The sequence below is a fragment of the Geodermatophilus sp. SYSU D01105 genome (assembly GCF_054050095.1).
In genome coordinates, this window is record NZ_JBJGYR010000015.1 from 1 (window position 1) to 113992 (window position 113992).

At 75.2% G+C, this 113992-nt stretch carries 100 protein-coding genes and 2 pseudogenes (1 of these 102 cut by a window edge); 52 read left to right on the forward strand and 50 right to left on the reverse strand.

The annotated features are described in order from the left end of the window. Positions 1-32: 32 nt before the first annotated feature. Positions 33-440: a four-helix bundle copper-binding protein gene (locus tag ACI79I_RS15150; protein ID WP_456993139.1), complete on the reverse strand. Its 408-nt coding sequence runs from the start codon at positions 438-440 to the stop codon at positions 33-35. Positions 441-568: 128 nt separating this feature from the next. On the opposite strand from ACI79I_RS15150, the gene ACI79I_RS15155 reads away from it, so the two are divergent. The 6 genes from ACI79I_RS15155 to ACI79I_RS15180 all read left to right on the forward strand — a co-directional run bounded on the left by ACI79I_RS15155 (position 569) and on the right by ACI79I_RS15180 (position 7823). Then, on the forward strand, positions 569-3028 hold the full coding sequence (locus ACI79I_RS15155) for a molybdopterin oxidoreductase family protein (RefSeq protein ID WP_456993140.1): 2460 nt from the start codon (positions 569-571) through the stop codon (positions 3026-3028). After that, complete coding sequence (locus ACI79I_RS15160) at positions 3025-3507, forward strand: hypothetical protein (RefSeq protein ID WP_456993141.1); 483 nt, start codon at positions 3025-3027, stop codon at positions 3505-3507. Before ACI79I_RS15155 ends, ACI79I_RS15160 begins: the two co-directional genes overlap by 4 nt. Further along, positions 3507-4169, forward strand: a complete 663-nt coding sequence (locus ACI79I_RS15165; protein ID WP_456993142.1) for a hypothetical protein — start codon at positions 3507-3509, stop codon at positions 4167-4169. The genes ACI79I_RS15160 and ACI79I_RS15165 overlap by 1 nt, the downstream gene beginning before the upstream one ends. A gap of 80 nt (positions 4170-4249) precedes the next feature. Beyond that, the gene (locus tag ACI79I_RS15170) at positions 4250-5809 is read left to right on the forward strand and encodes an alpha/beta hydrolase fold domain-containing protein (RefSeq protein WP_456993143.1); all 1560 of its coding nucleotides are present in this window, start codon (positions 4250-4252) and stop codon (positions 5807-5809) included. Next, the gene (locus ACI79I_RS15175; RefSeq protein ID WP_456993144.1) at positions 5806-6912 is read left to right on the forward strand and encodes an L-dopachrome tautomerase-related protein; all 1107 of its coding nucleotides are present in this window, start codon (positions 5806-5808) and stop codon (positions 6910-6912) included. Before ACI79I_RS15170 ends, ACI79I_RS15175 begins: the two co-directional genes overlap by 4 nt. Positions 6913-6935: 23 nt before the next feature. After that, on the forward strand, positions 6936-7823 hold the full coding sequence (locus tag ACI79I_RS15180) for a diacylglycerol/lipid kinase family protein (protein WP_456993145.1): 888 nt from the start codon (positions 6936-6938) through the stop codon (positions 7821-7823). A 26-nt stretch (positions 7824-7849) separates the two neighbouring features. Here ACI79I_RS15180 and ACI79I_RS15185 read toward each other — a convergent pair whose 3' ends face one another. Then, the gene (locus ACI79I_RS15185; protein ID WP_456993146.1) at positions 7850-9637 is read right to left on the reverse strand and encodes a thiamine pyrophosphate-requiring protein; all 1788 of its coding nucleotides are present in this window, start codon (positions 9635-9637) and stop codon (positions 7850-7852) included. Between the two features lie 159 nt (positions 9638-9796). Between ACI79I_RS15185 and ACI79I_RS15190 the strand changes: the two genes are divergently transcribed. Genes ACI79I_RS15190 through ACI79I_RS15200 form a run of 3 tightly spaced genes read left to right on the forward strand, consistent with a single transcriptional unit; the run spans position 9797 to position 13412 of the window. Further along, entirely contained in the window at positions 9797-10309 is a 513-nt protein-coding gene (locus tag ACI79I_RS15190) for a 2Fe-2S iron-sulfur cluster-binding protein (RefSeq protein ID WP_456993147.1), read from the forward strand. Next, on the forward strand, positions 10306-11322 hold the full coding sequence (locus ACI79I_RS15195) for an FAD binding domain-containing protein (RefSeq protein WP_456993148.1): 1017 nt from the start codon (positions 10306-10308) through the stop codon (positions 11320-11322). Before ACI79I_RS15190 ends, ACI79I_RS15195 begins: the two co-directional genes overlap by 4 nt. Then, complete coding sequence (locus ACI79I_RS15200) at positions 11319-13412, forward strand: xanthine dehydrogenase family protein molybdopterin-binding subunit (protein ID WP_456993149.1); 2094 nt, start codon at positions 11319-11321, stop codon at positions 13410-13412. Before ACI79I_RS15195 ends, ACI79I_RS15200 begins: the two co-directional genes overlap by 4 nt. A gap of 157 nt (positions 13413-13569) precedes the next feature. Here the strand turns inward: ACI79I_RS15200 and ACI79I_RS15205 are convergent, their stop codons facing one another. Both ACI79I_RS15205 and ACI79I_RS15210 read right to left on the reverse strand, forming a co-directional pair. After that, positions 13570-14241: a phosphoribosyltransferase gene (locus ACI79I_RS15205; RefSeq protein ID WP_456993150.1), complete on the reverse strand. Its 672-nt coding sequence runs from the start codon at positions 14239-14241 to the stop codon at positions 13570-13572. A 22-nt stretch (positions 14242-14263) separates the two neighbouring features. Beyond that, a complete protein-coding gene (locus ACI79I_RS15210) occupies positions 14264-14434 on the reverse strand; it encodes a hypothetical protein (protein ID WP_456993151.1) in 171 nt (56 codons plus the stop codon). Between the two features lie 166 nt (positions 14435-14600). Here ACI79I_RS15210 and ACI79I_RS15215 point away from each other — a divergent pair, with 166 nt between their 5' ends. From ACI79I_RS15215 to ACI79I_RS15245, 7 genes and pseudogenes are all read left to right on the forward strand, one after another. Then, on the forward strand, positions 14601-15740 hold the full coding sequence (locus tag ACI79I_RS15215; RefSeq protein ID WP_456993152.1) for a glycosyltransferase: 1140 nt from the start codon (positions 14601-14603) through the stop codon (positions 15738-15740). Further along, positions 15737-16705 (forward strand): Gfo/Idh/MocA family protein, encoded by a 969-nt coding sequence (locus tag ACI79I_RS15220; RefSeq protein ID WP_456993153.1) that lies wholly within the window; start codon positions 15737-15739, stop codon positions 16703-16705. The genes ACI79I_RS15215 and ACI79I_RS15220 overlap by 4 nt, the downstream gene beginning before the upstream one ends. Before the next feature lie 37 nt (positions 16706-16742). Next, entirely contained in the window at positions 16743-17693 is a 951-nt protein-coding gene (locus ACI79I_RS15225) for a Gfo/Idh/MocA family protein (RefSeq protein WP_456993154.1), read from the forward strand. A 52-nt stretch (positions 17694-17745) separates the two neighbouring features. Continuing rightward, a complete protein-coding gene (locus ACI79I_RS15230) occupies positions 17746-18855 on the forward strand; it encodes a zinc-dependent alcohol dehydrogenase (RefSeq protein ID WP_456993155.1) in 1110 nt (369 codons plus the stop codon). A gap of 5 nt (positions 18856-18860) precedes the next feature. Further along, entirely contained in the window at positions 18861-20078 is a 1218-nt protein-coding gene (locus ACI79I_RS15235) for a glycosyltransferase family 4 protein (protein ID WP_456993156.1), read from the forward strand. Positions 20079-20178: 100 nt separating this feature from the next. After that, positions 20179-20691 (forward strand): hypothetical protein, encoded by a 513-nt coding sequence (locus tag ACI79I_RS15240; RefSeq protein ID WP_456993157.1) that lies wholly within the window; start codon positions 20179-20181, stop codon positions 20689-20691. Between the two features lie 127 nt (positions 20692-20818). Then, positions 20819-21812, forward strand: a pseudogene (locus tag ACI79I_RS15245) (IS481 family transposase). A gap of 100 nt (positions 21813-21912) precedes the next feature. Here the strand turns inward: ACI79I_RS15245 and ACI79I_RS15250 are convergent. The 4 genes from ACI79I_RS15250 to ACI79I_RS15265 all read right to left on the reverse strand — a co-directional run bounded on the left by ACI79I_RS15250 (position 21913) and on the right by ACI79I_RS15265 (position 29849). Further along, on the reverse strand, positions 21913-25878 hold the full coding sequence (locus tag ACI79I_RS15250) for an nSTAND1 domain-containing NTPase (RefSeq protein ID WP_456993158.1): 3966 nt from the start codon (positions 25876-25878) through the stop codon (positions 21913-21915). A 39-nt stretch (positions 25879-25917) separates the two neighbouring features. Continuing rightward, entirely contained in the window at positions 25918-26460 is a 543-nt protein-coding gene (locus ACI79I_RS15255) for a hypothetical protein (RefSeq protein ID WP_456993159.1), read from the reverse strand. Positions 26461-26760: 300 nt separating this feature from the next. After that, positions 26761-28599 carry a glycosyltransferase gene (locus ACI79I_RS15260; RefSeq protein ID WP_456993160.1) on the reverse strand — a complete coding sequence of 613 codons (1839 nt, stop codon included), beginning with the start codon at positions 28597-28599 and terminating at the stop codon, positions 26761-26763. Continuing rightward, positions 28596-29849: a glycosyltransferase family 4 protein gene (locus tag ACI79I_RS15265; RefSeq protein ID WP_456993161.1), complete on the reverse strand. Its 1254-nt coding sequence runs from the start codon at positions 29847-29849 to the stop codon at positions 28596-28598. Before ACI79I_RS15265 ends, ACI79I_RS15260 begins: the two co-directional genes overlap by 4 nt. 72 nt (positions 29850-29921) lie before the next feature. On the opposite strand from ACI79I_RS15265, the gene ACI79I_RS15270 reads away from it, so the two are divergent. From ACI79I_RS15270 to ACI79I_RS15290, 5 genes are all read left to right on the forward strand, one after another. Further along, entirely contained in the window at positions 29922-31004 is a 1083-nt protein-coding gene (locus ACI79I_RS15270) for a glycosyltransferase family 9 protein (protein ID WP_456993162.1), read from the forward strand. Next, complete coding sequence (locus ACI79I_RS15275) at positions 31001-32083, forward strand: glycosyltransferase (RefSeq protein WP_456993163.1); 1083 nt, start codon at positions 31001-31003, stop codon at positions 32081-32083. Before ACI79I_RS15270 ends, ACI79I_RS15275 begins: the two co-directional genes overlap by 4 nt. Next, complete coding sequence (locus tag ACI79I_RS15280) at positions 32080-32256, forward strand: hypothetical protein (protein ID WP_456948068.1); 177 nt, start codon at positions 32080-32082, stop codon at positions 32254-32256. The genes ACI79I_RS15275 and ACI79I_RS15280 overlap by 4 nt, the downstream gene beginning before the upstream one ends. Positions 32257-32300: 44 nt before the next feature. Continuing rightward, positions 32301-33725, forward strand: a complete 1425-nt coding sequence (locus tag ACI79I_RS15285; RefSeq protein ID WP_456993164.1) for an NADP-dependent succinic semialdehyde dehydrogenase — start codon at positions 32301-32303, stop codon at positions 33723-33725. An 81-nt stretch (positions 33726-33806) separates the two neighbouring features. Beyond that, positions 33807-34754 carry a quinone oxidoreductase family protein gene (locus ACI79I_RS15290; RefSeq protein WP_456993165.1) on the forward strand — a complete coding sequence of 316 codons (948 nt, stop codon included), beginning with the start codon at positions 33807-33809 and terminating at the stop codon, positions 34752-34754. Here ACI79I_RS15290 and ACI79I_RS15295 read toward each other — a convergent pair. The 3 genes from ACI79I_RS15295 to pdxY are packed head-to-tail and all read right to left on the reverse strand — an operon-like array spanning position 34744 to position 38018. Then, positions 34744-36198: an amino acid permease gene (locus ACI79I_RS15295; protein WP_456993166.1), complete on the reverse strand. Its 1455-nt coding sequence runs from the start codon at positions 36196-36198 to the stop codon at positions 34744-34746. The two genes, ACI79I_RS15290 and ACI79I_RS15295, sit on opposite strands and share 11 nt — an antisense overlap. A 9-nt stretch (positions 36199-36207) precedes the next feature. Next, positions 36208-37152 carry an alpha/beta fold hydrolase gene (locus ACI79I_RS15300; protein ID WP_456993167.1) on the reverse strand — a complete coding sequence of 315 codons (945 nt, stop codon included), beginning with the start codon at positions 37150-37152 and terminating at the stop codon, positions 36208-36210. 14 nt (positions 37153-37166) lie between these two features. Continuing rightward, positions 37167-38018 (reverse strand): pyridoxal kinase PdxY, encoded by an 852-nt coding sequence (gene pdxY / locus ACI79I_RS15305; protein ID WP_456993168.1) that lies wholly within the window; start codon positions 38016-38018, stop codon positions 37167-37169. A gap of 76 nt (positions 38019-38094) precedes the next feature. Between pdxY and ACI79I_RS15310 the strand changes: the two genes are divergently transcribed. From ACI79I_RS15310 to ACI79I_RS15320, 3 genes are all read left to right on the forward strand, one after another. Continuing rightward, entirely contained in the window at positions 38095-39270 is a 1176-nt protein-coding gene (locus ACI79I_RS15310) for a cysteine--tRNA ligase (protein WP_456993169.1), read from the forward strand. A gap of 56 nt (positions 39271-39326) precedes the next feature. Continuing rightward, the gene (locus ACI79I_RS15315; RefSeq protein ID WP_456993170.1) at positions 39327-40007 is read left to right on the forward strand and encodes a class I SAM-dependent methyltransferase; all 681 of its coding nucleotides are present in this window, start codon (positions 39327-39329) and stop codon (positions 40005-40007) included. An 84-nt stretch (positions 40008-40091) separates the two neighbouring features. Continuing rightward, positions 40092-40601: a hypothetical protein gene (locus ACI79I_RS15320; protein WP_456993171.1), complete on the forward strand. Its 510-nt coding sequence runs from the start codon at positions 40092-40094 to the stop codon at positions 40599-40601. Between the two features lie 433 nt (positions 40602-41034). On the opposite strand, the pseudogene ACI79I_RS15325 reads toward ACI79I_RS15320, so the two are convergent. Then, positions 41035-41424, reverse strand: a pseudogene (locus ACI79I_RS15325) (DUF222 domain-containing protein); the annotation flags it as partial. 848 nt (positions 41425-42272) lie between these two features. Here ACI79I_RS15325 and ACI79I_RS15330 point away from each other — a divergent pair. Continuing rightward, entirely contained in the window at positions 42273-42953 is a 681-nt protein-coding gene (locus ACI79I_RS15330) for a response regulator (RefSeq protein WP_456993172.1), read from the forward strand. A gap of 6 nt (positions 42954-42959) precedes the next feature. Here the strand turns inward: ACI79I_RS15330 and ACI79I_RS15335 are convergent, their stop codons facing one another. The 4 genes from ACI79I_RS15335 to ACI79I_RS15350 form a co-directional block, all read right to left on the reverse strand. Continuing rightward, positions 42960-44675, reverse strand: a complete 1716-nt coding sequence (locus tag ACI79I_RS15335; protein ID WP_456993173.1) for a GAF domain-containing protein — start codon at positions 44673-44675, stop codon at positions 42960-42962. A 71-nt stretch (positions 44676-44746) separates the two neighbouring features. Next, complete coding sequence (locus ACI79I_RS15340) at positions 44747-45217, reverse strand: pyridoxamine 5'-phosphate oxidase family protein (RefSeq protein WP_456993174.1); 471 nt, start codon at positions 45215-45217, stop codon at positions 44747-44749. Between the two features lie 161 nt (positions 45218-45378). Next, complete coding sequence (locus tag ACI79I_RS15345) at positions 45379-46260, reverse strand: universal stress protein (protein WP_456993175.1); 882 nt, start codon at positions 46258-46260, stop codon at positions 45379-45381. A gap of 162 nt (positions 46261-46422) precedes the next feature. Then, complete coding sequence (locus ACI79I_RS15350; RefSeq protein ID WP_456993176.1) at positions 46423-48834, reverse strand: phosphatase PAP2 family protein; 2412 nt, start codon at positions 48832-48834, stop codon at positions 46423-46425. A gap of 199 nt (positions 48835-49033) precedes the next feature. Here ACI79I_RS15350 and ACI79I_RS15355 point away from each other — a divergent pair, with 199 nt between their 5' ends. Further along, complete coding sequence (locus ACI79I_RS15355) at positions 49034-50581, forward strand: DUF4389 domain-containing protein (RefSeq protein ID WP_456993177.1); 1548 nt, start codon at positions 49034-49036, stop codon at positions 50579-50581. A 62-nt stretch (positions 50582-50643) separates the two neighbouring features. Here ACI79I_RS15355 and ACI79I_RS15360 read toward each other — a convergent pair whose 3' ends face one another. Together ACI79I_RS15360 and ACI79I_RS15365 are read right to left on the reverse strand one after the other, a co-directional pair. Continuing rightward, on the reverse strand, positions 50644-51030 hold the full coding sequence (locus tag ACI79I_RS15360; protein WP_456993178.1) for a DUF5655 domain-containing protein: 387 nt from the start codon (positions 51028-51030) through the stop codon (positions 50644-50646). Continuing rightward, a complete protein-coding gene (locus ACI79I_RS15365; RefSeq protein WP_456993179.1) occupies positions 51027-51296 on the reverse strand; it encodes a DUF1876 domain-containing protein in 270 nt (89 codons plus the stop codon). The genes ACI79I_RS15360 and ACI79I_RS15365 overlap by 4 nt, the downstream gene beginning before the upstream one ends. 417 nt (positions 51297-51713) lie before the next feature. Here ACI79I_RS15365 and pgi point away from each other — a divergent pair, with 417 nt between their 5' ends. Continuing rightward, positions 51714-53372, forward strand: a complete 1659-nt coding sequence (gene pgi / locus ACI79I_RS15370) for a glucose-6-phosphate isomerase (protein ID WP_456993180.1) — start codon at positions 51714-51716, stop codon at positions 53370-53372. Positions 53373-53422: 50 nt separating this feature from the next. Here the strand turns inward: pgi and ACI79I_RS15375 are convergent, their stop codons facing one another. The 8 genes from ACI79I_RS15375 to ACI79I_RS15410 form a co-directional block, all read right to left on the reverse strand. After that, positions 53423-55045, reverse strand: a complete 1623-nt coding sequence (locus tag ACI79I_RS15375; RefSeq protein ID WP_456993181.1) for a peptide chain release factor 3 — start codon at positions 55043-55045, stop codon at positions 53423-53425. Positions 55046-55181: 136 nt separating this feature from the next. Continuing rightward, on the reverse strand, positions 55182-55619 hold the full coding sequence (locus tag ACI79I_RS15380) for a VOC family protein (RefSeq protein ID WP_456993182.1): 438 nt from the start codon (positions 55617-55619) through the stop codon (positions 55182-55184). Between the two features lie 93 nt (positions 55620-55712). Beyond that, positions 55713-56891, reverse strand: coding sequence for an alpha/beta hydrolase family protein (locus tag ACI79I_RS15385; protein WP_456993183.1), 1179 nt, complete (start codon positions 56889-56891; stop codon positions 55713-55715). A 22-nt stretch (positions 56892-56913) separates the two neighbouring features. Further along, positions 56914-57666, reverse strand: coding sequence for an SDR family NAD(P)-dependent oxidoreductase (locus tag ACI79I_RS15390; RefSeq protein ID WP_456993185.1), 753 nt, complete (start codon positions 57664-57666; stop codon positions 56914-56916). Then, positions 57663-58640, reverse strand: a complete 978-nt coding sequence (locus ACI79I_RS15395; protein WP_456993187.1) for a fumarylacetoacetate hydrolase family protein — start codon at positions 58638-58640, stop codon at positions 57663-57665. Before ACI79I_RS15395 ends, ACI79I_RS15390 begins: the two co-directional genes overlap by 4 nt. Next, complete coding sequence (locus tag ACI79I_RS15400; protein WP_456993188.1) at positions 58640-59578, reverse strand: VOC family protein; 939 nt, start codon at positions 59576-59578, stop codon at positions 58640-58642. Before ACI79I_RS15400 ends, ACI79I_RS15395 begins: the two co-directional genes overlap by 1 nt. Before the next feature lie 94 nt (positions 59579-59672). Beyond that, positions 59673-60803: an FAD-dependent oxidoreductase gene (locus tag ACI79I_RS15405; protein WP_456993189.1), complete on the reverse strand. Its 1131-nt coding sequence runs from the start codon at positions 60801-60803 to the stop codon at positions 59673-59675. A gap of 11 nt (positions 60804-60814) precedes the next feature. After that, the gene (locus tag ACI79I_RS15410) at positions 60815-61822 is read right to left on the reverse strand and encodes a cyclase family protein (protein ID WP_456993190.1); all 1008 of its coding nucleotides are present in this window, start codon (positions 61820-61822) and stop codon (positions 60815-60817) included. A gap of 87 nt (positions 61823-61909) precedes the next feature. Here ACI79I_RS15410 and ACI79I_RS15415 point away from each other — a divergent pair, with 87 nt between their 5' ends. The 3 genes from ACI79I_RS15415 (at position 61910) to ACI79I_RS15425 (ending at position 65127) form a co-directional block, all read left to right on the forward strand. Further along, positions 61910-62830: a LysR family transcriptional regulator gene (locus ACI79I_RS15415; protein WP_456993191.1), complete on the forward strand. Its 921-nt coding sequence runs from the start codon at positions 61910-61912 to the stop codon at positions 62828-62830. A gap of 121 nt (positions 62831-62951) precedes the next feature. Continuing rightward, entirely contained in the window at positions 62952-64196 is a 1245-nt protein-coding gene (locus ACI79I_RS15420; RefSeq protein WP_456993192.1) for an MFS transporter, read from the forward strand. 178 nt (positions 64197-64374) lie between these two features. Further along, positions 64375-65127 (forward strand): glycerophosphodiester phosphodiesterase, encoded by a 753-nt coding sequence (locus tag ACI79I_RS15425; protein ID WP_456993193.1) that lies wholly within the window; start codon positions 64375-64377, stop codon positions 65125-65127. Positions 65128-65425: 298 nt separating this feature from the next. On the opposite strand, the gene ACI79I_RS15430 is transcribed toward ACI79I_RS15425, so the two are convergent. Then, a complete protein-coding gene (locus ACI79I_RS15430) occupies positions 65426-65932 on the reverse strand; it encodes a TVP38/TMEM64 family protein (protein ID WP_456993194.1) in 507 nt (168 codons plus the stop codon). 48 nt (positions 65933-65980) lie between these two features. Between ACI79I_RS15430 and ACI79I_RS15435 the strand changes: the two genes are divergently transcribed. Continuing rightward, a complete protein-coding gene (locus ACI79I_RS15435) occupies positions 65981-66439 on the forward strand; it encodes a GNAT family N-acetyltransferase (protein ID WP_456993195.1) in 459 nt (152 codons plus the stop codon). Positions 66440-66522: 83 nt separating this feature from the next. On the opposite strand, the gene ACI79I_RS15440 is transcribed toward ACI79I_RS15435, so the two are convergent. Further along, complete coding sequence (locus ACI79I_RS15440; protein WP_456993196.1) at positions 66523-68208, reverse strand: ribonuclease J; 1686 nt, start codon at positions 68206-68208, stop codon at positions 66523-66525. 62 nt (positions 68209-68270) lie between these two features. On the opposite strand from ACI79I_RS15440, the gene ACI79I_RS15445 reads away from it, so the two are divergent. After that, on the forward strand, positions 68271-68810 hold the full coding sequence (locus ACI79I_RS15445) for an N-acetyltransferase family protein (protein ID WP_456993197.1): 540 nt from the start codon (positions 68271-68273) through the stop codon (positions 68808-68810). Between the two features lie 13 nt (positions 68811-68823). Here ACI79I_RS15445 and ACI79I_RS15450 read toward each other — a convergent pair whose 3' ends face one another. Continuing rightward, the gene (locus tag ACI79I_RS15450; RefSeq protein WP_456993198.1) at positions 68824-69813 is read right to left on the reverse strand and encodes an NAD(P)H-dependent flavin oxidoreductase; all 990 of its coding nucleotides are present in this window, start codon (positions 69811-69813) and stop codon (positions 68824-68826) included. Between the two features lie 163 nt (positions 69814-69976). Here ACI79I_RS15450 and icmF point away from each other — a divergent pair, with 163 nt between their 5' ends. After that, entirely contained in the window at positions 69977-73222 is a 3246-nt protein-coding gene (gene icmF, locus ACI79I_RS15455; RefSeq protein WP_456993199.1) for a fused isobutyryl-CoA mutase/GTPase IcmF, read from the forward strand. A 35-nt stretch (positions 73223-73257) separates the two neighbouring features. Further along, positions 73258-74016, forward strand: coding sequence for a helical backbone metal receptor (locus ACI79I_RS15460; RefSeq protein ID WP_456993200.1), 759 nt, complete (start codon positions 73258-73260; stop codon positions 74014-74016). Here the strand turns inward: ACI79I_RS15460 and ACI79I_RS15465 are convergent. Together ACI79I_RS15465 and ACI79I_RS15470 are read right to left on the reverse strand one after the other, a co-directional pair. Continuing rightward, the gene (locus ACI79I_RS15465; RefSeq protein WP_456993201.1) at positions 73969-74619 is read right to left on the reverse strand and encodes an OsmC family peroxiredoxin; all 651 of its coding nucleotides are present in this window, start codon (positions 74617-74619) and stop codon (positions 73969-73971) included. The genes ACI79I_RS15460 and ACI79I_RS15465 overlap by 48 nt on opposite strands. A gap of 285 nt (positions 74620-74904) precedes the next feature. Then, positions 74905-75366: a VOC family protein gene (locus ACI79I_RS15470; protein WP_456993202.1), complete on the reverse strand. Its 462-nt coding sequence runs from the start codon at positions 75364-75366 to the stop codon at positions 74905-74907. A 497-nt stretch (positions 75367-75863) separates the two neighbouring features. Here ACI79I_RS15470 and ACI79I_RS15475 point away from each other — a divergent pair, with 497 nt between their 5' ends. Next, positions 75864-76241, forward strand: a complete 378-nt coding sequence (locus ACI79I_RS15475) for a response regulator (RefSeq protein WP_456993203.1) — start codon at positions 75864-75866, stop codon at positions 76239-76241. 325 nt (positions 76242-76566) lie between these two features. Here ACI79I_RS15475 and ACI79I_RS15480 read toward each other — a convergent pair whose 3' ends face one another. Together ACI79I_RS15480 and ACI79I_RS15485 are read right to left on the reverse strand one after the other, a co-directional pair. Then, entirely contained in the window at positions 76567-76968 is a 402-nt protein-coding gene (locus tag ACI79I_RS15480) for a RidA family protein (RefSeq protein ID WP_456993204.1), read from the reverse strand. Between the two features lie 338 nt (positions 76969-77306). Beyond that, a complete protein-coding gene (locus tag ACI79I_RS15485; protein WP_456993205.1) occupies positions 77307-77513 on the reverse strand; it encodes a hypothetical protein in 207 nt (68 codons plus the stop codon). A gap of 142 nt (positions 77514-77655) precedes the next feature. Here ACI79I_RS15485 and ACI79I_RS15490 point away from each other — a divergent pair, with 142 nt between their 5' ends. Then, positions 77656-78780, forward strand: a complete 1125-nt coding sequence (locus ACI79I_RS15490) for a serine hydrolase domain-containing protein (RefSeq protein WP_456993206.1) — start codon at positions 77656-77658, stop codon at positions 78778-78780. 1 nt (position 78781) lies between these two features. On the opposite strand, the gene ACI79I_RS15495 is transcribed toward ACI79I_RS15490, so the two are convergent. Beyond that, positions 78782-79252 (reverse strand): MaoC family dehydratase, encoded by a 471-nt coding sequence (locus ACI79I_RS15495; RefSeq protein ID WP_456993207.1) that lies wholly within the window; start codon positions 79250-79252, stop codon positions 78782-78784. 54 nt (positions 79253-79306) lie between these two features. On the opposite strand from ACI79I_RS15495, the gene ACI79I_RS15500 reads away from it, so the two are divergent. The 3 genes from ACI79I_RS15500 (at position 79307) to ACI79I_RS15510 (ending at position 82678) form a co-directional block, all read left to right on the forward strand. Next, a complete protein-coding gene (locus ACI79I_RS15500; RefSeq protein WP_456993208.1) occupies positions 79307-80461 on the forward strand; it encodes a CaiB/BaiF CoA transferase family protein in 1155 nt (384 codons plus the stop codon). A 46-nt stretch (positions 80462-80507) separates the two neighbouring features. Beyond that, positions 80508-81272, forward strand: coding sequence for a crotonase/enoyl-CoA hydratase family protein (locus ACI79I_RS15505; RefSeq protein WP_456993209.1), 765 nt, complete (start codon positions 80508-80510; stop codon positions 81270-81272). Positions 81273-81385: 113 nt separating this feature from the next. Continuing rightward, complete coding sequence (locus ACI79I_RS15510) at positions 81386-82678, forward strand: MFS transporter (protein WP_456993210.1); 1293 nt, start codon at positions 81386-81388, stop codon at positions 82676-82678. 7 nt (positions 82679-82685) lie between these two features. On the opposite strand, the gene ACI79I_RS15515 is transcribed toward ACI79I_RS15510, so the two are convergent. From ACI79I_RS15515 to ACI79I_RS15535, 5 genes are all read right to left on the reverse strand, one after another. Next, complete coding sequence (locus tag ACI79I_RS15515; protein WP_456993211.1) at positions 82686-83063, reverse strand: ester cyclase; 378 nt, start codon at positions 83061-83063, stop codon at positions 82686-82688. An 11-nt stretch (positions 83064-83074) separates the two neighbouring features. Continuing rightward, positions 83075-84316 carry an acyl-CoA dehydrogenase family protein gene (locus tag ACI79I_RS15520; protein WP_456993212.1) on the reverse strand — a complete coding sequence of 414 codons (1242 nt, stop codon included), beginning with the start codon at positions 84314-84316 and terminating at the stop codon, positions 83075-83077. A gap of 80 nt (positions 84317-84396) precedes the next feature. Then, positions 84397-85113: a Clp protease N-terminal domain-containing protein gene (locus ACI79I_RS15525; RefSeq protein WP_456993213.1), complete on the reverse strand. Its 717-nt coding sequence runs from the start codon at positions 85111-85113 to the stop codon at positions 84397-84399. Between the two features lie 50 nt (positions 85114-85163). Then, a complete protein-coding gene (locus tag ACI79I_RS15530; RefSeq protein WP_456993214.1) occupies positions 85164-85985 on the reverse strand; it encodes an IclR family transcriptional regulator domain-containing protein in 822 nt (273 codons plus the stop codon). Positions 85986-86118: 133 nt separating this feature from the next. Continuing rightward, positions 86119-87609 carry an amidohydrolase family protein gene (locus tag ACI79I_RS15535; RefSeq protein ID WP_456993215.1) on the reverse strand — a complete coding sequence of 497 codons (1491 nt, stop codon included), beginning with the start codon at positions 87607-87609 and terminating at the stop codon, positions 86119-86121. 243 nt (positions 87610-87852) lie between these two features. Between ACI79I_RS15535 and ACI79I_RS15540 the strand changes: the two genes are divergently transcribed. The 6 genes from ACI79I_RS15540 to ACI79I_RS15565 all read left to right on the forward strand — a co-directional run bounded on the left by ACI79I_RS15540 (position 87853) and on the right by ACI79I_RS15565 (position 93608). Continuing rightward, on the forward strand, positions 87853-89067 hold the full coding sequence (locus tag ACI79I_RS15540; protein WP_456993216.1) for a CaiB/BaiF CoA transferase family protein: 1215 nt from the start codon (positions 87853-87855) through the stop codon (positions 89065-89067). Then, positions 89064-89927, forward strand: a complete 864-nt coding sequence (locus ACI79I_RS15545; protein ID WP_456993217.1) for a citryl-CoA lyase — start codon at positions 89064-89066, stop codon at positions 89925-89927. The genes ACI79I_RS15540 and ACI79I_RS15545 overlap by 4 nt, the downstream gene beginning before the upstream one ends. Then, on the forward strand, positions 89920-90783 hold the full coding sequence (locus ACI79I_RS15550) for a DODA-type extradiol aromatic ring-opening family dioxygenase (protein ID WP_456993219.1): 864 nt from the start codon (positions 89920-89922) through the stop codon (positions 90781-90783). Before ACI79I_RS15545 ends, ACI79I_RS15550 begins: the two co-directional genes overlap by 8 nt. A 31-nt stretch (positions 90784-90814) precedes the next feature. Beyond that, positions 90815-91174: a hypothetical protein gene (locus ACI79I_RS15555; RefSeq protein WP_456993220.1), complete on the forward strand. Its 360-nt coding sequence runs from the start codon at positions 90815-90817 to the stop codon at positions 91172-91174. Between the two features lie 91 nt (positions 91175-91265). Next, positions 91266-92249, forward strand: coding sequence for a quinone oxidoreductase family protein (locus tag ACI79I_RS15560; protein ID WP_456993221.1), 984 nt, complete (start codon positions 91266-91268; stop codon positions 92247-92249). 165 nt (positions 92250-92414) lie between these two features. Further along, on the forward strand, positions 92415-93608 hold the full coding sequence (locus tag ACI79I_RS15565) for a cytochrome P450 (RefSeq protein ID WP_456993222.1): 1194 nt from the start codon (positions 92415-92417) through the stop codon (positions 93606-93608). Between the two features lie 50 nt (positions 93609-93658). On the opposite strand, the gene ACI79I_RS15570 is transcribed toward ACI79I_RS15565, so the two are convergent. Both ACI79I_RS15570 and larA read right to left on the reverse strand, forming a co-directional pair. Next, entirely contained in the window at positions 93659-94792 is a 1134-nt protein-coding gene (locus tag ACI79I_RS15570; protein ID WP_456993223.1) for a glycerate kinase, read from the reverse strand. A gap of 5 nt (positions 94793-94797) precedes the next feature. Continuing rightward, the gene (gene larA / locus ACI79I_RS15575) at positions 94798-96087 is read right to left on the reverse strand and encodes a nickel-dependent lactate racemase (protein ID WP_456993224.1); all 1290 of its coding nucleotides are present in this window, start codon (positions 96085-96087) and stop codon (positions 94798-94800) included. A 269-nt stretch (positions 96088-96356) separates the two neighbouring features. Between larA and ACI79I_RS15580 the strand changes: the two genes are divergently transcribed. Further along, complete coding sequence (locus ACI79I_RS15580; protein WP_456993225.1) at positions 96357-97550, forward strand: acyl-CoA dehydrogenase family protein; 1194 nt, start codon at positions 96357-96359, stop codon at positions 97548-97550. 177 nt (positions 97551-97727) lie between these two features. On the opposite strand, the gene ACI79I_RS15585 is transcribed toward ACI79I_RS15580, so the two are convergent. Continuing rightward, a complete protein-coding gene (locus tag ACI79I_RS15585; RefSeq protein ID WP_456993226.1) occupies positions 97728-98534 on the reverse strand; it encodes an alpha/beta fold hydrolase in 807 nt (268 codons plus the stop codon). Between the two features lie 403 nt (positions 98535-98937). On the opposite strand from ACI79I_RS15585, the gene ACI79I_RS15590 reads away from it, so the two are divergent. Next, positions 98938-99492 (forward strand): flavin reductase family protein, encoded by a 555-nt coding sequence (locus tag ACI79I_RS15590; protein WP_456993227.1) that lies wholly within the window; start codon positions 98938-98940, stop codon positions 99490-99492. Positions 99493-99521: 29 nt separating this feature from the next. Here the strand turns inward: ACI79I_RS15590 and ACI79I_RS15595 are convergent, their stop codons facing one another. Then, positions 99522-100349: an IclR family transcriptional regulator domain-containing protein gene (locus ACI79I_RS15595; RefSeq protein ID WP_456993228.1), complete on the reverse strand. Its 828-nt coding sequence runs from the start codon at positions 100347-100349 to the stop codon at positions 99522-99524. Positions 100350-100469: 120 nt separating this feature from the next. Further along, positions 100470-100871: an STAS domain-containing protein gene (locus ACI79I_RS15600; protein WP_456993229.1), complete on the reverse strand. Its 402-nt coding sequence runs from the start codon at positions 100869-100871 to the stop codon at positions 100470-100472. A 241-nt stretch (positions 100872-101112) separates the two neighbouring features. Here ACI79I_RS15600 and ACI79I_RS15605 point away from each other — a divergent pair, with 241 nt between their 5' ends. Both ACI79I_RS15605 and ACI79I_RS15610 read left to right on the forward strand, forming a co-directional pair. Further along, entirely contained in the window at positions 101113-102144 is a 1032-nt protein-coding gene (locus ACI79I_RS15605) for a chemotaxis protein CheB (protein WP_456993230.1), read from the forward strand. Between the two features lie 4 nt (positions 102145-102148). After that, entirely contained in the window at positions 102149-104173 is a 2025-nt protein-coding gene (locus ACI79I_RS15610) for a CheR family methyltransferase (RefSeq protein ID WP_456993231.1), read from the forward strand. Positions 104174-104182: 9 nt separating this feature from the next. Here ACI79I_RS15610 and ACI79I_RS15615 read toward each other — a convergent pair whose 3' ends face one another. The 6 genes from ACI79I_RS15615 to boxC form a co-directional block, all read right to left on the reverse strand. Continuing rightward, entirely contained in the window at positions 104183-105472 is a 1290-nt protein-coding gene (locus ACI79I_RS15615; RefSeq protein ID WP_456993232.1) for an ANTAR domain-containing protein, read from the reverse strand. 24 nt (positions 105473-105496) lie between these two features. Next, a complete protein-coding gene (locus tag ACI79I_RS15620; protein WP_456993233.1) occupies positions 105497-105898 on the reverse strand; it encodes a hypothetical protein in 402 nt (133 codons plus the stop codon). Between the two features lie 51 nt (positions 105899-105949). After that, positions 105950-106873: an LLM class flavin-dependent oxidoreductase gene (locus ACI79I_RS15625; protein ID WP_456993234.1), complete on the reverse strand. Its 924-nt coding sequence runs from the start codon at positions 106871-106873 to the stop codon at positions 105950-105952. Positions 106874-106875: 2 nt separating this feature from the next. Further along, positions 106876-108597: a benzoate-CoA ligase family protein gene (locus ACI79I_RS15630; RefSeq protein ID WP_456993235.1), complete on the reverse strand. Its 1722-nt coding sequence runs from the start codon at positions 108595-108597 to the stop codon at positions 106876-106878. A gap of 72 nt (positions 108598-108669) precedes the next feature. Further along, positions 108670-110151 (reverse strand): benzoyl-CoA 2,3-epoxidase subunit BoxB, encoded by a 1482-nt coding sequence (gene boxB / locus ACI79I_RS15635; protein ID WP_456993236.1) that lies wholly within the window; start codon positions 110149-110151, stop codon positions 108670-108672. 5 nt (positions 110152-110156) lie between these two features. Continuing rightward, positions 110157-111878, reverse strand: coding sequence for a 2,3-epoxybenzoyl-CoA dihydrolase (boxC, locus tag ACI79I_RS15640; RefSeq protein WP_456993237.1), 1722 nt, complete (start codon positions 111876-111878; stop codon positions 110157-110159). Positions 111879-112004: 126 nt separating this feature from the next. Between boxC and ACI79I_RS15645 the strand changes: the two genes are divergently transcribed. The 3 genes from ACI79I_RS15645 to ACI79I_RS15655 all read left to right on the forward strand — a co-directional run. Continuing rightward, entirely contained in the window at positions 112005-112853 is an 849-nt protein-coding gene (locus ACI79I_RS15645; RefSeq protein ID WP_456993238.1) for a PaaX family transcriptional regulator, read from the forward strand. 1 nt (position 112854) lies between these two features. Then, on the forward strand, positions 112855-113715 hold the full coding sequence (locus ACI79I_RS15650; protein WP_456945227.1) for an amidohydrolase family protein: 861 nt from the start codon (positions 112855-112857) through the stop codon (positions 113713-113715). A 76-nt stretch (positions 113716-113791) separates the two neighbouring features. Then, positions 113792-113992, forward strand: partial view of a YceI family protein gene (locus tag ACI79I_RS15655; RefSeq protein ID WP_456993239.1) — the start only. Its footprint extends 399 nt past the window's final position; the window shows 201 of its 600 coding nt (coding positions 1-201); the start codon lies at positions 113792-113794; its stop codon lies beyond the right edge, outside the window.

The window sequence follows — 113992 nt, forward strand, 5'->3', positions numbered from 1 at the left end:
CGGGGACGACCGTCCCCGCCCCCGGGGGTAGGTCACCCGAGGGAGCCGACCAGGTCGCGGCAGGCCTGCTCGCAGCGGCGGCAGGACTCCGCGCAGACGCGGCAGTGCTCGTGCATCTCCGCGTGGCGCGCGCACTCGTCACCGCACGCCTTGCAGGCGGCGGCACAGGCCTCCAGCACCGCGCGGGTGAGGTTCGCGTCGTAGCCGGTGTGCCGCGAGAGCACCCGGCCGGTGGCGTCGCACACGTCGGCGCAGTCGGCGTTGGTGCGGATGCACTTCGTGAGCTCGGCGACCGAGTCCTCGCTCAGGCAGGCGTCGGCGCACGCCGTGCACGCCTGCGCGCACTCGACGCAGGCCTCGATGCAGGCGCGCAGCTTCTCCCGGTCGACCCCGCCGAGGTCCTTCGGGTACGTCTCGAGCATCTGTCCGGCAACGGTCATGGCTGTCCTCTCGTCGTGCTCGGTCCGTGCACGTGTCGGTACCCCGGACGCCCGCCGGGACGCATGACGTCATCGAGCCGTCATCTGCCCAGGTGGGAGCGGCGGCCTCCTCGGGTAGGGCACCGGCCATGCCGCGCACCGACCGGATCGCCGAGCCGTGGGGGAGTCGCACACCGTACGGGCCGGGGGAGACCTGGCCGACGCGGGTGGACTCCTATCTGGCCGATGGGCTGACCGAGGACGACGTGGACCGCTGGGTCCAGACTGCGTCGATCCTGCACTCCAACGGGGACGCCTACGACATGGCGGTCAAGGACGGCCGGATCGTCGGCGTCCGGGGCCGGGCGGTGGACCGGGTCAACCACGGTCGGCTGGGCCCGAAGGACCTGTTCGGCTGGCAGGCCAACAACTCACCGGACCGACTCACCCGTCCCCTGGTCCGGCGGGACGGCGATCTGGTGGAGTGCGACTGGGACACCGCGATGGACGCCGTCGCCGGCCGCTGCCGCGAGCTGCTCGACGAGCGCGGCCCCAGCTCGATCGCCTTCTACACGACCGGGCAGCTGTTCCTGGAGGAGTACTACACGCTGGGGCTGATCGCCCACGGCGGCATCGGCACCAACCACGTCGACGGCAACACCCGGCTGTGCACGGCCACCGCGGCGGCCGCGCTCAAGGAGTCGTTCGCCTCCGACGGGCAGCCGGGGTCCTACACCGACCTCGACTCCGCCGACGTCATCTGCCTGTACGGGCACAACATGGCCGAGACCCAGACGGTGCTGTGGACCCGCGTCCTGGACCGGCTGGCCGGCCCGAACCCGCCGGCGATCGTCTGCGTCGACCCACGCGAGACCCCGGTCGCCCGGGTGGCCACGGTCCACCTCGCGCCACGGCCGGGCACGAACGTGATGCTCATGAACGCGCTGCTGCACGAGATCGTCGCCAACGGTTGGGTCGACTCCGGCTACGTGGCGGCGCACGCCGTCGGCTTCGAGGAGCTCGAGAAGCGGGTGGAGGACTACCCGCCCGAGGTGGCCGCCGAGGTGTGCGACGTCCCGGTGGCGCAGATCCGCGAGGCCGCGCGGCTCATCGGCACCGCGCAGCGGCTGGTGTCCACCGTGCTGCAGGGCTTCTACCAGTCCCACCAGGCCACCGCGGCCGCCGTCCAGGTGAACAACGTGCACATCGTGCGCGGCATGCTCGGCCGCCCCGGCTGCGGCCTGTTGCAGATGAACGGCCAGCCCACCGCGCAGAACACCCGGGAGGCCGGCGCCGACGGCGACCTCCCGGCGTTCCGCAACTGGAGCAACGAGGCGCACGTGGCCGACCTGGCGCGGGTGTGGAACGTCGACCCGATGGACATCCCGCACTACTCACCGCCCACCCACATCATGCAGCAGCTGCGCTACATCGAGGAGGGCTCGATCCGGTTCTTCTACGTCACCTGCACCAATCCCGCGGTCTCCCTGCCGGAGCTGCGGCGGGTGCGCGAGCTGCTGAGCCAGGACCGGCTGTTCCTCGTCGTCCAGGACATCTTCCTGTCCGAGACCGCGCAGCTGGCCGACGTCGTCCTGCCCGCGGCCACGTGGGGCGAGAAGACCGGCACCTTCACCAACGTCGACCGCACCGTGCACCTGTCGGAGAAGGCCGTCGACCCGCCCGGCGAGGCCCGCCCGGACCTGGACATCCTCATCGACTTCGCCCACCGCCTCGGCCTGGAGGACAAGGACGGCGCCCCGCTGGTCAAGTGGACCGACCCGGAGGGCGCGTTCGAGGGCTGGAAGGAGTGCAGCCGCGGGCGGCCGTGCGACTACACCGGCCTGTCCTACGACAAGCTGCGCGGCGGCAGCGGCATCCAGTGGCCGTGCACCGACGAGCACCCCGACGGCACCGAGCGCATCTACGTCGACGGGCAGTTCTGGGCCGAGCCGTCCTACTGCGAGAGCTACGGCCGCGACCTGGTCACCGGCGCGCCGCTGGACGAGACCGAGTACCGGGCGCTGAACCCCACCGGCAAGGCGGTCCTCAAGGCCGCCGAGTACCTGCCGCCCCACGAGCTGCCCAGCGAGCAGTTCCCGTTCCAGCTGATCACCGGCCGGACCCTCTACCACTTCCACACCCGCACCAAGACCGGCCGCGCGCCACAGCTGCAGGCCGCCGCCCCCGAGGTCTGGGTCGAGATGGCCGCCTCCGACGCGGCCGACCGCGGGTGGGGCGAGGGCGACCTGCTCGAGGTCGCCACGCCCCGGGGCCGGGTGCAGGGCCGGCTGCGGATCAGCGGCATCCGGCCGGGTGTGGTGTTCCTGCCGTTCCACTACGGCTACTGGGACGAACCAGGAGGCTCCGAGCCCTCGGGGGAGGGCGGGCGCGCGGCCAACGAGCTCACCCTCACCGACTGGGACGCCTGCTCCAAGCAGCCGGTCTTCAAGACCGCCGCCGCCGCGGTCACCCGGCTCGCCGAGGCCACCGGCCCCGCCCCCGCGCCCACCACCACCGGCTCCCGGCCGGTGGCGAGAGGGGTGCCGGCCACCCGCGGCGGCTCGGATGCCGAGGCCGTCGAGGAGCTGGTCGAGGGAGGTGCGCGGTGAAGCTGCACCTGGCGATCGAGGAGCTGCACCGGTCGGAGAACCACCTGGCACGGGTCCTGCTCGCGATCTCGGACCGGCACAAGGCCGACCACGAGGTCTTCTACGTCGCCCGCGACATCGCCGGCTGGTCGCAGCGGCACGTCACCGAGCTGGCCCGGATCGGCAGCGACCACGGCCTGGACCTGGATCCGGAACCCCGGGGGGAGCCCGGCATCCTCGAGCGGGTCCAGCAGGCGGCCTCGGACCTGTTCGGCCGCCGGCCCGAGCCGGGCCTGCTGCTGCTCGCCGACCTGCGGCACGTGCACCGGGAGGCCGCCGGGGTGTCGCTGGACTGGGAGCTGCTGGCCCAGGCTTCCCAGGGGGCGCGGCAGCGGGAGCTGTTCGAGCTGGCGCGGCGGTGCCACCCCGACACGCTGCGGCAGATGCGCTGGGCCAACGCCAAGCTCAAGGAGTCCGCGACCCAGGCCCTGGTCAGCTGATGGCGGAGCCCGCCACCCGCGTGGTCCTGCGCCCGGTCGCGACCCCGCTCCCGCTGGGTTTCCTGGCCCTGACCCTGGCCACCGTCGTCTTCGCGGCGGTCCAGCTGGGCTGGGTCCCGCCCGACCAGGGGCGCGTCGCCGGGTTGACCGCCCTGGCGGCGACGGTGCCCCTACAACTCACCGCGGCGGTCGTCGGGTTCCTCGCGCGCGACCCGGTGGCGGCCACCGGGATGGGCGTGCTGACCGGCACGTGGGCCGTCGTCGCCCTCACCACACTCACCTCACCCCCGGGTGCCACCAGCGCGGGCCTCGGCGTCCTGCTGGTGACCGCCGGGGTGACCATGCAGGTGCCGGCCGCCGCTGCCGCGGCGAGCAAGCTCGTCCCCGCCGCGGTCATGTGCCTGGCCGGCATCCGGTTCGCCGTCACCGGTGCCGCCCACCTGACCGGGTCAGCGGCCTGGCAGACGGCCGCCGGGTGGGTCGGTCTCGCGCTCGGGGTACTGGCGCTGTACGCGGCGCTGGCGCTGGAACTGGAGGGGAGTGAGGGCCGCACCGTCCTGCCCCTGGGCCGCCGCGGCGCCGGCCGCGCCGCCGTGGCGGGGCAGGGCCCGGTGACCTCCGCCGCGCTGGCCCGGGAGGCGGGCGTCCGTCCGCAGCTCTGACCTCGTTCGGGGCGTGGGAACGGGGGACACGGGTGATGACCTGCACAACTGATCGTGCGCAACCGAACAGTGGAGGCCTCGTGGCCCTGCAGTACCCGACCCAACCCGGCGACATCGACCACCTGATCGCCGATGACCACGCCGTCGTCGAGCGGCAGTTCCAGCACCTCGAGGCCGGCCGCGGCAACCGGCGGGTCCTGGTCGACCAGATCTCCTTCGAGCTGGCGCTGCACGCCTTCGCCGAGGAGGTGGTCCTCTACCCGATCTGGCCCGAGGTCGGCATGACCGACGAGCACGACGACGCCGAGCACGAGCACCAGGAGATCAAGGAGCACCTCGTCGTCCTCGACCGCACCGAGCCGGGTGAGCCGGAGTTCGAGCAGGCGCTGACGGAGCTGATCGAGGTCACCCGCCACCACGTCCACGACGAGGAGGACGAGGAGCTGCCGGAGTTCCGGTCCAAGGCCGGGGCGGAGCGGATGGCCGAGCTCGGCGGGCAGTTCCTCGCCGCCAAGCGGCAGGCGCCGACGCGGCCGCACCCACACGCCCCGGAAGAGGGCGTCGCCGAGCGGCTCGCCGGCATGCTGGCCAAGCCGCTGGACGTGGTCCGCGACCTGCTGTCGGGCAGGGAGCAGGAGCTGGGCACCGACCCGTCGGGCCTGCTGAACCCGCAGGCGCAGGCGATCGTCGACGCGCACTCCTCGCTCGGGCCGTTGCCGTTCGAGATCCTCGAGCCCGACGAGGCCCGCAGGCAGCCCGGCCCCGACGACGCCGTGAAGAGAGTCATGGCGGACCGCGGCATCGAGGGCCCCGAGCCCGTGGGCTCCGTCGAGGACCTCACCGTCCCGGACGCGGCCGCTGGGCAGATGCGGCTGCGGGTCTACAAACCCGCCGACGCCGGGTCCGGCCCGCTGCCGGTCGTCGTGTGGGTCCACGGCGGCGGCTGGGTGCTGTTCGACATCGACACCTACGACGCCTCCTGCAGGGGCGTGTGCACCAAGACCGGCGCGATCGTCGTCAGCCCCGACCCCCGCCGGGCTCCGGAGGCGGTCTTCCCGGCGTCGCACGACGATGTCCTGGCCGCCTACCGGTGGACCGTGCAGCACGCCGCCGAGCTCGGCGGTGACCCCGCCCGGATCGCGATCGGCGGGGAGTCCGTCGGCGGGACCATGGCCCTGGCCACCACGCTGCAGCTGGCGCAGGCCGGGGAGCCGGTGCCGAGCGCAGTGATCGCCGTCTACCCGCTCACCACGGCCGAGCAGTACGGCGAGTCGATGACCGACGCCGCCGACGCCCGGCCGCTGAACCTGCCGCTGCTGTCGTGGATGGCGATGCACGCCTTCCAGGGTGTGCCCGAGGCCGCCACCGACCCCCGCGTCGACCTGCTGGGCTGGACCCCGGACCAGCTGACGCTGATGCCGCCCACGCTCGTCATCACCGACGAGCGCGACGTCCTCCGCAGCCAGGGCCAGGAGTTCGCCCGGAGGCTCGAGGCCGCCGGCGTCCCGACGATGCACCGTCACCACGTCGGTGTCATGCACGAGTTCTTCGGCGCCGCCGCCGTCCTCGACGAGGCGGAGCAGGCCCAGCAGGAGGCAGCGGCGCACCTCACCCGTGCCTTCGCCGGGACCGGCGCGTGACCGCCGACCGGATCGCCACCGATGAGACGCTCGGCGAGCTCGAGGTCGTCCACCTCTTCGACGGGGCGATGCCCACCGGCGTGACCGTCTCGCACACCGGCCGGGTGTTCGTCTGCTACCCGAAGTGGGGCGACGACGTCGGGTTCACGGTGGGGGAGCTCCGGGACGGCGAGGTGGTGGCGTACCCGAGCCAGCAGCAGAACGACAACGTGAGCGACGCCGACCCCGAGCGGTTCGTGTCGGTCCAGAGCGTCGTGGTCGACCCGGCCGACCGGCTGTGGGTCCTGGACACCGGGTCGCCGATGTTCCAGCCCACCGAGCACGGCGGCCCGAAACTCGTCTGCGTCGACCTGACCACCGACACCGTGGTGCGGACGATCCTCTTCCCGACCGACGTGGCGCTGCCGACGACCTACCTCAACGACGTCCGGTTCGACCTGCGTCGCGGTGAGGCCGGGACGGCGTTCATCACCGACTCGTCCGACCAAGGGCCCAACGGCGTCATCGTGGTGGACCTGGCGAGCGGCGAGCCCTGGCGGCGGCTGCACGAGCACCCGTCGACCAAGGCGGTCACCCCGCCCGACCTGCGGATGGTCGTCGAGGGCCAGGAGTTCTGCGAGCGCTCGCCGGACGGCAGCACCTCGCCGGTGCGGATGGGCGCCGACGGCATCGCCATCTCCGCCGACGGCGAGCGGCTCTTCTACTGCCCGCTGGCCGGGCGCCGGTGGTACAGCGTCTCGGTCGACGCGCTGGCCGACCGGTCGCTCGACGACGCCGCGGTCGCCGCGACGGTGGTCGACGAGGGCGACAAGGGCTGCGTCAGCGACGGGCTGGAGATCGACGAAGCCGGTCGCCTCTACGTCACCGACGGCGAGCACGACGCCATCCACCGCCGGCTGCCGGACGGGACGTGGGAGACCGTCGTCCACGACCCGCGACTGCTGTGGCCCGACACCATGTCCGTCGCCGCTGACGGCCACCTGTACGTCACGGCCAACCAGCTCCACCGGCAGGAGAAGTACCGGGGTGGGGAGGACCAGCGTCGCCGGCCCTACGTGCTGCTCCGGACGCCGATCGACGCGGGTCCGGTGCGGCTGCGCTGAGCGGGCCGGGGTAGGACTGCGGGATGCGTCAGCTGCTGGTGGTCGTCAACCGGTCGGCGGGCACCGCCGACGACGACGCGGTGGCCGCGGCCGTGGCCGAGCTGCGCCGGCACGCCGAGGTGGAGGTCGCCGCGACCGGGGACGAGGCCGAGCTCGACGCCGCGGTCGCCGCCCGCGGCGAGCGGCGGCCGGTGGTCGTGGGCGGGGACGGCTCCGTGCACGCGGTGGTGCGTGCGCTCGACCGCGCCGGACAGCTGGACCCGGCCGAGCCGATCGGGCTGGTCCCGCTCGGCACGGGCAACGACCTCGCCCGGGCCCTCCGGCTGCCGCTCGACCCCGTCACGGCCGCCGCTGTGGTGGTCACCGGCGTCCCCCGGCGGCTGGACCTGCTCCGTGACGACGCCGGAGGGCTCGTGCTCAACGCCGTCCACGCCGGGGTCGGGCCACGCGCCTACGCCGCGGCGGCCCGGGTCAAACCCGTGCTGAAACGGGCATCCTTCCCGGTCGGGGCGGTGCTCGCCGGCCTGACGACGACCGGGTGGGACCTCAGGGTCGAGGTCGACGGACACGCCGTCACGGCCCCGGGCTCGCGGGTCCTCGTGGCCGCGGTGTGCAACGGGCCGACGATCGGCGGGGGGCGGCCCCTCGCGCCGGACGCGCGGCCGGACGACGGTCTCGCCGACGTGGTCGTCTGCACGGCGACCGGCCCGCTGGCCCGGGCCGCCTTCGCGCTGGCTCTGCTGCGCGGCCGGCACGTGGAGCGCGACGACGTCGTCGTCGCGCGGGGCCGGGCGGTGACGGTCGCCGGGGGGCCGGTCACGCTCGACGCGGACGGTGAGCTCGGGGACCCGGTCTCGTCCCGGACGTGGCGGGTGCAGTCCGCTGCCTGGTCGGTCCTCACCGCCGGCTGAGCGGCAGCCGGCCGGGTGACAGCCGGTCAGGGCACCGCGTCCCGCTCCTGGTCGGCGTAGGTGTCGAGCAGCTGCCGGGCGTGCTCGCCGGACGGACCCTCCTGCGCCAGCCCGGCGCGGAAGGACCCCAGCTTCGCCTCGCCGGCCGGGAACGGCGGCAGCAGCGGCACGTCGGGGTCCACCAGGACATCCAGGACGACCGGCCGGTCGGCCGACAGCGCCCGCTCCCAGGCCGGCCCGAGCTCCCCGGGGTCGGTCACCCGGATGCCGGTGAGCCCCAGCAGGTCGGCGTAGCCGGCGTAGGGGAAGTCGGGCAGGGACTGGCTCTCGTCGAACCGGGGGTCGCCCTCCATCTCCCGCTGCTCCCAGGTGACCTCGGCGAGGTCGCGGTTGTGCAGCACGCAGACGACGAACCGCGGGTCGGCCCACTGCCGCCAGCGGTGCGCCACGGTGACCAGCTCCGCGTTGCCCAGCATCTGCATCGCGCCGTCGCCGCTGAGTGCCACCACCGGCCGGCCGGGCTCGGCGAGCTTGGCGGCCAGCCCGTAGGGGACCGAGCAGCCCATCGAGGCCAGGGTGCTCGACAGGTGGGCCGGCACGCCCTCGGGCAGCCGCAGGTGCCGGGCGTACCAGCAGGTCACCGACCCGACGTCGACGGCGACCTGCGCGTCGGCGGGCAGCCGCGGGCTGAGCTCGGCCACCACCAGCTCGGGGTTGACCGGCTCGGCCGGGGTCCGCGCCCGCTGCTGGGACAGCTCCCGCCAGGAGCGGACGGCGCCCTCGACCTCGGCCCGCCACGGCGTCTCCCCCCGTTCGTCCAGCAGCGGCAGGAGGGCGCCCAGCGTCTCAGCGGCGTCGCCCAGCAGGGGCACCTCGAGCGGATAGCGGTCGCCCAGGTGCCGGCCGTCGAGGTCGATCTGCACGGCGCGGGCCTGCCCCGGCGGCGGGTAGAACTCCGTCCACGGGTCGTTGGTGCCGACCATCAGCAGGGTGTCGCAGTTCCCGAGCACGACGCCGCTGGCCGTCGTCCCCAGGTGGCCCATGACCCCGGCGGCGAGGGGGTGGGTCTCCTCGACGTGCGGCTTGCCCAGCAGGCTGGTGGCGATCCCGGCGCCGAGCCGCTCCGCCACGGCGAGCACCTCCTCGCGCGCGGTCCGGGCGCCCTGGCCTACGAGCAGCGCCACCCGCTGCCCGGCGTTCAGCACGTCCGCGGCGGCGCGCAGGTCCTCGTCGTGGGGGAGGACGCGCCCCTGCCGCCAGGTCGGCGCGGTCACCACCACGCCGTGCTCCTGGTCGGGCTCCGGGGCCGGCAGCTGCTGCACGTCGTGGGGGAGGACGACGACCGTGGGGGAGCGGGTCGCCAGCGCGGTGCGGAACGCCCGGTCGAGGACGAGCGGCAGCTGCTCGGCCGTCGTCACCGTCTGGGCGTACTGCGCGGCGACGTCCTTCACCAGGCCGAGCAGGTCGATCTCCTGCTGGTACTCCGAGCCCAGGGCCGTGCGCTGCTGCTGGCCCATGAGCGCGACGACGGGGACGCCGTCGAGCTTGGCGTCGTAGAGGCCGGTGAGCAGGTGCACCGCGCCCGGGCCCTGCGTCGACAGGACGACGCCGACCCCGCCGGTGTACTTGGCGTGCCCGACGGCCATGAACGCCGCGGCCTCCTCGTGACGCGCCTGCACGAACTCCGGCTCCCCGGCCCGGCGCAGCGCGCCCATGACGGCGTTGATGCCGTCGCCGGAGTAACCGAAGACCCGGGGCACGCCCCACTGCCGGAGGCGCTCGACGACGACGTCGGCGGCCAGGCGCTCGCTCACGTCGCCGCCTCCCCACGGAGCCGGGAGGGTGCGGAACAGCGAGCAGCGACGGGTCCCATGCGGTGCCCCCTACCCGGACGACCGGCTCCGCACCGCTCGCCGGGGATCCGTCCGGCGCGGCGGGTTTGTCAGCGCCCGTTGCACGGGCAGTGCCGCGCCATGGACGCCGAGGTCACCCTGACGGTCGACGGCGCGCGCCGCCGGCTGACCGTCGACACCAGGACCACGCTCCTGGACGCGCTCCGGGAGCGGCTGGGCAACCCCAGCCCGAAGAAGGGGTGCGACCACGGCCAGTGCGGCGCCTGCACGGTCCTGCTGGACGGCGAGCGGGCGCTCAGCTGCCTGGCACTGGCCGTCGCGCACGACGGCGCGGAGGTCACGACCGCGGACGGGCTGGCCCCGGAGGGGGAGCTGCACCCGGTGCAGCAGGCCTTCCTCGACCGCGACGCCTTCCAGTGCGGCTACTGCACGCCGGGCCAGGTGTGCTCGGCCGTCGGCCTGCTCGACGAGGTCCGGCGCGGCTGGCCCAGCTCCGCGAGCCCGGACCTGACCGCCGACCCGGAGCTGACCCCGGCCGAGGTGGCCGAGCGGATGAGCGGCAACCTGTGCCGCTGCGGCGCCTACGCGAACATCGTCCCGGCGGTGCAGCAGGCGGGCGGGACGAGCGCGTGAAGCCGTTCGCCTACGCCCGCCCGGCCGACGTCGCCGAGGCCGTGCGGACCGTCGCCGCCGAGCCCGCCGCCGTCTTCCTGGGCGGGGGCACCAACCTCGTCGACCACCTCAAGCTCGGGGTCGCCCGCCCCGACCTCGTCGTCGACGTCCGCCGGCTGACCTCCCGGGAGGTCACCGACACCGAGGACGGTGGGCTGCGCGTCGGCGCGGCCGTGACCAACAGCGAGCTCGCCGCCGACCGGCGGGTCCGCGAGCGGTACCCGGTGCTCGCCCAGGCGCTGCTGGCCGGCGCCAACGGGCAGCTGCGCAACCTGGCCACCACCGGGGGCAACCCGCTGCAGCGGACCCGGTGCGTGTACTTCCAGGACGTCACGACCCCGTGCAACAAGCGGGAGCCGGGCAGCGGGTGCTCGGCGGTCGGCGGCTACACCCGCTACCACGCGGTCCTCGGCGTCCCGGCGGCGCTGCCCGACGCCACGGCGCCGGAGACCTGCATCGCCACCCACCCGTCGGACATGGCCGTGGCGCTGGCCGCGCTCGACGCCCGGGTGCACGTGCAGGGCCCGGCCGGCGCGCGCGTCGTCCCGTTCGTCGACCTGCACCGGCTGCCCGGCGACGACCCCTCCCGGGACACGGTGCTCGAGCACGGGGAGCTGGTCACCGCGATCGACCTGCCCCCGCTGCCGCCCGGCGCCGGGTCGGCCTACCGCAAGGTGCGCGACCGCGCCTCCTACGCCTTCGCCCTGGTGTCGGTGGCGGCGGTCGTGGCCGGGGACGACGTCCGCATCGCGCTCGGCGGGGTGGCCCACAAGCCCTGGCGGGCCGGCCGTGCCGAGGAGCTGCTGCGCGGGGGCCCGCTCACCGGGGACGCCGTGCGCGCCGCGATGGAGGCCGAGCTGGCCGCCGCCCAGCCGCAGCCGGGGCTCGACGGCGGCAACGGCTTCAAGATCCCCCTGGTGACCCGCACGGTCGCCGCCACCCTGCGCGACCTCGCACCGGAGGAGCCGGCATGACCGACCTGCTCGAACCGCGGGCCATCGGCCGGGACCTCGTCCGGCGCGACGGCGTCGCCAAGGTGCGGGGGACGGCGACCTACGCCTACGAGACCCCGGTGGAGCGGCCCGCCTACGCGTACCCCGTCCAGGCCACCGTCGCCCGCGGCCGGGTCACCGCGGTGGACACGACCGCCGCCGAGGCGCTCGACGGCGTCCTCGCCGTCCTCACCGTGTCGAATGCCGAGCGGCTGGCCTCCACCGACGACGCCGAGCTCGCCGTCCTGCAGAGCGACGAGGTGCCCTTCCGCGGCCGGCCGGTCGGCCTGGTGGTCGCCGAGACCTCGGAGCTGGCCCGGCAGGCCGCCGACCTGGTCGGGGTCACGTACGCCGAGCAGCCGCACGACAGCGCGCTGTCGGTCGACCGCCCGGACCTGTACGCGCCGGAGAAGGTCAACCCCTCCTTCGAGACCGACACCGCCGAGGGCGACGTCGCCGCGGCGATGGCCTCGGCCGACGTGACGGTCGAGCAGACCTACACGACGGCGATGTACCACAACAACCCGCTCGAGCCGCACGCCACGACCGCGCTGTGGGCCCCGGCCGAGGACGTGCCGCTCACCCTCTGGGACTCCACCCAGGGCGTCCACCCCGCCCGCGCGGCCGTGGCCGGGGTGTTCGGTCTCGAGGAGGAGCGGGTCCGGGTCGTCTGTCCCTACGTCGGGGGCGGGTTCGGCTCCAAGGGGGAGCCGCACGTCCACGTCGTCCTCGCCGCGATGGCGGCGCGCGCGGTGCCGGGCCGGCCGGTCCGGCTCGCGCTGACCAGGCAGCAGATGTTCTCCCTCGCCGGCTACCGGACGCCCACCATCCAGCGGGTCCAGGTGGCCGCTGACCGGAGTGGCCGGCTGTCGGCTATCGCGATCGACGTCGTCGAGCAGACGTCGCGGATCAAGGAGTTCGCCGAACAGACCGGCGTCCCCACCCGGATGATGTACGCCTCGCCCAACCGGAGGACGACGCACCGGCTGGCCGCCCTCGACGTGCCGGTGCCCTCCTGGATGCGCGCGCCGGGGGAGTGCCCGGGCATGTTCGGTCCCGAGGTCGCGCTCGACGAGCTCGCCGAGGCCCTGGGCATGGACCCTATCCTGCTGCGCATCCGCAACGAGCCCGAGGTCGACCCGGAGACGGGCAAGCCGTGGTCGAGCCGGCACCTCGTGGAGTGCCTGCGCGAGGGGGCGCAGCGGTTCGGCTGGGCCGACCGGCCGCCGCCGCGGCACCGGGACGGCGATTGGTTGGTCGGCACCGGCGTGGCGTCGTCGGTCTACCCGACGATGCGGATGGCCGACTCGGTGGCGCTCATCCGCTTCGAAGGTGGCCGCTACGTCGCCGAGATCGGCGCCGCGGACCTCGGCACCGGGACCTGGACGACGCTGCCGCAGATCACCGCGGACGCGCTCGGCGTGCCGGTGGAGGACGTCGACGTGCGCATCGGCGACACCCGCTACCCCAAGGCGTCGGTGGCCGGCGGCTCCTCCGGCATGAACACCTGGGGGTCGGCGGTCGTGGAGGCGGCCCGCACGTTCCGCGACAAGCACGGCCGCGACCCCGCCGACGGCGACGAGGCCGAGAACAGCGTGGACCAGGCCGCCCAGGACGAGGACCACGCTGCCTACGCCTTCGGGGCGCAGTTCGTGGAGGTCCGGGTGCACGTCGACACCGGCGAGCTCCGCGTGCCGCGGCTGTACGGCGTCTTCGCCGCCGGCCGGGTCATCAACCCGCGGACCGCCCGGTCCCAGTTCATCGGCGGGATGACCATGGGGCTGTCCATGGCCCTGCACGAGACCAGTGTCTGGGACCCTCGCATCGGCCAGGTCGCCAACCACGACCTCGCCGAGTACCACGTCGCGGTCAACGCCGACGTCGGCGACGTGCAGGCGCACTGGCTCGACGAGCACGACCCGTACGTCAACGCGATGGGCACCAAGGGCATCGGCGAGATCGGCATCGTCGGCACCGCCGCGGCGGTCGTGAACGCCGTCCACCGCGCCACCGGCGTCCGGGTCCGGCACCTGCCGGTGACCCTCGACGAGTTGCTGCCCGCCCTCCCCTGAGAGGGGACCACCCCAGGGCCTCGAACTCCCAGCGGTGGATCTCGGTGGTGACGCACAGCCGGTCCCCCTCGACTCCCACACGTGCGTCCTGGGTCTGCATGCGCCCGCTGGACGGGAGGGTGCTGATCGCGGCGTGGTCGGGGCCGCTGGACCCGTGTCACCCCCCGGACGCCCCGCGGCCCTCGGCCAGCGCCGCGCGCACCTCGTCGTCGGTGGTGGCGCGGAAGTCGTCGTAGCCCTGGCCGACCGCGGCGAACGAGGACGGAGCCCAGAGACAGACGACCTCGTCCACCTCGCTCGCGATCCGCTGGCAGGCGAACGGTGAGGCGACCGGCACGGCGACGGTGAGCCGGGCGGGAGCCTGCCGGCGGGCGGCGGCGAGGGCGGCGCGCATGGTCGACCCGGTGGCCAGGCCGTCGTCCACCACGACCACCGGCCGCCCGGAGAGGGGGGTGGCCGGCCGGTCCCCCCGATAGGCGGCCTCCCTCCGGCGCAGCTCCGCGATCTCCCGCTCGCGGGCCCGGTCGAAGGCCTCGTCGTCCACGTCGACGCGGCCGAGCACGCGCTCCTCGCGCACCGTCTCGACCTCCTCGCCGATGGCGGCGACCGCACCCATCGCCAGCTCGGGCCGCCACGGCACGCCGAGCTTGCGGACCGTCACGATGTCGAGGGTCGCGCCCAGCGCACGAGCGACCTCCGCGGCGACCACCACCCCGCCGCGGGGCAGGCCGAGCACGACGAGGTCCGGGGCGGCGGAGTCGGCCAGGCGCCCCGCAAGCGCGCGGCCCGCGGCCGTGCGGTCGGCGAAGGGCTTGGTCGAGGAGGCCATGGTGTCCCCCGGCGGGTGGACGTCAGGCGCGCCGTGCGGCGTCGGCCGCGCGCCGCACCAGGTCCTCGTGGACCGACGGGTCGTCGCCGTCCACGACCGGGTAGCCCGCGTCGTCCCAGTGCAGCTCGGTGCCGGGGTTGTGCACGTCCGACCCGTCGGCGAGGAAGAAGTGCGGGGCGACGTCGACGGTCATGCCGGTCCGCTACCCGCTGGTGGGCGCGGCTCACACGGCGGTCGGTCGTCGGCCGGGCGGCACGGACGGGCGCGCGGTGCCCGCTGCCGCTCCGCGTGCGGGTGCCGCCGGGCGGCGGTAGCTTTCCCGCCCCGGAGACCGCCGGTCCGACGAACAGGGGGCAGCAGTGCCCGCACCGCGTTCGATCTGCTTCTACACGCCCTCGACCGACCCGTCGGGGATGGGGGCCCACATGGTGGACCTCCTCGCCGAGTACGCCGGGGCCGCCGAGGTGGCGCTCATGATGCGCCCGACGCCGGGCGGCCGGCGGTTGCTCGACCGCGCGGCCGCGCTCGGTGCCCGCACGGTGGAGCTGCCCTCCCCCCGCGACCCGCGGTTCGCGCGGGTGGTGACCGGCTTCCTCGACGCCCACCGGGTGGACGTCTTCCACTGCCACGTCGGGACCGGCGCCGAGGACTGGGACGGGGTCCGGCTGGCCCACCGCGCCGGGTGCCGGGCGGTGGTGCAGACCCAGCACCTGCCCTACCTGGTGGCCCACCCCCGCAAGCGGCGGGCCTTCCACCGTTCGATCCGGGAGGTCGACCGGCTCATCGCCGTCTCCGAGGGGCTGCGGCGCACCTACCAGCGGATCGGCGTCCCGCCGGAGCGGTTCACCACCGTCGCGAACGGCGTGGCGCCCCTCCGGGACCGGCTCGACCGTGCCACCGCGCGCGCGGCCCTGGGGCTGGACCACGACCGCCCGGTGGTCATGACCGTCGGGCGGCTGACCCACATGAAGGGCCAGTGGCACCTGCTCGACGCGGTGCCCGCCCTGCTGGCGCGCTTCCCCGACCTCGCGGTGGTCCTGGTGGGTGACGGGCCCCTGCGGGAGGCCCTGGAGAAGCGGGCAGCCGGGCTCGGCGCAGGGGAGGCCGTGCGGTTCGCCGGTCACCGCACCGACGCCCGGCAGCTGCTCGCCGCCGCCGACGTCTTCGTGCTCCCGTCGCGGTGCGAGGGGATGCCGCTGGTCGCGCTGGAGGCCATGGAGGCCGGGCTGCCGGTCGTCGCCACCCGCGTCATCGGCAGCGAGGAGGTCGTCGTGGACGGCGTCACGGGGGCGCTGGTCCGGCCGGGCGACCCGGCGGCCCTCGGCGCCGCCCTGGCGCGGCTGCTCGCCGACCCGGACCTGCGCCACCGGCAGGGCGCGGCGGGCCGGCGCCGGCACCGGGCGGCCTTCACCCGCGAGCGGATGGCCCGGGACACCGCGGCGGTCTACGAGGAGGTCCTGATGACAGCCGGGCGCCCCCTCGCCGGGGACCGCACGTGAGCCGGCTGCGGGTCGGGGTCGTCGGCACCGGCTTCATCGCCGGCCGGCACCTGGCCGCGCTCGCCGGCTTCCCCGACGTCGACGTGGTCGCGGTCGCCGACCCCGTCCGCGACCGCGCGGAGGCGGCCGCGGCCCGCGTCGGCGCCCGCTCCCACGCCGACGGGACGGCGCTGCTGGAGACCGAGGAGCTCGACGCCGTGTGGCTGTGCGTGCCGCCGTTCGCGCACGGGCCGCTGGAGGCGGCGGCGCTCGCCCGCGGCCTGCCCTTCTTCGTGGAGAAGCCGCTGGCCCTCGACCTGGCGACCGCTGAGGCCGTCGCGGCCGAGGTCGCCCGGACCGGCCTGACCACGGCCGTGGGGTACCACTGGCGGCACCTCGACGTCGTGCGGCGCGCGGCGGAGCTGGTGCCGGTCGGTGAGGCCGCGCTGGTCACCGGGTCGTGGCTGGACAAGACCCCCGGGGTGCCGTGGTGGGCGCGCCGCGACGGCTCGGGCGGGCAGGTGCTGGAGCAGACGACGCACGTCTTCGACCTGGCGCGGCTGCTCGCCGGCGAGGTCGAGTCGGTCACGGCGCTCGAGCGGCCCGCCGCCGCGCAGGAGGAGGTCGCCACGGCCGCGGTGGCGCTGCTGCGGTTCGCCTCGGGTGCCGTGGGCAGCATCTCCTCGGCGCGGGTCCTCGGCTGGCGGCACGCCGTCGGGCTGGAGCTGGTGGCCGAGGGGCGGGCGGTCGAGGTGTCCGAGCGGAGCCTGGACGACCACGCGCTGCGGGTGGTGACCGCCGACGGGGAGGAGTCCGTCCGCAGCGACCAGGACCCGATCGCCACCGAGGACCGGGAGTTCGTCGACGTCCTGCTCGGCCGGGCGCCTGGCGTCCGGGTGCCCTACGCCGAGGCGCTGCGCACCCACGCGCTGGCGTGGGCGGCCGACCGGGCGGCGCGCGAGGGCGGCTCGGTGTGGCCGGGGTGAGCGGTTGCCGACCGGCCGGCCCGGGCAGGGAGGCCGCGTGACGACGAGGATCGGCCTGGTCGGGGCGGGGTTCATCGCCGGGCGGCACGTCGACGCCCTGGGCGGGATCGAGGGCGTGAGCGTCGCCGGGATCGCCGACCCCCGCACCGACCGGGCGGAGGTGCTGGCCGCCCGGTCGGGCGCGACCGCGTACGCCCGGTGGGAGGACCTGCTCGAGGCCGAGGAGCTCGACGCGCTCTACGTCTGCGTGCCGCCGCACGCGCACGGGCCGGTGGAGGAGGCCGCGGTCGACCGTGGCCTGCCGCTGTTCGTCGAGAAGCCGCTCGCCGCCGACCTCGCAACCGCCGAGCGCCTGGCCGATCGGATCGACGCCGCGGGCCTGCTGACCGCGGTCGGCTACCACTGGCGCCACCTCGACACCCTGGAGCTGGCACAGGAGCTGCTCGCCGGCACCCCCGCTCGCATGGTGCTGGGCGCGTGGCTGGACAAGGCGCCGCGGGTCGACTGGTGGGCCCGGCAGGAAGGCTCCGGCGGGCAGACCGTCGAGCAGGCCACCCACCTGTTCGACGTCGCCCGGGTGCTCGTCGGAGAGGTGGCCGAGGGCTGGGCGACCGGCTCGCGGTCCCCGGACGGACCCGGGGACATCCTCGACGTCTGCACCGCGGCACTGCGGTTCGAGAGCGGCGCGGTCGGCTCCTTCGCCAACAGCTGCCTGCTCCCGCGCGGCTTCCGGATCGGGGTCGAGCTGGTCGCGCCGGGCCTGGGCCTGTTCCTCACCGAGCACCAGCTGGTGGTCAGCGACGCCTCGGGGGAGCGGACGGTGGACCGGGGCGCCGACCCGATCGAGGCCGAGGACCGCGCGTTCGTCGCCGCGGTCCGCGGGGAGGGCGACGACGTCCGGACGCCGTACCGGGAGGCGCTGCGCACCCACCGGCTGGTCACCGCCGTGGCCGGCGCGGCCGCCGATGGCGGGACGGTGCGGCTGTGAGCGGCTCGGTGATCGACCGGCTGCGCCGGGCGGGAGCGAACCGGAGAGCGTTGTGAGCAGCCGCCCGATCCGGTCCATCGGCGTGGTCGCGCCCGGGCAGCCGGCGATCCTGGACGACACCGAGCCCGAGCCCGGTCCCGGCCAGGTGTGGGTGCACACGGAGTGGAGCGGGGTGAGCGCCGGCACCGAGGTGGCGATCGTCCGTGGCACCGACCCGCACCACCTGCTGCACTGGGACCCCGACACCCGCTCGTTCGACGACGGCGGCCCGGCCGCGCCCTACCCGGTCCGCTCACTCGGCTACATGGAGGTCGGGCGGGTCACCGAGAGCCGGACGCCCGCCCTCGCCGAGGGGGCGCTGGTGGCGATGGCCTACGGGCACCGCACCGGCCGCTGTGTCGACCCGGCCACGACGACGGTCGTGCCGGTGCCCGGCGACCTCGACCCGGTCCTCGGCGTGTACCTCGCCCAGATGGGGCCGATCTGCGTCAACGGTCTGCTGCACGCGGCCGCGGCGCTCGCCGGGCCCGGTGCGGACGTCGACGCCGGCGTGCGTGACGGGCACGTGCTGGTCACCGGGGCCGGGGTGATCGGCCTGCTGTCGGCGCTGCTCGCCGTCCGGCACGGGGCCGCGGACGTCGTGGTCGCCGAGCCGTCGCCGGCCCGCCGGGCGGTCGCCGAGGCCCTGGGCCTGGCCACGGTGGACGACGCCGACGCGTCGGCCTGGCGGGCGGTCAAGCAGCGGTGGCGGCACGGCCCCGGGGACGCCGGCGCCGACGTCGCGCTGCAGTGCCGCGGCCACGACGCGGCGCTGGCCACCGCGCTCAAGGCGCTGCGGCCACAGGGCGTCGTCGTCGACCTGGGCTTCTACCAGGCCGGGGCGGAGGCGGTGCGGCTCGGCGAGGAGTTCCACCACAACGGCCTCTCCGTCGTCTGCGCCCAGATCTCCCGGGTGCCCCGTGGCATGGCCGACGCGTGGCCGCGCACCAGGCTGGCCGAGGTCACCCTCGACCTGCTGCGGGCCCGGGGGGAGGAGGTCCGCGGCTGCCTGGTCACCGACGTCCTGCCGTTCGAGGAGGGGCCGGCGCTGCTGGCCGACCTGGCCGGCCGCCGGCTGGCCGCCCCACCGTTGCAGGCGGTGCTGCGCTTCGACGCCCCCTGATCGACGTGCGGGTCCTGCTGGTCGGCAACCACTGGACGCCGGGCCCCGGCGGTGCCGAGACGGTGCTGGCGCTCACCGCGGACCTGCTGCGGGCCGCCGGGCACGAGGTGGTGCCCTTCGCCGTCGCCGAGGCGGCGACCCTGCCCACCCCGGTGCGCGACCTGCTCCCGGCCGCGGCGGGCAGCGGGGCCCGCACCCGCTTCGGCGAGGCGTGGGCCGGCACCTGGTCGCCGCGCGCGTACCGGGCTCTGACGCGGGTGGTGGACGCGGTCCGCCCCGACGTCGCCCACGTCCACCACGTCTTCGAGCGGCTCACCGTCTCGGTGCTCGACGCGCTGCGCCGCCGGGGCGTGCCCACGGTCATGACGCTGCACGACTACAAGCCGGTGTGCCCGAACTACCGGTTGTTCACCGAGGGCGCACCATGCACGCGGTGCCTGTCGGGGCGGTACGTCGAGGTGGTGCGGCACCGCTGCCTGGAGGGTTCCCGCTGGCGGTCGGTCGCCGCGGCCGTCGACGCCCACGCCTCCCGTGCTCGGGGGTTGTACGGGCGGGTCGACGCCCTGATCGCGCCCAGCCGGCACCTGCGCGACCGGGTCGTGGCCGGCGGGCTGCCGGCCGCGCGGGTCGGGGTGCTGCCCAACCCGGTGGTCGCCGCGCCCGCGCCGCGCCCCGTTCCCGACGGACCCCCGGTGGTGCTCTACGCCTCCCGGCTGGTCGCCGAGAAGGGCGTCGACGTGCTGCTGGACGCCGCCGCGCGGCTGCCGGCCGGCGTCCGGCTGCGGCTGCTCGGCTCGGGCCGGATGGAGCGGCAGGTGCGGGCGCGGGTGGACGCCGAGGGGCTGCCGGTCGACGTGCTGGGACCGCAGCCGCCGGAGGGGGTCCGTGCGCACCTGGCGGCGTCGACGGCCGCCGTCCTCCCGGCGCTGTGGGAGGAGAACTGCCCGATGGCGGTCCTGGAGGCCGCGGCGCACGGCGTGCCGGTGGTCGCCTCGGCCATCGGCGGCATCCCCGAGCTGGTCGACGACGGCCGCACCGGCCTGCTCGTCCCGCCCGGCGACGCCGGCGCCCTGGCCGGCGCGCTCACCCGGCTGGTGACGCACCCCGCCGAGGCCGCCGCCATGGGCCGGGCGGGCTGGTCGCGAGTCCGCGAACGGCACGACCCGGCGGCGCACGTGACCGCCCTGCGGCGCGTCTACCGGCGTGTCGTGGGCACGCCGTGACGGACGGACTTGTTCCACAAGCGCCGGAGCGGGATCCTGCGCTCGACGCCGCGGACGCCGGGTTCCCGGGCTGCGCGGCGGCTCCAGGAGAGGGGCCGTCATGGAGTGGGCGTTCGTGAGCGTGCTCGGCTTCCTCGCGGCGACCGGACTGGTCATCGCGCTGGCGAGGAGCAACACCGCCCGCTGGGAGGCGCACCACCGGGCGGCCCAGGCGGCGATCCGGGCCCGGGAGGAGGCGTCGCTGCGGGCCCGGGCGGCCGCCCTGCTGGCGCAGCGGGCGCCCGGCGCCGTGCGGCACCTGCCGCACCCCCACGTGCCGCACCTGCACCTGCCGCACGTGCACCTGCCGGCCCGCATCGTGGAACGGCTGCCGCACCCGCACCTCCCGCGCCTCGACGGGCACCTGCTCCACCTCGACGGTCGGTTCGCGCGCCGGCTGGCCGCGCTCCCCGGGCGGCGGCGGCGCACCGACGGGGAGCCCCCGCGTGCCGACGGCGTGGTGCCCGCGCGGCCCGACGGCGAGGTGGTCGAGCCCGACGGCGAGGGAGTCGGCCGTCCCGACGGCGAGCCCCGGGGCACCGCCGAGGAGACCCCGACCGGGGCGTCGTCCTAGCTGTACTGACCAGAGACGTTGGTCGAGGGCGTGTGACGACACGATCGGACTGATCTTGTTCGGGGAGGACCTCCGGACGTGGAGTGGAGCTGCTGAAGGCGACCACTCACACGACCCGGAGGTCCTCGTGGCCCACGCTAATGCCGCCCTGACTCCGCGCCACCGTCTCAGGCTCGCCCGGGCGATCGTCGACGACGGCTGGCCGATCGCCTACGCCGCGGCGGTGTTCAACGTCTCCTGGCCCACGGCCAAGAAGTGGGCCGGCCGCTACCGGACCGGCGGGCCGACGGCGATGGCCGACCGCAGCTCCCGGCCGCACCGCTGCCCGCGGCGCACGCCGGCACCGGTGGTGCGGCGGATCGTGCACCTGCGCTGGAAGCAGCGGCTGGGCCCGGTCGCGATCGCCGACCGGCTCGGCCTGGCGCCCTCCACGGTGCACGCGGTGCTGGTCCGCTGCCGGATCAACCGGCTCTCCCTACGTCGACCGCGCGACCGGGGAACCGATCCGGCGCTACGAGCACGACACCCCCGGCGCGCTGCTGCACGTCGACGTCAAGAAGCTGGGCAACATCCCCGACGGCGGCGGCTGGCGCTACGTCGGCCGGGCCCAGGGCAAGCGCAGCCGGGCCGCCACTCCGGGCAAACCGCGCACGGCTGTGCACGATCCGAAGCTGGGCACGGCGTTCGTGCACACCGTGCTCGACGATCACAGCCGGGTCGCCTACGCCGAGATCCACGACGACGAGACCGCCGCCACCGCCATCGGCGTGCTGCGCCGGGCGGTGGCCTGGTTCGCCGCCCGCGGCGTCACGGTGCAGCGGGTGCTGTCGGACAACGGCTCGGCCTACCGCGCCCACGCCTGGCGCGACGCCTGCGCCGAGCTCGGGATCAAGCCCAAGCGGACCCGGCCCTACCGGCCCCAGACCAACGGCAAGATCGAACGCTTCCACCGCACCATGGCCGAGGGCTGGGCCTTCGCCCGCATGTTCCTCAGCGAGTCAGCCCGCCGAAAGGCCCTGCCGGCCTGGCTGCACGAGTACAACCATCACCGGCCCCACACCGCGATCGGATGCCACCCGCCGATCACCCGCTTGAGCAACCTCTCCGGGCAGTACACCTAGCACGGATCCCACGGAACCCGGGACCGGGCGTCGGCAGGCAACCGTGGTCGGACCTCGCCCGGTTCGTGGTCTCGACGAGCCCTGAGCCCAGGCGGAGCTGCTAGTAGCGGGCGGCCGGCGCACCCGCCGGGGCGCCCGGGCCGGCCGGGAGCTCCGGGCAGGTCCGCTCGTAGGGGAGTCCGGGGAGGACCTGGTCCCACTCCTCGATCGACATGTTCCGGTTGAGCAGCGAGCACCCCGCGCTGCGCCACGAGGAGAACTGCCAGTTCCACAGCCGCGCCGTACCGTCGAGACTCGCGCTGGCGAGTGAACGGCCGTCGGGACTGAACGCCACGGCGAGGACCTGGTCGGTGTGGCCGGTGAGCACAGGGGGCCGGGGCGTGCCGTCGGCCGACGCCCAGACCCGGATCGACGGGTCACCGGTCGATGCGGCGATGACGTCGCCGTGCGGGCTGAACGCCACGTCGTAGACCTCGCCGGTCGCGCCGAGCAGCGGCTCGCCGAGCCGGCGGTGGGATGCCACGTCCCAGCGCAGCACGGTGCCGTCGGCGCTGGCCGAGGCCAGCTCGGACCCGTCCGGGCTGAACGCGACGCCCCACACCGTCGTCGAGTGGTCCCTGAGCGCCGGGCCGTCCTGCCGGCCGCTCGCCACGTCCCACAGCCGGACCGTTCCGTCGTTGCCGGCCGAGGCGACCGTCGAGCCGTCCCGGTCGAGTGCCACACCGTAGACCTCCGCGGCGTGCCCGGTGAGCTCCACGACCTGTCGTCCGGATACCACGTCCCACACCCGCACCGTGGTGTCGGCACCGGCCGAGACCAGGCGCCCACCGTCCTGGCTGACGTCCACCGCGGTCACCTCTCCCGCGTGTCCCTCCAGGGCGCCCGTCTGCCGACCGGTCTCGGCGTCCCAGAGCCGGACCAGACCGTCCGCACCGGCGGTCGCGAGGAACCGGGGATGCCGTCCGAACGCGACACCGTTGACGGCCGCGGGGTGGGCCAGCTCGGGGACCTCGAGCGGCCGGCCCGAAGCGGCGTCCCACAGCCGGACGGTCGCGTCCGCGCCGGCCGTGGCGAGCCGGCGACCGTCCGGGCTGACGGCCACGTCGTGGACGGCCTCGGTGTGGCCGACGAGCGGATGGCTGACCGTGACGGTCGGGGCCACGTCCCACAGCCGGACGGTGCGGTCCCAACTGGCGCTGGCGACGGTCCGCCCGTCCGCGGAGAAGGCGACGCCCTCGACCTCGTCGGTGTGTCCCCGGAGGTCCGGTCCGAGTGGCCGGCCCGTGTCCACGCTCCGCAGCCGCAGCGCGTCGTCGGCGTCAGCCGTCGCCAGCACGGTGCCGTCCGGGCTGAAGGCCACGTCCCGGACTGGTTGCTCGTAGCCGTCCAGCGGAGGACCCACCGGCTCGCGGGACACGGGGTCCCACAACCGGACGGTCCGGTCCCAGCTCGCCGTGGCCACCCGGCGACCGTCCGGGCTGAACGCGACGCCCTGGACCGCGTCGGCGTGCCCACCGAGCGGAGCGCCGTCGGGGCGCCCGGTGGCGACGTCCCAGAACCGGACCGTGGTGTCGGCGCCCACGGACACCAGGAGACGGCCGTCCGGACCGAAGGCCACGTCATACGCCACGTCCGTGTGCCCCACCAGGGGGTCGCCGCGCTGCTGCCCGTCCACGACGTCCCAGAGCCGCACCGTCCCGTCCGCACCGGCCGACCCCAGCAGAGCACCGTCGGGGCTGAACGCGACTCCCCACACCATGTCGGCGTGCCCCAGCAGCGGTTCGCCGCGCTGCCGCTCCTCGGCGACGTCCCAGAGCCGGACCGTCCCGTCTTCACCGGCGGACGCCAGCAGACGACCGTCGGGGCTGAAGTCCACGGCCAGCACGCGGCCGTCGTGCCCGAGCAGGGGACCGCCGGACAGCGAGCCCGTCGCGAGGTCCCACAGGTGCACCGCCCCGTCGGCGCCGGCGGCGGCGACCAGCCCGCCGGCACGGCTGACCGCGACGTGGTGGACCTGGTCGCCGGGGCCGGTGAGGGTCCTCGACGCGTGCGTGGTCCGGGCGAGGCCGGTGACCAGCCCCTCGGGGGGCTCCGGGCCCTGGTCCCGCGCGAGGCTCATGCTCTGCAGGCCGGCGAGGATCGCCGTGTCCGGCTGACTGTCGACCAGTCTGTTCGACTGGGCAGCCACCTGGCGCGACAGGGCCAGCCGGTTCTTCGCCTGGGCCTGCTGGTTGGCCACCCAGGCGACCGCACCGGCGGCCAGCGCGACGACCAGCAGGACCGCCAGCACGCCCGAGAGGGAACGAAGACGGCGGTTGGACCGTCGGGCGGCAGCCAGTTCGGCCGAGGCGAGCGCACGGCTGGCGTCCAGGAACTGCCGTTCGGCGGGACCCACGTCGTCCGGGTGCTGCGCCGCCCACCGGTCGAAGGCGGCCAGCCGGGTGCCGTGGACCAGGAAGGACTCGTCACGTCGGGCGTGCTCCCAGTCGGCGGTCAGCCGTTCGAGCTCGGAGCGCAGGCGCAGCCACGAGCGGGCGTCCTCGATGGCCTCCCGCAGCGGTGGCCACTGCCTCAGCAACGCCTCGTGCGCCACCTCCACCCAGTCCTCGTCGGTGGTCAGCAGCCGGGCGTCGACGAAGCCGTCGACGACCATCTGCTCATCCCGGGTGAACGCGCTGCGGCGTACGTGCCGTCGGGACGGCTCGGACTCGCCCTCGACGTTCGCCAGCCTGAGCAGCGTCGGCAGCACCAGCCCGCCCCTGCCACGGCGGTCCAGCTCGTCGGCCAGGCGGTCGGCGCGGTTGCGCAGAGCGCCCACCACACCGCCCAGGGCCTCGTAGTCCTCGATCGTCACCCGTCGGGTGCTCGCGTCCATCCCCTGGTACAGCTCGCTGAGGGTGTAGGCCAGCAAGGGGAGGGCATCGCCGCCCGAGGTCTCCTCGACCATGCGCTGGACCAGCCCCGGGCTGAACTCGATGCCCGCCCGCTCAGCAGGCCGCTCGATCACCTCCGGCAGTCGCGACCGACTCAGCGGCTCCACCACCAGGGAGTCGTCCATGGCGTCGGCCAGGCCCGCCCGGTCCGGCGCGGTCGACAGGAACTCCGACCGCACCGTGGCCACGACCCACAGCGGGCTGTCCTCACCCCGGGCACCCTCGAGCAGGCTCAGGAAGGCCTGCTGCTCACGCGCTCCGCTCCGGGTGACCAGTTCCTCGGCCTGGTCGACCACCACGAGCACCGCCACCGGGTCGTCGCCGGACCCGCCGGCCAGGTCCACGGTGAGCTCCCGCAGACAGGCGGGCCCGCGACGCAGGCACGCCTCCACCTCGTCCGGTGCGCGGGAGCGACCCCGAGCGGTGAAGGCCGCCTCCAGGCTCCGGGCCAGGTTCCGTGTCGGCTGCCGGCCGGGCCGCAGGGGTGGGACCACCACCCACCGGGTGGGGAGCCGCTCCAACCGGGGCAGCAGCCCGGCTCGCAGCAGGGAGGACTTGCCGCTCCCGGACGGCCCGACGATGCCGATGAACCGGCCCGGGCCGTGTTGCAGGGTCGGTTGGAGCAACTCCGTGAGGCGGGCCACCTCGCGGTCGCGACCGAAGAACACCGCCGCGTCCTCGGCGCTGAAGGGCTCCAGGCCGGGGAACGGCCGCCGCATCGGGTCCCACGCGAAGGAGGCCGAGGGATCGAGCCCGGCCCGCCGCAGTCCCTGGAGCAGCGCGGCGTAGCCCCCGTCGTCCCAGTCGACCCACTGCACGTCCCGGAGCAGCGGCAGCCGGGGCCCGCCGGGGAGGCGGACCGGGAAGACCGGCTTGCCGAGCGACCGGGCGAGTGTGAGCTCGGCGAAGCACCACGAGGACGCGACCGAGCTCTCACTCGCCAGGAAGACGACCGCGTCGGTCCGCCGCAACCGGGCGTACAGCTCCTGTTCCCAGTTGCGTCCGGCCGGGATCCCGTCGGCAGGGTCGAAGTCCAGGAACAGCCCGGAGACGCCGTCGGCGCGCAACCGCTCGCACAGCTGCTCGACCGCGGCCCGGTCGCGGCTGCTGTGGCTCAGGAAGAGCGCGGTCATCCGATCGTCGCGCCACCCGTCCCGGTCCGGGGCGGCAGGTCACTCCTGGATGGCGACGCAGGGCCGGCAGGGGAGCGCGTACTCCACCGCCGACTGCACCGTCCCGTCGACCACGGGGTTCACGTACGCGAAGTCCTGGAGCGTGAACTCCCGCCCCCTGTCGTCCTCGCAGGCGAAGTCCCTCGGGAGCCTGCTCGTGCCGCCCGTGTGGTCGCAGGTGAACTCGGCGGGACTCCGCACCCTGGTCCTCTCCTGGTCGGCGGTGGAGCTCGCGGCGAGGAGGGGTTCCGCGGCGCCGGTCGCCGACCCGGTGAGCCGCGCGCTGAAACCCGCGGCCGGGTCGGCGCAGTCGTAGTCGGCATCCGGTGTGCCGGCCTCCTCGAACTCGATCAACCGGCAGGTGAAGGAGTCGGTCGCACCGGGGACCGGACGTCCGGGATCGACGATCGAGAACGCCCTCGACCTGTTGTGGATGGCGAGGGCCGCATCCGCGACGACGACCGGCCAGACGAGAGCCGCGACGAGACCGAGTCCGACGAGGCGGGACCTGCGTCCGGGGGTGGACCGCTGTCTGTGGGCCATCACACCGCTCCTCTCACTGCGGGCTCTCCCGGGGGACGCCGAGGGGAGACACGGTCGCGGCCTCGGGCTGGGTCCCGTCTCGCACCTCCCGGCCTCCGCGCACGGGGAGCGTCTGCGCCCACGGTCACCGTCGATCCCGCCGTGGCGGCTGCCTCGCGTGCGCCCGCGGGCGTGGGGCAACCGTAGGAGGTGGCCGTCACGGCTCCGTCACCACAGCCTCACGGCGCAGCCCGGATCCCGGGCTGCCCCGGCGAACGGCCGGCCGTCCCCGCGACCGCACCGGGGCACGGTCCAGCGGTCCTACGCCAGGGCGCGGAAGATCCCCACCAGCCGGTCGGCGTGCGCGTCGAAGGTGTGCCGCTCGCGCACCGCCAGGGCCGCCGTCCCACCCCGCCGGTCCGCGAGCTCCCCGGCCAGCACCCCGGCGACGTCGTCGGCCGACCGGTAGAACAGGCCGGTCCCCTCCTGGCGCAGCACCCGCTCCACGGAGACCAGGGAGCCGGGGTTGGCCTGCTGGAGCAGCGGCAGCCCGGCCGCCAGGCAGACCGGCAGGCGGGCGGGGGAGTTGAGGTCGTCCCAGGTGGCCAGCCGCAGGTCGCCGCCGTTGGCGCTGGGGAACCGGTGCAGCCAGCCGGCGTCGTACCGGGACAGCTCCCGCACCCAGTCCTCGGGGCCGACCGCGGGGTGCAGGTGCACGTGCTCCGGCGCGGCGGCCCGCGCCCGGTCCAGCCAGCCGGCCCACGCGCCCTTCGGCCCGGGCGCACGGACCTGGCCGTACAGGTGGGTGTGCACGCCGCGCCGGGCCAGCTCCAGCACCCACTCCAGGTCGAACCCGGACGGCCGGCCCACGACGACGGTGTGCGGCTGCCCGTCCCGATCGGAGAGCTTCGGGGACAGCGGCGCGTCGAGCCAGTCCCGCTTGGGCAGGTCGCCGTCGAGGACGCCGAGCCGTGCCGGGTCGACCCGGCCGCGCAGCGCCGCGGCGAACCAGTCCCGCTCCTCCTCGGTGGCCAGCAGGCAGGCGTCGGCGCTCGCGACCAGGTCGGCCAGCAGCGGCCACTCGCCGCGCACGGTGCTGCGCTGCGGGGCCTCCTTGAACGTCCAGACGAAGGGCAGCTCGGGGAAGGCCTGCCGCACCGCGTGCGCGAAGGGGACCGCCCGCCAGTTCAGCTGGGCCCACACCACGTCCGGCGCGAGCGCGCGCACCTCCTCGGGCCACCGGTCCCGGTCGAGGTCGGGCACGCCGCCGAAGGGCAGCGGCCCCACCGTCGCGTCCCCGAGCCCGTCGGTCGTCCAGAGCCCGGTCAGCCGGTGGCCGCGCTCGGCGAGGGCCAGCACCCGCTCGGGGTTGAACGCGAGCTCGCCGACCAGCAGCACCGACAGCCCGTCGGGGGACGGCGGGTACGCCCGGTCCCGGAACCGGGCGTAGCGCGCGACCTCGTCGACCGCGCCGCCGTCGGTGGAGGCGAAGCGCAGCGGGGTGGCCACCCGGTAGCGGCTGCGGAACACGTTCACCCCGCCGTCCCGGGACTCGCGGATCGCCGCCGACCGCTGACCGGGGTGGCGCGTCCACGCGCAGGTGACCCGGCCGGTGTCCGCCGTGGCGCCGCGGGCCCGCAGCCGGTCCCACATCAGCCGGCCGAGGTCGTCGGTCTCCAGCTCGGCGCGCTCGGTCCAGCGGTCGGCGGTGCGCCGGTGCGCGACCTGCACGAGCTGCTCGTAGCCGGTGCCCGGCGGCTCGGTCAGCCTGCTGCGGGCGAGCACGATCCCCGGGTCGGCCAGGCAGGCCAGCAGCGCCGCCAGGTGGTCGGGGGCCCAGACGTCGTCGGCGGGCAGGTAGGCGACGACCGGCGCGTCCGCGACGTCGAGCCCGGTGTTGAGAGTCGCGCCGAGACCGCGGTTGTCCGGCCGGCGCAGCAGCCGCAGCCGCCGGTCGCCGACGGCGTCCATCACCGCCCGGACCGCGTCGGGGTCGGGCGAGCCGTCGTCGAGCACCACCGCCGACCAGTCGCCGTGCCGCTGGGCGAGCAGGCCGTCCAGGGCGCGGGGCAGGAACGCCGCCTGGTCGTGCACCGGCACCAGGACGGCGACGGCCGCACCGCTGCTGCGCTCGCCGGGTGACCTCGCGGACTCGGTCACACGACCTCCCGGGCCGCGGGCACCTGCCCCCGGACCCGCGCGTAGACCTCAGCCACGCGCCCGGCCAGCCGCGGCCAGGCGTAGTCGGCGGCGCGGGCGCGCGCACCGGCCGACAGGCGGGCACGCAGCCCGGGGTCGGCGGCCAGCCGGTCGAGCGCCGCGGCCAGGGCGGCGACGTCCCCGGGCGGCACGAGCAGGCCGGACTCGCCGTCGGTGACCACCTCCGGGATGCCGCCGACGTCGCTGGCCACCACCGGCAGCCCGCTGGCCATCGCCTCGGTCAGCACCGACCCCATCTCCTCGTAGGCCGACGGGAGGACCAGGACGTCGAGCGAGCCGAGCACCGCCGGCACCGCCGAGTGCTCGACGAAGCCGGTGAGCGTGATCCGGTCCGCGCGGGGACCGGCCGCGGCCAGGCGGCGGACCTCGGCGGCGTCCGGTCCGTCGCCGACCACGACCAGCGACGCGTCCTCGCGCATCCGCCCGAAGGCGGTCACGAGCAGGTCGGCCCGCTTCTGCGGCGCCAGCCGCCCCACGTAGCCGATCCGGGGCCGCCCGACGGCCGGCAGGACGTCGGCGTGTGCGGAGGCGAACAGGGCCGGGTCGAACCCGGAGGGGATGGTGGCGACCCGGTCGGCCGGGATCCCGTCGTCCCGCAGCGCGGCCGCCGTCCGCCCGGTCAGGACGACGACCGCGTCGGCCCGCCGCAGGGCAGCCCGCTCGACCCGTCCGCCGAGGGCCCGCAGCAGCCGGGCGCGGGCGGACCGGCCGAGCACGGTGTGCCCGACGCTGCAGTGCACGGTGACCACGAGGGGGCAGCGGTGCCGCCGGGCGGCCAGCAGGGCCAGCGGCAGGGTGGCGAGGTCCTCGCCTTGGTGGGCGTGCACCACGTCGACCGGGGCCCGCCGCAGCGCCGCGGGCAGCGCGCCGAGCGCCCAGAGCTGGCGCAGCAGGGGGATCGGCAGACCGGTGCGGTGGACCCGCGCCGCGCGGCCCAGCGGGGTGGTGCCGCGCGGGCCGGCCAGCCGGGAGGTGACCACCGTCTGGACGGCGCCCTGCCCGTCGAGGCAGCGGGTCAGCGTGGCGGTGTGGTTCTGCATGCCGCCGATCGGGTCGTAGCGGGCTGTCCGGTGCTCGAGTTCCCCGGGCACGCTCCCCGTCCCGGCGCTGCGGACGGCGGGCGGCGGCTCGAAGACGCTGCACAGCCGGAGCACGTGCAGGTCCCGGAGCGGAGCGGAGGTGCTGCCCACCTGGCCTCCCATCTGCGCGGACCCGCAGTGAAGCAGAGTTACGACCGCGGCGCCGACGGGAAGGAGGGACAGGTGAGCGCCCCCCTCGCCGACCCCGCGGTGCGCCGCGTGGCGCTCGTGCGGCTGCGGGTGGGCCTGGGCGACCTGCTGTGCTCGCTGCCCGCGCTGCGCCGGCTGCGCGCCGCCCGCCCCGACCTGGAGGTCACCCTGGTGACCTGGCCGGAGATGGCCCCGGTCGTGGCGCGGATGGGCGAGGCGGTCGACGAGCTGCTGCCCTTCCCCGGCGTCGACGGCGTCCCGGACCGCCCGCCCGGGCGCGTGCCGGACCCCGACGGCTGGGCGCCGTTCCTGGCCGAGGCCGCCCTGCGGCGCTTCGACCTCGCCCTGCAGGCGTACGGCGACCGGCCGGCGGCCAACCGGGTGACGGCGGCCCTCGGGGCCCGGCTCGTGGGTGGGTTCGCCCCCACCGGCTGGTCCCCGCCGCCGGGCACCGAGGCACTGCACCTGCGCTATCCCGTCGAGCTGCACGAGGCCGAGCGGCACCTGCGGCTGGTCGAGCACCTGGGCCTGCCCGCGGGCGGGGCGCCGGAGATGACCTTCCCGGTCACCGCCGACGACGAGGCCGAGGCCACGGCCACGCGCGCGGCCGCCGGGCTGGTGCCCGGCCGGTACGTCGTCCTGCACCCGGGCGCCTCGTCCCCGACCCGCCGCTGGCCCGTCGAGCGCTACGCCGAGGTCGGGGACGCGCTGGCCGCCGACGGCGTGGCCGTCGTGGTGACCGGCGGTCCGGCCGAGCGGGAGGTCGGTGCCGCGGTGGTCGCGGCGATGCGGGCGCCGGCGGTGGACCTCACCGGCGCCACCAGCCTCGGCGGGCTGGCCGCGCTGCTGCGTGACAGCGCCCTGCTGGTCGGCAACGACACCGGGTCCGCCCACCTGGCCGCCGCCGTCGGGGCGCGCAGCGTCACCGTGTTCCTGCCCGGCGACCCCGTGCGCTGGGCGCACCGCGGGCCGCGGCACAGGGCGGTGGTCGCCGACGTGCCGTGCGCGCCGTGCCCGCACCTGGTCTGCCCGATCGACTTCCGCTGCGCCGCCTCGGTGCGGCCCCGCGACGTGCTCGCCGCCGCCCGCGACCTGCTGTCCCCGGCCGCCCCGTGAGCGGCCCCCGGCGGATCTCCCTGGTCTGCGACTCCGACGCCTGGGGCGGCGCCGAGGTCTACCTGACCCACCTGCTGCGGCGGGCCGGCGGCCTGGGCTGGACCGCGTCCCTCGTGGTGGCCGAGCCGGTGGCGGACCGGTTCGCCGGCTGCCTGCCCCCGGACCGGCTCACCGTCGTCCCGCTGGCCCGGCACACCGGCGCGGCACCCGCGGTGCGCGCGGCGCTGGCCACCCAGCGGCCCGACGTCGTCCTGGTGAACCTGGTCGACCCCGGCTCCAACGCCGCCGCGGTCGCCGCCGCCCTCGCCGTCGCGCCGACCGCCGCGGTCCTGCACCTGCCGGGGGACACCGGGGACGGCGAGCGGCGGGCGCACCTGGCCGGTCTCCACGGCCGCCTGGCGGCGGTGCTCACCCCGGCGTCGGGGGCGCGGGACCAGCTGCTCGCCGACCTGCACCTGGCGGCCGACCGGGTGCACGTCGTCCCCAACGGGATCGACGTCCCCGACGACCCGGCGGGTCCGGCGGGCCGGCCGGTCCCGCGGGTCGGTGCCCTCGGCCGGCTCACCGCGCAGAAGGGCTTCGACGTCCTGCTGGCGGCCGTCGCGCGGTTGCGCGCCGACGGCGTGCCGCTGGAGGTGGTCGTCGGGGGAGAGGGCCGGGACGGCGCGGCGCTGCAGGCCGCGGCCGCGGACCTGCGGGTCACCTTCCCCGGCTTCGTGACCGACGTCCGCGGCTTCCTCGCCGGCCTGGACGTGTTCTGCCTCCCTTCCCGCCGGGAGGCGCTGCCGCTGGCGCTGCTCGAGGCGATGGCGGAGGGCCTGCCGTGCGTGGCCACCGACGTCGGGGACGTCGCCGTCGCGGTCGGCTCCGACGCCGTCGTCGTCCCGCCGGAGGACCCCGCCGCGCTCGCCGCCGCGCTGGCCGCGCTGCTCACCGACCCCGCGCGCCGGGCCGACCTGGGCGCCCGTGCCCGGCGGCGGGCGGTCGCGGCGTTCGACGCCGGCCGGATGGCGCGGCGCACCCTCGACCTGCTCGCGGGCGTGTGCGCCCGCCCGGGACGGGGAACCGGGGAGCCATGAGCAAGAAGCCGAACCAGCAGGAGCAGCAGGCCGCCGCCCGGGAGGCCAAGAAGCAGGGGATGTCGCCCAGTGAGGCGGGGGCGACCACCGGCGCCTCCAAGCAGATGCGCCACGTGGCGAAGGGCGACGACCGGCACGAGCACTCCAGCGCCCAGGGCAAGAGCAAGACCTGACGTCCGCGACGGGACGCCGAGACCGAGCACCCAGGGAGGACCCCATGGCCATCGCCACGATCAACCCGGCGACCGGCGAGACGCTCAAGACCTACGAGCCGCTCTCCGAGGAGGCGCTCGAGGACAAGCTCGCCCGTGCCGCGGCCGCGTTCGCCGACTACCGGCTGACCTCCGCCCAGCAGCGGGCCGGCTGGCTGCGGTCGGCGGCCGACGTCCTGGAGGGCGACGTCGACCTGGTCGCCGAGCTCATGACCACCGAGATGGGCAAGACCCTGGCCTCGGCCAAGGCCGAGGCCACCAAGTGCGTCAAGGTGCTGCGCTACTACGCCGAGCACGGGGAGGAGTTCCTGCAGCCGAGGCCGGCCGACGCCGAGAAGGTCGGGGCCACCGAGGCCTACGTCGTCCACCAGCCGCTGGGCGTGGTGCTGGCGATCATGCCGTGGAACTTCCCGATGTGGCAGGCGATGCGCTTCGCCGCACCGGCGCTCATGGCCGGCAACGTCGGCCTGCTCAAGCACGCCAGCAACGTGCCGCAGACGGCCCTCTACCTGGAGGAGCTGTTCCGCAAGGCCGGCTTCCCCGCCGACGTCTTCCAGACCCTGCTCATCGGGTCGGGCACGGTCGAGCGGGTGCTGCGCGACGACCGGGTGGTCGCCGCGACGCTGACCGGCAGCAACGCCGCGGGGGAGGCGGTCGCGCGGGTCGCCGGGGAGGTCATCAAGAAGACGGTGCTCGAGCTCGGCGGCAGCGACCCGTTCATCGTCATGCCCTCCGCCGACCTGGACAAGGCGGCCGAGGTCGCGGTGACCGCGCGCTGCCAGAACAACGGGCAGAGCTGCATCGCGGCCAAGCGGTTCTTCGTCCACCGCGACGTCGCCGAGGAGTTCACCCGCCTGTTCGCCGAGAAGCTGGCGGACCTGACGGTGGGCGACCCGATGGAGGAGGGCACCAAGGTGGGCCCGCTGGCCACCGAGTCCGGCCGCGAGGACGTCGAGCGCTACGTGCAGGACGCCGTCGACAAGGGCGCCACCGTCGTCGTCGGCGGCAAGCGGGTGGACCGGCCGGGCTGGTTCTACGAGCCGACCCTGGTGACCGACGTGACGCCGGAGATGTCGATCTGGTCCGAGGAGGTCTTCGGCCCGGTCGCGGCGCTGCACACCGTCGCCGACCTGGACGAGGCGCTGGCGCTCGCCAACGACCACGTCTACGGGCTGGGCGCCAACCTCTGGAGCGAGGACCAGGGCGAGCGGCTGCGGTTCATCCGCGACGTGCAGTCGGGCATGGCGTTCGTCAACGGCATGGTGACCAGCTATCCGGAGCTGCCCTTCGGCGGGGTCAAGCAGAGCGGCTACGGCCGCGAGCTCACCGAGGTCGGCATGTTCGAGTTCACCAACGCCAAGACCGTGTGGATCGGCCCGCCGGGCCGCCAGCAGGGCGAGGGCGACACCGGGGCGGCCGCCTCCGAGTGAGGCCCCGCCCGGGGGCCCGGACAGCCGGGCCCCCGGCGGGGTCCCGGAACAGCCTGCCCCGCGGCCGGGTTGCGGTCGGGCGTGACCCGTGTCGTCCTGGCTCCCCGCTACGGCGGACCCGAGGTGCTCACCGTCGTCGACGAGCCGGTCGGCGAGCCCGGCGCGGGCGAGGCGCGGATCGCCGTCCGCGCGGCGGGGGTGAACCCCGCGGACTGGAAGTCCTACGGCGGCGCCTTCGGCGCCGACCCGGCCCGGCTGCCGCGGCGGCTGGGTTCCGAGGCGGCCGGGGTGGTGACCGCGGCCGGGCCGGATGCCGTCGGCCCGGCCGGTCCGGTCGCGGTGGGCGACGAGGTCATCGGGTTCCGGCTCAGCGGTGCCTACGCCGCCGAGCTCGTCGCGCCCGCCTCGGCGCTGGTGCCCAAGCCGCCGTCGCTGGGCTGGGAGCAGGCCGCCGGGCTGATGCTCGCCGGGGCCACCGCGGTGCACGCCCTGACCGCCACCGGCGTCGGTGCCGACGACACCGTGCTGGTCCACGGGGCCGCCGGTGGCGTCGGGCTCATGGCCGTCCAGCTGGCCGCCCTGCGCGGGGCCCGCGTCCTCGGCACGGTCGGCGGGGGCAGCGCGGACCTGGTGCGCCGGCTCGGCGCCGAGCCGGTCCGCTACGGCGCCGGGCTCGCCGACCGCGTCCGGGAGCTGGCGCCCGGCGGGGTGACCGCGGCCGTGGACACCGTCGGCACCGACGAGGCCGTCGACGTCTCCCTGGAGCTGGTGGCCGACCGGCAGCGGATCGCCACCATCGCCGCCTTCGCCCGCGGCGCGGCCGAGGGGGTGCGCGTGCTGGGCAGTGGTCCGGGCGGCGACCCGGGGACGGCGCTGCGCGATGCCGCCCGGACCGAGCTGGCCGAGCTCGCCTGGACCGGCCGGCTCGAGGTCGTCGTCGCCGGCACCTTCCCGCTGGACGACGTCGCCGCGGCGCACCGGGAGGGGCTCGCCGGGCACACCCACGGCAAGCTCGTCCTCATCCCCTGACGCCGGTGCGGGCACCGATCCGCGAGTGCCGGTAGCCGTAGACGGCGTAGACGAGCAGGCCGAGGACCAACCAGGCGAGGAAGCGCAGCCAGGTCTCGATGCTCAGGTTGAGCATCAGGTACAGGCAGGCCAGCGCCGAGACGGCGGGCAGCACCGGGGACAGCGGCACCCGGAAGGGCCGGGCCATGTCCGGGCGCGTGTACCGCAGCACGACGACCGCGACCGACACCAGCAGGAACGCGAACAGGGTGCCGATGCTGACCAGGTCGGCCAGCGTGCCCAGCGGCACGAACGTCGCCATGACCAGGACGAGGGCGGCGAAGGTGAGGGTGACCCGGACCGGCGTCCCGGTGCGCGGGCTGACCCGAGCCACGACCGGCGGCAGCAGCCCGTCGCGGCCCATGGCGAAGCCGATCCGGCTGACCGTGATCAGGTCGACCAGGATCACCGAGGTCAGCCCGGCGACCGCGGCGAGCGCGATCAGCGCCGCCGCCCACCCGAGGCCGACCTGGTCGAAGGCGTCGGCGATGGGGGCGCCGCGGTCGAGCCGGTCGTACCGGACCATGCCGACGACGACCAGCGAGACGCCGATGTAGAGGGCCGTCGACAGCCCGAGGGTGCCGAGCAGGCCGAGCGGCAGGTCGCGGCCGGGCCGGCGGGTCTCCTCCGACATGTTGGCCACCGCCTCGAAGCCGGTGTAGGCGAAGAAGACCACCGCGGCGGCGGTGAGCACCCCGCCGACGCCGAACGCGACCGGGTCGATGCCGGCGATCGCCTGGATCACCGGGCGGGCCAGGCCGCCGGACTCCTCGGCCGGCTGGGCGGCGGGGACGAAGGGGGTGAGGTTGGCGCCGCGGACGAACCAGGCCCCGGCGACGATCACGAAGACGCAGACGGCGACCTTGACGACCACCAGCGCGCCGGTGACGCGGGCGGACTCCCGGATGCCCAGCGCTGCCACGACCGTGAGGACGACGACGATGAGCGCCGCTCCGACGTTGACCGTCGACTCCTCGCCGAACAGCGACGGCGGGAGGTCGAGCAGGTTGCCCACGTAGCCCGACCAGCCGCGCGCCACCACCGCCGCACCGAGGGCGAACTCGAGGAACAGGTCCCAGCCGATGACCCAGGCGACCAGTTCGCCGGCGGTGGCGTAGGCGTAGGAGTAGGCGCTGCCGGCGGTCGGCGCCGAGGCGGCCAGCTCCGCGTAGCAGAGGGCGGCGAGCAGGGCGACGACGCCGGCGAGGGCGAAGGAGACCACCACGGCCGGCCCCGCTGTGTCGCGGGCCTCGACCCCGGTGAGGGTGAAGATGCCGGTGCCGATCACGACGCCGATGCCGAAGCCGACCAGGTGCCGGGCGCTCAGGTGCCGCCGCAGGTGCCCGACGTGCTCGGACTCGTCGTCCCCCAGCATCTCGACCGGCTTGGTACGGAACAGTCGCACCGGGTCACGCTAGGCGCGGTCGGCGGCTCCCGCCTGCTGGGCGGCCGGCTCGGCCAGCCACCGCAGGACCCGGTCGGCCGTGCCCCGCGGGTCCTCCACGTGGGGGACGTGGCCGACCCCGGGGAGCACCTGCACCTGCCAGTCCGGCCGGGTCGCCGCGAGCGCCCGGGCGGACGCCACCGGGGCGAGCGGGTCGTCCTCGCCCTGCAGGTACAGCGTGGGGGCGGCAACGGCGTCGACCGTCGCGCGGAACCGGCGCGGTCGCATCAGCACCGCCATCGTGTCGGTGATCGCCCGCCACTGCGCCCGCTGCGCCGCGGCGGCGTCCGGCCGGGCGGCCCGCTCGCGGGTCTCGGCCACCATCACCGCCACCACCTCGGCCGGGATGCGGTCGGCGTGCGGCGTGGCCTGCCGGATCTGGGCCTCGACGGCCGCCTCAGGCGTCATCCGGCGCAGCTTCGCCGCGACCGCCCGCTCGACCGGGGGCAGCCGGAGGAACGCGCGGCGCGCGGCGAGGACCGGGTCGACCGGCAGCCGGGTGGGCCGGGGGACCGGCGGGCCGACGAGCACCAGCCGCCGCACCGTCTCCGGGGCGCCCGCGGCGTGCTGGATGGCCAGGACCCCGCCCATCGACTGACCGACGAGGACCACGGGCGCCCCGACCACCGTCTCCACGACGCGGCCGATCAGCCGCTGGTTGCCCGCGGCCGCGTCGGCGCCGGCCGACGAGGCGCCGTGGCCGAGGAGGTCCACGGCCAGCACCCGGTGCTGGCCGGCGGCGAGGAGCGGGCCGACCAGGCCGAAGGTCAGCGCCGAGGCGCCCAGGCCGTGCACGCAGAGCAGGACCGGCGCGTCCGGGGGGCCGCCGAGGTCCAGCAGCCGCACGCGGTCGCCGCCCAGGGTCACGGTCGCCGACCGGGCTCCCGGCGGCCAGGGGACGGGCTGGGCGTCCACGGCGGCTCCCGGGCTCAGACCTCGACGACGTCGAACGTGCGGGAGGGTGCCACGAACTCCTCCTGCGCGGCGACCAGCAGGATCTCCCGGGACCCGGCGTCCTCGGTCCGCTTGAGCAGCCCGTACACCGAGGCGGCGGCCGCACCCAGGGCGGTGCCGGCGTCGCGGCTGGCCAGCCAGTGGGCGAGGAACAGCGCCGCGATCGCGTCCCCCGCGCCGTTGACCGACACGTCGAGGCGCGGCGTCCGGACCCGGAAGTGCCGGCCGCCCTCGGAGGCGAGCAGGTCGACCGAGTCCGCCGGGGTGTCGTCGGTGACCAGGGACGTCGTCAGCACCACCCGGGGGCCCAGGGCCTGGACGGCGGCGACCGCGTCGGTGACCTCGGCGAGCGTCCGCGTGGTCCGGCCCGACAGCGAGTCGAGCTCGAAGTGGTTGGGCGTGACCACGTCGGCGGCGGGCACCGCGACCTCGCGCATGAACTCCGGGATGCCGGGCCGGACGAACACGCCGCGGCCGACGTCGCCGATCACCGGGTCGCAGCAGTACACCGCCTGCGGGTTGGCCGCCCGCACCCGGGCGACGGTCTGCACGACCGCGTGGCCGATGTCGGCCGAGCCCAGGTACCCGGAGAGGACCGCGTCGCAGCTGCCGAGCACGCCCCGCTCGGAGATGCCCTGCACGACCTCCTCGATGGCCGGGCCGTCGAAGACCCGCCCGCGCCACTCGCCGTAGCCGGTGTGGTTGGAGAACTGCACGGTGTGCACCGGCCACACCTCGATGCCGAGGCGCTGCAGCGGGAACACCGCCGAGGAGTTGCCCACGTGCCCGTAGGCGACGTGCGACTGGATGGAGAGGACGGCGACCATGGGCAGAACGGTCGCACAGCGCCGTCCGCCCAGGCTGCTGCGGTCCCCGGGAGGGCGGGCCGGGCAGGATGGCGGCATGGCACTGCCTCCACTGAGCACCTCCGGGGTCGTCGGCGCCGCCGGCCGGGTCGGCGAGCCGGTCGACGTCCGCACCGGCGACCTGCGGCTGGCCGGGCGCCCGCTGCCGGTCGTCAGCCCCGCCCGCGTCTACGTCTGCGGCATCACCCCCTACGACGTCACGCACCTCGGGCACGCGGCGACGTTCGTGTGGGCCGACGTCCTGGGGGCGGTGCTGCGGCTGGCCGGCGCCGAGGTCCGCACCAGCCGCAACGTGACCGACGTCGACGACGTCCTCACCCGGGCCGCCGACGCCCGCGGCCGCCACTACGACGAGTTCGCGCTCAGCCAGGAGTTCGCCTTCGAGCAGGACATGCGCGCCCTCGGCGTCCGGCCGCCGACGGCCGCGCCGCGGGCCCGGCACCACGTCTCGCACGTCCAGCAGCTGGCCGCGGCGCTGCTCCGGAACGACCGGGCCTACGTGCGCGAGGGGCACGTCTACTTCCGCGCCGGGGACGTCGTCGCGCGCTCCGGGCTGGACGTCGGCCGGGCCCGGCAGCTGGCGGCGGAGTTCGGCGACGGACCCGACGACCCGCTCCGCGACGATCCGTTCGACGTGCCGGTGTGGCGGCCCTCCGGCGACCGGGACCCCGCGTGGCCCAGCCCGTGGGGCTGGGGGCGGCCGGGCTGGCACGCCGAGTGCGCGGCCATGGCGACGGCGACCCTCGGGCACGGGGTCGACGTCCTCGTCGGCGGCGCGGACCTCGCCTTCCCGCACCACGGCTACCAGACGGCCATGGCCGAGGCAGCCTCCGGCGTCGGCCCGTTCGCACGGGCGCAGGTGCACGTCGGGGCGGTCGCCCAGGACGGCGCCAAGATGGCCAAGTCCACGGGCAACCTCGCCCTGGTCGCCGACCTGCTGCGGGTCGCCGGCGGCCCGGCGCTGCGCCTGCTGGTGCTCGACCGGCCGTGGTCGCAGCCGTGGGAGTACCGGCCCGAACTGGTGGAGCGGGCCTCGGAGCGGCTCGACGCGCTCTACTCGGCCGCCGGTCGGCCGTCGTCCTCGCCGTCCGCCGCCGGTGCGGTCACCGACCGGCTGCTCGACGACCTCGACGTCCCGGGCGCCCTGGACGTCGCGCTGGCCGACGGCGGCGACGCCGCGCGGCTGCTGGTGCGCGTCCTCTCCCTCGGCTGACCGGTCCGGGCCGCCGGACGTGGACAGCGGCCCGTCGCCCTGGTGCCCTGGACCGCATGCGCTCCTCCGACGGGGTGTCCCACCCCGTGTTCGCCCGGCTCTACGCCCGCCTGGCCGAGGGCATGGAGCGCTCCGGTGCGGGGGAGTACCGGCAGCGGTTGCTCGCGGACGTCTCCGGCCGGGTGGTCGAGGTGGGCGCCGGGACCGGGGCGAACGTCGCGCACCTCCCCGCGGCGGTCACCGAGGTGGTGGCCGTCGAGCCGGAGAGCTACCTGCGCGCACGGGCGGAGGAGGCCGCGCGGCACGCCCGCGTACGGGTGACGGTGGTGGACGGCGTCGCCGAACGGCTCCCGGCGGGGGACGGGACGTTCGACGCGGCCGTCGTCTCGCTGGTGCTGTGGAGCGTCCCCGACCAGGCCGGCGCGTTGCGGGAGATCCGCCGGGTCCTCCGGCCCGGCGGGCGGCTGCACTTCTGGGAGCACGTCCGGGCCGACGGCGGCGCCCTCGCCCGGGTGCAGGCTGCCCTCGACCGGACGATCTGGCCCCGCATCGGCGGCGGGTGTCACGCGGGCCGGGACACCCTCGCAGCCATCGAGGCCGCCGGGTTCACCGTCGAGCGGGTGGAGCGCTTCCGCTTCCCGGACTCGCGGGTCCGGTGCCCACGGCTCCGCAGGTGCTGGGGACCGCCGTCCGCCGGTGACCCGTGCCGCCGCGGGGACGGGTCGTCCGGCGGGTGACCCGGGACCTCCGGCCCGGTGTCTCTGGCGATCCGCCGCTGTCAGGCTGGGCCGGCCCGTCGCCGAGCACACCGGAGGCCGCCCGTGGACCGTCTGAGCACCGTCGACCCGTTCGAGCCGCCGGCCCGGCGGGGCGAGGTGGTCGGCTTCGCCCCGCCCTACGAGCGGGACGGCGTCACCGTCATCACGGCGACCGCCTCCCGTTCGCACACCGCGACCCGCCGCGACGCCGGTGTGGCCGGTGACGGCGGGTTCGACGCCGAGATGGCCGGGGCCCGGCCGCTGGGCGCGTTCGTCATCCGCGACGGCCGGGTGCGCTGGCGCCCGGCGGTCGACCTCACCCGTGTGCTCACCACCGCCGAGGTCGTGGTGGGCGGCGTCCTGGTCGCCCGGCGCCTGGCGACCCGGCCGAGCGGGGCCAAGGCGCTGGTCACGATGGGCCCGGGCGGCTGGGTGAGCATGAAGGGCGGGGCGATGGCGGTGCGCCCGGCCCGCCGCCTGTGGCGCCGTGCGGACCCCGCTCCGCCACCGACCCGGCGTCCGTGGTGGGCGCGGCTGCTCGCCGCCGTGACGCTGGAGTCGCTGGTCGGCTGATCGTCACGCGACAGACCCCACACCGCGCGCCAGGCGTGGGCGGTGGCGCGGCCGGCGTGACCTCCGGGGTCTCGGACACGCGCGGTCGCTGACCGCCGTGACGCTGGAGTAGCCGGCCCCTGACCTCCCTGCGGCCGAGCCCGCACCCACGGCGGGCACGTGCCGTCGCGGTGGGTGCGGCGTGGGTCAGAAGGGTGGGGGGTCCTCGGTGGGGTCGGGTGCCGGTGGGGGCTGGGGTGGGGGTCCGGCCAGGACGCGGGGGCCGGTGAGGGGCAGGGCCGGTCGCAGGCCGGGTGGTCGGCTGGTCCGGGTGATGCCGCGGGGGGTGGTGACGATCAGGGTGCCGTCGGCGGTGAGGGCGTAGGTCCAGCGCGTCCAGCGGTGCGGTGACCGTCAGGTGCGCGCCGACCGGCGCCCGCTCCTCCCAGGGGCGCAGCACCAGGTCCGCGAGGGCGCCGATGCGCAGCATGCCCAGCGGCCGCTGGTCCCCGGCCTGGTGCGCGGCGCGGGCCAGCCGGTCGAGGGTCTGCCGGCAGGCGGCGGCGAGCTCGTGCGGCATGGTGGCCACCAGCTCGGAGACGCCATCGCCCACCGGCCGCACCGCGACGGTGGCGCCGCGGGCGGCGTCGGCGCGGTGGGCCTCGGCGGCGGTGGCGTCGCGGGCGGCCAGCTCGGCGGCCACCGCGGCCTTGAGCCGGCGCACCGACAGCTCCGCGGCGCGGGGCAGCACCGCGGCCTCCACCTCCGCCACGATCCGCGGATCGGTGGCGCGGGCCTGCCGGCCCAGCTCGGTCGCGATCGCCCGGGCACGGGGCCAGTCCAACCGCGCCCTCGGCGAGTGCCGCCCGGGTCGCCGGCAGCGCCCCGGTCAGCGCGCTGGCCTGATCGATCAGCGTGCTGGCCGCCGCGCGCGAGGTGTGGAGCACCAGCGCCAGCTCGTCGGCGAAGAACTCACCGACCCCCTCCGGCCGCCCCGGCCCACCCCTCCCCCGCGCGGCACCGGCCTCACCGGCCTTGCGGTCGAAGGTGTCCGGGCGGTCGGCGGCCAGCCCGGCGACCAGGTCCCGCTCGTAGGCGGCCAGCATCGCCTTCAGCCGCTGCAGCCGCTGCAGCTCGGCGGCCTTCTCCTCCGCCGACCGGGCGTGCACCGGCAACGCGTCGGACAGCTGCACCGGCACCGGATGCCGAGGCACACCGGCAGGCGGCTCCAGCAGGGCCACCGTCAGCCCCACCCCGAACCCGCTGCCGCCGAACACACCCCCAACCCAGGCCGGAGGTACGACACTTCCCGGCCCTGAGCAGCGAAGAGGTACACGGGTTGCGGAGCAGGGCTCGAACCGGGCCGGAGGAAGGGAGTCCCTCGATGACGGAGCGACAGAGCGACAGGTCGACTGGTGTCCCTGTCGACAGGGCGACACGGAGACGAGTCGATCCGCGGCGTCCGGGTCGATCCGCGACGTCCGGGTCGATCCGCGACGTCCGGGTCGATCCACCGCGTCCGGACGCCCCCCCGGCGCGGCTCCGGTCAGCGCTCGCGGCCGCCCCCGTCCCGCGTACGTCATCACCGGGACCTTCGACCCTGCCGGCACGGGGCAACGCCGCCCCTAACCTGTGCCGACAGCGGTCCCGCGCGCCCGTGTGCGGCCGCTCGGCGGTGGACGGAGGGTGGCGGTGAGCCCAGTCGGGAACGGCCGCGAGATCCGGGTGTTCCTCCTCGACGACCATGAGGTGGTCCGGCGGGGCGTCGCCGACGTGCTGGAGAGCGACCCCGGGATCACGGTGGTCGGCGAGGCCAAGAACGCCGCCGAGGCGATCGCCCGCTGCCCCGCGCTGCGGCCGGACGTCGCCGTCCTCGACGTCCGCCTGCCCGACGGGGACGGCGTCTCGGTGTGCCGGGAGCTGCGGTCGCGGATGCCCGAGCTCAAGGTCGTCATGCTGACCAGCTACAGCGACGACGAGGCCCTGTTCGAGGCGATCATGGCCGGCGCGTCGGGCTACCTGCTCAAGCAGATCCTCGGCCAGGACCTGGTCAGCGGCGTCCGCGCCGTGGCCGCCGGTGGCTCGCTGCTCGACCCGACGGCCACCACCGCCGTGCTGGAGCGGCTGCGGCGCGCCGCCGAGCCGGCCGGCCCGCTGGCCAAGCTCAGCGACCAGGAGCGCACCGTCCTCGAGCTGATCGGCGAGGGGCTCACCAACCGGCAGATCGGGGAGCGGATGTTCCTCGCCGAGAAGACGGTCAAGAACTACGTCTCCCACCTGCTGGCCAAGCTCGGCCTGGAGCGCCGCACGCAGGCCGCCGTCCTCGCGACCGAGCTGCGCGGGGCCACCCCGCCGTCCTCGCGGCAGGCCTGACCGGACTCAGCGGACCGGCGCCCACCACCGCAGCCGGGTGCCGCCCTCGGGGAGGGCCTGCACGCTCATGCCGCCGCCGCGCCGCCGGGCGCGCACCTCGAGGTTGCGCAGGCCGCTGCGGGCGGCGCGGGGCTCGATGCCCCGGCCGTCGTCGGTGACCTCCAGGACCACCTCGTCGGTGACGTCGACGGTGACGGTGACGTGCCCGGCGCCGGAGTGCCGCGCGGCGTTGCTGACCGCCTCCCGGGTGACCGCCTCGACGTCGGTGGCCAGCTCCCCGGTGACCAGGCCGTCGACCGCGCCGGACATGCGCACCGTCGGGTGCAGGTCGCGGCCGGCGGTCTCGGTGACGATGTCGAGGACCCGGCGGCGCAGGCTCGTGTCGGTGTCGTCGGTGGTGTGCAGGTCGAAGATCGTCGTCCGGATGTCGCGGACGGTCTCGTCGAGCTGGTGGACCACCTCCCGGATGCGCCGCTGCGCGTCCGGGTCGGCGACCCTCGGCAGCACCGACTGCAGGCCCAGCCCCGCGGCGAACACCCGCTGGATGACGTGGTCGTGCAGGTCCTGGGCGATGCGGTCGCGGTCGGCGTAGACGTCGAGCTGCCGCGCCAGCCGCTGACGGGCGGCCATGTCCAGCGCGGCGGCGATCTGGTCGGCGAACGAGGCGAGCAGCGGCGGCAGGGTCGCTGCGAAGGGGGGCGTCCCCGCGCGGCGCGTGGCGACGAGGACGACGTCCTGCGCGCTGCTCAGGGGCAGCCGGACGCCGATGCACGGCCCCCGCGACACCTCGGCGGCCGGACCGGGGAGGTCGAGCCCCGCCGCGCCCAGCGTGACGACCGAGCCGGCCGCCGCGGTGGCCGCCAGGACCGGGTTGTCGCGGGCGGAGAGCCGGGCCTCACCGCCGTCCCCGGCGGTCTCCCCGGCCTGGGCCCGGACGACGTGGCAGCCGTCGTCCGGCTCGGGACCCGTGAGCACCCACGCCGCATCGGCGCTGGTCAGCTCGGCGACCCGCGTGGCGATCAGGCCGAGCGCCTCGGAGGGGGAGGAGGCGCTGAGCAGGCAGGCGCGGACGTCGGAGACCGCGGCCGCCCAGCGGCGGCGGACCTCGCCCTCCTCGTACAGGCGGGCGTTGTCGATCGCGATGCCGGCGGCCCCCGCCAGCGCGGTGAGCACGGCCTCGTCCTCGGCGGTGAACTCGCCCTGCCGCTTCTCGGTCATGTACAGGTTGCCGAACGCCTCACCCCGTACCAGGACGGGCACCCCCAGGAAGGACCGCATCTGCGGGTGGTGCGGCGGGAAGCCGACCGAGGCGGGGTGGCGGCTCAGGTCGGGGATCCGCAGCGGGTGCGGCTCGGTGATGAGCTGCCCCAGCACGCCCTTGCCCTCGGGCAGCGACCCCATCCGCGCGGCCAGCTCCTCGTCGATGCCGACGTGGATGAACGCCGCCAGCCCGCCGCCCGGGGCCAGCACGCCGAGCGCTCCGTAGCGCGCGTCGACGAGGTCGGCCGCGGCCTCCACGATGCGGTGCAACGTGGACTCCAGGTCCAGGCCGGTCGAGACGCTGAGGAAGGCGTCGAGCAGGTGGTGCACCCGGGCCTGGCTGCGGGTGACCTCGGCCAGCCGCTCCTGGACCTCCTCGAGCAGCTCGGTCAGGCGCGTGCCGCCCGACGGGGACCACCTGGTCCCGGGCGGCCGGCCCGGGTCGGACGGCGCAGGCGACATGGCGCGGACCCCCTCTCCGCCGATCCGAGACTCCCACGTCCGGATGGGGAAGGGAAGGCGCGTCGTGCCGGTCAGGCGGGGTCGGCGACCGCGGGGAGCACGGCCGCGGCGGAGGCGGCCGTGGCCCTCGCCGGTACCGCCCGCCAGCCCTGCACGAGGGCCATCCCGACGGTGACGTAGCACCGGTCGGGCCGGCGCCCCGGCGGCGTCCACGGCAGCCGGTCGAGGACGGCGGCCTCGTCGCGGTCGGTGACCGACCGGGAGGGACCGACGACGGTGACCGTCCAGCCGGTGCCCCCGTGCTCGTCGAAGCAGTCCACCTCGAACGCCACCACCGCGCCGCGGGTCCCCGGCAGCAGGGAGCTGCCCGTCCCCACCGGGATCACCACCCGGCCGTCGTGCACGCGGAACGCCACCGGCTGGATGGCCGGGAGCGCGTCGCGGGTGAACGCGAGCCGGCCGATCCGGACGGTGCCGATGAGCGCGCGGCACTCCGGCTCGGCGAGCACCTCGACGACGCGGTCGGTGTCCGTGGGGTGCACGGTGTCCTCTCGGCCGTGGTGGGGCTGCGCCCTCGGGGGACGGCGGCCGCAGCAGGTGGACGGCGCCTCCCCACTCTCGGCGCGCGGCGGACGCGCGGCTCAGGGACCGAGGTCCCGAGCCTGACGGCCGACCGTCCTCGGGATGCCCGCCGCCGGGCCGCTCAGGTCAGCGCGACCGCGCTGCGGACGGCTCCCCGCGGCGGCGGGACCAGCGGCCGGCGCACCGGCACCACCAGGACCGGGCAGGCGGCCGCGCCGGCCAGCGCGGTGGTGAGGGCGGCCGGCGAGGCCGGCGGGCGTCCGACCACCAGCAGGTCCGCGGTCAGGGACGCGGCCAGCAGGGCCTCGGCGGGGTCGCCGTGCCGCACGTCCACCGTGATCGGGACGCCGGGATGGCCCTCGCGGCGCGGGTCGAGGTACTGCTCGACGAGGTGTCGCTCGGCCGCGTCGACCGCGGCGCGGTGGCGGTCCTCGGCGGCTCCGGGCACCTCCCGCCGGCGGGTCCAGGTGTGCACCACCCGCAGCGAGGTGCTCCGCAGGCACGCGCTGAGCACGGCGGCGTCGAGCAGGTCGGCGGTGCCCGGCCCGCCGTCCACCCCGACCACGACCCCGGACCCGGGGGCCGGCACCGGCCGGTCGACGAGCACCGGGCAGGCCGCGCGCCGCAGCAGCGCGGCCGTCGCGTCGTCGAGCCGCCCGGTCGTGCCGCCCCCGACGACGAGCAGCTCGGCCCGCCGGGACTCGTCGGCCAGGACCAGGTCGACCGGCCCGTCGCGGACGACGACGGTCACCGAGCCGGCCGGCAGCGCCGCGACCGCCGCGGCGCGGGCCTGCTCCAGCCCGGGCCCGGCCGGCACCTCCGCCCGCGACGGGACGGCCTGCACGATGCGCACCGGCAGCAACCGCCGGGCGGCCTCCTCCGCCGCCGTGCGGGCGGCCGCGGTCGCCGCGGTGGAGCCGTCGACGCCGACGACGACGGGACGGAACCGGCTGCTGGCGGCCCGCTCGTCCGCCGGCGGCGCAGAAGGGGAAGACGGGGACATGGGGAGCTCCCTCGGTCGACGGTGCTCCGCCAGCGTCGGCCGGACCGGGGTGCGAGGTCCTCGGCCGGGGGTCCCGGAGAGCACGGACCAACGTCCCGCATCCGCGCGCACCGGGCTCGGGCAGGTCCGGTGCGGCACCGGGGGCCGCGCCGACGGCCGCGGTCACGCCCCGAGGCGGTGCTCGAACCGGGCCGACAGCAGCGTCCCCCCACCCGCGGGGACCCAGAAGACGAGCAGGCGGAAGACCAGGGCGGCCGCGCAGGCACTGGCCAGCGGCGCGCCGAGGGCGGTGAGCGCGAGCAGCAGGGTCACCTCCGCGGCGCCGGGCGCCCCGGCGGCCGGCAGCAGCGACCACAGCAGGTGCAGGCCGGCGTAGATGGTGGTGGTGGCCAGCAGCGGGAGCGAGCCGCCGACGGCGTGCACCGCGGCGGCGAGCGCGGCGCCCTCGAGGGCGACACCGACGACCGACCAGCCCAGCTGCGCCCCGCGGTGCCAGGGCAGGCCGGTCCCGTTGCGGGCCAACCCCTCGCGGAGGGTGCGCGCGACCTGCCGCCGCACCTGCGGCGCGGTGTCGGCCCGCCGGGCGAGCCACTGGCCGGCCATCACCAGCGCCCAGGCGCCCAGGCCCAGCGCCACGGCCGGCACGAGCGCCTCCGGGGTGCGCCGGTCCCCGAGGCCGCCCTCGACCAGCGCGAGCACGAGCGTGGCCACCGCGACGAGGACGGCGGCGACGACCGACCCGGCGACGAGCCGGTCGACCGCCCGCCGCGCCGCACCCGGCAGCACGCCCGCGCGCTCCAGGAAGCGGGCCGCCGACCGGTCCCACCCCTCGGCGCCGTGCAGCAGCGACGCGCCCTCGGCAGCCATCGACGCCCCGTAGGTCCGTCCCAGTGCCACCCGGCGGTCCACGGTCAGCAGCGCGGCGGTCGCGTGCGCGGCCCGCGCCAGCACCGCCAGCACCGCCGCCGCGCCCAGCCACCGCCAGCCGCCGTCCTCGACGGCGTCCAGCAACGCCGTCGCGCCGGCCAGCAGCGGCACCCCGACGAGCACCAGCGCGCACCCGGCGGCGACGGCCAGCCGCGCGGCCGCGCCGGGCGGCCCGAACTCCGGCCGGTCCGGGTCGGGCAGGTCGAGCCGGCGGCGGACGGCGGTCATCAGCGCGTCCAGCCGGGAGGGGTCCTCCCGGACCTCCGAACGGGTCGCCGACGACAGGCTGAGCGGGGTCAGCCCGGGCAGGGCGGTGGCCACGGCGTCGGGTCCGAGCACCTCGACGGCGCGGTCGACGACCAGCGCCGGGTCGGTGCGCAACGCCAGGGAGGCCATGAGCTCGGCGACGTCGTCGGCCAGCGCGTCGTCGTCGGCCCCGGTGAGGGCGTTGCCGAAGTCGACGATCCACGGCCTGCCGCCGGCGTCGACCAGGACGCTGGCGGCCACCAGGTCGTGGTGGGCGACCCGGGCCGCCCTCAGCAGCCCGACCTGCTGCCACACCCGCGTCAGCAGCTCCGGGGTCAGCTCGCCGGCCGGCAGCTCGTCGAGCCCCCGCCCAGGCACGAACTCCTGGACGACCACGGCGCCGCGGTCGGTGCCGCGGGCGAGCAGCACGGGCGGCACGCGGACGCCGCGCTCCCGGGCGGTCATCGCCGCGACCGCCTCGTGCTCGGCCTGCTGCCCGAGGGGTGCGACGGCGTCGGCGTCCTTGACGTCGCGCACGGCCAGCAGCCGCCACATCCGGTACAGCCAGTCGCGCTCGGCGCGGTCGGGTTCGAGGAACTTCACGTACAGCCGCCGGCCGCGCTCGTCGACCGCCTCGAAGGGGTGCGAGCTGCGCGCCCGCACCGCCGCCGGGCGCAGCTCGCGGACCGGCAGGCCGTAGCGCTCCAGCAGCCGCCCGACCGAAGCGGTCGCCACCTCCCGGCGCGGCACGCCGAACGCCCAGTGGACCAGCGAGCCGATCGCCCAGCCCAGGCCGAGGCCGCAGACGACGTCGAGGGGCAGGTGCGCGCCGACGTAGACGCGGGCCAGCGCCACGGTCCAGGCCAGCACCCACGCCCACCGCCGTCCCCGCCGGGAGAGGTACGGGACGACGGCGGTGGCCAGGGCCGCAGCCACCGCGGAGTGGCCCGAGACGAAGCCGAGCCCGGCGACCGGCCCCTCGGGCAGGTTCACCTCGAGCGCGAACCCGCCCGGGCGCTCCCGCTGTACCAGGGTCTTCACCAGGTCGGCGGCGAGGTGGGCCAGCACGCCGGAGACGAGGATGTCGCGCGCCGTGCGGACCCGCCGGGTGAGCGCGGCCAGCCCCGCCACCACGGGCACCGTGACCACGTTGCCCAGCTGCATGACCGCCCAGACGACCGGGAAGACCAGCGCGGGCAGGTCGTTGACCAGGCGGAACACGTCGCGCTCGAGGACCGGCAGCTCCCCGCGCTGGGCGACGAGCAGGCCCAGCGCCAGGACGGCCAGCCCCAGGACCGCCCGCACCAGGTCGACCGGGTGCCGCTGCACCGGCCTGCGGCCCGGACCCGGGCCGGGACCGCGCAGCCCCGGCCCGGCGGGCTGGACGACGCGCGAGGTCATGGGGGGAGTCCACACCGTCCGGTCCCGGAGCGCTCAGGGTCTTCCGGCCCCCGCCGCGAGGTGGACCGGGACCTCGGTCCCCGGCCGGGCACCGACGGAGGTCGGTGTCCGGCCGCCGCGCGTCCCCCGAGGCTGGGGACGCCCCGTCGGCGGCCGCGCGACCGCGCGGCCCGAGCGGGCGACAGCGAGGACCGGTGCCGTGACCGAGCAGCACACGCCCTACCCGGTGCGGGTGGACGCGGCCGTGGACGCGCCGCTCTCCCGCTGGCTGTGGCTGGTCAAGTGGATCCTGCTGATCCCGCACGCGATCGTGCTCGCGCTGCTGTGGATCGCCTTCGTCGTGCTCACCGTGGTCGCCTGGTTCGCGATCCTGGTCACCGGGAGGTACCCGCGGGCCCTGTTCGACTTCGACGTGGGGGTGCTGCGGTGGAGCTGGCGGGTGCACTACTACGGCTACGCCGCCCTCGGCACCGACCGGTACCCGCCGTTCACCCTCGCCGACGTCCCGGACTACCCGGCCCGCCTCGACGTCCCGTACCCGGAGCGGCTGTCGCGGGGCCTGGTGCTGGTCAAGTCCTGGCTGCTGGCGATCCCGCACCTGCTGGTGGTCGGCCTCTTCGCCGGCGGCGGCATCTGGCTGGCCGGCGGGGACGGGCCGGAGGACTCCGGCTGGGCCGCCGGCGGACTCGTCGGCCTGCTGGTGCTCATCGCCGGGATCGTGCTGCTGTTCACCGGCCGCTATCCGCAGCCGCTCTACGACTTCGTGCTCGGCATGGACCGCTGGGTGCTCCGGGTGGCCGCCTACGTCGCGCTGATGACCGACCGCTATCCGCCGTTCCGCCTCGACATGGGCGGTCCCGACCCGGCGTCGCTCGCCGCCGGTCCCGGCGGACCGCCGCCGCGGCCATCGCCGCGGGCGTCCACCCCCACCGCGGGCTGGAGCGCGGGCCGGGTGGCCGCGGTCGTCGTCGGCGCGGTGCTGCTGCTCGCCTCGACCGGCCTGCTCGCCGGCGGTGCCGGGCTGGCGTGGGCCGACACGAGCCAGCGCGAGGACGGCTACGTCTGGACGCCGACCGAGGACCTCAGCACCGAGCAGTACGCGCTGGTCACCGACACGATCACGCTGGACACCGCGGGCGACGAGTGGCTCGTCGACGACGTCCTCGGCGACGTCCGGCTGCAGGTCACCGCGGAGGACCCGTCGACGGAGCTGTTCCTCGGCGTGGCGCCCAGCACCGAGGTCGACCGGTACCTGGACGGCGTCGGCCGGCGCGTGGTCGACGAGATCGGCCCCCAGCCCGGCGCGGGCGGTGAGGAGCGGCGCGGCGGCCCGCCGGCACAGCCCCCGGGCGAGCTGGACACCTGGACCGCGCAGGCGCAGGGCTCGGGCACCCAGACGCTGACCTGGACGCCGGCCGACGGCGACTGGACCGTCGTGGTCCTGCGCGCCGACGGCACGGCGGGCCTGGACGTCGAGGCCCGCGCCGGGATGACCGCACCGGGTCTGCCGTGGCTGTGGGGCGGCCTGCTCGTCCTCGGCGGGCTGTTCCTCCTGTTCGGCGTCCTGCTCGTGGCGCTCGCGGTGCAGCGCGCGCAGGCCGGTCCGGCCGGGGGCGTGCCCGCCCCACCGGCGCCGCCGCCGGTGCCGGCCGCCGGCCCTCCGGCGCCTGCGCCGGCCCCGCCCGCGCCGCGCACCGAGCCGGAGTCCGACCGCCCGGTCGGCCCCCTCCCCGGGACCGAACGCTGACCCGCCGCGGCGCCCGGGCTGACCGCCGACCGCGGTGAGCGACCGCGCCGGGTCGGTCCGCTTCAGCCGGCCCGGTCGGCGGCCTCCCGCAGCCAGCCGGCGACCTCGTCGTCCACCTCGGCCGGGTCGCGCACCTCCAGGTGGTGCACCCACTGCTCGCCGGTGGGGTGGACGACCTCCTTCCACCGTGGTGAGCCGTCCTGCCGGCCGAGGGCCACGGTGAGCACCACCTCCGCGGGAGGCGAGCGCAGGTAGCGGCCCGGACGCCACAGCCAGGCGAACCCGCGCCGACGGCGGAAGCCGACCTGGCTGGCGGTCACCCGGACCTCGGCCGCCCCGGCGTCGTCCACCGTCGCGGCCACCCGCTCGTACACCGCCAGGCCCAGCGGTGAGCCGGCGAAGAACTCCTCGGGCGTCGCGGTCCCCTCGGCCCGCTGTTTCGGTGTCACATCACCAGGTGCGCGCGCTCGCCCGTGGCCTGCTCGACGTCCTCGGTGGCGGTGCGCAGCAGCCGGCGGCCGAGGTCGGTCAGGGCCCGGGCGACGGCGATCTCGTCGCCGATCTCGGGGACGTCGGTGTCGCTGGGGCTCAGCCGGGCGAAGCCGACGCCGACCATCCGGTCGCCGTCCCCCGTGTCCAGCCGGGCGATGGCGCGGGTGTGCCCGTCGTGCTCCCCGATCTCGACGTCCACGGTCCAGGTCTTGGTCGTGTCCACTGCGGTCCTCCGTTCCGGTCCGGTCGTCGTCCCGGGGCCGACTCTGACGCCCGGGGGCCGGGGGCGGGGCAGGTCCGAAGGCGCGAGCGTCAGGGACTTCGGGCCCCGCCGGCGTCGACCCCGCCCGCCGGGTCGTTCGTCTTCGTGCCGCGAGGGTCGGCGCACGGCTCCGGGAACCCCGGGAGAGCGCCGCGCGGATCCTGGTCGTCACCACACCCGGCGCGATCCGCCTCGTCGAGGGCGTCCACGAACTGCTCGGCGCCGGTGGCCGGCCCGACCCCGCTGCGATGGCCGCGCTGTACGAGCGGTTCGCCAGCGAGATCGTCGCCCCGACGCCGTGACCCGGCGTCCCGCGCGTTTGTGCTGCTGGTGCGCGGCCTACCAGGCTGAGGGGAACCCCGACCGCCCGGAGGCACCATGAGCAGCACAGGCACGGACACCACGGTGGACATCACTGCGATGCCGGAGTGGGCGGCGCTGGTCGAGCACCACCGCGCCATCGCCGGCCGGCACCTGCGCGACCTGTTCGCCGAGGACCCCGACCGCGGACGGCGGATGGCCGCGCGCGCCGGTGACCTGTACCTGGACTGGTCCAAGCACCGGGTCACCGACGAGACGCTCCGGCTGCTGGTCGCGCTGGCCGAGCGGGCCGGGCTGCGCGAGCGGATCGACGCGATGTTCCGCGGCGGGCACGTCAACCCGACCGAGGACCGCGCCGTCCTGCACGTGGCGCTGCGTGCACCAGCCGACCGGGACCTGGTCGTCGACGGGCAGGACGTGACCCGGGACGTGCACGCGGTGCTGGCGAGGATGCGGTCGTTCGCCGAGCGGGTCCGGTCCGGGGAGTGGGTCGGGCACACCGGCCGGCGCATCCGGAACGTCGTGAACATCGGCATCGGGGGCTCCGACCTCGGCCCGGCGATGGCCTACACGGCGCTGCGGGCCTACAGCGACCGCGACCTCACCGCGCGGTTCGTCTCCAACGTCGACCCGACCGACTTCGCCGAGGCCAGCCGCGACCTCGACCCGGCCGAGACGCTGTTCGTCGTCTGCTCCAAGACGTTCACCACGCTGGAGACGCTGACCAACGCCAAGGTCGCCCGTCAGTGGCTGCTCGACGGCCTGGGCGGGGACGAGTCAGCGGTGGCCAAGCACTTCGTCGCGGTGTCGACCAACACCGAGGCGGTGCGGGAGTTCGGCATCGACCCGGACAACATGTTCGAGTTCTGGGACTGGGTGGGCGGCCGGTACTCCTTCACCTCGGCGATCGGGCTCTCGCTCATGGTCGCGATCGGTCCGGAGGCCTACGACGAGATGCTCGCCGGCTTCGCCACCATCGACGAGCACTTCCGGACGGCGCCGTTCGAGGCGAACCTGCCGGTGCTGCAGGGGCTGGTCAACGTCTGGTACACGGACTTCTTCGGCGCCCAGACCCACGCCGTGCTGCCCTACAGCCAGTACCTCTCCCGGCTGCCGGCCTACCTGCAGCAGCTGACGATGGAGAGCAACGGCAAGTCGGTCCGGTGGGACGGGCAGCCGGTGACGACGTCGACCGGCGAGGTCTACTGGGGCGAGCCGGGCACCAACGGCCAGCACGCCTTCCACCAGCTGCTGCACCAGGGGACGACGCTGGTGCCCGCGGACTTCATCGGCTTCGGCGAGCCCAACCACGACATCGGCGACATGCACGATCTGCTCATGGCCAACCTGTTCGCCCAGTCGGCGGTGCTGGCCTTCGGGAAGACCGCCGAGGAGGTGGCCGCCGACGGGACGCCGGCGGAGCTGGTGCCGCACAAGGTGATGCCCGGCAACCGGCCGTCGACGACGATCCTCGCACCGAAGCTGACGCCCTCCACGCTGGGCCAGCTGGTGGCCCTCTACGAGCACACCGTGATGACCGAGGGCGTCATCTGGCAGATCGACTCGTTCGACCAGTGGGGCGTGGAGCTGGGCAAGGTCATGGCCCGCCAGCTCGAGCCGGCGCTCACCGCCACCGAGGCGCCCGAGGTCGACCAGGACCCCTCGACGACGGCCCTGGTCGAGCACTACCGCCGGCTGCGCGGCCGGCCGGTCTGAGGGGCCGGCCGGTCTGAGGGGCCGGCCGGTCCGAGGGGCCGGCCGGGCGGTCAGCCGAGGTCGGCGGCCACCATCGGGACCAGGGTGAGGTGCGGGTTGTTCTGCTCGAGCACCCGCAGCGACCACTTGTCGGTGAACAGCGCCAGCAGCTGCCCGTCGGGGCGCTGGAGCACCTCGGCGCTGCGGACGGCGGCGAGCTCGGCGGCCGACGCCGCGTCGGTGACCCTGGCGAGGGTGTAGGGCAGGGGCTCCAGGGAGACCCGGGCGCCGAACTCGTGCTCCATCCGGTGGGCGGCCACCTCGAACTGCATCGGGCCCACCACGGCGAACACCGGGGCGCCGTCCCCGCGCCGCTCGGAGACCAGCACCTGGACGACGCCCTCGCCGGCCAGCGTCTCGACGCCCTTGCGGAACTGCTTGTAGCGGCTGGTGTCGGCCACCCGGGCGACCGCGAAGTGCTCGGGCGCGAAGGTGGTCACCGGGGGGTAGGTGACCGCCTGCCCGGCGTGGAGGGTGTCGCCGACCCCGAGCGCCGCGGCGTTCACCAGGCCGACGACGTCCCCGGGGTAGGCGGTCTCGATGGTCTCCCGGTCGCGACCGAAGACCTGCTGGGCGTACTTGGTGGCGAACGGCCGGCCGGTGCGCGCGTTGGTGACCACCATGCCGCGCTCGAAGACCCCCGAGCAGACCCGGATGTAGGCCAGCCGGTCCCGGTGGCCGGTGTCCATCCCGGCCTGCACCTTGAAGACGAAGGCGCTGAACGGGGCGTCCAGCGGGTGCGGCCGGCCGGCGGCGTCGGGTCGGGCGGTGGGCGCCGGGGCCAGGTCGACGAGGACGTCCAGCAGTTGGCCGACGCCGAAGTTGGAGACGGCGGAGGCGAAGAGCACCGGCGTGGTGACCCCGGCCAGGAAGAGCTCCTGGTCGTGCTCGGCGCCGGTCTCGGTGAGCAGGTCGGACTCCTCGACCGCCTGCCGCCAGGCGTCGCCCTCGCGCGCGGCCGCCGCGTCGGCGGGGAGGACCTCCTCGGGGGCGACGGTGGCGCCGCCCGCGGTGCGGGTGAAGTGCCGGTAGGTGCCGTCGCGCCGGTCGAGGACGCCGCGGAAGTCGCCGGCGATGCCCACCGGCCAGGTCAGGGGCGTGGGCGTGAGGCCGGTGCGTTCGGTGATCTCGTCCATCAGCGCGAGCGGGTCCATGCCGGGCCGGTCCCACTTGTTCACGACGGTGATCACCGGGATGCCGCGGTGCTTGCAGACGGCGAACAGCTTCATGGTCTGCGCCTCGAGGCCCTTGGCGGCGTCGACGAGCATCACCGCGGCGTCGACCGCGGTCAGCACCCGGTAGGTGTCCTCGGAGAAGTCCGCGTGCCCGGGGGTGTCCAGCAGGTTCACCACGCAGTCGCGGTAGGCGAACTGGAGGGCCGCCGACGTGATCGAGATGCCGCGGTCGCGCTCCATGTCCATCCAGTCGGACACGGTGCCGCGCCGGCCGGCCTTGCCGTGCACCGCGCCGGCCGAGCCGATGACGCGCGCGTGCAGGGCCAGGGCCTCGGTGAGGGTCGACTTCCCGGCGTCCGGGTGGCTGATCACCGCGAACGTCCGCCGCCGGGCGGCCTCCCCGACGATCGGGTCGCCCGCCGGGCGTGCGGGGGCGGGGGCCATGGGGGACGTGCTCACGGGGACTCCTGGGGACGCGCGCGGGGCGGGGCGACCGTTCCCGGACCGCTGACCTGCGGCAGACCGCGCGCAGTTCCGGGGTGCCCCTCCCTCCGACGTTACGGCACGCAGGAGTGCCGGGGGTGCGCCATACCGTTCAGCGGAGCTCCTCGACCAGCCCGATGACGACGCCCTCGGGGCCGCGGACGTAGCAGTACCGGTAGACGTCCCCGTACTGCGCCACCTCGCCCACGAGTTCGGCGCCGTGGGCGCGCAGGCGGCCGAGGACGTCGTGGACGGCATCGACGACGAACGTGAGGCGGGGGATCCCCGGGGTGTCCACCGGCGCCATCGGGGCAGTGTTGGTGGCCGCCGGCGCGGAGAACCTCGACAGCTCGACCCGACCGTGGCCGTCCGGCGTCCGCAGGAAGGCGAGGTCCGCCCGGACGCCGTCCAGCCCGACCAGCTGGTCCACCCACTCACCCTCGACCGCGGTCTCGCCCTCCAGTTCCAGGCCCAGTTCGACGAAGAACGCGATGGCCGCGGCGAGGCCCTCGACCACGACGCCGACGTGGTCCAACCGGTGAACCGTCATGCCCCCGGAACGTAGGGGACCGAGGACCCGACCGGCCTCCTCCGGGAGACCGACGCACTCCGCTGCGGGCGCCGCGGAGTGCGTCGGTCGGGCTCAGCCCCGCCCGAGCTCGGCGAAGGTGTCGGCCACCCAGTCGGCGATGAACGTGCTCACGTGCGGCAGGTGGTCCAGGCCGATGTGCTCGGTCGCGCCCTCCTCGGCGGTGAAGACGCGGAGCTCGCGCTTGGGCGAGTTGACCGCCTGCTCGTAGGAGCGGTGCGCCATCTCCAGCGGGATCTGCCGGTCGCCCGCGCCGTGGGCGATGAGGAACGGCACGGTGATGTGCTCGACGACGCCGTCGAGGTGGACGTCGTCGGCGAAGTCGAGGAAGGCGTCGAGGGAGTGCTCGTCGCCGTCCTTGCCCCACACCCAGAGCACGTGCTCCCAGTAGTGGGGAACCGGCCGCTCGCCCTCACGCTCCTTGCGGCGGCGCTGGACCGCGCCCCAGTCGTGGTTGGCGCCCCAGGCGACGCAGAGGGCGAAGCGCTTCTCGAACGCGGCGGCGCGGGGGGCGTAGTAGCCGCCGAGCGACCAGCCGACGATGCCGATCCGGCTCGCGTCGACGTCGGCGCGGGTCTCCAGCCAGTCGACGGCCGCGCCGGCCCAGACCTCGGTGTCGATGCGCGCGGTCAGCCCCTGCAGCCGCAGCGCCTCACCGGTCCCGGGCTGGTCGAGCATCAGGCAGGAGATGCCGCGGGCGGCCAGCTCCTCCCAGTGGTTCGAGGAGTACATGTGCTCCTTGGTGGAGTCCAGGCCGTTGACCAGCACCATCACCGGTGCGGGGCCGTCGTCGGTGGCCGGGGCGGCGCTGAAGTAGGCCGGCAGCGTGGTGCCCTCGTAGGGGATCTCGACGCGGGAGACGCGCGGGCTGTGCAGCTCGAAGGCCTTCTGCGCCAGCTCCAGCAGCCGCGTGTACGTCGGCACCCGGTTCGGGTCGGAGTGCGCGAGCATCCGCTCGGCCTGGGCCAGGTAGTTCGTGGCGCGGGAGTACAGCTGCCCGGCGGTGCGGGTGTGCCCGGCCTTCTCGGCCTCCTCGGCCTGGGCGACGAGCTGGTCGGTCAGCGCCGTCCACGCGCGCAGGAAGTCCGACGTCCCGGCGTCCTCGCCGGCGTTGGCGGCGTCCTTGATCGGCCGGCACGCGCGGTCGACCTCGTCGATCAGGCCGCCGGAGTTCAGCGTCGCGACGACGCTGAGGTTCCAGGTGTAGGGGCCGGTGGGGAAGTACTCGAACACGGTGCGGTTCCTCTCGGGTGGTTCAGGAGGCGGCGCGGACGGCGTCGCTGATGCTCTTCACGCCGCCGTGGGCGGTCATCCCGCCGTCCACGGGGATCTCGGCGCCGGTGATGAAGGAGGCCTCGTCGCTGATCAGGAAGGCCACCAGCGGGGCGACCTCGTCGACGGTGCCCGTGCGGCCGAGCGGGGTCTCGGCGACGTTGGCGGCGCGGAACGCCGGAGCCGCCGAGGCGGTCATCGGCGTCTCGATGTAGCCGGGGTGGACGGTGTTGACCCGGATGCCGCGCGGACCCAGCTCCAGGCACGCGGCCTTCGCCAGCCCGCGCAGCGCCCACTTCGACGCGGTGTACGCGACGGGGAAGTGGCCGGTCAGCGCGGCGACCGAGCCGACGACGACCACCGACCCGCCGGCGGTCATCAGCGGGGTGAGCGCCTGGATGCCGAGGAGCGTGCCCGTGACGTTGACGTCGGCGACCCGCGCGAGGTCGGTGGGGTCGAGGTCGGCCAGCCGGGCCCGCCAGGTGATACCGGCGTTGGCGACCAGCCCGGAGACGACGCCGTACCGGGCTCGCAGATCGTCGGCGAGCGCGGCCCAGCCGTCGGCGTCGGTCACGTCGAGCTGCCGGTACTCCACGCCCGGCAGGTCCTCGGCCGGCTCCGGGGTGCGGTCGCAGCCGACGACCGTGGCGCCCTCGGCGGCGAGCAGCCGCGCCTCCGCGGCGCCCTGTCCTTGGCCGGCGCCGGTGACGACGACGACCTCGCCCCGCAGCCTCATGCGGGTCGCTCCCGGACCCGTGGCCGGGGCCGGGCCGGGCGGACCGGCGGCAGGTCCAGGCCCTCGACGACGCGGTTGCGGATGGTGCCGATGCCCTCGACGGTCATCTCGACGACGTCACCGGGGCGCAGCGGGGGAGGAGCGGCCTCGCCGCGGCGGCCCCACAGCTCGGCCAGGCAGCCGCCGTTGCCGCAGGTGCCCGAGCCGAGCACGTCCCCGGCGCGGACCTCGGTGCCGCGGGAGGCGTAGCTGATGAGCTCCTCGAACGGCCAGCCCATGTTGGACAGCAGGTCCTGGCCGACCTCGGTGCCGTTCACCGACACCCGCAGGTCCAGCCCGAGGAAGCCCTCGTCGTCGCGGTGGGGCTCGAGCTCGTCGGCGGTGACCAGCCACGGGCCCAGGGTGGTGGCGGAGTCCTTGCCCTTGGCCGGGCCGAGCTTGACCGCCATCTCCCGGAACTGCAGGTCCCGGGCCGACCAGTCGTTGAGGACGGTGTAGCCGAAGACGTGGTCGCGGGCCTGCTCGGGAGTCAGCGACGCACCGTCCCGGCCGACGACGACGGCGACCTCGAGCTCGAAGTCGAACCGCTGCGAGCCCGGCGGGACGGGCACGTCGTCGAACGCGCCGACGAGCGCGTACGGGTTGGTGAAGTAGAAGGTCGGTGCCTGGTACCACTCCGGCACGACCGCCTCGCCGCTCGGGGCGACCATGCCCTCCACGTGCTCCTCGAACGCGACGAAGTCGCGCACCGTCGGCGCCGCCAGCGGCGGCAGCAGCCGGACGTCGTCGATCGGCACGGCCGGCCGGTCCAGGGCGACCGCACCGAGGTCGAGAGCGGCCGGCAGCCCCGCGCGGACGAGGTCGAGCACCGTCGTCCGCGCGGGGAGCTCGTGCAGCCCGGCCGTGCCGTCGGGGAGGGTGCTGACGACGCCGGCGCGGACCCGGCCGTCGGCCTCCCAGGTGGCGAACCGCATCAGACCGGCGGGGCCACGAACAGGCCCTTGTCCGGGTCGTTGAACGACTTCGCGGCCACGAACTCGTTCATGGCGTTGGCCGTGCCCCACTGGTCGGAGACCTCGGGCCGGGTGAAGTCGTAGACGTGCGGGTGCCAGGTGTCCTCGTCGAGGACCTCCAGCTCGGTCGTGTACTCGACGGTGTTGCCGTGTGGGTCGAGGAAGTAGGAGAAGGTGTTGTTGCCGGCCATGTGCCGACCGGGGCCCCAGATCTTCTCCACGCCCGCGCGCAGCAGGCGGCCGGTGCCGCGCATGTACTCGTCGATGCCGCGCAGCTCGAAGCTCGCGTGGTGCAGCGACGGGTGCGGGCCGCGGGCGATCGCCATCGAGTGGTGCCAGGCGTTGGTGCGCAGGAACCACATCATCGAACCCATGCGCGGGTGCATCAGCGTGTCCGACAGCGAGAAGCCCAGGTGCCGGTCGTAGAAGGCGACGGTGGCCTCGGGGTCCGCGGAGTTGAGGACCACGTGGGAGAGGCGCACCGGGACCGATTCGCCCTCCTCGATCGGCCGGTGCTGCCGCACGGCGACGTCGGAGCTGATCTCGATCGTGCGGCCCTCGTTGTCGAAGAACCGGAAGCCGTAGCCCCCGCCGGGGGTCTGCAGCGTCCCGGGCTCGGTGACCAGCTGCACGCCGTCGGCCGCCAGCCGGCCGGCGAGCGTGTCGACGTCGGCGGCGTCCTTCGCCCCGAACGAGATGAGGTCGATCCGCTTGTCGGCGGACTCCCGCAGCCGGACGACGTACTGCTCGGGGCTGCCCTCGGCGGCGAGGAAGGTGAGGCCTGCGTCGGTGTGCTCCTCCTTCAGGCCCCAGGTGTTCGTGAAGAACTGCCGCTGGACGGCGAGGTCGGGCACGGCCAGGTCGACGTGCCGCAGGTGGGTGATCAGGCGCAGGGTCATGACTGGTCCTCGGTTCGGCGCGAGATCTGCCCAGTGGTCACCGTCACCGGTCTGATGGCGACCACTGTGCAGATCTGGCGGGCGGGGTGGGGGTTCAGGCGGGCCGGCTGGTCAGCTGGGCGATGCGGCGCATCACCGCGGGGACGTCGCCCTGGACGTGGTCGAGCTGCCACTGGGCGACCTGGTTGGAGGCCTCGACGACGGTCGTGGCGCGCTCGAACCGGCGGGCGGTGAAGGCGTCCCAGAGGTCCCCGTCGACGGCGTCGCGGGTCAGCAGCAGGTCGGTGAGCGCGTAGGCGTCCTCGAGCGCCTGCGCGCCGCCCTGGGCGATGGTGGGCGGGCAGGTGTGCGCGGCGTCGCCGATGAGGACGACCCGGCCGCGGTTCCAGGGCGCGGGGAGCACGTGCGTCTCGAACCAGGTGTAGTTGACCCGGGTCGGGTCGGTGAGCGTCTCCCGGATCTCGTCCCAGGGGCCGTGGTAGGCCTGCGAGAGCTCTCTCATCGTGGCCAGCTGCTGCTCGGGCGTCAGCGTGGAGCGGTCCTGGGCGGGCTCGACGATGTAGGCGTAGAGGCTGTCCTCGCCGGTGGGGCAGTAGCCGGCGATGAAGGAGGGCCCGCCGTAGAAGAGGTCGGTGCGGGTGACGCTCGCCGGCCGGGGGCCGAACACCCGCCAGATGCCCATGCCGACCGACCGGGTCTCCAGGTCGATGCCCAGCGCCCGCCGGGTCCAGGAGCGGACGCCGTCGGCGCCGACGACGAGGTCGTAGCGCCCCGTCGACCCGTCGGCGAAGGCGACGTCGACGCCGTCCTCGTCCTGGCGCAGCTCGGTGTGCGTCGTCCCGAAGCGGACCTTGACCCCGACCTCGGCGGCGCGGTCGACGAGGATCCGGGCCAGCTCGGGACGGGACATGCCCATGGCGGCCGGGAGGTCGGGGCCGCCGGTCTTGGCGTCCGGGATCTCGGCGACCACCGTGCCGGCCGGGTCGGGGGCGCGGATGCCGGTGACGTCGAAGGCGTAGCCGCTGGCGCGCACCCGGTCCCAGACCCCCAGGGTGCGCAGCTCGCGCAGCGCGTTGCCCTGCAGCGTGATGCCGGAGCCCAGCGCGGTGGTCTCGGGCTTGATCTCGACCAGGTCGACGGCGACGCCGGCCTCGGCGAGGCGGATGGCGGTGGCGGTGCCGGCGAGGCCGGCACCGACCACGAGGACCGAGTTGACGGCGGGCACGGTCGGCTCCCTCACTTGACGGCGATCGGGTTGACCGGGGCCCCGACGGCGCCGGTCACGGGCAGGGGGGCGGCGGTCAGGAAGAAGTCCCACCGGCCGTCGGCGGCGCAGTCGGCCGCGAGCGCGTCGAGGTCCCACATCTCGCCGATGAACAGGCCCATGTTCGGGATGGCGACCTGGTGCAGCGGCTGGAACGCGACGTCGAACTCGTTGGGCCGGACCTCGAAGCCCCAGGTGTCGGTGGCGACGCCGGCGATCTCGGAGGCGTGCAGCCAGTCGGCGGTGGTGAACGACAGGCCGGGGGCGGCGCCGCCGGCGTAGTCACCCCAGCCGCGTCCCTCGGCGATGTCGCGGCGGGCTCGCGTGAGCCGGCCGGTGCGCACGAGCAGGAGGTCGCCGCGGCCGACCCGGGCGCTCTCGCCCTGGGCGGCGATGGTGGCCGCCAGGTGCTCCGCGGTGATGGCGAACCCGTCGGGCAGCTCGCCGTCGGTGCCGATGGCGCGCCCGACGTCGAGCAGGACCCCGCGGCCGGCGATGAGCGAGGCGACGGTCTCGATGCCGGTCACCGAGTCGCCCTCGCTGGTGACGACGTCACCCGCGCGGCGGCCGTTGTAGGCCATGCCGTGGTCGAAGATGTGGCCGAGGCCGTCCCACTGGGTCGAGCACTGCAGCGGCATGAAGACGACGTCGTCGGCGCCGCCGATGCCGTGCGGGAAGCCCTGGGTGCCGCGCTCGGCGTCCACGCCGGTGTCGGTCATGGTGTGCACCGGGTTGGTGCGCCGCCGCCAGCCCTTCTGCGGGCCGTCCGTGTCGAAGCGCTGGGCCAGCGAGAAGCTCACCCCGCGGCGGACGAGGCGGGCGCCCTCGACGCGCTTGGCCTCGTCGAGGAAGTTCAGCGTGCCGAGGACGTCGTCGGCACCCCAGCGGCCCCAGTTCGAGCAGCGCTTCGCGGCGGCGGCGATGGCGCCCTCGGGGTCGGTGCGGTCCAGCGGCGGGACGTCGGTGGTGGTGCGGGTCACGCCGTCCACGGTCGGGGCTCGCCGGGGTATCAGGGAAGACCGAAAGGGTGATGCCGGTCATCAACGTCGTCTATAGGCTGCGCGACCGTGAACCTGGCCAACCTCGACCTCAACCTGCTGGTCTCGCTGGACGCGCTGCTCGACCAGCGCAGCGTCACGCGGGCGGCCCAGCAGCTGGGGCTCAGCCAGCCGGCGCTGTCGGCGTCCCTGGCGCGGCTGCGCCGGCACTTCGGCGACGAGCTGCTCTCGAGGGTCGGCAACTCCTACCGGCTGACGCCGCTGGCCGCGCAGCTCAAGCCGCGGGTGCGACTGGCCCTCGACGGGGTGGAGCGGGTGTTCACCGCCCAGCCGGACTTCGACCCCGCCGAGTCGACCCGCGAGTTCTCCGTGCTGATCAGCGACTACGGCTGCGCCGTCCTCGGGGACACGCTGGCCCAGTTGCTGGAGGAGGAGGCGCCGGGGGCGCGCCTGCGGCTGGCGCACAACACCCCGGACGCGGTCGACCAGGCCCAGCAGACGCTGCTGAACACCGACCTGATGGTGCTGCCGCGCGGCTTCCTCTCGGACCTGCCCTACGCCGACCTCCACCGCGACCGGTGGGTGCTCGTCGTCTCCTCCGACAACGCCGAGGTGGGGGAGTCGCTCACCGTCGAGCACCTGCAGACGATGCCGTGGGTGGTCACCTACCACGGGCCGACGGCGTCCACCCCGGCCGCGCGGCAGATGCGGATGCTCGGCATCGAGCCCCGCGTCCAGGTGGTGACCGAGAGCTTCCTGACCGTGCCGGGGCTGGTGGCCGGCAGCGGCCGGATCGCGCTGCTGCAGGAGCGGCTGGTCCAGTTGCTCCCGTTGGACGCCGGCGTCCGGGCGCTGCCGCCGCCGTTCGACGTCGGGCCGCTGCTGGAGGCGATGTGGTGGCACCCGCTGTACGACGGCGACCCGGAGCACCAGTTCTTCCGCGGCCTGGTGGCGCGCGCCGCCCGGCAGGCGACCGACCCGGTCGAGTGAGGCATCAGCCACGCTGATAGGACGCATCAGGACTTCGCCGTTCCCTGATGTCCGCCGCGGTGCGCACACTCCTCGCCCAGTGACGCCGGTCACGGGACCGGCGCCCGATCGAGGAGTGCCCGTGTCGGAACAGGTCACGACCCCTGCCCAGGTCGTCGCGGAGCCGCTGGCCGGCGAGGTCGCCGTCGACCCCGCCACCGGGCGCCCGGCCGGCCTCCCGCAGGCCCTGGTCCTGCTGCTGTCCAGCTGCCTCGGCGTGCTGGGGTCGGTGCTCCTGGCCCCCGTGCTGCCGCGCATCCAGGACGCCTTCGCCGGCACGCCGGGCGTCGAGGCCCTGACCCCCATCGTGCTCACCGCGCCGGCGCTGGTCATCGGCCTGACCGCGATGGTCGCCGGGCGGATCGTGGACCGGGTCGGCCGCAAGCGGCTGCTCGTCGGCGCCCTGGTCGCCTACGCCGTGGCCGGCACCGCGCCCCTGTGGCTGGACTCCCTCCAGCTCATCGTGGCCAGCCGCGTGCTGGTGGGGCTCACCGAGGCAGCGATCATGACCTGCTGCACCACGCTGCTCGGGGACTACTTCCACGGTTCGCAGCGGGAGCGCTACTTCGGCCTCCAGGTCGTGTTCACCACGGTCGCGGCGACCGTCTTCTTCGGCCTCGGCGGCGCCCTCGGCGCCCAGGACTGGCGCACGCCGTTCTGGCTGTACGCGGTCAGCCTGCCCCTGGCGGTGCTCGCCGCGAGGTACGTGTGGCAGCCGACGCCCGTCGCCCGGACCGAGCAGCTGCCGCCGATGCCGTGGCGCCGGCTCGCGGCGCCGGTCGGCGTCACCCTCTTCGGGGGCCTGGTCTTCTACGTGCTCATCGTCGAGCTGTCGTTCGTCCTGGACGGCATCGGGGTCGAGTCCACCGGGACCATCGGCGCCGTGAGCGCCATCGCCTCGCTGGGCACGGCGGTCGGCGGGTTCCTGTTCGCCCGTTTCGCCCCCCTGGGCCCTGCGGTCACCGTGCCGGCGGCCTTCGCCCTCTCCGGGGTGGGGCTCGTCGGGCTGGGCCTCGCCGGCTCGGTGCCGATGGTGGTCGCGTTCGCCGTGGTCACCGGGTTCGGCAACGGGCTGCTGCTGCCCTCGATGCTCAGCTGGGCGCTCGGGTCGCTGGGCTTCGAGCAGCGCGGCCGCGGCACCGGCGTCTGGACGTCGGCGATGTTCATCGGCCAGTTCGTCTGCCCGCTCGTCGTGCTGGGGCTCAGCGGGGCGATCAGCGGGCTGGGTTCGGCGTTGATGGTGATCGGCGCCCTCGCCGTCGTCGCGGCGGTCGGTGTGCGCCTGGCCCGGCCGACCGCGGCCGCGGACCCGGCGGTCGCCCACTGACGGCTCCCGCGCTCGCTCCGGCCGGCCGCGCCCCTCGTTCGAGGGGTGCGGCCGGCCGACTCGTGCGGGTGGGGTGCGGTCCAGGGGTCGGGCGGGCCGGGCTGGGCTTCACGAGCCGGACACCCGCGGCTCGTGTCGGCGTCACGGGCTCGCCGCCCGGCCCCGACAGCGTGCGGACATGCGCGTCATCGGCCATCGCGGCACGCCCACCTGCGCCCGTTCCCCCGAGAACACCCTCGCCGCCGTCCGCACCGCCCTGGAGGGCGGCGCCGACGGGGTCGAGGTCGACGTCCGGAGCACCGCGGACGGCGTCCTCGTGCTGTCCCACGACCGAGACCTCGGGCGGGTGCTCGGCACCGGCCCCGGCACCGGGCCCCTGGTCGCGCAGACCGCGTCGGCCGACTTGCTGGACGTCGAGCTCCCGGGCGGCACCGTCGTCCCGACCCTGGGGGCGGTGCTCGATCTCGCCGCGGTGTTCGGGGCGCACGTCCTGACCGAGGTGAAGCCCGAGGATGGCGGCGAGGAGGCGTGGCGGACGGCGAACCTGCTGGCCGCGTTGTTGATCGACCGCCGTCGCCGGCTGCCCCGCGCCGACCGCGTCACCACGACGTCGTTCGACCTGGTCACCGCCGCGTCGCTGTCCGGGTGCGGCACGGTCTCCAGCGCCCTCATCGTCGCGCCGGAGCTCGATCCGGACCGGGCCGCCCGTCAGGCCCGTGAGCGCGGCCTGACCGACGTCCACCTGTCTCCGCTGCACGTGCGCCGCGACCCCGGGGTGGTGGCCCGCGTCCGCGCACTCGGCCTGCTGGTCGGCGTCGGCGTCGTCGACGACCCGGACGAAGTGGCCGGCCTGGCCGCCGAGAGGGTCGACATGGTGTGCACCGACGACCCTGTGGGCCTCGTCAGCGCCCTCGCGGGGGCGGCCGCCTGACCGGGAGTCCCGGGATGCGCGGACCAGCCCGCCCGGACGAGGTCCGGACGGGCTGGTCGGTCGGCCGAGTGCGGGTCAGGCGGCGCGCTGCTCCTGCCGGCCCACCCGCTCCGCGGCGTTCCAGCGCATCTCCATGTGCCGGCGCCCGGACGCGTCCACCACGGACACCCACCGACACTCGGGACACTTCTCGTCTCGCATGGTGGCCACCTCTCGTTCACCTGGTGTTCACCTTCTCGTCAGGTGGCGGCCAGAGCACACTCTCACGGGCGGATCGTGACCGATCCGTGATCTGCGGCTACAGCCAGCCCAGCACCGAGGCGCCGATGCCGACGTGCAGCACCGCGCCGGGCACCACCCCGACGGCCGTGCCGAGCGCGTGCGGCCACGGGCGCACGCTGGACAGCCCCGCCGCGTAGCTGACGATCCAGAACGGCACCGGGCTGACCCGCGCGGCGAGCACGGCGAGGAAGCCGCGGTCGCGGAACAGCCGGTCGGCGCGCGCCAGCCGCCGGCCGGTGAACCGGGCGACGGCGTCCCGGCCCAGGTGGCGGGCCACCGTGAACCCGCCCAGGCCGCCGAGCCAGCCGGCGGCGACCGCCACCGCCAGCCCCGCCGGGAAGCCGGCCGCGGCGCCGAGCAGCACCGACAGCGCCGTCCGCGGCACGGGTGTCATCAGCGCCCCGGCGCAGCCCAGGACGACGGCGGCCCACCCGAGCGGCCCCGCGTCGTGCAGCCAGCCGCGCAGGGCCGGGACGCCGGGCCGGTCGACGGTCAGCGCCAGGACGACGGCGCCGGCCAGCACCAGCCCCAGGACGACGAGCCGGCGCCGGCCGCTGGCAGGCTGCCCGCCGTGCGCATCGAGCGGATCGACCCCGTCACCGACGAGGCCCGCGCCCGGGAGCTGCTCGCCGTCCAGGCCGCCGCCTACGCGGTCGAGGCCGCGCTGATCGGCGACGACCGGATCCCGCCGCTGCGCGAGGACCTCGCCGGCCTCCGCGGCGCGGGCCTGTCCTGGCTGGGCGCGCTCGACGACGACGGCCGGCTCGCCGGGGCCGTCGCCTGGACCGAGGACGGCGCCCTCCTCGACGTCGAGCGGCTGGTCGTCGCCCCCGCCGCCGCCCGGCGCGGGATCGGGACGGCGCTGGTGCGAACCCTGCTCGCCCGGGCCGACGGGCGCCCCGCCGTCGTCGCCACCGGCCGGGCCAACGCCCCCGCCCGGGCGCTCTACGAGCGGCTCGGGTTCGTCCCGACCGGGGACCGGGAGGTGGTGCCGGGGCTCTGGGTCACGGCCTACCGCCATGCCGGCTGACAGCCCCGGGAGCATCGCAGCGAGGTACGAGCGAGGAGCGGACGGGAGCGCGGGAGCCGGCTGATGTGCATGCGGGGTGAGCGTCAGGCGTCCACGACGATCGGGATGACCATCGGGCGACGCCGGTAGGTCTTGTCCGCCCAGCCCGAGACCGCCCGGCCGATCAGCTGCTCGAGCTGCACCCCGCCGCCGACCCCCTCCTCGGCCGCCTTGGCCAGCGCCTTCTCGATCACCGGGATCGCCGTCTCGAACGTCGCCTCGTCGTGCACGAACCCGCGGGCGAGGAAGTCCGGCTCCTCGGCCAGCTGCCCGGTGTCGGCGTCCACGATGGCCACCACGGTGATGACGCCCTCCTGGGCCAGGGTGCGCCGGTCGCGCAGGTGGGCCTCGGTGGCGCCGCCGACGGTGGTGCCGTCGACGTAGACGTTGCCGGCGGGGACCTTGCCGGTGATCCGCACCTTGCCGTCGACCAGGTCCACGACGACGCCGTCCTCGGCGATGACCACCCCGCGCGGGTGGACGCCGGTCTTGACCGCGATGTCGGCGTTGGCCCGCAGGTGCCGCCACTCGCCGTGCACCGGCATGACGTTGCGCGGCCGGACGACGTTGTAGCAGTAGGCCAGCTCGCCGGCGCTGGCGTGCCCGGAGACGTGCACCTTGGCGTTGCCCTTGTGGACGACGTTCGCGCCCCACCGGGTGAGCTCGTTGATCACCCGGTACACGGCGTTCTCGTTGCCCGGGATGAGCGAGCTGGCCAGCAGGACGGTGTCGCCCTCGGTGATGCGGATGACGTGGTCGCGGTTGGCCATCCGCGACAGCGCCGCCATCGGCTCGCCCTGCGACCCGGTGCAGATCAGGCACACCTGGTCGGCGGGGAGCTTCTCCAGCTCACGCATGTCCACGAGCAGCCCGGGTGGCACCGACAGGTAGCCCAGGTCCCGCGCGATGCCCATGTTGCGCACCATGGAGCGCCCCACGAACGCCACCTTGCGGCCGTGCGCGTGCGCGACGTCGAGGATCTGCTGGATGCGGTGCACGTGGCTGGCGAAGCTGGAGACGATGACCCGCTTGGGCGCGGTCCGGAACACCGTCTCGATCGCCGGCACCAGCTCGCCCTCGGACGTGGTGAACCCGGGGACCTCGGCGTTGGTCGAGTCGGTCAGGAACAGCGAGACCCCCTCCTCGCCGAGCCGGGCGAAGGCGCGCAGGTCGGTGATCCGCCGGTCGAGGGGGAACTGGTCCATCTTGAAGTCGCCGGTGTGCAGCACCATCCCGGCGGGCGTGCGGATCGCCACGGCGAGCGCGTCGGGGATCGAGTGGTTGACCGCGACGAACTCGCAGTCGAACGGGCCGAACGACAGCCGGTCGCCCTCGCTCACCTGGCGGGTGGCCGGCCGGATGCGGTGCTCCTTGAGCTTGGCGTCGAGGAAGGCCAGTGTGAGCCGGGAGCCGACCAGCGGGATGTCGCGCCGCTCGCGCAGCAGGTAGGGCACCCCGCCGATGTGGTCCTCGTGGCCGTGGGTGAGGACGATCGCCTCGACGTCGTCCATCCGGTCCCGGATCGAGGTGAAGTCCGGGAGGATCACGTCGACCCCCGGCTGGTGCTCCTCGGGGAACAGCACGCCGCAGTCGACGATCAGCAGCCGGCCCGCGTGCTCGAAGACGGTCATGTTGCGGCCGATCTCGCCCAGGCCGCCGAGGGCCACCACCCGCAGGCCGCCGTCGGGCAGGGGCGGGGGCGTGCGGAGGTCCGGGTGCGCATGGCTCATGCCACAACGCTACGGCGGCCCCCTCGTGCGCCGGCGCACCCTAGGGCCGGTTGGATGGGTCCGTGGCGGAGGGCTGGCTGGTCAGGGAGGCCACGGAGGCGGACGCGGTCGGGTGCGCCGAGGTCTACGCGCCCTACGTGCGGGACACCGCCATCTCCTTCGAGACCGAACCGCCCGACGCCGCGGAGATGGGCGCGCGCATCGCGGCCGGCCTGCGCACGCACGCCTGGGTGGTGCTCGAGGACGCCGGCCGGGTGGCCGGCTACGCCTACGGCGGCCCGTTCATGACCCGCCCCGCCTACCGCTGGTCGACGTCGGTGAGCGTCTACACCGAGCGAGGACGCCGCCGCCCGGGCGCCGGGCGGGCGCTCTACACCGTCCTGTTCGACCGGCTCGCCGCCCGCGGCTACCGGATGGCCTTCGCCGGCATCGTGCTGCCCAACGAGGCCAGCGCCGGCCTGCACGCCGCGCTGGGGTTCGCACCGTGCGGCACCTACCGCCGGGTCGGCTGGAAGCTCGGCCGCTGGCACGACGTCGCCTGGAGTCAGCGACCCCTCGGCGACGGGGTGGACGACGACGGCGAGCCCGAGCCGCTGCGCTGACGGTCCGTCCCGCTCAGCGTGCGGGGGAGCGCCCGGCGCCGGGTCCGAGCGCGCGGTCGGCGGCGGCCGCGAGCTCGGCGACCACCTCCCCGGCCGGCCGGACGGCGGTCACCTCGCCCACGCCCTCGCCGGCGTACAGCGCCATCGCCTCGACCGTCCCGGAGACCGCGGTGACCGGCGGCAGGCCCGCGCCGCGGGGGAGCGGGACCTCCTCGCCGCCGACCCGGACGGTGCCGACGACGTCCCCGGGGAACCGGCCGACCTCCTGCACCGCGGTGCGGAGGACCCGGGCGCGGGGGCTGGTGGCGCACAGCGGGCACTGCGTGGCGAAGGCGCCGGTCACCACGGTGGAGCCCGGGCCGGCGCCGAGCACCGCCCGCTTGTAGTCGCGGTGGGCGGCCGACTCCTCGGTGGCGAGGAACAGCGTGCCGATCCGGGCCCCGTCCGCCCCCGCGGCCAGCACCGCGGCCAGGGCACGCCCGGTCGTGATGCCGCCGGCGGCCAGGACCGGGACGGAGACGGCGCCGAGGACCTCCTCGAGGAGGGGCCGCAGCGGCCGGTCGCCCCGGATGTGCCCGCCCGCCTCCACGCCCTGGACGGTGACCAGGTCGCACCCCGCGTCCTCGGCGGCCCGCGCCTCGTCGAGCGAGCCGACCTGCCAGCCGGCGAGCGCTCCGGCGGCGTGCACCTGCTCCACCAGCCGCGGGCGCGGCGCCAGCCAGAAGAAGTCGACCAGCCGGACCCGCTCCGCGGCGGCCGCGACGACGTCCTCGTCGACGTCCTCGGTCGGGAGGTTGACCGAGAGGACGCCGGAGGTGCGGGCGCGCACCTCCTCGATCGCGCGGAGGACCTGGTCGGCCGTCATGCCGAGCGCGCCCAGCGTGCCGACGGCGCCGGCCTCGGCCACCGCCGCGACCAGGGCGGGCCCGGCCACCGCACCCATCGGCGCCTGCTGCACCGGGACGGAGCAGCCGGTCAGCTCGGTGAACCGGGTGGACACCATGGCGCCTCCTCGCGCTGCGCCGAGGGCCGACCGTCGCGCTCCCCGTGCAGGGCGTCAAGGGTCCTTCGTCGCCGGTGGACACCGGCCGGTGCGGGCGCGGATACTAGGACGTCCAACTAAATTCGGCGGGGCGACGTCGCCCGGCCGGAGACCAGGGAGTGGCATGCCCGCCCAGCCGTCCGACCTGCACGTCCCCGTCCACCCGGTCCGGTTCGTGACCGCGGCCAGCCTGTTCGACGGGCACGACGCGGCGATCAACGTGATGCGGCGGCTGCTGCAGAGCCAGGGCGCCGAGGTGGTCCACCTCGGCCACGACCGCAGCGTCGACAGCGTCGTCCGGGCGGCGCTGGAGGAGGACGTGCAGGGGGTGGCGATCTCCTCCTACCAGGGCGGTCACGTCGAGTACTTCACCTACCTGGTCGAGCGACTGGCCGAGGCCGGTGCGGGGCACGTCCAGGTGTTCGGCGGCGGCGGGGGCGTGATCGTGCCCGAGGAGATCGCGCTGCTCCGGGAGCGCGGGGTGCGCATCTTCTCCCCGGAGGACGGCGCGCGGCTGGGCCTGCCCGGGATGGTCAACGAGCTGGTCCGCGCGTGCGACGTCGACCTCACGGCCCACGGCCCCGACGTCGACGCGCTGCTCACCGGCGAGCCGGCGGCGCTGGCCCGCGCGATCACCGTGCTCGAGGCCGGGCGCGACCCGGAGCTGGCCGGGCGGGTGCGGGAGGCCGCCGCGGCGCGGACCGTGCCGGTGCTGGGCATCACCGGCACCGGCGGCTCGGGCAAGTCCTCGCTCACCGACGAGCTGCTGCGCCGGCTGCGGCTGGACCAGGAGGACAAGCTGCGGGTCGCCGTCCTCGCGATCGACCCGACGCGGCGCCGCGGCGGCGGGGCGCTGCTCGGGGACCGGATCCGGATGAACGCCCTGGAGACCGGCGAGGGGTCGCACACCTTCTTCCGCTCGCTGGCCACCCGGTCGGCCGGGGCGGAGACGCCCGAGCACCTCGACGACGTCCTGTGCGCCGTCAAGGCGGCCGGGTTCGACCTGGTCGTCGTCGAGACGCCGGGCATCGGTCAGGGCGACGCCGGGATCGTCCCGTTCTCCGACGTCGCGCTCTACGTCATGACGCCGGAGTTCGGCGCCGCCTCGCAGCTGGAGAAGATCGACATGCTCGACTTCGCCGACGCCGTGGCCATCAACAAGTTCGAGCGGCGGGGGGCCGAGGACGCCCGCCGCGACGTGGCCCGGCAGATGCTGCGCAACCGGGAGGCCTTCGGCCAGCCGTGGGAGCAGATGCCGGTCTTCGGTACCAGCGCCGCCCGGTTCAACGACGACGGGGTGACGGCGCTCTACCAGCACCTGCTCGGCCTGCTCGCCGGGAAGGGCCTGCCGGTCGGGTCCGGCGTGCTGCCGCGGGTCGACGTCATGGCGTCGAGCGGCCTGTCCAGCGTGGTGCCGCCCCAGCGGTCGCGGTACCTGGCCGAGGTCGCCGAGGCCGTCCGCGCCCACCACCGCCGCACCGAGGAGCAGGCCGACGTCGTCCGGCGGCGGCAGTCCTTGCGGACCACCGCCGACCTGCTGGGGGAGGACCCGGCCGCCGACCGGGTGCGGGAGCTGCTCGAGGCCGCCGACGCCGAGCTGCTGCCCGAGGTCCGGACACTGCTGGAGGAGTGGCCGGCCCGCGTCGAGGACTACTCCGGCGACGAGTACGTCTACACCGTGCGTGGCCGGGAGATCCGCACGCCGCTGACCCGCGAGACGCTGTCGGGCAACCCGGTGCGCCGGGTGGCGCTGCCCCGCACCACCGACGAGGCCGACCTGCTGCGCTTCCTGCGGCGGGAGAACCTGCCCGGGTTCTACCCGTTCACCGCCGGCGTCTTCCCGTTCAAGCGGGCCGGCGAGGCGCCGGCCCGGATGTTCGCCGGCGAGGGCGACGCGTTCCGCACCAACCGCCGGTTCCAGCTCCTGAGCGCCGGGAACGAGGCCACCCGGCTGTCGACGGCGTTCGACTCCGTCACCCTCTACGGGCGCGACCCCGACCCGCGGCCGGACGTCTACGGCAAGGTCGGCACCTCGGGGGTCTCGATCGCGACGCTCGACGACATGGAGGTCCTCTACTCCGGCTTCGACCTCTGCGCGCCCACGACGTCGGTGTCGATGACCATCAACGGTCCGGCGCCGACCATCCTCGCGATGTTCCTCGACACCGCGATCGACCAGCGGCTGGACGCCTTCCGCGCCGAGGAGGGGCGCGAGCCCGACGCGGTCGAGGCCGAGGAGATCCGGGCCTGGGTGCTGGCCACCGTCCGCGGCACGGTGCAGGCCGACATCCTCAAGGAGGACCAGGGCCAGAACACCTGCATCTTCTCCACCGAGTTCTCGCTGCGGTGCATGGCCGACATCCAGGAGTGGTTCATCGAGCACGGGGTGCGCAACTTCTACTCGGTGTCGATCTCCGGCTACCACATCGCCGAGGCCGGGGCGAACCCGATCAGCCAGCTGGCGTTCACCCTCGCCAACGGCTTCACCTACGTGGAGTCCTACCTGGCCCGCGGGATGGCCATCGACGACTTCGCGCCGAACCTGTCGTTCTTCTTCTCCAACGGCATGGACGCCGAGTACTCGGTGATCGGCCGGGTCGCCCGCCGCATCTGGGCGGTGGCGATGAAGGATCGCTACGGCGCCGCCGAGCGGTCGCAGAAGCTGAAGTACCACGTGCAGACCTCGGGCCGGTCGCTGCACGCCCAGGAGATGGACTTCAACGACATCCGGACGACCCTGCAGGCCCTCTGCGCGATCTACGACAACGCCAACAGCCTGCACACCAACGCCTACGACGAGGCGGTGACCACGCCGTCGGAGCACTCGGTGCGCCGCGCCCTGGCCATCCAGGTGATCATCGACAAGGAGTGGGGGCTGGCCGGCAACGAGAACCCGCTGCAGGGCTCGTTCGTCATCGACGAGCTCACCGACCTGGTCGAGGAGGCGGTGCTGGCCGAGTTCGACCGGATCGCCGAGCGTGGGGGCGTGCTGGGCGCCATGGAGACCGGCTACCAGCGCGGCAAGATCCAGGACGAGTCGATGCTCTACGAGCACCGCAAGCACGACGGCAGCCTGCCGATCGTCGGGGTCAACACCTTCCTCGACCCGCACCGCGACGGGACCCCACCCAAGCCGCTGGAGCTGGCGCGGGCCACGGAGGCGGAGAAGCAGTCGCAGCTCGCCCGGCTCGCCGACTTCCACGCGCGGCACGCCGACGAGGCGCCCGCCGCGCTGGCCCGCCTGCAGCAGGTGGCGATGGAGGGCGGCAACGTCTTCGCCGAGCTGATGGACGCCGTCCGGGTGTGCTCGCTGGGCCAGATCAGCGAGGCGTTCTTCGAGGTGGGCGGGCAGTACCGCCGCAACGTGTGATCAAGGACCCCGCTGCAGGGCCCGGGGATCGAGGGATGCTGCTCATCGACGACCTCGGCACGCCGGTCGACCTCCCGCGGCCGCCGCGGCGGGTGGTCTCGCTGGTGCCCTCGCTCACCGAGGCGCTGGCGGTCACCGTGCCCGAGCGGCTGGTGGGCGCCACCGACTGGTGCACCCACCCCGCCGGCCTCGACGTGACCCGGGTGCGGGGCACCAAGAACCCCGACCGGGCCGCGATCGAGGCGCTGCGCCCCGACCTGGTCGTGGCCAACCGGGAGGAGAACCGCCGGCTCGACGTCGACCGGCTGCGCGCGGCCGGCGTCCCGGTGTGGGTCACCGTCATCGAGTCGGTCGACCAGGCGCTGGCCTCGATGCGCCGGCTGTTCACCGAGGTCCTCGACGCCGGCGAGCCGGACTGGCTGGCGGAGGCCGCCGCGATCTGGGCCGGGCCGGCGCCGGGGAGCGGGCTGCGGGTCGCCGTCCCGGTCTGGCGCGACCCGTGGATGGTCGTCGGCCCGCGCACCTTCACCGGCGACGTCCTGGCCCGGCTCGGCCTGGTCAACGTCTTCGCCGACGCGGCCGACCGCTACCCGAAGGTGGCGCCGGACGAGATCGCCGGCGCGGCGCCGGACGTCGTCGTCCTCCCCGACGAGCCCTACGTGTTCACCGCGGACGACGGCCCGGAGGCGTTCCCCGGCACGCGGTGCGCGCTGGTCTCCGGCCGCGACCTCACCTGGTACGGCCCGTCACTCGGCCCCGCCCGCGCGCGGCTGCTGGCGGCGATCAGCGGCTGACGTTCGCCGTGTCCGCGTCCGGAGGCGGCGCCGCTCGCACGACGTCCCCGCGGGAGCGTCCACGCGGTGCCGGCAGCCGAGGGTCACGGGCCGGCGCTCCCTGGGCTGCAGCTGCTCTGGGGGCGATCGCGGGGCCCGCCGCGAGCGCGCGGTGGAGTACTCGTCAGCTCTCCAGGGCGGCGTCGAGGGTGATGTCGTCCACCCGGCGAGCGCTCGGCTGACCGCACAACCGGCCTTGGCGGCCTGAGCGGCCTGCTCGAACCCCGTGGCGTCGAGGCCCTCGACCTCCCCGCGGACGGTCAGGCTGATCCTCGTGATGGTCGGCGCGCCGTCCTCCTGGCCGAGGGTCACGTCGGCGGAGACCTCCAGCGACTGGGGCGTGCCACCGGCTCTGGCGATCTCGTAGGCCAGCGCCATCGACAAGCACGACGAGTGAGCTGCCGCGACCAGCTCCTCGGGGCTCGTGGTGCCGTCGGCGTCGTCGGCCGTGCGCTTGGGGAAGGAGACGTCGAACGTGCCCACCTCGGAGCTGCTGAGCTCCACCTGGCCGGACCCCTCCTGCAGGGTGCCGTTCCAGGCGGTACGGGCGGTGCGGACGGCCATGGGGCTCCTCCTCGGCTCGGGGCGGCCGCGCCGAACGCGCGACCGCGCAGGCATCTGGACGTTCGGGTGGTCCATCCGCCGCAGTCGGATCCGCCGCTGCGGTCCTCGTCCGGCGCACCGACCCCTGCACCACTCCGTCGACGGGGACGGCCGTGGGGTGATCAGTTCCGTGGTCGCGGCTGCTCCCTCGATGGCTCCGTCGTCCCGACGCGCCGGAGCGCGCCGATGTCGTCACCCGCACTGCGCTCGACCCGGATCGCAGCGGAGGCTGGCGGGGCGTCTGGCTCATCGGAACAGGACGCCGTCCGCGCGGGTGACCTGCCACATGTGGCCGTCGGGATCGGTGAACGCGCCGGCGTAGGCGTCCGGGCTCCGAGCAGCCGCGGGCTCGTCATCCGCAGGGGCGGGGCCCCACGTCTGGTTCGCGGCGGCGTAGACGACGTCGCCGCCGGCATCCTGTGCGCGGCGCATCAGCTCGTCGACCTCGGCATCGGTGGCCAGCCCGATCACGACCAGGCACTCGTGCGCGCTCCGGGTCGACCGTCGCCGACCGATCACCCAGCCGAAGCCGACCGCCGGGATCAGCATCACGCGCAGACCGACGCTGACCTCGAACTGCAGGGGCTCGGGGAGGCCGTCGTTGCCCGGCTCGCCGACTGCCACGAACCCGAGGGCGCTGTAGAAGGCGTGTGACACCGAACGATCCCGGATGGGCAGGCACACGGTCGCGCGGTCGAGTTCCACCATGCCCCCTCGGGACGGATCGGGCTGCCCCAGTACCGACCCGACAGGCGCCCGAGAGTCATCGCTCGAGGCACAGCCGGCGCCGGCGGTCGCCGCTGCTCCGGCGCGCTCGCGCGGGAACGCGCGAGGCGGACGGCGTGACGACGTTCCCGCGGGGACGTCAGGGCGCATCTCGCGCAGGCCCACCGGTTGCCGGTTGCCGGGCTGGCGCCGCACGTCCGCTGGCGGCGCGGGAGACAGGGCGCAAGTCCCTGTCCGAGAGGTGACCCGAGCAGTTCTCCCAGCGCCCAGGGGCCGCCTTCTGTCCCCGAGCGGCCCACTTCGGAGACGCATCGCCGGGGGCGACCTCGTCCGGCGCGCAGTGGCCACCGCTGTCCCCCAGCGCCGATACTGATGGTCGGACCTGCCTGACGAGCAGATCTCGGCAGGTCCTCGTGCCGACGAGGAGTGCGTGGGTGACTGGAGACTGCTGTGGCGGCGGGGTCTCCGCCCGCATCCGCGTGCTGATCGTCGACGACCACCCAGAGGTGCGCAGGACTCTGGCTGAAGCCCTGTCCGACGAGGACGACCTCACCGTCGTCGGCGAGTGCGAGGACGGGTCACAGGTCCTGACGGCCGCTGAGAGACTACGACCCGACATCGTGTTCATGGACGTGTCCATGCCGGTGATGGGTGGCTTCGCGGCTACGGAAGCGTTGCGTGCTGCCCGATCCACCGCCCGGGTCATCATGTTGACCGGCGACGGCTCCGAGGCGCGCCTCGAGGCCGGGGTTGCCGGTGCTCGCGCCCTGGTGCCGAAGGGCACTCGTCTCGGTCCGCTGCTCCGCTGCCTGCGCACGGTCGCCGCCGACGGCACGGGCTGTCCCTACTGCCTGTGATGCCGTCGGGCACCTCCTCGGCCCCCACCGTCGAGGACATCGGCTCTCGGCGACGGAGGCAGCGGTACGCGGCAACCCGAGGTCTCGTACGCGCCGGCGCTTGCCGCTGAAGGCGCCCTCACGGCGGGCACGGCCACCTCCTGTCCCACAGTGGCCCGTCCAGGGTCGTGCCGTGCGCCGCGCCCCGTGTACCCACAGCGGCCGGGACGCGACCGTTCAGGCGACCTCGCCTGGTGCCGCGGTCAGCCCCGGGTGAGTACGGCTGACGGGGGTGATCGGATGTGTCCAGTTCAGCGCTCGGCGCAGAGGCGACGGAGGTCGCGGGTCAGTCGACGGCGGTGGCCTCGATCTCCACCATCATCTCGGGGAAGGCGAGACGGGTCACGCCGACCAGCGTGCTCGTCGGCCGAACTCCGGCCGCCTGGAAGCGCTTGGTCAGGTCGCCCCAGACGCCCAGCATCGCGTCGACGTCGGTCGTGAACACGCTGATGCGGACGACGTTGCCGAGCGTCATCCCGGCTGTGTCGAGCACGGTCTCGATGTTGTCGAGCGACAAAGACACCTGGGCCGGGAGGTCGCCGGCGTGCTGGGTCGTACCGTCGGCCGCCGCGGGGCCCTGCCCGGAGAGCACGAGTACCCGGCTCACGCCTTCCACGAGCTCCCCCTGGCTGAACCCGTAGGCGAGCGACCACGACCACGGGTTCACGGGTGTGCGGGTAGCGGTCATCGCAGCTCCCTCCCTCAGAGGCCGGCCCGATGGCGTCGACCTAGGGGTCAATGGTGGCTCGGACGGGCGGCATCCGAGCCATGCGAGCTGCGTGGACCCCGACACGGTGCCCAAACCGACGCTTCGTGTCTCCTGTGGTGCTACCGGTCAGCGAGCCGGCTGTGCAGCCCCGGGCGCCGACGCCAACCGGCGCGAGTGGGGCAGGAACACAGCCTGGCGATGCGATCGCGCGTGTCCCCGAGGCCTTCGAAGACCCCGCCACCAACTGGCGCCGGGATCGAGCTCGGTCGTTCCTCAGCAGGTTGCCGGCGGTCGGTCCGACGCCCCTGGGCGGTCTGCTACCGGAGGGAGTGTCCCCGTCGCAGCCTCATCCAGCTGACGACGGCGAGGGCCGCGCTCACGACGGCCAGGGTGACCCACACCCAACCCAGGACCGTGTCGCCGCGGCGGAGGTGGACCACCGCCACGCCTGCGCTCAGCAGCACAAAGAGCAGGGAGAAGACGAGACGGGTGCGCCACCGCCGAGACGCCTCGTCCCTCTCCATCCCCCTGACGGTATCGGCGACCACCGGTCCCGGCGTGGACGGCGTCCGGCGCCGGCGTGGCCATCCGCAACGGCGCGCCCGCCCTGGAGCGGACGGCATCCGGGCGCCGATGAGTCCCGCGGCCGGCGGGGGTCTGCCTGACATGGACCTCGAGCCCGTCCGCGCCGTGCTCCAGCGCCAGGTCGACAGCGGCCGGCTGCCCGGCTTCGTCGCCGCGGTGCGCCACCGCGGCGAGACGGAGGTGCTCACCGGTGGGACGACCGAGGTCGGCGGGACGGCGCCGATGCGGGAGGACACCCTGTTCCGGTTGGCCTCGGTGACCAAGCCCTTCGCCGGGGCCCTGACCCTCGCCCTGGTCAAGGACGGCGTCCTCGGCCTCGACGACCCGGTGGGGCGCTGGCTGCCGGAGCTCGCCTCGCCGCGGGTGCTGCGCGACCGCTCCGGGCCCCTGTCGGACACCGTGCCCGCCGAGCGGCCGATCACCGTGCGGCACCTGCTCACCAACACCCCCGGGTTCGGCGGCCTCTGGGACGGCAGCCCGCTGAACCGCGCCATCGAGGAGCGGCAGATCGGGCCCGGGCCCTGGTCGCCGCCCGTGGCGCCGGACGAGTACCTGCGCCGGCTCGCCGAGCTGCCCCTGGCCGCCCAGCCCGGCGAGGTCTGGCTCTACCACCTCGCCAGCGACGTGCTCGGCGTCCTGCTGTCCCGGGCGACCGGGCGTCCGGTGGCCGACCTGCTCGCGGAGCGGGTCACCGGGCCCCTCGGCCTGACCGACACCGCCTTCTGGACGCCGGACCCCGACCGGCTGGCCACCTGCTACCTGCCCACTGACGGCGGCCTCGAGGTGCTCGACGCGCCCGGCGGGTTCGGCCGGCCACCGGCGTTCGAGGGCCTGGCCGCCGGCCTGGTGTCGACGGCGCCGGAGGTCCTGGCCTTCCACGCCGCGCTGGCCGACGGCGGCGCCCCGGTGCTGCCCGCCGCTGCGGTCGCCGCGATGACCGCCGACGCGCTGAGCGAGCCGCAGCGGGCGGCGGCCGCGGACTCCCTCGGCCCCGGCATCTCCTGGGGGCTGCAGGTCGGGGTCTGCGTCGAGGCGGTCCGCCCCTGGCAGACGCCCGGGCGGTGGGGGTGGGACGGCGGCACGGGGACCAGCGCCTGGGTCGACCCGGCGCGGGACCTGGTCGGGGTCCTGCTCACCCAGCGCCTCTACGGCGGCCCCGACGACGAGCCCGTCGAGTTCTGGCAGACCCTCTCCTCCTGCGTCTGACTCAGCTCGCCGGCCGGGTTCTGACCAGGTTCATCGCCACCATGCTCAGCGCGACCACGCCGTCCTGGTTGGCCAGCTCGATCCGCGTGCGCACCAGGCCCCGGTCGGGCTTGGACCGCGACAGCCGGGCCTCCTCGACGGTGACGCGGAGGGTCAGCTCGTCGCCGGGGCGCACCGGCGCGATCCAGCGCAGCTCGTCGACGCCGGGGGAGCCGAGGCTGGAGACGGGGGAGAGGTACTCGTCGGCGAACAGCCGCATCATCAGGGCGCAGGTGTGCCAGCCGCTGGCGATCAGCCCGCCGAACGGGCCGGCCGCGGCGGCAGCCGCGTCGACGTGGAACGGCTGCGGGTCGAAGCGCCGGCCGAAGTCGACGACGTCGGCCTCCTCCACCCGCAGCGGGCCGAACTCCGCGCTCGTCCCGGGCACGTAGTCCTCGAACCAGCGCTCGTCGGTCCGGTGTGGGCTGCTCACCGGCCCGAACGTAGTGCCCGGTGGCCGCCGTCACAGGTTGCTAGCGTGACCGGCGTGCAGCCCCCCACCGGCCCCCTCGCCGGCATCCGCGTCGTCGAGCTGGCCGGGCTGGGGCCCGCGCCCTTCGCCTGCATGCTGCTGGCCGAGCTCGGTGCCGACGTCGTGCGGGTGGACCGGCCCGGTGGCGGCACGCAGCTGGTGTCCCCGGCCAAGGAGGCGCTGCACCGCAGCCGCCCGTCGATCGCCGTCGACCTGAAGAGCCCGGCCGGCCGCGACGTCGTCCTCCGGCTCGTCGAGTCCGCCGACGTGCTGGTCGAGGGGCTGCGGCCCGGCGTCACCGAGCGGCTCGGCGTCGGCCCCGACGACTGCGCCGCGCGCAACCCGCGGCTGGTCTACGCGCGGATGACCGGCTGGGGCCAGGACGGGCCGCTGGCCGCCCGCGCCGGCCACGACATCAACTACCTCGGCCTCACCGGCGCCCTGCACGCCATCGGGCCGGCGGACAAGCCGGTCCCGCCGCTCAACATCGGCGCGGACTTCGGCGGCGGCGCGATGTTCCTGGTCGTCGGCGTCCTCGCCGCGCTGCTGGAGCGCGGGACCAGCGGGCGGGGGCAGGTCGTCGACGCCGCGATGGTGGACGGCGCCAGCGCGCTGGTGACGATGGTCTACGGGATGCTCGGCGCCGGCCTGTGGCAGGACCGGCGCGCGGTCAACCTGCTCGACGGCGGGGCGCCGTTCTACGACACCTACGCCTGCGCCGACGGCCGGCACGTGGCGGTCGGCGCGATCGAGCCGCAGTTCTACGCCCAGTTCCTGCACGGCCTCGGCTTCGACGGCGACCTGCCCGGCGGCCAGTACGACGTCGACCGGTGGCCCGAGCAGCGGGAGCGGATCGCCGAGGTCTTCGCCACCCGGACGCGCGACGAGTGGACGGCGGTCTTCGAGGGCACCGACGCCTGCGTCACCCCGGTCCTCGGGCTCACCGAGGCCCCGGCGCACCCGCACCTGGCCGCCCGCGGCACCTTCACCGACCGCGACGGCTCTCCGCAGCCGGCCCCGGCTCCGCGCTTCTCCCGGACGCCGGGCGCGGTCCGCGGGGCCCCCCGGGCACCGGGGCAGGACACCCGGACGGCGCTGGCGGCGTGGGGCTTCCCCGCGGACGAGGTCGACCGGCTGCTGGGGTCCGGCGCGGTCGTGCAGGCGGACTGACCGAGGACCGGGACTGACCGAGAACCCCGAGCACGAGGAGCCCCCGGTGACGGACGAGGTACTGGTCGAGCGGCGCGACGCCGTGCAGGTGATCACCATCAACCGGCCGGAGGCGCGCAACGCGCTGACCCGGGCCGTCGCGGAGGCGGTGGCCGCAGCCGTCGACGAGCTCGACGCGTCCGACGAGCTGCGGGTCGGCGTGCTCACCGGCGCCGGGGGCACCTTCTCGGCCGGCATGGACCTCAAGGCGTTCCTGCGCGGGGAGACCCCGGCGATCGAGGGCCGCGGGCTGTGCGGCATCACCCGGACCCCGCCGCGCAAGCCGCTGATCGGCGCGGTCGAGGGCTGGGCGCTGGCCGGGGGCTTCGAGCTGCTGCTCGCCTGCGACCTCGTGGTCGCCGCCGAGACCGCGCGCTTCGGCGTCCCGGAGGTGAAGCGCTCGCTCGTGGCCGCCGGGGGCGCCGCGCTGCAGCTGCCGAAGCGGCTGCCGCTGCCCCTGGCGCTGGAGATGCTCCTGACCGGCGACCCGATCGACGCGTCCCGCGCCGCCGCCGTCGGCCTGGTCAACCGGCTGGCCCCGGAGGGCGGCGCGCTCGACGGGGCGCTCGCGCTGGCCGCGACCATCGCGGCGAACGGGCCCCTCGCGGTGGCCGCGACCAAGCAGATCGCCCGGGGCACCGCCGACTGGACCTCGGAGGAGGGCTGGGCGCGGCAGGACGAGCTGGTCGCGCCGGTGTTCACCAGCGAGGACGCCCGGGAGGGCTCGGCCGCCTTCGCGGAGAAGCGCCCGCCGGTCTGGCGGGGGCGCTGAGCGGGTGGTCCTCCGCCTGCCGGGAGCCCGCTCGGAGGACCCGGGCGCGCGGTGGTAGACCGGTCCGGAGCAGTTCCGCGTCCGGAGGTCCGGCGCGCCGGACGAGGGGGACCATGAGCGCGGAGACCACCCCGGACGCCGGGACCGTCCCCGGGCCGGCGGCGGCCCCGGCACCGCTCGGCGCGCTGGGCATCCTGCGCATCGGCGGCTTCCTGGTGCTCTACCTCAACGCCGCGGCGGTGTTCATCGGCGTCATGGCCCAGGCCATCGCCCGCAGCTGGCTGGCGTTCCAGCTCACCGGCTCCAACGCCGCTCTCGGCGGGGTGCTGCTCTCCTTCGGCGTCGCGCTGCTCGTCGCAACGCCGTGGGGCGGGGTGGCCGCCGACCGGCTGCCCAAGCGCCTGGTGCTGCAGGCCTCGGTGCTGCTCCTGGCCACCTCCAGCGCCTGGATCGGCCTGGCCGTCGTCTTCGACGTCATCGCCTACTGGATGCTGCTCGGCGCCGGCGTGCTCCAGGCCGTCGGGTTCGCGCTGTTCAACCCGGCCCGGATGGCGTTCCTGGCCGAGCTGGTGCCGCGCGGCTCGCTCCCGCAGGCGGTCTCGCTGCTGCTGGTCAACACCGAGGTCAGCCGGGTGGTCGGCCCGGCGCTGGCCGGTGTGGTGATCGGCGCGGTGACGTGGGGGACCGCGGCGATCTTCCTGGCCAGCGCGGTCCTCGCCACGATCGGCGTGCTGCTCACCGCGGCGCTGCCGCCGGGCCGCCGTCGCGGGGAGGCGCCGGACCGCTCACCGCTCGGGGAGCTGGCCGACGGGGTGCGCTACGTCCGCCGGCACCCGGAGCTGTCCGCGCTGACCTGGTGCGGCATCGGCGTGACGATGTGCGGGATGCCCTACCTCGCCTTCATGCCGACCATCGCCAGCGACCTGTTCGGGCTGGGCTCGGTCGGCTACGGCGTCCTGTCGGCGACGTCGGCCGTCGGCGGGGTCAGCGCCGGGCTGCTGCTGGGCCGCCGCTCCTCGCGGACGGGGGAGACGCGGGTGTTCGCGCTGTCGGGAGCCCTGTTCGGCCTGGCGATCTGCGGGCTGGCGGTGGCGCCCAGCGCCTGGGTCGCCGTCGTGGTCCTGCTCCTGCTGGGCGGGGCGATGCTGGCCTTCCAGACGACCAACCAGTCCCAGCTGCTGAGCCTCTCGGACATGGAGTACCACGGGCGGGTGCAGGGGCTGATCATGCTCAGCTTCGGCGCCTTCGGCATCGCCGCCCTGCCCCTCGGGCTGCTCGCCGACCTCGTCGGCCTGCGCGTCACGCTGGCCGCGATGGGCGGCGGCGTGCTGCTGTTCGTGCTGCTGTTCGCACTGGTCAGCCGCAGGCGGGTGGCCGCGGCCACCCGCCTGCGCGACCTGGGCTGAGGCCGGCTCAGCTGCGCCAGTCGACCCCGGGGATCGTCGCGCTCCAGGACTCCACGATCCGGCCGCCCTCCACCCGGTGCACCACCAGCCAGGTGACCACCGACGTCTCCCCGGTGTCGAGGTTGACCCCGGTCGTCGTGGCGCGGGTCCACACCCGGTCGTCGGCGGCCACCTGGTCGTCGATCGTGGTCGCCGCGTCGTGCAGCAGCTGCCAGGAGGCGCTGACCTCGCGCGAGAAGTCGGCGCGGCTCAGCGACCGCGTGCCGGCGGAGGAGTGCCGGACGTAGGGCTCGGCGATCAGCTCCTCGATCACGCCGAGGTCTCGCCGGTTCCACAGCCCGTCCCAGTACCGCCGCACGATCGCCGTCGCCGCCTGCGCGTCCACGAGGAGGTCCTTCAGTCCACGACCACCCGGCCGGGCGGGAGCAGGGGCTCGCGCCGGAGCTCGGTGCGGGCCACCGAGCGCAGGTGCACCTCGTCGGGACCGTCGAACAGCCGCATCGCGCGGTGCCAGGCGTACATGGCCGCCAGCGGCGTCACGTCGGTCATCCCCGCGCCGCCGTGCACCTGGATCGCCCGGTCGATGACCCGGGTGGCCGCCCGCGGGACGGCGACCTTGGCCATGGCCACCAGGTCCTTGGCGGCCTTGTTGCCCTCGGTGTCGATCACCTGGCAGGCGCGGTGGCACAGCAGCCGGGCCTGCTCGATCTCCAGCCGCGACTCGGCGACCTGCTGCTGGACGACGCCCTGGTCGGCCAGCGGCCCTCCGAAGGCGACCCGCTGCTGGGCCCGCTGCACCAGCAGCGCCAGGGCGCGCTCGGCCGCGCCGAGGGCCCGCATGCAGTGGTGGATCCGGCCCGGCCCCAGGCGCGCCTGGGCCGCGGCGAACCCGCCGCCCTCCTCGCCGACGACGTTGGACGCCGGCACGCGCACGTCCTCGAAGCGGACCTGGGCGTGCCCGTGCTGGTCGTGGTGCCCCATCACCGGGTAGTCGCGGACGACGGTGACGCCGGGGGTGTCCCGGGGCACGATGACCATCGTCTGCTGCCGGTGCGTCGGCGCCGACGGGTCGGTCTTGCCCATGAGGATGAACAGTGCGCACCGCGGGTCCATCGCGCCGCTGGTCCACCACTTGCGGCCGTTGATGACGTACTCGTCACCGTCGCGCTCGACGCGGGTGCCGATGTTGGTGGCGTCGCTGCTGGCGACGTCGGGCTCGGTCATGGCGAACGCCGAGCGGATCTCCCCGTTCAGCAGCGGCTCGAGCCACTCCTTCTTCTGCTGCTCGGTGCCCAGCAGGTGCAGCAGCTCCATGTTGCCGGTGTCGGGGGCGGCCGAGTTGATCGCCTCGGGCGCGAGGTCCAGGCTCCAGCCCGAGAGCTCCGCGATCGGCGCGTACTCGAGCTGGGTGAGCCCGGACTCCGCGGGCAGGAACAGGTTCCACAGGCCGCGCTCGCGGGCCTTGCGCTTGAGCTCCTCGACCACCGGCGGCACCTCGTGGCCGTCGGGCCCGGCCGCGCGGCGGTGCGCCTGGTACTCGGCCTCGGCGGGCAGCACCTCCTCCCGCATGAAGGCGAGCATGAGGTCGTACAGCTCCCGGGCGCGGGCCGAGGGGGCGGCCAGTTCGTTCGCGGTCATCAGGACCTCCAGTCGGGCCGTGCGGACGCTCCGCCTGCGACCGTAGGGACTCCCCGGCCCGCCCGCGCGGGGGCCCCGCGTCAGCCCCGCGGATCCGCGGCGGCGGCGGCCTCGACGGCCCGCTCGGTGACGCCCAGGCCGGCGAGCAGCCCGGCGCCGCCCTCCGCCTCGAGCAGCGCCAGCAGCAGGTGCTCGGTGTCGACCGCGTCGTCGTCGCGGCGCGAGGCGATCGCGAAGGTGAGCTCCAGAGCCTGCCGGGCCGCGGCGTCGAAGGGGACGAAGTCGGGCACGTCGGCGGCCGGCGGGGGGAACGCGCCGGCCGCGGCGGCCCGCACGGCCTCCGTCGTGCGGCCCTCGGCGAGCAGCGCCCGGGCGGCGACGCCGTCGGGGTCGGCGAGCAGTCCCAGGACCAGGTGGGCGGTGCCGATCTCCGGGCTGCCGGCCGCCCGGGCCTCGTTCTGGGCCGCCACCACCGCGCCGCGGGCCCGGTCGGTGAACCGGCCGAAGCCCTCGTCGGGGTCCAGCGCCGACGAGCGGCCGGGCTCCCGGCCGACGAACCTCTTCTGGGCCGCCTGCCGGGTCACCCCCATGCTCCGCCCGATGTCGGACCACGAGGCGCCCGACCGGCGGGCCTGGTCCACGAAGTGGCCGATCAGGGAGTCGGCGACCTCGCCGATGTGGTCGGCCAGGACCACCGCGCTGGTGAGCTGCCGGAGGACGTCGTCGTCGGCGCGCTGGATGGCCGCGATGAGGTCGTCGAGACGGACGGTGGACCGCAGCTGGACGGGAGGCGTCATGCGTCAACCGTAGGTTGACGCATGACGGGGTGTCAACGCAGGGTTGACGCTCAGGCGGTCGCCTCCGCCGCCCGGGCCACGTCGATGTGCGGGCGGGACTGCCACAGCGCCCACTCGGCGCTCACGTCGCCCGCGGTGCGCAGCAGCCGGGGCAGGTGTGCGGAGAGGAGGTGCTCCGTGGGGGTCTCCGCGGCGTGCACGGTGACGTTCATGGCCGCCCGGACCGCGCCGGACCCGTCGCGCACGGGGACGGCGACCGACCGGATGCCGGGGGCGAGCTCCTCGTCAGCCAGCGCCCAGCCGCGTGCCCGCACCTCGGTGAGCTCCGCGCGCAGCCGGTCGTCGTCCCGGTCGAGAGGGGGCGGCAGGCCCGAGCGGCTCGGCTGGGCCAGCGCGGCGTCGAGCTCGGCGGGGGAGAGGGCCGCGAGCAGCACCTTGCCCTGGGAGGTCTGCCGGGCCGGGAAGCGGGTGCCGATCTCGACCCGGAGGGTGATCAGCTTGGGCACCGACACCCGGGCGACGTAGACGACGTCGGACCCGTCGAGCTGGGTCATCGACGAGGACTCCCCGGTGCTGGCGACCAGACGCGCCAGGTGCGGGCGGGCGATGTCCCACAGCCCGAGTGCGCCGACGTAGGCCATGCCCAGGGTGAGCACGCGCGGCGTCAGCGAGAACGCGTTGCCGGTCGAGCGGACGAAGCCGAGCTCCTCGAGGGTGAGCAGCAGTCGCCGCGCGGTGGGCCGGGCCAGGCCCGCCGCGGTCGCCACCTCGGAGAGGGTCATGCTGGGGTGGTCCGCGTCGAAGCAGGCCAGCACGTCGAGCCCCCGGGCCAGGGCCTCGACGAAGTCCGGCCCGGTACCTCGCCCCGCCATGCGGCGTCCTCCTGTCGTCCTGTGAGCCGGCGCGTCGTCCGGCCGGTGTGCGGCCGGGGAGGCCCGGGTGACCGGACCTCCCCCGTGGCCCCTGCCGGGTCCCGCCGCGAGCGTGCGGGGACAGGGGCCTCCCTCAGCGGCCGAGGACCCGGTCCTCGGACCCCGACCGCTTCGACTCGTCCTTGAAGTCGGTGTACTGGTACGGGTTCTCGAGGATCTCCTGCTCGGCGGCGGGCTTGTCCGGGAACATGCCCGCGTTCCACGCCTCCTCGCCGAGCTCGGCGCGCAGGTGGTCGACGGTCGCCTCGACCTCGCGCCGGACCGCCGCCAGGTCCACGCCGACCAGCTCGTGGGCGTGCTTCACGACCCGGCCGTCGACGATGACCGTGTGCACGTCCGCCCGCTGGGCCTGGAAGGCGACGTGGCCGAGCGGGTTGAGCAGCGGGAAGGACACCGGCGACCGGTCGTTCTTGATCAGCACGACGTCGGCCTTCTTGCCCGCCTCGAGGCTGCCGAGGTCGGCGTCCCGGCCGATGGTGTGCGCGCCGCCGCGGGTGGTCCACTCGACCACCTGCTGGGCCCGCAGCCGCAGGTGGGTGATGGTCTCGCCCTTGAGGTGGGCGTCCATGTGCTCGGCCATGCGGTCGGCGTTGAGCGTGGCCCGCATGGCGGAGAACATGTCGCCGCTCCACCAGACGCTGGTGTCCATCGAGAGCGACACCGGGATGCCGTACTGCATCACCTGGGCCGTGGGGGCGTGGCCCTGCCCGGCGCTGCACTCGGACTCGGTGGCGACCGAGATGGAGCCCCCGGTCGCGGCGATCCGCTGGTAGCTGTCGGCGGTGAGGGTGGCCGCGTGCACGTAGGTCGTCTCGGGCGTCATGAACCCGTGCTCGTGCATCTGCTGGATGCCGGTGTCGTTGGTGGCGGCCCAGACGCCGGCGTGGGTGGTGACCGGGATGCCCATGTCGCGGGCGGCCTCGAAGGCGGCCTTCTCGGGGAACGCCGGGTCGCCGGTGACGTCGAAGGCGATCTGCACGCCCATCATGTCGTCGCCCGCGTCGCGCAGCCGCTCCAGGAACGACCGGACGGCGGGGTCGGTGGTCCACTCCCACGGGCCCTGCTGGATGTTGCCGTAGGCCAGCACGAACCGGCCGGGGACCGAGCGCAGCGCCTCCAGCGCGGCCTCGGCGTGCTCCACCGACTGCAGGCCGTGGGACCAGTCGACGGTCGTGGTGACGCCGGCGTCGAGGGACTCGATGGCGGCCAGCCGGTTGCCGGCGGCGATGTCCTCGGGCCGGAACTTCCTGCCGTGCTCGAGGTAGTACCAGACGAAGTACTGGGTGAGCGTCCAGTCGGCGCCGTACCCGCGCATGGCGGTCTGCCACATGTGCCGGTGGGTGTCGATCATGCCGGGCATGACGATGCCGCCGCTGGCGTCGACCACCTGGGCACCCTCGGGGGCCTCCAGGCCCGGGCCCACCGCGGCGAGGCGGTCGTCGACGACGAGGACGTCGGCGTCGGGGAGCACCGTGCAGGCGTCGTCCATCGTGAGCACCGTGCCGCCGCGCAGGAGCAGGGGCCGGCCGGGCTGGGGGGCGGCCCCGTCGTCGGAACTGGTCATGCGTCTCCTCCTCGAGACTGGCGACCGTCAGCGGACCTGCGTCCGTATACCGGTCAGTACAGCGGACCTGGCCACCTTGGTCGGGGTGTGACGAGACTGTCAAGACGCGCTGGCGCGCAACGCGCGCTCGGCGCGGAAGGAGTGCGTCTTGACACCCGTGGGTAACGCCCCAAGACTTCCCGGCACGGACAACGGACCATCGTCCGTATGCCGGTCGACCAGTGATGAGAGGTGCACTGACGAATGACCGCACAGCGACCCGTCCCGGGCGCGACACCGGGACGGGGACCCCTCGCGGGTCTGCTGGTCGCCGACTTCTCCCGCGTCCTCGCCGGGCCGTACGCGACCATGCTGCTCGCCGACCTGGGCGCCGAGGTCGTCAAGGTCGAGAGCCCCGCCGGTGACGACACCCGCAGCTGGGCCCCGCCGGTCCGCGACGGCGTCTCGACCTACTACCTCGGCGTCAACCGCAACAAGCGGTCCATCGCACTGGACCTCAAGGACCCCGACGACGCGGCCGCGGCCCGGGAGCTGGCCCGCCGCGCGGACGTCCTCGTCGAGAACTTCAAGCCCGGCGGCCTGGCCCGCTTCGGCCTGGACTACGAGACCGTCGCCGAGGACAACCCCGGGGTCGTCTACGCCTCGATCAGCGGTTTCGGCAGCGGCCCGGAGGGCCGGAAGCTGCCCGGCTACGACCTCATCGTGCAGGCCATCTCCGGCCTGATGAGCCTCACCGGCGACCCGGACGGCGAGCCCTACCGCGCCGGGATCTCCGTCTTCGACGTGATGGCCGGGCTGCACGCGACGATCGGCGTGCTCAGTGCGCTCAACGCCCGGCACGAGAGCGGCCGGGGTCAGCACGTCGAGGTCAACCTGATGTCCTCGGCGCTGTCCGGGCTGGTCAACCACTCCAGCGCCTACGTCGCCGGCGGCGTCGTCCCGTTCCGGATGGGCAACAGCCACCCCAGCCTGTTCCCGTACGAGCCGCTGCCCTGCGCCGACGGCGACCTGATCATCACCGCCGGCAACAGCGGGCAGTTCCGCAAGCTGGTCGAGGTCCTGGGCGTGCCCGAGCTCGCCGACGACCCGCGGTTCCTGCGCAACGAGGACCGCACCGCCAACCGCGACCAGTTGCGGCCGCTGCTGGTGGAGCGGCTGCGCACCCGCAGCAAGCACGAGTGGTTCCGCGACATCATCGCCGCCGGCGTGCCGTGCGGGCCGATCAACACCGTCGACCAGGGCGTCGCCTTCGCCGAGGAGGTGGGCCTGGACCCCGTGGTCACCGTGGGGGAGGGGGACGCCGCGGTGCCGTCGGTGCGCAACCCGATCAGGTTCTCTTCCACCCCGGCCGACTACCGCTTGCCCCCACCCCGGCTCGACGAGCACGGTGCGGAGATCCGCGAGTGGCTGGCCGCGCCGGCCGCCCGCACCGCCGACGGGGAGGAGGGGCAGGCGTGAGCGACGACGGCCGTCCCGTCTACCCGACGGCGCTGGGCGCCTCCAGCCTGGAGAGCATCACCCTGCTGGGGTCGGACCTGGCCCGCGACGTGATGGGCCAGGTCGGCTTCGGCGAGCTGGCCTTCTGGCTGGCCACCCAGCGCCGCCCGTCGACGGGGGAGACCCGCGTCTTCGAGGCGGTCCTGGCGGCGCTGGCCGACCACGGCTTCACCCCGACGGCGATCGTCACCCGGCTGACCTACCTGTCCGCGCCGGACTCGGTGCAGGGCGCGCTGGCCGCGGGCCTGCTCGGCGGCGGCTCCCGGTTCCTCGGCGTGACCGAGGACTGCGGCCGCTTCCTGCACGACGTCCTCACCTCGGTGGAGGGCGAGCTGCCCACCGACGACGCCGGCTGGGACGCCCTGGCGCTGGAGACGGTCACCGCCCAGCGCGCGGCCCGGCGCTTCGTCCCGGGGCTGGGCCACCACGTGCACAAGAACGGCGATCCGCGGACCCCGCGGCTGTTCGCGATCGCCGAGGAGGAGGGCCTCTACGGCCCGCACCTGTCCCTGTTCGCCGCGATCGGGCGGGTGCACCCGCAGGTCCTCGGCCGGCAGCTGCCGCTCAACGGCGCCGGCGTGTGCGGGGCCGCGCTGGCCGACCTCGGGCTGCCCCTGGAGCTGCTGCGCGGGTTCGCGTTGCTGGCCCGCACCGCGGGGCTGATCGGCCAGCTGGCCGAGGAGCTGCGGCACCCGGTGGGCAACGAGGTCTTCCTGTCGGTGGACCTCAACAACCGGTCCGTCGCCCCCGACCCCTACGTCCCGGACCCTCTGCCGGGCACCCACTCGGACACCGACACCAACGGAGGTCGTCGTGGCTGAAGTAGCCGCGGTCATCGCATCCACGCACCACCCGTTCTTCTACCGCGCCAAGACCTCGACCGGCGCCGACCGGCCGCCGTTCGCGGACCAGTGGGTCGCCAAGCAGGCGGCCTTCGCCGAGACGCTCAACCGGGCCGAGCCCGACGTCCTGGTGATGGTGGGCAGCGACCACTTCCACCAGCTGTGGCTGGACAACATGCCGCAGTTCCTCGTCGGCAAGGCGCCCTGGTTCGACGCCAACTGGTACAACGAGGAGCGCGAGTTCGGCCTGCCCCGGCTGAAGCTGCGCGGCGAGGAGGACCTCGCGGCGCACATCCTGCGCGACGGGCTCGACCGCGACTTCGACCTGGCGTTCAGCAACGAGCTGCGGATCGACCACAGCATCACGTGCCCGATCATCGCGCTGCGCCCGGAGGCCGATCTGCCGATCGTGCCGATCTACACCAACATCTTCGCGCCGCCGCTGCCGCAGCCCAGGCGGTTCGTGCAGCTGGGCCGGGCGATCCGCGAGATGGTGGAGTCCTGGGAGAGCGACAAGCGGGTCGCGATCATCGGCACCGGCCACCTGTCCCTGGAGCTCGGCGGCCCGCGCCAGTTCGGCGAGCACGGCCCCGACCCCGAGTTCGACCGCAAGGCCATCGAGTGGATCGCCAGCGGCGACATCGAGGGCTGCCTGGCCGAGGTGACCCTGGAGAGCCTGCACCACCCGGGGAACGCCACCCACGGGTTCATGGACTTCATGCTGATGATGGGCGTCGCCGGCGAGGGGCAGAAGGCCGCGCACGTGGACAGCCTCGACCTGTTCCACACGATGGAGGCCTACTTCACCTGGTACCCCAACGGGACGCCGGCCTGAGCCCGCGGACGACCGGAACGGAGATCCCCGCATGAGCAAGTACCTGCTCGACAAGTTCCTCTACACCGTCGACCGCGACCCCGAGCTGGTCGAGCGCTACCGGGAGGACCCGGCCGGCACGGTCGAGTGGTGGGAGGCCGAGATGGCCAACAAGCTGCTCAACTGCATCGACGCGGAGAAGTCCACCTGGCTGGCGTTCACCGAGGAGGAGCGGACGGCGCTGCGCGAGCACGACCACGTGACGCTCTTCCAGATGGGCGCCCACCCGTTCCTCACCCTCACGCTGTTCATCGCGATGTTCGAGCGCGACCACGGCCCGCTGGAGTACCAGAAGGCCTACGGCAAGGCGATGGAGCACATCTCGATGCCCTACCCGGACATCGCCACCTGAGCACAGGACCCCTGCACCCTGCAGGGGGCCGACCCGCCCCCGTCCCGGTCCCCGGGGCGGGGGCGGTCCCGCCTGTCGAGGAGGGAGTCCCATGCGCGCCGCCGTCCTGCACACCCCCGGTGCGCCGCCGACGTTCGGTGCGCACCCCGACCCGCAGGCGGGGGAGGGCCGCACGCTGGTCCGGGTGACCGCGGCGCCGGTGGTCCCGCTCGACCAGCTGTGCGCCTCGGGCACCTCCTACTTCGGCACGCCGGTGACGCCCTACGTCCCCGGCGTGCAGGGCGTGGGGGAGGTGGTCGAGTCCGGGACGCACGCGCCCGGGACCCGGGTGTGGTTCGCGACGTCGGCCGGCATGGCGCCCGGCGACGGCAGCCTGGCCGAGCGGTGCGCGGTGCCCGACGCCGACGTCGTCCCCGTGACCGCGGCGGTGCCCGACGCCCTCGTGGCCGCCCTCGGGCTGTCCGCGGTCGCCGCGTGGATGGCGCTGACCTGGCGCGGACGCGTGCAGCCGGGCGAGCGGGTCCTGGTGCTGGGCGCCGGCGGCGCGGTCGGCCAGGTGGCCGTCGGAGCGGCGCGGCTGCTCGGCGCGGGCCGGGTGGTCGGCGTCTGCCGGTCGGCCGAGGCCGAGCAGCGCGCGCGGCGGGCCGGCGCCGACGCGGTGGTCCGGCTGTCGGGCGACGTGGACGCGCTGACCGCGCGGCTGGCGCAGGCCTGCGGCGGGGACGTCGACGTCGTCGTCGACCCGGTCTTCGGCGCCGCGGCGACGGCGGCCTCGCGGGTGCTGGCGCCGTTCGGGCGGCTGGTCAACCTCGGCGGGGCCTCCGGTGACAGCGCCGCCTTCGCCTCCTCGGTGCTGCGCAGCCGCAGCGCCGAGGTGCTGGGCTACACCAACAACGCGCTCACGGGGCAGCAACGGGCGCAGGCGCTGACCGCCGTCCTCGGTCACGCCGAGCGCGGCGCCCTCGGCCTCGACCACGTCGTCCTCCCGCTCGAGGAGGTCGAACGTGGCTGGGCGCTGACCGCCGAGGGGGCCGGGCGCCGGGTCGTGCTCGTCCCGGAGGCCCCCGCCGGCTGAGGCCGCACCGACGCCGCGGGACGACGGCACCCGCGCCGTCCGCCCGGCGGATGTGTCCCTTGACACGTGCCTCCGGCGCCGGGCATGGTCGGATTGTCCGCGACGCGGACAGTTGTCCACTCCCGCTCACCCGGGGTTCCGCGCCTGGGAAGGACCTCCCGCCTCATGACCACGACCGCGCCGACCGCCGCACCCACGTACGACGGGGACATCTACACCGACGAGGCGCTGCTCGAGCCGTACGAGGACTACCGCGCCCTGCGCGAGCTGGGCCCGGCGGTCTGGCTGTCGCAGCACGGCGCCTACGCCGTCGCCCGGTACGACGAGGCGCGCGCGGTGCTGATGGACTCCGACACCTTCCGCTCGGCCAACGGCATCGCGCTCAACGAGCCGGCCAACCAGGCGATCCTCGGCTGCACGCTGGCCAGCGACGGTGACCTGCACGCCCACCTGCGCCAGGTGGTGGCCAACCGGCTCACCCCGCGCGCGCTGCGGCCGATGAAGGACGTCGTCTCGGACAAGGCCGAGGAGCTCGTCGCCGGACTGGTCGAGAAGGGCTCCTTCGACGCGGTCGCCGACCTGGCGCGGGCGCTGCCGCTGTCGATCGTGCCGGACTTCATCGGCTGGCCCCAGGAGGGCCGCGAGCACCTGCTGGGCTGGGCCGGCGCCAACTTCGACTCGTTCGGGCCGCTCAACGACCGGGCCCAGCGCGCGCTGCCCCAGTGCGGCGAGATGGCCGCGTTCGGCGCCGAGATCGTCCGCACCCGCAACGTCTCGCCGGGCAGCCTCGGGGCCGGCGTCCTGGAGTCGGTGGACAAGGGCGAGATCTCCACCGAGCAGGCGATGATGCTCATGCTCGACTACCTCGCCCCGTCGCTGGACACGACCATCAGCGCCGTCGGCAGCGCCATCTGGCTGTTCGCGCAGAACCCCGGTCAGTGGGACCTCGTGCGCGAGGACCCCAAGCTCATCCCGAACGCGGTCAACGAGGTGGTCCGCATCGAGTCGCCGATCCGCGCCTTCGGCCGGATCACCAGCCGGGACACCCGGATCGGCGACGTCGACGTCCCCGAGGGCTCCCGCGTCCTGGTCATCTACGCCTCGGCCAACCGCGACGAGCGCAAGTTCGACCGGCCGGACGAGTTCGACGTCACCCGCGCCAACGCCGTCCACCAGCTCGGGTTCGGCATGGGCGAGCACGGCTGCGCCGGTGCGGGCCTGGCCCGGATGGAGACCGAGTCGCTGCTGCGGGCACTGGCCCCGCGCGTCGCCCGCTTCCACCTGCAGGGCACCGAGCGCGCGCTGAACAACCTCATCCGCGCCTTCGGGCGGGTCGACGTCACCGTCGACCGCACCTGAGCGACTCCCGGTGCCCCCGGGACCCAGCGCGGGTCCCGGGGGCACCGGGGTCAGCGGGCTGCCCGCAGCTCCTCGCCGATCCGCCGGCCCACGGTCTCCAGCAGGGCGGCGGCGTCGGTCATGCAGCGCGCCGGGTCCGGCTCGAGGTCGGTGAGCGCGTGGACGGCGGCCAGGCCGGCCGCGCGCGCCTCCTCGGGGGTGATGAGACTGCGCCCGGCCACCGCCACCACCGGCGTCCCGGCCGCGCGGGCGAGCGCGGCCAGCCCGATCGGTCCCTTGCCGCGCAGGCTCTGCGCGTCCAGCGACCCCTCGCCGACGACCACCAGAGCGGCGCCGTGGACGACGTCGGCGAACCCGGTCAGCTCCAGTAGCAGCCCGACGCCGGGGGTCAGCCGTGCCCCGAGCACGCTCGACAGCCCGAACGCGATGCCGCCGGCCGCACCCGCGCCGGGGTCGTCCCGCCGGTCGGCGCCGGTGGCCGCGGCGACGACGTCGGCCCAGCGGCCCAGGGCGGCGTCCAGCCTGGCCACCGCCGCGGGTGTCGCGCCCTTCTGGGGGCCGTAGACCGCGGCGGCGCCCGAGGGGCCGGTGAGCGGGTTGTCCACGTCGCAGGCGACGACGAGCTCCGCGCCGGCCAGCCGCGGGTCCAGGCCGGCGAGGTCCAGCCGCGCCGCCTGCGCCAGGCCGGCGCCCCCGGGCGGGACGTCGTCCCCCTCGGCGGTGAGCACCCGCGCCCCGAGGCCGGCCAGGGCGCCCGCGCCGCCGTCGGTGGTGGCGCTGCCCCCGACGCCGAGGACGACCCGCCGCGCGCCGGCGTCGAGCGCGTCGGCGACCAGCCGGCCGACGCCGAGGGTCGAGGCGGACACCGCCGTCTCCTCCGTCGGGCCGCCCGGCAGCAGCGCCAGGCCGGCGGCGGCGGACATCTCGAGCACGGCGGTGTCCCCGCGCAGCGCGTACCGGGCGGTCACCGGGTCGCCGAGCGGCCCGGGGACGACGCAGGTGCGGGCGGAGAAGCCGGCGGAGAGGACCATCTCCACGGTGCCCTCCCCGCCGTCGGCGATCGGCTGCTCGACGACCTCCGCGTCCGGCAGGGTCGCGCGCAGCCCCCGGGTGAGTGCCGCGGCGACCTCGGGGGCGGTCAGCGAGCCCTTGAACTTGTCCGGCGCCAGCACGATCCGGGCCACGCGGGTCACCCGGCGAGGTAGGGGATCGTCTGCGGCCCCTCGGGGAGGTAGCAGACCCGGGCGCGGGGGCCGTGCCGCTCCACGGCCTCGGTGACCGCCGCGGACAGGTCGTCCACCGGTACCAGGTGGGCGGCTCGCACCTCCTCCGGCGGGAGGCCCGAGCAGAACAGCTGCACCTCCGCCCTGGCGAGGATCCGGGCCAGCACCTGCACCTGCCACTGGTCGGGCACGCTGAACCCCGGGGAGCCGATCAGCTCCAGCAGGCCGGCCGGGTCCGGGGCCGACCCCAGGACCTCGGCGAAGGAGCCGTGGGCGGGCAGCCCGTCGGCGCACTCGGCCGCGACCACGACCGTCCCGCCGGGGCGGACCACCCGCTCGGCGGCGGCCATGCCCTTCACCGCCTGGTAGAGGTTCTGGTCGAGCGGGAAGCCGGAGTTGGTCGTCACGACGACGTCCATCGGCTCGGGCACCGCGCGCATCGCGGCGGCGCGGGCCAGCTCGCAGGCGCGGGCGTGCATCGTGGTCAGCTCGCCGCAGACCACGTGGGTGATCCGCTTCGCGCGGTCGAGCAGCACGTCCAGGGCCAGGTCCGGCGGCGCGGCGGCCGCGCAGGCCCGGATGTCACGGTGCACCGGGTTGTCCTCGACCACGCCCCAGGTCGCCAGCGGGCTGCCGATCCGGGCGGCGTCGTGCAGCACCATCACCGTGTCCAGCCCGGCCAGGCCCGGCGCGACCATCTTGGGGCCACCGCTGAAGCCCGCGAAGAAGTGCGGCTCGACGAAGCCGGTGGTGATCCGCAGGTCGGCCTCGAGCCACCGCGAGTTCAGCCAGAGCGGCACGCCGTCCCCGACCGTGCCGACGAAGGTGAGGGAGGCCCGGTCCCGCGCGTCGTGGTTGACGACCTCGCAGCGGGCGACGACCTCCTCGCCCAGCATCTCCCGGAGCTCCTCGGGGGTGTTGCCGCGGTGGGTCCCGGTGGCGACGAGGACGGTGACCTCGCAGCCGCGGGCCGCCCCGTCGATCTCCTCCAGCAGGGCGCGCAGCACGGGCTCGCGCGGCTGGGCACGGGTGCCGTCGCAGACCGACACCGCGATGGACATCCCGTCGCGGACCAGGGCGGCCAGCGGGGGAGCGCCGAGGGGAGCGCGCAGCGCGGCCCGCAGCGCCCCGGCGGGGTCGGTCAACGCGGGGTCGTCGTGGGGCGTGACGACCAGGGCGCCGGGCGCGAGGGGGACCTCGACCGTGCCGCGGCCGTAGGCCAGGGACACCGTGTCGGCCGGGGAGGTCAGGGTCATCGAGAGGCCGTCCGTCCAGGAGTCCGTATGCCGACGGCGGGCCGAGCCGCGGCCGCCGGGAGGAGTGTCACGGCCCCAGTCTGCCCGCCCGGTCCCGCCTTCCACCCGGAGGATGTGTCCCTTGACACAGGCCGAGGTTCCGGCAAACACTTGTCCACGGATGGTTGTCCGGCAGACGGACAGATGTACGTCGCGCCGAGCGGGGCGCCACCTGACGCGCCGCTCCCTCTCGACCCGCCCGAGCCCGACTCGGCAGAACAGGAGCCACCATGACGACGACCGCATCCGACACGGCGACCGGCCGCTCCGCCGGCCGGTCGCCCGCCGACCTCGTGGCGGCGGCGCGCGCGATGCAGTCGCTGGTCCGGGAGAACGCCCCCGCCAACGAGGCCGCGGGCAAGCTCGTCGACGCCGTCGACGACGCGCTGCACGAGGCAGGCCTCTACGGGATGTGGACCCCGCGCGAGCTCGGGGGCGCCGAGTGCGACCCGATCTCCTCCCTGGAGATCGTCCAGGCACTGGCCTCGGCCGACCCCTCCACCGCGTGGGTGCAGATGGCCGCCTCCCTGGCCATCGGCACGGGTGGCGCCTACCTCTCCGAGGAGGCCGTCAAGGAGATGTTCTCCGGTGAGCGTCTCCCCGTCGTGGCCGGTCAGGGCACCCGTCCCGGGAAAGCCGTGACCGACGGCGACGGCTTCCGGCTCTCCGGTGACTGGAGCTTCGCCTCCGGCATCAAGCACTCCCAGTGGATCCACACGCTGGGCATCATCGAGGAGACCGGCCAGCCGCGGATCTTCGTCCTGCCCGTCGAGAAGGCCGAGCTGATCGAGACCTGGGACGTCATGGGTCTCAAGGCGACCGGCAGCATCGACTACAAGATCCGCGACGTGTTCGTGCCGGAGACCTTCACCCACCTCGGCCCGGTCGAGACGCCGGAGCGCGGTGGCTGGATCTTCAAGCTCGGCATCATGCACTTCGCGCTCATCGGGCACTCCGGTTGGGCGCTGGGCCTCGCGCGGCGCATGCTCGACGACCTCGCCGACTCGGTGCGCGCCAAGGCCGGTCGCGCCGGGTCGATGGCCGAGAACCCCCGCTTCCACGCGATCTACGGCGAGCTCGAGGCCAAGTACCACGCCGCCCGGGCCTTCGTGTACGAGGTGTGGCGGGACGCCACCGAGACCCTGGAGAACGGCGGCGAGCTCGACGTCGACCAGCGCACCAAGCTGCGGCTGGCGCTGTACAACGCCACGTGGACGGCCGAGGCCATCAGCGTCGAGGTCTACAAGGCCGCCGGCACCGCCGCCCTGCGCACCGGGCCGATGCAGCAGTACTTCCGCGACATGCACGCCGGCACCCAGCACGTCACGTCCGCGCCGCACGTCCTCGAGGGCTGCGGGAAGTACCTGGCCGGCCTGGCGCCGGACCACACCTGGCTGTACATGAACCTCGTGCCCCAGGGCTGAACCACACCGGCGACGGCCGGACCGGGAGGCACCCTCCCGGTCCGGCCGTCGTCGTCCGGGGCGGGGACGCGACGAGCGCGGGGCGCGGCCAGGGCCGGGACGCGACGAGGGCGGGGCGGGAGACGATCCCGCCCCGCCCTCGTGTGTGCGGAGGTCAGCCGACGCCGGCCGCCGACCTCACCGGCCGGCGGCGTCCGAGCCCAGGAGGAAGCCGAGGACCTCCTCGGCGACCTCGTCCGGCCGCTCGTGGTGCAGGCCGTGCCGGGTGCGCGGCAGGTCGCGGAGCACCGCGCCGGGGATCGCCTTGGCGTAGGCCTCGCTGTGCTCCCGCGGGATGATCACGTCGATCTCCGCGGCGATGACCAGCGTGGGGCAGGTGATGCGCGGCAGCCGGGCGGGCAGCTCCGGGTCGTGCAGGTACGGGTCGCGGGCGAACCGGGCGAAGGCGGCCATGTCCTTCTCCGTCTGCGCGATCTGCTCCGGGGTCGGCGGCGCGGAGAGGGCCGCCTCGACCATCGCGTCGTCGTAGAACAGCGCGCGCACCAGGTCCGGCGGGGCCATGGAGAACAGGTCGGCCGGAGGCGCCTCCGGCACCTCCAGGCCGGCCGGCGCCATCAGCACCAGGTGCTCGACCCGGTCGGGGATGGTGCTCACCAGCTCGGCTGCCGTCCAGCCGCCGAACGACGCGCCGACGACGTCGAGCCGGTCGATGCCGAGCTCGTCGAGCAGGCGGATGTAGTGCTGCACGAGGTCGGCCATGGTGGCGACCTCGGGGAGCTCGTCGCTGCGGCCGAAGCCGGGGTGGTCGGGGGCGATCAGGTCGACCGACTGCGCCATCCGCTCGTGGAACGGCTCCCAGTTGCCCGCACCACCCGCGGCGTGCAGGAACAGGACCGGGCGCCCCGACCCCTGGCGGAAGAGGCTGATCTCCCCCGAGCCCATCGGCAGCCTGGTCGGGGTCGGTCCAGCACCCGGAACGCTCACGCTCAACTCCTCCTCGAGAACCGCAACGGACAGTCGTCCGCCTCGCCCGCGACCGTGACGCATGACACGTCCGGCTGTCAACGGGCACTCCACGCAGCGGAGGACCGATCTGCCCGTGCCACCGGCCACGCAGGCCTCGTCGAGCGACTGCGGACAGGTGTACGGCCTGCGGTTGACACGGCGTGTGGCCGCTGTCACCCTTCCGGGGACCACGACGCCCGGCCCGGCCGCGGCCGCTCGGCGCTCCGTGGACCGCGGGCCGGCCCGGCCGGGACGACCGAGCACGGATCCGGCGTGGACCTCGCCCGCACCGCCTTCCGGTGGGCGTCGCTGGACGGGGACGGCTGCGAGCCGGCCGGTCCCGCCGCGGCCCCGCCGACGACGACACCCGGAGGTCCTCCTGATGACCCAGCCCGCCGAGCCCGCCGCCGCGCACGTGGAGACGATCACCCCGCCGGCCGAGCCGCCCGTCGACCCGGAGCTGCAGGCGCGCTTCCGCGAGGTGATGGCCGGGGTCCCCACCCCGGTCTCGGTGATCACCAGCACGACCGGCGGGCTGCCGCACGGCACGACCGTGAGCGCGTTCGCCTCCCTGTCGATGGACCCGCCGATGGTCCTGGTCTCCCTCGACCGCGGCTCGGACCTGCTGGCCGTCGTCCGGGAGTCCGGGCGCTTCGGGGTCAACGTGCTCGGCGCGCACCAGTCGCACCTCGCGCTGGCGTTCGCCAAGAAGGGCGGCACCGGCAAGTTCTCCGGCGTCCGGTGGGAGATCGACTCCGACCTGCCCCGGCTGCCCGGCGCGCCCGGGTGGTTGGCGTGCGAGGTGGCCACCCTGGTGGACGGCGGCGACCACGTCGTCGCGCTGGGCACCGTGGTGGCGGCGGAGACGACCGAGGGCCGGCCGCTGACCTACCACGGCCGGGTCTTCGGGACCCACGCCGCGCTCGAGACCGACTGAGCGGCGCGCGCCGGGTGCCCCGCCCGCGCTCAGGCGGTCGCCGGACCCTCCTGTGCCCGGGCGACCTCGACGTGCGGCCGGGACTGCCACAGCGCCCACTCGGCGCTGACCTCACCGGCCGTGCGGAGCAGCAGGGGCAGGTGCTCCTGCACCAGGCGCTCGGTGGAGGTCTCGGCGGCGTGCACGGTGACGTTCATGGCCGCGCGGACCGCGCCGGTGCGGTCCCGGACCGGGACGGCCACCGAGCGGATGCCGGGGGCCAGCTCCTCGTCGGCGAGCGCCCAGCCGCGGGCACGGACCCGCACCAGCTCGTCGCGGAGCTGCTCCGGGGAGGGGTCGGGGGCCGGCGGGAGCCCGGCGCGGCTGGGCTCGGCGAGCACGGCGTCGAGCTCGTCGGGGGCGAGTGCGGCGAGCAGCACCTTGCCCTGCGAGGTGCGGACGGCGGGGAAGCGGGTGCCGATCTCGACCCGCAGGGTGATGATCCTCGGCACCGACACCCGGGCGACGTAGACGATGTCGGAGCCGTCGAGCTGGGCCATGGACGACGACTCGCCCGTCCTCGCGACCAGCGCCTCGAGGTGCGGCCGCGCGATGTCCCAGAGTCCCAGCGAGCTGACGTAGGCCATGCCGAGGCTGAGCACGCGCGGAGTGAGCTGGAAGGCGCCGCCGGAGGTGCGGACGAAGCCCATCTCCTCGAGGGTCAGCAGCAGCCGGCGCGCGGTGGGACGGGCCAGCCCGGTCGCGGTGGCGACCTCGGTCAGCGTCATCGTCGGGCGGTCCGCGCTGAACGCGGCGATGACGTCGAGACCCCGTGCGAGGGCCTCCACGAAGTCCGGCCCGGTACCCCGTCCGGCCATCGGCTCCCCCTCCGCGTCGACGCAGGACGGGCCGACGATATCGACGGGAGCGGGAACGCGTGCCCGTCCGCGCCGTTCCGCCGGCCGGGGCCACCCCGACGGGGGAGGTGCGCGCCCGGTTCAGGCCGGCGTGACGCACCGCCGGCGGGCGACGCGCGGTCCCTCGGCCGCGACCGGGTGCCGGAGGTCGTCGGCAGCCACCAGGTGCGCCAGGCCGGTGAGGTCGAGGAGGTGGGTCAGGAAGGGGGAGGAGCCCTCCACCCGGACCGTGCGACCGCGGCCGTACGCCAGGACGGCGGCCCGGGCCAGCGCCCGCACGCCGGCCACGTCGCAGAAGGAGATCCCGGCTGTGTCGACGCGCCACACCGGGTGCGGCGTCAGGCCGAGCGCCGCGAGGGCGTCGAGCAGGTGGTGCGCGCAGGTGCGGTCGAGGTCGCCCTCGAGGTGCACGCGCCCGGCGCGCAGGTCCACCGAGACCAGCAGGGAGCGTGGGAAGCCGTCGAACCGGGTGTGCGGCTGCATGCGCGAGACATCCCCCTGGCGAGGGCGCCGGGCGGCGGGAGCTCCGGACGCCGCGGCACCTCGCTGTGTGCGCGGTCCGGCCGGAGCTTCGACCGAAACCGGACGGTACCAGAAGTGGGGACGACGCGCCCGAGCGCCGCGGAGCGCGGTCCTGTCTCCCGGTGGTGGGGCCACTACCGTTGCGGGGATGACGCCGCGGACTGCGGACGGCTGGTCGGCGGTACGACGGGATGGTGGCCAGGTGGCGGCGACACGGCGTGACCTCGTGGTGATCGGGGCCTCCGCGGGTGGGGTGGAGGCGCTGCGCGAACTGCTGGCCGGCCTCCCCGCCGGCCTGCCCGCCGCCGTGCTGGTGGTCCTGCACATGCCCGCGAGCGCCCGCAGCGCCCTGCCCGAGGTCCTCGACCGCGTGGCCACGCTGCCGGTGCGCGCGGCCCGCCAGGACGCTCCCCTCGAGCACGGGACGGTCACCGTCTGCGTGCCCGACCACCACCTGATGGTGGTCGGCGACCGGGTCGCGCTGACCCGGGGCCCGCGCGAGAACGGGCACCGCCCGGCGGTGGACGTCCTGTTCCGCTCGACGGCCCGGGCCGCCGGCCCGCGCGTGGTCGGGGTGGTGCTCTCCGGCGCCCTCGACGACGGGACGGCGGGCATGGTGTCCATCCGGGCGCGCGGCGGCGTGGGCGTGGTGCAGCACCCCGCCGACGCGATGTACGCCAGCATGCCCCAGCACGCGCTGGAGGTCGCCGGTGCCGAGTACGCGGTGCCGGTCGCGGAGATGGGCGCGCTGCTCGGCCGGCTGGTGACCGAGGAGGTGGAGGTGGACGACGTGCAGCCACCGACCGAGCTCATGGAGACGGAGACCGCGATGGCCGAACTCGACGGCGACGCCTTCGAGGACGTGGACCGACCCGGCGTCCCCTCCGGCTTCGGCTGCCCGAGCTGCCACGGGGCGCTCTTCACGATCACCGAGGGCGTCATGGAGCGCTACCGCTGCCGGGTGGGCCACGCCTGGTCGCCCGAGGCGCTGGCCGAGGAACAGACACAGGCCCTGGAGAGCGCCCTGTGGATGGCGCTGCGCGGCCTGGAGGAGCGGGCCGCGCTCAGCCTGCACATGGGCCGGCGCGCCGAGGAGCGCGGCCACCGCCACAGCGCACTGCGCTTCCGGCAACGGCACGACGAGGCGCAGGACGCCGCCGCGCTGCTGCGGCGGTTGCTGCACCGGGGTGAGCTGAGCACCTCCGCACTGCCCGACGAGATCAGCGAGGCCTGACCTCATGGACGCACGGACCGGTGGGCGGCACCCGGCGGAGGACGCCGACGGCGCCGCCCCGGGGCAACCGGCCGGCCCCTCCGGCGACGGCGTGCCCGGCGACGGCGTGCTGGAGGACGGGCTGCTGAACGACGACGCGCTGGCCGACGACGCGCTGGAGGAGTCGCCCGGTGAGGCGGCCGCGGGATCCGATCCGGACTTCGAGGCGCTCCTGGTCCACCTGCGCGAGCGCCGGGGCTTCGACTTCACCGGCTACAAGCGCCCGAGCCTGGTCCGGCGGGTCCGGCGGCGCATGGCCGAGGTCGGCGTCGACTCCTTCGCCGAGTACCAGGACCACCTCGAGGTCCACCCGGACGAGTTCACGCCGCTGTTCAACACCATCCTGATCAACGTCACGAGCTTCTTCCGCGACCGGGCGGCCTGGGACCACCTCCGGGACGACCTGCTGCCCGGGCTGCTGGCCGCGTGCGGGCCGAGGATCCGGGTGTGGAGCGCCGGCTGCGCCTCGGGGCAGGAGGCCTACAGCCTGGCGATCCTGCTCGCCGACGCGCTGGGGGTCGAGCGGTTCCGCGAGCGGGTGAAGATCTACGCCACCGACGTCGACGAGGACGCGCTCGCCGCCGCCCGCCAGGCCCTGTTCACCGAACGGGAGATGGCCGGCCTCACCCCGGCCCAGGTCCGGGGGTACTTCACGGTCGAGGGCAGCCGGTACGCCTTCCGCAAGGACCTGCGGCGCTCGGTGATCTTCGGCCGCAACGACCTGGTGCAGGACGCGCCGATCTCGCACATCGACCTGCTGCTGTGCCGGAACACCCTGATGTACTTCACCGCCGAGACACAGGGGCGGATCCTGGGCCGGCTGCACTACGCGCTCAACCCCACCGGCCTGCTGTTCCTCGGCAAGGCCGAGATGCTCCTCTCCCACAACCAGCTGTTCAGCCCGGTCGACCTCACCCGCCGGTTCTTCCGCAAGCGCGACGGGGGCCCGGGGCCGGAACGCCGTCCCCAGGTCCCGACCGTCCGGACGGTCCCCGACCCCGCCGGGGAGGACCTGTCACGGCTCCGGCGGGAGGCGATGCTCTCCGGGCCGGCTGCCCAGCTGGCCATCGACGCCGAGGGCCGGCTGGCCATGGTCAACCGGCAGGCGGAGCGGGTGTTCGGCATCGACCAGCGCGACGTCGGCCGGCCCTTCCAGGACCTGGAGATCTCCTACCGGCCGGTGGAGCTGCGCTCCTCGATCGCGGAGGCGGTGCAGCAGCGCCGTCCGCTGTGGGTCCGCGGGGTGGAGCGGCGGCGGCCGGGGCAGGAGCCGGTGCTCTTCGACGTCCAGATCGTCCCCATCCTCCGCGAGGACGGCGGGCTGCTGGGGACGACGGTCGTCTTCGAGGACGTCACCCGCTACCGGCGGCTGCAGCGGGAGCTGGAGTTCGCCAACCGGCAGCTGGAGACCGCCTACGAGGAGCTGCAGTCGGCCAACGAGGAGCTGGAGACCACCAACGAGGAGCTCCAGTCGACGGTCGAGGAGCTGGAGACCACCAACGAGGAGCTCCAGTCGACCAACGAGGAACTGGAGACGATGAACGAGGAGCTCCAGTCGATGAACGACGAGCTCCACTCCACCAACGAGGAGCTGCGGGCCAGCACCGACGAGGTGGGAGCGGTCAACCGGTTCATGAACGGCGTGCTGAGCAGCTTCCGCGCGGGGGTGGCCGTGGTGGACACCGACCTGCGCGTGCTGGTGTGGAACGCCGCCGCCGAGGACCTCTGGGGTCTCCGCGAGGACGAGGTGCGGGGCCGGTACCTGCTCAACCTGGACTCGGGCCTGCCCATGGCGCCGCTGCACCCGTTGCTCCGCCGGCAGGTGTCCGACCAGGCGGACGGGCAGGACGCGGTGGAGGTCGACACGGTGGAGGTCGACGGGGTGAACCGGCGCGGCCGGCCGGTGCGGGTCCGGGTCACCGTCACCCCGTTCAGCGAGACGCCGGGGGAGCGCCGCGGCGCCGTGGTCCTCATGGACCCGATCGCCTGATCGACGCCCTCAGCGCTCGAGGGCCGCGATCACCTCACCGGCGTGGCCCTCGACGACCAGGTGGGCGAGGTCGCGCAGCTTGACGTTGAGCCGGTTGCTCAGGGTCACCAGGCGGGCGAAGGCGTCGTCGGCGTCCACCCCGAAGCGGGCCATGAGGACCCCCTTGGCCTGGTCGATGACCGCCCGCGAGGTCAGCGCCTTCTCCAGGTTGGCGGCGAGGTCCCGCAGCGCCTCCCGCTCGGCGACGCTCTGCAGGACGCCGCCGACGGCCGCGGCCACGAGCTCGGCGATCCGGCAGCTGTCGGGGCCGAAGGCGCCGGCGGCGGACGAGTACACGTTGACCACACCCACCGGCTGCTCGCCCTCCCGGAGGGGGAGGGCCACGACGCTGCGGACGTCGCCCGGCGCCAGGCGGGCCAGGGTGGGCCACCGCTCGTCGGTGGTGACGTCGGGGCACAACACCACCGTGCCGGTGAGGTGGGCATCCCAGCACGGGCCCTCCGCGGCCTGCATCTGCAGGCCGTCGAAGGCCTGCGCGGTCGCCGAGTCGCTGCTCAGCTGCTGCGGGTCCAGCGGCGACCCCACCGTGATGCTCACCGAGTCCGCGGCCGGGACGGCGCTGCGCACGAGGACGGCCATGCGGCCGAGGAGGCGTTGCCGGTCGTCGTCGCCGATCGACAGGGTGGACAGCTCGGAGAGCGCGGCCGCCAGCCCGAGGGACTCCGTGGCGGTGAGCTCCGGCGTGGAGCCGCCGGCGCGGGACCCGGCCGCGGGGTCCTGCACGGGGACGAGCACCCACTGCAGCCGGGTCTGCGCGGTCTGGCCGGCCGCGGTGTCGGTGAAGCCGAAGAGGTCGGCCGGGGTGTGGGAGTCCCGGCGGCCGCGGACCCGGACCCGCAGGCGCTGCTCGGTCGCCGTCCCGGTCGACAGGGCGCGCACCGCGGACCGGAAGGCGGTGCTGTCAGCGGGGTCGAGGTAGAGGCTCAGCGGCTTGCCGCGCAGCCGCTGCGGCGGCACCTGCACGTGGGCAGCCAGCGCCGAGTTGACGTCGACCAGCGCGCCGGCACCGTCGGTGGTGCACAGCGCGACGGGGACCAGGCCGGAGAGCTGGCTGCGCCAGCGGCGCTCGGACTCGTAGCGGGTCAGCAGGTGCTCGATCTGCTCCTGCTGCGCACGCAGCTCCTCCTCGGCCACCCGCAGCTCCTCGTGCGCCACCTGTACGTCGGCCAGCGTGCTCAGGGCCTCGTCGGCGTGCAGCGCATCCGTGCGGCGCGACCCGTCGTCGGTGGTGCGGCTCACGGGAGCTCCTCGGGTCGGGGGGACTCACTGCCCCCGGTCGGGCGGGGGCGTGCGGGAGCCGACCGGCGGGTGGGTGCCGTGCTCGGCGGCGCTGGCGTGGTCCTCCGCCGCCTGCCGCCGGTGCTCGGCCGCGCGGCGGCGGTGTTCCTCGGGGTCCCCCGTGCCCCGCGCCGCGGCCTCCTCGTGCGCCTCGGCGGCCGCCTCGTGGCTCAGTGCTGCTCGCTCGTGGCCGGAGGCGGCGCGGCGCAGGGCCCGCTCGGCGTGCTCGGCGGCCTCCTCGGCCCGCTCCCTCGCGAACCGGACGTCGTCGTCGGAGGACGGGCGCGCGGGGTCCATGCGGGCCAGCCGTTCGCCCAGCTCCCGGGCGCGACGTGCCGCCTCCTTCGCCCGGATGGCCGCGCGACGCCCGGGGTCGTCGACGTCCATGACCCCATCCTCCACCCGGCCAGGGCGTGTCGCCCAGACACCGGCGCGCGGCTACGTCTCCGGTGCCCGCTGCAGTCGGGGCAGGACCCGCGCGGTGAACAGGTCGACCACCTCCTGCCGCGCGGCGCCCTCGCCGACGGGTGAGAAGACCAGCGTCCCGGCCCCGGCGTCGGCGTACTCGCGGGCCCGGGTCGCGACCCGGTCGGGGTCGCCGTGCAGCAGGTAGCGGTCGGCCAGCGGGGAGAAGTCCTGCTGGTAGACCGCGCTCACGGTGTCGACCACCTGCTGCCGGGACCGGGCCGGGTCCTCGCCGACGCCGCCCCAGCAGAACACCGCGCCACGCACCGCGGCCGGGTCCCGGCCCGCGGCCTCCGCCGCCTCCCGCACCTCCGCGAGGCTGCGAGCGAGCTGCTCCGGCGTGTACATGTACGGCATCCACACGTCCCCGAACCGGCCGGCCCGGCGGATGGCCGCCGGCCGCCGTCCGCCCAGCCAGACCGGCGGCCCGCCGGGCTGCACCGGCCCGGGGTCGAGGGCGAGGCCGGGCACGCGGGTGAACCGTCCGGTGAAGTCGACCGGGCCGCCGGCCCACAGCGCCCGGAGCAGCTCCAGTGCCTCGTCGGCCCGCGCCCCCCGCTGCGCCACGTCGGTGCCGGCGGCCTCGAACTCCGGCGGGTGCTCACCGCCCACGCCCACGCCGAGGTCGAAGCGGCCGCCGCTGACCCGGTCGAGGGTGGTGGCCAGCTTCGCCGCCAGCGCCGCGGGGTAGAGGGGCAGCACGGTGAGCGAGCTGAGCAGCCGGATGCGGCTGGTCGCGCCGGCCGCCGCGGCGAGCACGACGAAGCCGTTGGCCACCGGGCCGTGGAAGAACAGGTGCTCACCGGTGGCCACGCCGTCGTAGCCGGCGTCCTCGGCGGCCCGGGCCTCGGCGGCGACGGCGGTCTGGTCGCCGCCGAGGGTGAGGACGACCCGCACGCTCAGGCCTGCCCCACGCTGCTGACGTCGTCCGACCGCGCCGCGCCACTGAGCCGGTCGAGAGCCAGCTCGCGGACCCGGAAGCGCTGCAGCTTGCCCGTCGCGGTGGTCGGCAGCTCGGGGAACACCAGCACGTGCCGCGGTCGCTTGAAGGCGGCCAGCCCCTCGCGGCAGAAGGCGACCAGGTCCTCGGCGGTGGTGGCCGCGCCCGGCAGGAGGACGACGCAGGCGACCGGCTTGTCCAGGCCGTCGGCGTCCGGGATCGACACCACCACGGCCTGGTGGACGTCGGGGTGCTGGCGCAGCCGCTCCTCGACCTCGGTGGGGGAGACCCAGATCCCGCCGGCCTTGATGATGTCGTCGGTGCGGCCGAGCGAGGAGTAGTAGCCGTCGGCGCTGCGCACGTAGGTGTCCCCGGTACGGACCCACGGCCCCTGGAAGACCCGCCGGGTGACCTCGGTGCGCTGCCAGTAGCCGGTGGCCGCCGAGCTGCCCCGGACGTAGAGGTGGCCGGGGGTGCCGTCGGCGACCGGGACGCCGTCGTCGTCGACGATCCTCGCCTCGTACCCGGCGACGATCTCGCCGGTGGTCCCGGCCCGGGTCCGCCCCGGGCGGCCGCTGATGAAGATGTGCAGCATCTCCGTGGACCCGATGCCGTCGAGCATCTCGACGCCGAACGCGCCGGTGAACCGCTCGAACAGCGCGGCGGGGAACGCCTCGCCGGCGGAGACGCAGGCCCGGACCCCGGCGAACGCGTCCGGGGGCAGGCCGGCGGCCATCAGTGCGGCGTAGTAGGTCGGCCCGCCGAAGAACAGGGTCGGCCGGTGCTCCTGCAGGACCCGCAGCGTGCTCGCCGGGTTGGGCCGCGCGCGGTCCAGGACGGTGCTCGCCCCGACCGAGAACGGGAAGGTCAGGCTGTTGCCCAGGCCGTAGGCGAAGAAGAACTTGGCCACCGAGAAGGTCACGTCGTCCGGGCCGATGGCCAGCACGTCGCGGGCGTAGGTCTCGGCGGTGTCCCGCAGCGAGCCGTGCCGGTGCATCGCCCCCTTGGGCATGCCGGTGGTGCCCGAGGTGTAGAGCCAGAAGGCGGGCGAGTCGGCCACCGTGGGATAGGGCTCGGCGGCCTGCTCGAGCGCTCCTGTCCCGGCGGCGAGGAACTCCGCCCAGCTGCGCACGCGGGCGCCGGTGACCTCGGGGAGTGGCTCACCGGTCAGGACGACGACGTCGGCGAGGTCGCGCAGGCCGCCGACCGCGGGGGCGAGGCCGGCGAACTCCGAGCTGAGCGCGACCAGCCGGGCGCGGCTGTCGCGGGCGAGGACGGCGATGTCCTTGGCGGTGAGCATCGTGCTGACCGGCACCGGGACGGCGCCCACCTTGAGCCCGGCCAGGAAGGCCGTGACCAGCTCCGGGCTGTCGCCCATGCACAGCAGCAGGCGCTCCTCGGGGCGGACGCCGGAGGCGAGCAGCGCCGCGGCGAACGCGGTGACCGCCTCGTCGAGCTCGCCGTAGCTCACGGTGCGGACGCTGCCGTCGAGGTCGATCGCGGTGATGGCCCGCCGGTGCGGGGTGGCCCGCGCGTGCCGGGTGACCAGCCACTCGGCGGCGTTGAACGGCTCCGGTCCGGGCGGGACGACACCCGGCAGGGCAGCGGTGTCGAGGACGGCCACGGCGGCTCCTCTCTGCTCGTCCCCCGCGGCGATCATGAAGTCGGGGGAGCGACGCACCGGCTCCACCCGGCGCGTCGCTCCCCGCTCTTCATGATCGCGGGGGGAAGGGGGGCAAGGGGCGCGGGTCGGTCAGAACCGCACGTAGTCGTACTCGACCGGCAGCTGGTTGATGCCGACCGAGGGCGGGGAGATCCAGCCGGCGAACTCGCCCGGCTCGTGGTGGGCGACCATCAGCTCGGCCACCCGCGCCCGGTCCTCCGCCGTCGGCAGCCACTCGTCGGCCCGCGCGGTCCAGGTCGCCTCGTCGACGATCTCGCCGGACGGGGTCACGAAGTGCCCGGCGAACGCGCCGACCTTGCGGGAGAACCCCTGGTGCGGCAGGTAGAGCGTGGGCTCCAGGCCCGCCTTCTCCAGCTCGCCGTTCCAGCGCTTGACCCCCGCCCGGCAGTCGTCGGCGTACTCGTTGCGCAGGTCGAGGTTGAGGGCGGTGAGCATCGGGACGGTCCGCGTCGTCATGACGCCGTCCTCGATGACCGGGACGTCCATGGTGAGGTCGGTGAGGACGTGGTCGTCCTTGCGACGGCTCTCCATCCACCGGCCCTTGAGCCCGGCGGTGAAGTAGGACGCCGCGTTGGAGGAGACCTCCGAGCCGAACAGGTCCAGCGACAGCGAGTAGTGCTGGTTGAGGTACTTCTGGATCACCGACAGCGGGATGCCGCCGTGCTCCCAGACGTCGTCGGTGCCGTGCTCCTTCATCAGCTCGGCGGTCCGCTGCACGGTGCGCTGCACGCCGGTCGTCCCGACGAACATGTGGTGCGCCTCCTCCTTGAGCATGAAGGTGCAGGTGCGCGCCAGCGGGTCGAAGCCGCTCTCCTTGAGCGTGCCGAGCTGGTACTTCCCGTCCCGGTCGGTGAAGTACGTGAACATGAAGAACGACAGCCAGTCGGTGGTCTCTTCGTTGAAGGTGCTGAGGATCCGCGGCGAGTCGTAGTCCCCGGAGTTCCGCTCGAGCAGCTGCTCGGCCTCCTCGCGGCCGTCGCGGCCGAAGTAGGCGTGCAGCAGGTAGACCATCGCCCAGAGGTGACGGCCCTCCTCGACGTTGACCTGGAAGAGGTTGCGCATGTCGTACAGGGACGGCGCGGTCATGCCGAGGTGGCGCTGCTGCTCGACCGAGGCCGGCTCGGTGTCGCCCTGGATGACGATCAGCCGGCGCAGGTCCGCGCGGTACTCACCCGGCACCTCCTGCCAGGCCGGCTCGCCCTTGTGCCGGCCGAACCCGATGGTCCGGTCGGGGTCGCGCTCGGCGAGGAAGATGCCCCAGCGGTACTGCTCCATCGGCACCCGGTCGAAGTGCGCCCAGCCGTCGCGGCCGACGGCGATCGCCGTGCGCAGGTAGACGTCATGGGTGGGGATCGACGGGCCGAGGGTCTTCCACCAGTCGAGGAACTTCGGCTGCCAGCCCTCCAGTGCCCGCTGCAGCTTGCGGTTGCCGGCCAGGTCCACGTTGTTGGGGATGCGTTCGCTGTAGTCGATGGTCGACAGCGGCCCGGTGGGGGTGGGGGCGTCGCCGGTGACGGTGCCGGTCGACGGCGTCGATTCGGTGGCGGTCATCGTGCTCAGACCCGCTTCCTGTCGTAGTCGGCCCGCTGGCCGGTGCCGTAGCGGCGCAGGGCGCCCTCGGGGCCAGCGGCGTTGGGCCGCTGGAAGATCCAGTTCTGCCAGGCGGTGAGCCGGCCGAAGACCTTCGTCTCGGGGGTCTCCCGGCCGGCGAAGCGGAGGTTGGCCTCCATGCCGGTGAGCGCGTCGGGGGAGAAGCTCGCCCGCTCCTCGACGGCCAGCCGGATCTCGTCGTCCCAGTCGATGTCGTCGGGCGTGCTGGTGACCAGGCCGAGCGCTCCGGCGTCGGCGGCGAGCAGGTCCCGGCCGACGGCGGCCTCCGCGGCGGCGAGCTCGTCGGCGCTGCCGAGGAAGCGGACCTGCAGGCGGGTGAGCCCGTTGCCCATCGGCAGCAGCCCGGTGTTGAACGCGTCCAGCCGGATCGCGGCGGGCGGCGCCGGGTCGTCGTCGTCCTCGAACCGCCCCTCGAGCATGTACTGCCGGTCGGCCGCGAGGGCGATCTCGGCGAGGGCGCCGGCGAAGCAGGACCCCGGTTCGACCAACGCGAACAGGCTGCGCGAGGTGGTGTCGAGCCGCTTGAGCGTGCGCCGGTAGAAGGCGATGGTCTCGGTGACCAGCCAGTGGTCGCGGGAGGCCAGCAGGAACTGGTCGTGGGCGGCCGCCGTGGCGAAGTCGCCCTCGGTGCGCAGCAGCCAGGTGCCGATCGCCAGCTCGTTGGTGCGCAGCCGCAGCACCGCGTCGTCGAGCTCGCGGGTGGTGGCCAGCAGCCAGGCGGCGTCGCCCTGCTCCTGCAGCTCCGCGACGCTGCCCGGGACGGCGTCCGGCCCGAGCACCGTGATCGCGGCCGTGCCGGCGTCCCGGTCGAGGACCACCCGCACGTGCTCGTAGCGGGTGGTGTCCCCGTCGACCTCGCGGCGCAGCGGCGTCAGCGCGACACCGGCCGCGCCGGCGCCGGGCCGGGACGAGCCGGCGGCCAGCTCGGCCGCGCGGCGGGCCACCTCGCCGGGGAAGTCCCGCGCCTTGGCGACGGCGTCGACCAGCCGCCAGGTGACCGCGCGCTCGCCGCGGACGCCCTCGGCCGTGGTGGCGAAGACGTCGGCGAGGTCGCGGCGGACGCCGCGCTTGTCGACCACGCGGGTGAGCCCGCCGGTGCCGGGGAGGACGCCCAGCAGCGGCACCTCGGGCAGCGACACCGCCGAGGAGTTGTCGTCGACGAGCAGGATCTGGTCGCAGGCGAGCGCGAGCTCGTAGCCGCCGCCGGCCGCGCTGCCGTTGACCGCAGCGAGGAAGGGCAGGCCGGAGGAGGCCGACGCGTCCTCGATGCCGTTGCGGGTCTCGTTGGTGAACTTGCAGAAGTTCACCTTCCAGCTGTGCGGGGAGGCGGCGAGCATCTTGATGTTGGCCCCGGCGCAGAACATCCGCTCCTTGCCGCTGGTGACCACGACCGCGCGGACCTCGGGGTGCTCGAAGCGGATCCGCTGCACCGCGTCGTGCAGTTCGATGTCGACGCCGAGGTCGTAGCTGTTCATCTTCAGCTCATAGCCCGGGACGATCCCGCCGTCCTCGGCGACGTCGAGGGTCAGCGTGGCGATCTCGCCGTCGACCGACAGCGTCCAGTGCCGGTACCGCTCGGGTGAGGTGTCGAAGGAGACCTCGGTCGGGGCGGCGGGGTCGGGACCCCCGTCGGCGCCGGCGGCCGGGCGTTCGTCGAGGGTCGTCACGCGTCCTCCAGGGGTCGACCGGGCGGCCGGAGTGGCGGGCGTCACACATCCTGACGTGCTACACGACCGGGCACAAGAGGCGTCGTGCGTGTAGATCCGGGCGTCGTCCGGTGCCACGATGGGCGCGTGGAGGTCGCCGAGGGGCCGGTCGTCACCCGGCGCCAGGAGCTGGGTGCCGCCAGCGCCCGCAGCCTGCTGCTCACCGTGCTGGGCGAGTTCGTGCTGCCCCGCGCGACGCCGGTCTGGACGGCGACGCTGATCGACCTCCTCGCCGAGCTCGACGTCGCCGAGAAGGCGGCCCGCCAGGCCATCATGCGCACCGCCGACAGCGGCTGGATCGAGGCCGGCCGGGTCGGCCGGGAGACGCGCTGGAGCCTCACCGACGCCGGGACCCGGCTGCTGCGGGAGGGCACCGAGCGGATCTACGGGTTCGCCGCCGACGGGCGGCCGTGGGACGGCCGGTGGCTGCTGGTGAGCGCCGCCGTCCCGGAGAACAACCGGCCGCTGCGCCAGCGGCTGCGCACCCGGCTGGGCTGGGCGGGGCTGGGCGTGGTGAACGCCACCACCTGGGTGACCCCGTGGACCGACCGCGAGGGCGAGGTGCGCGGCGTCCTCGAGGAGCTGGACCTGCTCTCCGGCAGCTGGTCGTTCGTGGCCACCGCCGGGCAGGTGGGCGACGAGCGCGCGCTGGCCCGCACCGCCTGGGACCTCGACGCCATCGAGCGCCGCTACGAGGACTTCCTCGAGCTGGTGGGCCGCCGGCGTCCGCGGACCGGCCGGCAGGCCCTGGTCGCGCAGGTCCGGCTGGTCCAGGAGTGGCGGCGCTTCCCGCTGCTGGACCCCGGCCTGCCGCGGGAGCTGCTGCCGCCGCGGTGGAGCGGCAACCGGGCGGCAGAGGTCTTCCGCGAGCGGCACGCAGCCTGGGCGCCGCGGGCGCAGGCGGCCTGGCGCGAGCTGGCGGGGCAGGATCGCTGACGTGCTCGACGGTCACGTCCTGGTGGACGCCCACGTCCACGTGCCCCACCTGGCCACGCTGGCCCCGGCGTGGCTGGACTGGGCCCGGCAGTTCGGCCGGCCCGGCCTGCTGGAGGAGGTCTGGCGCGCCGACGGCAGCCCCGACCCCGCGGCCCTGGACCGGCTCTTCGCCGAGGAGGGGGTCGACGTCGCGCTGCTGTTCTGCGAGTACAGCCCCAAGGCGACCGGCTACCAGCTCTTCGACGACCTGCTGCCACTGGTCGAGCAGGACCCGCGGCGGTTCCGGCCGGTGGCCAACGTCAACCCGCACCTGCACTTCCCGATCGCCCGGGAGCTCACCCGCCAGCTCGACCTCGGCGCGGCCGCGCTGAAGATCCACCCCGTGCACGGCGGCTTCCGTGCTGACGACGCGGCGATGTACCCGGCCTACGCCGTCCTGGTGGAGCGCGGCGTCCCGCTGGTCGTGCACTGCGGCACCAGCAGCTTCCCGGGGTCGACCAACGCCTACGCCGACCCGCAGCTGCTCGACGCCGTCCTGCGCGACTTCCCCGACCTGCAGGTGGTGCTGGCCCACGGCGGCCGCGGCTGGTGGTACGACGCCGCCGCCTTCCTGGCGGTCTCCCGGCCCAACGTCTGGATCGAGCTGTCCGGGCTGCCACCGAAGCGGCTGCCGGAGTACTACGCCCGGTTCGACCTCGCCCGGCTGGCGCGGAAGTGGATCTACGGCACCGACTGGCCCGGCGTCCCCGGGCAGGCGGCCAACGCCCGCGCCGTCGCCTCGCTGGGCCTGCCCGAGGACGTCGTCCCGCTGGTCCTCGGGCAGAACGCGCTGCGGGTCTACGCCGGGCTCCGGGCCCCCTGACCGGACCCCGGGTCGTCCGCCCGTCGGGCATCGGTCAGGATGGAGCGGATGTACCGGGGGAGAGGAGTGGTCGGCCGTGGGCAAGCACCGGGCACCTGACGCGGACCCCACCGACTTCGACGCGGCGACCAGCGCGCTCGTCGACGTCACCGGCGACTACGAGGTCGACGCCGCGCACACGCGCATCGGCATCCGTGCCCGGCACGCCATGGTGACGACGGTGCGCGGGTCGTTCGGCGAGTTCTCCGGCCGGGCGCACCTGGACGCGGCGAACCCG

Excerpts from the sequence above, each read along its gene's own strand:
- ACI79I_RS15535 (WP_456993215.1), bottom strand. The coding sequence starts at position 87,609 with ATGACCAGTTCCGACGACGGGGCCGCCCCCCAGCCCGGCCGGCCCCTG.
- ACI79I_RS15450 (WP_456993198.1), bottom strand. The coding sequence starts at position 69,813 with ATGGTGTCCACCCGGTTCACCGAGCTGACCGGCTGCTCCGTCCCGGTG.
- ACI79I_RS15540 (WP_456993216.1), top strand. The coding sequence starts at position 87,853 with ATGACCGCACAGCGACCCGTCCCGGGCGCGACACCGGGACGGGGACCC.
- ACI79I_RS15530 (WP_456993214.1), bottom strand. The coding sequence starts at position 85,985 with ATGGCGGGGCGAGGTACCGGGCCGGACTTCGTCGAGGCCCTGGCCCGG.
- ACI79I_RS15250 (WP_456993158.1), bottom strand. The coding sequence starts at position 25,878 with ATGACCGCGCTCTTCCTGAGCCACAGCAGCCGCGACCGGGCCGCGGTC.
- ACI79I_RS15335 (WP_456993173.1), bottom strand. The coding sequence starts at position 44,675 with ATGTCGCCTGCGCCGTCCGACCCGGGCCGGCCGCCCGGGACCAGGTGG.
- ACI79I_RS15460 (WP_456993200.1), top strand. The coding sequence starts at position 73,258 with ATGCTGCTCATCGACGACCTCGGCACGCCGGTCGACCTCCCGCGGCCG.
- ACI79I_RS15590 (WP_456993227.1), top strand. The coding sequence starts at position 98,938 with ATGACCCAGCCCGCCGAGCCCGCCGCCGCGCACGTGGAGACGATCACC.
- ACI79I_RS15395 (WP_456993187.1), bottom strand. The coding sequence starts at position 58,640 with ATGCGGTTCGCCACCTGGGAGGCCGACGGCCGGGTCCGCGCCGGCGTC.
- ACI79I_RS15600 (WP_456993229.1), bottom strand. The coding sequence starts at position 100,871 with ATGCAGCCGCACACCCGGTTCGACGGCTTCCCACGCTCCCTGCTGGTC.
- ACI79I_RS15350 (WP_456993176.1), bottom strand. The coding sequence starts at position 48,834 with ATGACCTCGCGCGTCGTCCAGCCCGCCGGGCCGGGGCTGCGCGGTCCC.
- ACI79I_RS15285 (WP_456993164.1), top strand. The coding sequence starts at position 32,301 with ATGGCCATCGCCACGATCAACCCGGCGACCGGCGAGACGCTCAAGACC.
- ACI79I_RS15565 (WP_456993222.1), top strand. The coding sequence starts at position 92,415 with ATGACCACGACCGCGCCGACCGCCGCACCCACGTACGACGGGGACATC.
- ACI79I_RS15180 (WP_456993145.1), top strand. The coding sequence starts at position 6,936 with ATGCGTCAGCTGCTGGTGGTCGTCAACCGGTCGGCGGGCACCGCCGAC.
- ACI79I_RS15345 (WP_456993175.1), bottom strand. The coding sequence starts at position 46,260 with ATGTCCCCGTCTTCCCCTTCTGCGCCGCCGGCGGACGAGCGGGCCGCC.
- boxB (WP_456993236.1), bottom strand. The coding sequence starts at position 110,151 with ATGACCGCCACCGAATCGACGCCGTCGACCGGCACCGTCACCGGCGAC.
- ACI79I_RS15255 (WP_456993159.1), bottom strand. The coding sequence starts at position 26,460 with ATGGCCCACAGACAGCGGTCCACCCCCGGACGCAGGTCCCGCCTCGTC.
- ACI79I_RS15510 (WP_456993210.1), top strand. The coding sequence starts at position 81,386 with ATGAGCGCGGAGACCACCCCGGACGCCGGGACCGTCCCCGGGCCGGCG.
- ACI79I_RS15525 (WP_456993213.1), bottom strand. The coding sequence starts at position 85,113 with ATGACGCCTCCCGTCCAGCTGCGGTCCACCGTCCGTCTCGACGACCTC.
- ACI79I_RS15620 (WP_456993233.1), bottom strand. The coding sequence starts at position 105,898 with ATGGACGTCGACGACCCCGGGCGTCGCGCGGCCATCCGGGCGAAGGAG.
- ACI79I_RS15310 (WP_456993169.1), top strand. The coding sequence starts at position 38,095 with ATGGCACTGCCTCCACTGAGCACCTCCGGGGTCGTCGGCGCCGCCGGC.
- ACI79I_RS15490 (WP_456993206.1), top strand. The coding sequence starts at position 77,656 with ATGGACCTCGAGCCCGTCCGCGCCGTGCTCCAGCGCCAGGTCGACAGC.
- ACI79I_RS15595 (WP_456993228.1), bottom strand. The coding sequence starts at position 100,349 with ATGGCCGGACGGGGTACCGGGCCGGACTTCGTGGAGGCCCTCGCACGG.
- ACI79I_RS15190 (WP_456993147.1), top strand. The coding sequence starts at position 9,797 with ATGGACGCCGAGGTCACCCTGACGGTCGACGGCGCGCGCCGCCGGCTG.
- ACI79I_RS15210 (WP_456993151.1), bottom strand. The coding sequence starts at position 14,434 with ATGACCGTCGACGTCGCCCCGCACTTCTTCCTCGCCGACGGGTCGGAC.
- ACI79I_RS15205 (WP_456993150.1), bottom strand. The coding sequence starts at position 14,241 with ATGGCCTCCTCGACCAAGCCCTTCGCCGACCGCACGGCCGCGGGCCGC.
- ACI79I_RS15440 (WP_456993196.1), bottom strand. The coding sequence starts at position 68,208 with ATGAGCCATGCGCACCCGGACCTCCGCACGCCCCCGCCCCTGCCCGAC.
- ACI79I_RS15315 (WP_456993170.1), top strand. The coding sequence starts at position 39,327 with ATGCGCTCCTCCGACGGGGTGTCCCACCCCGTGTTCGCCCGGCTCTAC.
- ACI79I_RS15155 (WP_456993140.1), top strand. The coding sequence starts at position 569 with ATGCCGCGCACCGACCGGATCGCCGAGCCGTGGGGGAGTCGCACACCG.
- ACI79I_RS15610 (WP_456993231.1), top strand. The coding sequence starts at position 102,149 with ATGGACGCACGGACCGGTGGGCGGCACCCGGCGGAGGACGCCGACGGC.
- ACI79I_RS15465 (WP_456993201.1), bottom strand. The coding sequence starts at position 74,619 with ATGGCCGTCCGCACCGCCCGTACCGCCTGGAACGGCACCCTGCAGGAG.
- pgi (WP_456993180.1), top strand. The coding sequence starts at position 51,714 with ATGAGCAGCACAGGCACGGACACCACGGTGGACATCACTGCGATGCCG.
- ACI79I_RS15555 (WP_456993220.1), top strand. The coding sequence starts at position 90,815 with ATGAGCAAGTACCTGCTCGACAAGTTCCTCTACACCGTCGACCGCGAC.
- pdxY (WP_456993168.1), bottom strand. The coding sequence starts at position 38,018 with ATGGTCGCCGTCCTCTCCATCCAGTCGCACGTCGCCTACGGGCACGTG.
- ACI79I_RS15380 (WP_456993182.1), bottom strand. The coding sequence starts at position 55,619 with ATGACGGTTCACCGGTTGGACCACGTCGGCGTCGTGGTCGAGGGCCTC.
- ACI79I_RS15390 (WP_456993185.1), bottom strand. The coding sequence starts at position 57,666 with ATGAGGCTGCGGGGCGAGGTCGTCGTCGTCACCGGCGCCGGCCAAGGA.
- ACI79I_RS15580 (WP_456993225.1), top strand. The coding sequence starts at position 96,357 with ATGACGACGACCGCATCCGACACGGCGACCGGCCGCTCCGCCGGCCGG.
- ACI79I_RS15470 (WP_456993202.1), bottom strand. The coding sequence starts at position 75,366 with ATGGTGGAACTCGACCGCGCGACCGTGTGCCTGCCCATCCGGGATCGT.
- ACI79I_RS15480 (WP_456993204.1), bottom strand. The coding sequence starts at position 76,968 with ATGACCGCTACCCGCACACCCGTGAACCCGTGGTCGTGGTCGCTCGCC.
- ACI79I_RS15200 (WP_456993149.1), top strand. The coding sequence starts at position 11,319 with ATGACCGACCTGCTCGAACCGCGGGCCATCGGCCGGGACCTCGTCCGG.
- ACI79I_RS15240 (WP_456993157.1), top strand. The coding sequence starts at position 20,179 with ATGGAGTGGGCGTTCGTGAGCGTGCTCGGCTTCCTCGCGGCGACCGGA.
- ACI79I_RS15150 (WP_456993139.1), bottom strand. The coding sequence starts at position 440 with ATGACCGTTGCCGGACAGATGCTCGAGACGTACCCGAAGGACCTCGGC.
- ACI79I_RS15485 (WP_456993205.1), bottom strand. The coding sequence starts at position 77,513 with ATGGAGAGGGACGAGGCGTCTCGGCGGTGGCGCACCCGTCTCGTCTTC.
- larA (WP_456993224.1), bottom strand. The coding sequence starts at position 96,087 with ATGACCCTGACCTCCCCGGCCGACACGGTGTCCCTGGCCTACGGCCGC.
- ACI79I_RS15165 (WP_456993142.1), top strand. The coding sequence starts at position 3,507 with ATGGCGGAGCCCGCCACCCGCGTGGTCCTGCGCCCGGTCGCGACCCCG.
- ACI79I_RS15520 (WP_456993212.1), bottom strand. The coding sequence starts at position 84,316 with ATGACCGCGAACGAACTGGCCGCCCCCTCGGCCCGCGCCCGGGAGCTG.
- ACI79I_RS15400 (WP_456993188.1), bottom strand. The coding sequence starts at position 59,578 with ATGACCCTGCGCCTGATCACCCACCTGCGGCACGTCGACCTGGCCGTG.
- ACI79I_RS15280 (WP_456948068.1), top strand. The coding sequence starts at position 32,080 with ATGAGCAAGAAGCCGAACCAGCAGGAGCAGCAGGCCGCCGCCCGGGAG.
- ACI79I_RS15425 (WP_456993193.1), top strand. The coding sequence starts at position 64,375 with ATGCGCGTCATCGGCCATCGCGGCACGCCCACCTGCGCCCGTTCCCCC.
- icmF (WP_456993199.1), top strand. The coding sequence starts at position 69,977 with ATGCCCGCCCAGCCGTCCGACCTGCACGTCCCCGTCCACCCGGTCCGG.
- ACI79I_RS15560 (WP_456993221.1), top strand. The coding sequence starts at position 91,266 with ATGCGCGCCGCCGTCCTGCACACCCCCGGTGCGCCGCCGACGTTCGGT.